This is a genomic window from uncultured Pseudoteredinibacter sp. (assembly GCF_947502065.1).
Classification (GTDB): Bacteria; Pseudomonadota; Gammaproteobacteria; order Pseudomonadales; family Cellvibrionaceae; genus Pseudoteredinibacter.
In genome coordinates this window covers 1-111,888 of sequence record NZ_CANMYE010000008.1, presented here as the reverse complement: position 1 = coordinate 111,888, position 111,888 = coordinate 1, and the positions used below count along the sequence as shown (strand labels likewise).

Below are 111,888 nucleotides of genomic sequence, written 5' to 3'. Positions count from 1 at the left end.
CTACTGTCATACTCAAAACTCCTGTTTTGAGTATGACGTCGCCCGTTCGGGCTGGCGCCGTTTGCGAAACGGCTTGCCCTCGCGGGCTCGCACAACAGCGAACGCTTAAGCGTTCTCAGTTGTGCCGTGCTCCTGCACTCTTTACCTACTGTCATACTCAAAACTCCTGTTTTGAGTATGACGTCGCCCGTTCGGGCTGGCGCCGTTTGCGAAACGGCTTGCTCTCGCGGGCTCGCACAACAGCGAACGCTTAGGCATTCTCAGTTGTGCCGTGCTCCTGCACGGGTTTCTTTATCTACTGCCGAGCTCAAAACTCCTGTTTTGAGCTCGGCATCGTGATGTGCCCTTTCAGTTATATCTTTCAAAGCTACCGTAAAATTGTCCCTTTTAACCTTGGTTATTTCCTTGTTTTGTAGTGATCATTACAAAACTAGAAAGTGATGAGGTTTTTCTCCTATGCCCAGACCCCAGTCCGTCAGCAATGAGCATCTATTGAAGGCCGCGATGGCGCAATTTTGGCAGTTTGGCTATCAAGGCAGTGGCATGCAGGATCTTCAACAGGTTACGGGTCTGCCGGCAAGCAGCATATACAGCCGTTTTGGGAGCAAAGCAGGCTTGTTCGAAGCCGCACTTGAGCTGTATGTCGATAAGATCGTCCGAGGTCGCTGCGATAAATACCTAAGCGCCGAAAAGGGCTTACTGGGAATCCAGCAATATGTTGCTAGCGCTCTAGATGACCCGAATAGCCATTGGGGCTGTTTGCTGGTCAATAGCCAAGCGCAGATCTCGGCGCTTCCTGCGGCCAGTCATTCAATCATGCAGCGTGGCGGTGAGATGGTCTGTGAGGCCCTTTACAAGGCAATTGTTAAGGCTGAGGAGATGGCTGAGATACATCCAGGTCAGAACGCTAGGCTTTTAGCGGAGCAGTTAGCTATTTTCATTCAGGGCATATTGGTACAAAGCGGCCTGGCACAAACCCGACCTGCATCAGACAGGGTCGCAGCTATGATCGCGCAGCAGCTAGCTGCAATTGACTAGATCTTAAACAAAAATAAAGGAGTGCACAGATGAGCACGATTATTGGAAATCAATTTTGGGTTAATCGATCTCAAATTCTAGATACTCAGTGGCAGCAACTGGCCAGTCGAGAATTGGCTGAAGGCGAAGTTGAGCTTGCAATTAAAGAGTACGCCTTCACGGCGAATAATGTTACCTATGCCGTAATGGGTGATATGTTGCAGTACTGGTCTTTTTTCCCGGCAGCTGAAAACTACGGGATGGTTCCGGTATGGGGTTTTGCCGAGGTAAGCCGCTCGCGTAACTCCGCCATTAAAGAGGGAGAAAAACTGTATGGTTACCTACCAATGGCAGAGTCTCTAATTGTTAAGCCTGGCCACGTTAGTGAAGGCAGCTTTATCGATGATATGCCTCATCGCAAGTCGTTGCCGGTGATTTACAATCAGTACATCCGCTGCGCGCAAGACCCTTTGTATAGCGAAGAAACTGAAGCTCTACAAATGTTGCTACGCCCCTTGTTTACCACCTCATTTTTATTACAAGACTTCTTTGCTGAGCGTGATTACTGTTTAGCCGAACAAGTCGTCATGAGTAGTGCTTCTAGTAAAACATCAATCGGCACCGCGTTTGCGTTTTGGCAACAAAGAGAGCAGAACGGTTCTGGCCCAAAAATTATTGGTCTTAGTTCAAAAGCCAATGTGGAATTTGTTCGGGGCTTAAAGCTTTATGATGAAGTTTATAGTTACGACGATCTTGCGAAAATTAAAAGAATACCCTCAGTACTTATTGATTTCGCAGGCAATGCGCCGTTGAAAGCAGACATCCACAGTCACCTGAACGATCAGCTGGAGTACAGCTGTATTGTAGGTGCTTCCCATTGGGATCAGGCGGCAGTAGAGGCGGGAAAACTTGCTGGCCCAGAGCCAGAGTTATTTTTTGCGCCCACTCAAGCACAAAAACGAATGCAGGAATGGGGACCAAAAGGCTTTGCTGAGAAGTTGGCTGTGGTATGGCAGAGCTTTATTAAACACAGTGAGGCCTGGCTAAATGTTGAATATGTAGTCGGTCAAGATGAAATCAAACAATCTTATAAAAATATGGTTGATGGCAAGGTTAAGCCAGTGCAGGGACTTATCTACAAACTCTAATAGTAAACAGTAAAAAAGCGGAGCAGAAACGTGAATCGATTTTTAGAACATAGCGGAGCAAAGTACCCGATTATTCAAGCCCCAATGGGCTGGATGGCTAGATCGCAATTAGCATCAGCGGTTTCCAATGCAGGTGGTTTAGGTATTATCGAAACCTCCTCTGGTGAAACCGATAATTGTAAAGCTGAAATCCAAAAGATGGCTGAGTTAACAGATAAGCCTTTTGGTGTGAATTTACCTATTATGTTTTTGCATGATGATTCAATGCTAAAGTTTATTTGTGAATCTGGCGTGCGTTTTGTAACTACATCTGCTGGCAGCCCTAAAAAGTTTCTAGCTCCTTTGAAAGAGGCTGGCATTGTTGTTTATCATGCAGTACCTACTGTTGAAGCCGCTTTGAAGTGCGCGGAAGCTGGAGTGGATGGTTTAGTGGTTGAGGGTGGAGAAGGCGGTGGTTTTAAAAACCCTGAAGAAGTCTCTACTTTAGTGTTGCTGCAAGCTATTGCGGAGAAGGTCGATCTACCTTTGGTAGCAGCAGGTGGTATTTGTGATGGCCGTGGCATGGCGGCAGCCTTTGCTTTGGGTGCAGAAGCTGTACAAATGGGGACTCGTTTTGTGGCTTGTGCTGAAAACCCTGCGCACAATAACTATAAGCAAGCAATTGTTGATGCAGCGACAGATGGTACCTATATGTTGAACAAAACATCTAGTCCGTGCGTGCGAGCATTGAAAACAGAGCGCTCGGCTGAGTACTTTAATAGCGGAAAAATGCCAATGGAAGCCTTCATGACCATCAAGGATTTGTACTTTGGGGGCGATATGGAAGCGAGTGTCGCATTGGCTGGTCAAACTGCAGGCTTAATCAATGAAGTGAAAAGCGCTGAAGACATTATTAGCGAAACTATCTCAAGCTACAATGCGATATGTCATCGTATGGCGTCATCGACCTTCTAATTGAATTTCTGTTCTGTGGGTGGCAGATTGCTCTGCCACCCTATTCGTTTTAAGTTCCGTAAAAATCGAGCGATAAGATAACGAAATATAATATTTCATTCTAATTGCGTTTAATTATTTAAACTTGAAAACCAAAGCTTTCTTTGGTTTTTTTCATATCTCGTGCTACGTTTATGCTGTGTATTGTTGATTAAACTGATGTGAAAAATCAGTTTGGTTATTTGCAGTGCAAAAAAACAATAAAAATAAAAGTTAATTCAAGGGTACGATTTCGCTGATAGAGTCGTGAGCTTGCCGTCTGTAGTCATCAGTTTCCAGAGCACAAGGGTTAGGCAATAGCCAGTTCTTTTGTGCCTGTCATAAAGATAAACCGTTTTTGAGCGACTATAAAAATAATTGCGAGGAGAACTCTATGAAACTGTTTCCATCCAGTGCTTTGTCCTTGGCTGTTGCTTTGTCTGCAGCTGGAACAATCCAACTTGCTCAAGCTCAAGCACAATCGGTTGAGGAAGAGCTGGAAGAAGTGGTGGTTACCGGCTCTCGGCGGGCGCCGAGATCAGTCTTCGATTCGGCTGTGCCAATTGATGTGGTTGGCGGGGATGATTTTGCTAATCAAGGTGACTCTGATCTCAGTAACTTACTTCGCAACGTTGTGCCTTCTTACAATGTTAATGCGCAGCCCATTAGCGATGCCGCGACCATTGTGCGTCCTGCGAATATGCGTGGCTTAGCTCCCGATCACACATTGGTTCTAGTAAATGGTAAGCGCCGACATCGCGCTGCGGTTATTTATTGGTTAGGTAATGGTGTTGCAGATGGCGCACAGGGTGCTGACATTTCTCCAATTCCAGCTATTGCCCTCAAGCAAGTGGAAGTGCTACGCGATGGTGCTGCGGCGCAATATGGATCTGATGCAATCGCTGGCGTGATGAACTTTATTTTAAAAGATGACCCTGAAGGCGGCAGTATTGAAGTTAAGTATGGAGAATATAAAGAAGGTGATGGTGAAAATGTAATGGTTGCCGGAAACGTTGGTATGCCATTTACCGATAACGGCTTTGTTAATGTCAGTTTTGAATATGGCAACACAGATCCAACCGATCGAAGCCAACAGCGATCTGATGCGCAAGCATTAATAGATGCGGGTAATACCGCCGTTGCTAACCCTGCCCAAATTTGGGGTACGCCTGAAATTAAAGGTGATCTAAAGCTTATGGCGAACTTGGGTTTAGAGTTAGGCGGCGGTAAAGAATTCTTTGCCTTTGCAAACTACGCGACTAAGGAAGTAGAAGGTGGCTTCTTTTTTCGTAACCCTGACACCCGCGGGGGAGTATTCAGTAACGATGGCGGTGTCACCCGGCTAGTAGCGGATCTTACTCCTGATGATGGCGTGGCTTGTCCTACAGTTGATGTTGGCGATGCAGCAGCCTTGCAACAAGTTGTGGATGATCCCAACTGTTTTGTTTTTAATGAAATGTTTCCTGGGGGCTTCACTCCGAGATTTGGTGGTAAGGTTCACGATGCCGCACTGACGGCAGGTGTACGCGGAACAACAGCAAGTGATTTAAATTGGGAGTTGAGTGCCAGCTATGGCCGAAATGATGTTGACTTCTTTATTAAGAACACTGTCAACGCTTCGCTTGGTCCTCTAACACCTACCGCATTTGATCCAGGTGATTATACTCAGCAAGATATTAACTTTAATGCCGATGTCTCATATGCCGTACCGGTTGATGCCTTTGAGTCAGACTTAAATATTGCCGCGGGTGTTGAATGGCGAGAAGAAACTTTTGAAATCACTGTAGGGGACCAAGCATCGTTTGAAATCGGGCCCTATGCCTCGCAGGGTTTCTCAGCGGCGTCGAATGGTTTTCCTGGGTTTAGTCCGTTGGCTGGTGGTAGCTTCGCCCGCAAAAATGTAGCTGCTTATGTAGATTTAGAGGCAGATGTTACTGATCGCTTATTGGTAGGTATGGCGATTCGCTGGGAAGACTTTAGTGATTTTGGTACCACCACCAATGGTAAAATCTCCGCCAACTTTGAAATTACTGAAAACTTTTCTTTGCGCGGCAGTGCAAGTACAGGCTTTAGGGCGCCTACACCGGGTCAGTCGAATGCTTTTAATGTTTCTACCGAGTTTGATGCGGCGACAGGTGATCTGGTAAACAACGGCACCATTCCGTCGACTAACCCTGTTGCTGTTCTGCGTGGCGGTAAGCCCTTGGACCCCGAAGAGTCAGAGAGTTATACCTTGGGTGCGATTTTGCAATTAGGAGAGGTTAGCGTAACTATCGATTATTTCAACATAGAGCTAACGGATCGTATCAGTGTTTCGCAAAACTTTAGCCTAACCCAGCAGGAAATTGATGACTTGGTCGCTTCTGGTGTAACTAGCGCACAAAACTTACAAAACTTCCGTTTCTTCACCAATGACTTTGATACCACAACTTCAGGCTTCGATTTGGTAGCAACTTATGGTTTGGATATGTTAGGCGGCAGCTCCGAATTCTCGCTTGCCTATAATTATACAGAAACTGAAGTAGATAGCTTCTCACCCGATGTTATAGATGCGACGCGTATCCGTGAGCTGCAAGAAGGCTTGCCTGAGTCACGCTGGAATCTTGCAATGACTCATAACTTAGAAGATTGGCGATTCCTGCTGCGCATGAGTTATTTCAACGAGTTTTATGACTCGGAAGATGATCGTTCTTATGGTGATGAGTATATTTTTGATGCGGAAGCTGAATACAACATCAATGATAACTACTCGGTGACACTGGGTGCGCAGAATCTTTTAGATGAATACCCTGATGAAAACCCAAGCGGCGCTCAACAGTCTGGGCGTCGTTATAGCCAGTTCTCTCCAACTGGATTCAACGGGGGCTATTATTATGCTCGGGTACGTTACAGCTTTTAAGTCTCTCTAGTGATCAAAGTTAAGCCGCCTGTGGGCGGCTTTTTTGTATCGGCTGGGAGATACTGATTGGACGTCAAAAGGCATAAGCCAAGTCCAGCAATTCGAAAGAAGAAAGGAGTTTTATTAAATAATTTTTTACAGTTTGGCACTTATGTATTACCTTTAATGAGAAGAATAATGCCTTATGAAGATTGACGTGCCAATAATTCCGCCTGCCAACTTTGATCACTTAGATTTGGATGCTCTTAAAAGTGCGGTCTGGGTCTATGATGTTCTGAATTATCGTATTCACTGGGCCAATACTGCAGCCTTAAAACTATGGGAGTCCGAAGACCTTGCTGAATTGACGGCAAGAGATTTTAGGCCTGGTTCTTCTGCTGCTGTGCAACAGACACTCTGTTCCTATTTAGATGAATTTGAGCGCGGCCGTGTTATTGATCGTTGGTGGCAAATTTCTCCTAATAATATCGATAAGCGCGTTCACTGCCGTTTTTCTGGTGTCTTAATCCCACCGGGACATATGTCGATGTTGGTAGAGGGCTTGCATTCGGAATTGCTGCAAGGTAACCATAGTGACTATGGTGCGGTAATGATTTGTCTATTTGATGACAGTGGGGCAATCAAAAGCGCTAATCCACCTTTTGAACAACAGTTTGGTATGTCTGTACCGAATCTGCATTCGATTGTCAGTGAGGAATTTGAGCTAGCTGAAATTCTAAGTATTAAAAATGATGTTAATCAAGAGCTTTTACTGGTCACTCAGACGGGGCCGCGCTGGCATAGCGTAGAATTGCGAAAACACAGCGATGCGGAGCTCGATCACAATAGTCAGGCAAGTTACAGCTTAACCTTATTGGATATCCACGATAGAAAACTAGTAGAGTTAAAAAACGCAGCGGCCGCAGAAACGGATGCTTTAACGGGGCTATACAATCGACGTGGAATTATTCGTAAGTTAACTTCCAGAGTCGATAGTGGCTGTACAATATTTTTTATCGATCTGGATGATTTTAAACCAATCAATGATACCTACGGACATGCGGTTGGTGATGAGGTTCTTTGTCAGGTCGCTAAAGTTCTACGCTATGAAATTCATCAGGCGGCAATTTGCGCGAGATTAGGTGGGGATGAATTTATATTAGCTATTCCTGGCCAGCAAATGGGTGTCGAGCCAGCGGCTGTAGCTAAATTGATCATTCAACAGCTCACTAAACCTTTTGTTGCGAGTAAGCAGCAAAGGCTACAAGTGACCGCTAGTGTAGGAAGCGCAACTATTCCTGGGCATGCTGAAAATATTGATACTTTATTGCAAAAAGCTGATGCTGCGATGTATTTAGCGAAGCAACGCGGACGAAACCGCCATGTGCATTATTCTGATACTGTTAAAAATCAGTTAATGAGAGGGCAAAGAATTCTACAGCAGGTTGATGAGCAAATATGTGCTGAGAACTCCTTATTTGATTATCATGCTGTTGTTTCTACTTTGACTAAGAAGCCTTTTATCTTTGAGGCGCGTATTCATTGGGCTGGTCAGTTGCTCGAGAATCTCTGTTCTTTCGAAATCAGTGAGGCAATCAGAAAGGCCAGTCATCAAGACTTTGTAGAGCAACAGTTGGCTAGGATAATTGCTGCTGATCTCAAGCAGTTGCGTGCCCGATATGCCGACTCGAAATCAAAAATATCTATAGGGCTGCCGTCAGGCCATTATCTGGATGCGGGTTTTTTCAGTCGCATGGCACATTGCTTTTCCTTGTTCCAAATGAATAAAGCTGATGTGGTATTTGAATTGAGTGAGCGAGCTTTGAAGCGAGTCATCGATCAACAAGAAGGTCTACTCGTCGATGCGAGTGCGAAAGGGTTTCAGTTTGCGTTAACAGATTTTGGATCCGGCTGCTCGCCATTGATAAGTTTGTCAAATCTACCGCTACAGTATATTAAACTCTCCCCTGAGTTTTCTTCACAGATGCACTCAAAGGCCTCGATATTGAAATTCATCATCAAACTTTGTAAGGATCTGCAGCTAAGTTGTGTTGCTACTGGGGTGAACGATCAGGCTCTTAGTGATCGCTGGGCTGAATGCTCTGTTTATCTTCAACAGGGCCTGTATCTAGAGGCGGGCGATCTTCATGTTAGCTCTGATGCAGAGTTTGTCTAATGGGTTTGCTAAGTTTAAATCTCGCTGCTATGGTGCCTAAAACTTTTCAGTGAGAGCTTAGCATTGCCAGAATTACCTGAAGTAGAAACAAGTTGCCGCGGTGTCGCGCCGCATATTGTTGGCCGAACCCTAAAGCAAGTTGTTGTTAGAAATAATCAACTGCGCTGGCCAATTGATGGTCAGCTAGCAGAGATTTTAGAAGGTAGAAAGCTGCTTGAGTTGAGCCGCCGTGGAAAGTACATGCTGTTTCGTTTTAAGCATGGACACTTGTTAATGCACTTGGGCATGTCAGGCAGTGTAAGAGTTGTAGAAGCTGCAATTGAACCCGAAAAGCATGATCATGTCGATTTTATTTTTGGCTTGGATACCGTGCTGAGATTTACTGATCCCCGCCGATTTGGTGCCATCGTCTGGACCGATCAACCTACTGAAGAACATAAGCTAATTCAACACTTAGGGCCTGAGCCTTTATCTGAGAAATTCTCAGCAGATTATCTTTATCAGCAAACTCGTAAGCGAAAACAAGCCATTAAAGTTCTGATTATGGATAGCAAGGTGGTGGTAGGCGTAGGAAACATTTATGCCAACGAATCTTTGTATATGAGTGGAATTCGCCCCGGCCGTGCTGCTGGGCGAGTGACACGTGCAGAGATAGAGCGTTTGTTGTTAAACATCAAAAAGGTTCTAAAAAAAGCTATCGCACAGGGCGGGACAACCCTAAAGGATTTTGTTGGTGGCGATGGCAAGCCCGGCTACTTCAAGCAGGAACTAAATGTTTACGGTCGTGATGGGGAGCCATGCTTGAGCTGTGGCACTGTGCTCAAAAGCCAGCGCCATGTGCAAAGGGCCAGTGTTTACTGCCCCGTCTGCCAAAAATAAGAAAAGAGATTTGTGGCAGCTAAGTATTAGCTGCCAAACTTTTTCTTCAAGTCTTGTTCGATGATTGGATGAACAAACTTGCTGACATCACCGCCGAGCGATGCAATCTCGCGTACCAATGATGAAGAGATGTAAGATAGGTGTTCGGCTGGAGTCAAGAATAGACTCTCCATTTCTGGAGATAAAGCACGGTTCATGTTGGCTAACTGAAACTCATATTCAAAGTCAGATACCGCTCGCAAGCCGCGCACTACTGCTTGAGCTTTTTTCTGTTTTACTAAGTCCGCTAGTAATACATTGAAGCCACAAATTTCTACATTTGGTATGTGGGCTAAAACTTGCTCTGCTTGTGCAACCCTTTCTTCTAAAGTGAATAGAGGGTTCTTTTTGGTGCTAGCAGCGATGGCCAATACGACACTGTCAAACAGATTGCAGGCTCGCTCTACCAAGTCGATATGACCGTTAGTAATTGGGTCAAATGTTCCAGGGTATACCACGCGCTTCATATTAGTTTCCACGTCAGGTTTCTCGATCGGGCGCAGATGGTAAACAATTTGGCGCCTCAGTACAAAACTTAATCGGCAAAATGCAGGTAAAAAAGCAAATTATTTGGTTTTTAGCGTGCAATATAGAGTTGGTAGCAAACCTGCCCGGTGTTTTTGCAGCGCCAATTCCGCCATTTTTCAGGCAGCTTTGGCAGCTGGTTTTTGGGGCTCTCTATATAGATAAGGCTGTCTGGGTGCAGCCAATTGTTTTGCTCTAATAACTCGGCGGCCGTTTCCCACATATTGGCAGCGAATGGCGGGTCCATAAAAATGATATCAAAAGGAGCGCTCTCATTGTGCTGAGCGAGCTCCATCAGGCAATCGCCATGGTTGAGCTGAGCTTCTTGTTCACCTAATTGAGGCTGCAGTGTTTTGATATGGTTTTGCAGTTGCTGGTAGGCTGTTTTATTCGCTTCCCACAGCGCTACATGCGCTGCACCACGGGACAAAGCCTCTAAAGCCAAGGCACCAGAGCCGGCAAATAAATCTAAGCAACGCGCGCCATAGATGTCTGAACTTAGCCAGTTGAAAAGCGTTTCGCGTATTCGGTCTCCGGTTGGGCGCAGCCCGTCAGCGCTAGGGAAATTAAACTTCCGGCCACGCCACTGACCACCGATGATGCGTAATTGCTGTGTAGGGTTTGCTTTTGACATGCACGGCCTCGTCCAATTGGCTGGCCATTGTAGCCATCTCAAGGGGCTGTGTTAAGGCTGCGACAGCAGGCCTATAGAGTGCTAGAATGCGGCACTTTCTCGGGTTCACCTTGAGCCCCCTTTATCCGATCAGTAATAGAATTTAGACACCATGGTTTTTGGCTTTTTTAAGAAATCCCCAAAAGGTGAGGCTGACAAGGCTAATACCGAAGAGCAGCCCTCAGCGATCGAGCAATCTCCAGAGCAAGAAGGTCTTGAGTCTGAAGAGGTTAGCCCGCAAGCAATTGACACTAAAGTGGCGCCCGAGGTTACAGCTAGCGAAACAAGCGCTGTCGAACAGCAGCCAGATGAACCCGTAAGGACTGAGCCTTTGGCGCAAGAGGCTCCTTCGCAAGAGCCGGCAGCAGAGGCAGCGCAAGAGGTGTTTATGGCACCAACTGGCTATGGTGAGCCTGCCGAAGAGAAAAAGCGTGGCCTATTCGCCCGTATGCGTGCTGGCTTGGCCAAAACTGGCGGTAACTTAACAGAAGGCCTAGGCAATATCTTTATGGGTCTCAAAGAGATCGATGAAGATCTCTTAGAAGAACTCGAAACTCAGTTATTGATGGCCGATGTAGGTATTGAAGCAACCGAAGAGATCATGGAAAAGCTGTCTGAGCAGATTGCCCGTAAAGAGCTTGCCGATCCCGAAGCCCTATACAAGGCTTTGCAATCTGCTTTGGCAGAGCTTTTAATCCCCGTACAAAAGCCTTTGCTGCTTGATACTCAAAAGAAGCCTTTTGTGATCCTCGTTGTTGGCGTCAATGGTGTCGGAAAGACCACCACCATTGGTAAGCTAGCTAAGGGCTTTCAGAATCAAGGTAAGCAGGTAATGCTGGCTGCCGGTGATACTTTTCGTGCCGCCGCGGTAGAGCAGCTGCAGGTTTGGGGTGAGCGCAATAATGTCCCAGTTGTGGCGCAGCACACCGGTGCCGATAGTGCTTCGGTGGTTTTTGATGCATTACAATCGGCAAAATCTCGCGATGTAGATATTCTGATTGCTGATACCGCAGGCCGCTTGCACAATAAAGACAATTTGATGGATGAACTTGCTAAGGTTAAGCGGGTGATGGCCAAGTTGGATGATAGCGCGCCACATGAAGTACTGTTAGTGCTAGATGCCGGTACTGGCCAAAATGCTATCAACCAAGCAGAACAGTTCAGCCAGTCTGCCGGTGTCACTGGGTTAGCACTAACTAAGCTGGATGGTACCGCCAAAGGTGGTGTTATCTTTGCACTGGCTAAGCAGCTTGGCTTACCGGTACGGTTTATTGGTGTAGGTGAAGGCATTGATGACTTGCAGCCATTTGAAGCCAAAAGCTTTGTGCGCGCTTTGTTTGACCAAGGCCAGGCCGAATAAATAGGACGTCTATTCTAAGCCATGATTCAATTTCTCAATGTGAGCAAACGCTACCCAGGCGGCTTCGATGCGCTTAACAATTTAAGCCTAAATATCGATGCCGGTGAGATGGTATTTCTAACTGGCCACTCTGGTGCAGGTAAATCCACATTATTGAAGTTAATTATGTTGATGGAGCGGGCGACGCGTGGCCAGATGGTTGTGGGTGGCCAGAATCTCAATAAGATGCCGCGCCGCCAAATTCCATTCTTGCGCCGCCAGATAGGGGTGGTGTTCCAAAATCATCAACTATTGTTTGACCGTACCGTGTTCGACAATGTGGCATTACCGCTAATGATTGCGGGTTTTGAGCCGCGTGATATTGGTCGCCGCGTTAGGGCTGCGCTAGATAAAGTGGGTCTACTGAGCAAGGAAAAGCTCAACCCTATTGCGCTTTCTGGTGGTGAGCAGCAGCGTGTGGGCATTGCCCGTGCTGTGGTCAACAAGCCTCCTTTGCTTCTGGCGGATGAGCCGACAGGAAACCTAGACCCTGAGCTGTCCGCAGAGATCATGAAGCTACTGCAGCAGTTTAATGATGTGGGGGTTACGGTACTGATTGCCAGCCACGATTTGGCCTTAATTGAGCGAATGGGTAAGCGCAAACTAACTCTAGAGGGCGGACAATTGGTGGCAGATGTTCCTGGTTTAGGAGGAGAAGCTGCGTGAGCCAGGAATCTCAAAAAGCTTTGCCCGATGCGCTTAGCCGAGGCGCCAGCTTAAAACAGCTAAGCTTACTGAACTTGTGGCGCTCATATTGCCGCCATCATATTAGTAGCGCACGCGATAGCTTAAATCGCTTATTACGACAGCCTTTATCCAGCTTAATGACTTGTTTGGTGGTCGCCATTGCATTGGCTTTGCCCCAGGTGCTTTCAGTTGCTGTCAGTAATATCGATGAGCTTGGGCAGAGTTGGCAGGGGCGCCCTAGCCTATCGGTTTATCTTCATCACAATGTTAAGCAGCCGGTTGCTGAGAAATTGCTAACAGAGTTAGAGCAGCTAGAGTCGGTTGCTGAAGGAATATATATAAGCCCGAGTGAAGCCTTGCAAGAATTTGAGGAGCACTCTGGTTTTGCTGATGTCCTGGGGCAGCTTGAGCGTAACCCTTTGCCCCCCTTGTTACAGCTTAGTTTGGTTGAGCAACTCAGTTTGGAGCAGGTGCAGTCCCTCCAGGCCAACCTGCAGGCCAGGCCTGAAGTTGAGCAAGTCGATGTGGATTTGCAATGGTTGCAAAGATTGCAGCAAATACTGGCCCTTGGTCGCACCTTAATCTGGCTGTTATCGGGCTTATTGGCCTTAGGTGTGCTGCTTATCGTTGGCAATACCATTCGCTTGGCCATTGCGGCCCGCAAGGACGAAATTCTAGTTACCAAAACCTTGGGTGGTACCAATGCCTTTGTGCGTCGCCCCTTCTTATATACCGGTTTGTGGTATGGCTTGCTGGGTGGTGCCTTAGCGTTGCTGCTTACAGAGCTGTGTCTGTTTGCTCTAGCAGGTCCCGTGGCCAAGTTGGCTGGCTCCTATGGCAGCGACTTCCTGTTAATGGGTATAAATTGGTTCGATGCAGGCTTTTTGCTTTTGGCCAGCTCAGTATTGGGCTGGCTGGGCGCGGCTTTAGCCGTTGGTCGTCACTTGGCGGCAATCGAACCCAAATAGCTGCTTAAAATCTGATCAAAATCTCTACTTTACAAGACTTAAAGGTCTTTTGGGCGAACCCGCGCTAGTATTAGCAGTCAAACCCGATAGCTGCTAGTATTAAGGGTCGAGTAACGGAGAATATATATGAGTACAGCCATTCAGCCAGTAGGTATGCTATCCCCAGGAGCCAATCTGGGCGCGTATATGCAGGCGGTTAATGGTATCAGTGTACTGTCAGCCGAAGAAGAGAAGAGCTTGGCAGAAGATCTGTATTACCACGAAAACCTAGATGCTGCCCGCCAGTTGGTAATGGCTCATCTGCGTTTTGTAGTGCATATCGCCAAGTCTTATTCGGGTTATGGTTTATCCCAAGCTGATCTGATCCAGGAAGGTAATGTTGGCTTGATGAAGGCCGTAAAGCGTTTCAATCCAGAGCGTGGCGTACGCCTTGTATCCTTTGCGGTACACTGGATTAAGGCCGAAATGCATGAGTTTATCTTGCGCAACTGGCGTATTGTTAAAGTCGCTACCACCAAGGCCCAGCGTAAATTGTTCTTTAATCTTCGCAGTGCTAAAAAGCGCCTTGCTTGGTTAAACAACGAAGAAGCTGAAGCGGTTGCCAAAGATCTTAATGTCGACGTTAATCATGTCCGTGAAATGGAAGGTCGCTTGGCGGCCAACGATATGGGCTTCGATGCCGGCGCGGACGATGATGATGAAAGTGCATTCCAGGCACCGGCAAACTTCTTAGAAGATCGCGCCGCAGATCCGGCTTTAGCTTTAGAGCACTTAGACTCAACACAGCAAAGCTTGGCGAGCTTAAGTGCCGCGCTTGAGCATCTAGATGATCGCAGTCGCGACATTTTGCAGCAGCGTTGGTTGGGCGAAGAAAAGGCCACTTTGCATGAGTTGGCTGATCAATATGGCGTATCAGCTGAGCGAATTCGCCAGCTAGAAAAGAATGCAATGAAAAAGATAAAGGCCAATATTGAAGCGTAATGTCAGCAATATTGGTACAAAAGCCGCCTAGTGCGGCTTTTTTTATGCTTAAGCTGGTCGTGTTTTGAATTGCTAAACGGATGGCCAGCTAAAGCTTGATGAAAGTTGTAGCGCTAATCGTAGTATTAACAGGGTTTGTACTGGGGTGCGAATGTACCGAACAATTCTCGCCGTTGCGGCAATTAATGGTTTGATCGCGGTTGTTTTAGGTGCCTATGGGGCCCACGGGCTTAAACCCGAGTTGAGTGCGAAACTTTGGTCTGCTTATAGCACCGCTAATCAATACCATTTTTACCACAGCTTGGCTTTATTGGCTTTGGCAGCATTCGCCACCGTTAAAGCCTGGCCTAAGTTGCTTTGGGTTGCTTGGGGCTGGCAGCTAGGAATACTGCTATTTAGCGGCAGTATTTATGCGTTAGCGCTTGGCGCGCCAAGCTGGATGGGGCCAGTAACGCCTTTAGGTGGCCTCACCTTGATGATCGCTTGGGGTCTGCTAATACGGCAGGCTTTCAGTAATAAAGATGTAAAGAATTAGTTATGCAAGATTCTATTTTTAAACCCGAATACAAAGATAAATCGATTCGTAGTTTTGTAATCCGGGCCGGTCGTATCACAGATGGGCAGCGCAAAGCCTTTGAGCAGTGGTGGCCAAAATATGGTTTAAGCCTTTATTCAGGCAGTCAAAACTTTGATGAAGTATTTGGGCGCCATGCCCCAAAAGTGCTTGAGGTAGGTTTTGGGATGGGGGATTCTCTACTGGAGATGGCAAAGGCCGAACCTGAAAAAGATTTCATCGGAATCGAAGTGCACCCGCCAGGTGTTGGGCGTTTAATTAATAACGCCGGCAATGAAGGCGTGGAGAACCTGCGTGTCTATATGGCTGATGCCAATGATGTTCTAGAAGACTGTGTTGCAGACGATAGTCTTGATCGCTTTCAGCTGTACTTTCCTGATCCTTGGCACAAGAAAAAACACAACAAGCGTCGAATTGTGAATTCAGGCTTTATTCAGAAGATAGCTGCCAAACTTAATACTGCTGGTATCTGCCATATGGCAACCGATTGGGAGCCCTATGCCGAGCACATGATGGAAACCATGAGCGCCGCTGAGCAGTTTGAAAACACCCAAGGTGAATACCTGTTTGCTAAAAGACCGGAATTTCGCCCAATAACTAAATTTGAGCGTCGTGGTGACCGTCTTGGTCATGGCGTTTGGGATTTGCTGTTCAAAAAGTGCTAGTGACTGTCGTTTCAGTTCACTTGCCTCTTGCTACCCGCAAATGACGCCTAAAACGTGATCCTTTTCACGTTTGTGGGAATGTCGCTAAAAATACGCTAGAATGCCGCCCCATTAGCAGCGGGATGCTGTTTGGGGCATTCTTCAGCGTATCTTAAGACCGGGAAGCTTTATGATTCGACTGCCACATACCTTGTATAAGCTAACGCTTATTGCCCTATTATCCCTTGGCCTGATGGCCTGCCAATCGGCCTACTATTCCGCTATGGAATCCGTAGGTATGCATAAACGCGATATCTTAACGAGTCGGATCGAAGGTGTTCGCGATGCACAAGTCGACGCTAAAGAGCAGTTCAGAGATGCCTTAGATCGTTTTAGCCAAGAGCTTGGTTACAACGGCGGCGAGCTGCAGAGTGTTTATGAAAACTTGCATGATGCTTACGAAGATAGTCAGCAAGAGGCTGATAATGTCAGTCGTCGAATTGATGAAGTTGAAGATGTAGCAGAAGCCTTGTTTGCCGAATGGGAAGATGAACTGGAGCAATACTCAAGTGCGAGTTTGCGCCGAGAAAGCCAATCCCAATTAAGAGATACACGCAAACAATACAAAAATATGCTGGTAACGATGCGCAGTGCTGAATCCAAAATGGCGCCAGTGTTAAAGACGTTTAATGATCAGGTTTTGTATTTAAAACATAACTTGAATGCTCGCGCTATAGGCTCGCTTAAGGCTGAGTTTGGCGGTTTGCGCCGAGATATAAATACCTTGATTGCGCGTATGGAGGAATCCATCGCGGAGTCAGACAAATTCATAAAAAATTTAAAGTAATACGCTTAAATCAATAATAGGAGTTCAATTAATGAAAAACTTCCAGAAATGCACAATTGCAGTGGCTTTGGGTGTGGCTGCAAGTGCAATGTCCGTAGTTGCCTCAGCGCAAAATGCTTCGCCTAATCATAAGTTTGAGGCATACATGGGTGCCAATAAGCACTATATCGAGAATGATCGAGGCCTTAAGAATGGTAGCGGTAAAACTTTTGGTCTTGGCTATGTAGTGAATGAAAACTGGACCATTGAAGGCATGATTAATGACTTCTCTAGTAGGACTAAAATGGGTGGTTTAGGTATTGATGGTCGTCATTTACGCTTGGATGCTGTTTATAATCTTGCTCGTAGTGGTTCTTGGCAACCATTCTTTGTTGGCGGTGCAGGTGACCAGTCCTTCGATATTAAAGGTGGTGACAAAGATAAAGAGACGGCGCTAAATTTAGGAGCGGGTACCAAGTATTTTCTTAATGACAATTGGGCTATACGTGGCGATGTTCGTGCAATTCACTCGTTAGATGAAGAAGCTACAGATCTAGCTTTAGGCTTAGGTGTAGCTTACCTAATGGGTGCTACCGCTGCTCCTCAAAAGCTAGATAGTGACGGTGATACAGTTGAAGATAGTATGGATCAATGTCCAAACACCCCAGCTGGTGTAGCCGTTGATGGAAAAGGTTGCGCGCTAGATAGCGATCGAGATGGCGTTTTTGATTACGGCGATCTTTGCCCTAATACGCCAATGGGTACCAAGGTTGATAAAGATGGCTGCCCTGAAAAAATTGCCAAGACAGTTTCAATTGAATTGGAAGTAAATTTTGATACCGACAGCGCTACTGTTAAACAGCAGTACATGTCAGAAATTAAAGATGTTGCTGAATTCATGAAGCAATACAACAAAACCAATGTTGAGCTAGCAGGTCACACTGACTCAACCGCTTCTGAAGCATACAACCAAGCCCTTTCTAACCGTCGTGCCAGTGCGGTAGCAAAAGTGTTGGTTGAGACCTTCGATGTGGAAGCTGGTCGTGTAACCGCTACTGGTTATGGTGAAGCTCGTCCTGTTGCTGACAACAGTACTGCTGAAGGTCGTGCTGCGAACCGTCGTGTAGTAGCTGAGATTAGTACAGAAACTGTAGAGTAAAATCTAACAGCTAGTAAAAAAACCCGGGCTAGCTCGGGTTTTTTTATGCCTGAAGATTCAGGGCAGCAAAAGAGCTTTTACATCATGATTTTTATCTCCCAGCTGGTAACATAGCACCCATATAGTCAATTTGATTAAATAAATTCAGAGGAGCTAGCAATGGCTAAAAAAGTAGCGGTAGTTTTGGCGGGTTGTGGTGTATTCGATGGGGCTGAGATTCACGAGTCAGTGTTAACTTTGTTGCGCTTAGATCAGCTGGGTGCAGAAGTGACTTGCCTTGCCCCGAATATCGATCAAATGCACGTCGTGAATCATTTAACCGGTGAGCCGGCAGAAAAGGAAGTCCGTAACGTTTTGGTGGAAGCGGCGCGAATCGCTCGTGGAGATATCAAAGATATAGCAGCCGTTAATGCTGAAGATTTTGACGCTGTCATTGTGCCTGGTGGCTTCGGTGCCGCAAAAAATCTGTGCACTTTTGCTGTTGATGGCCCTGCAATGAAAGTGAACCCTGATTTCGAGGCTTTCATTAAAGCAGCAAGATCTGCAGGAAAAACTATTGGTTTGATGTGTATTGCCCCTGCAATGTCTGCCAAACTATTTGCTGCGGATGTTGTCTGTACTATTGGCAATGATGCAGAAACTGCAGCAGCCGTAGAGCAAAGCGGCGCTAAGCATGAAAACTGCTCCGTTGAAAATGTTGTGATCGACGAAGCCAATAAATTGGTGACCACACCAGCGTATATGCTGGCATCTTCTATCAGTGAAGCTGCATTAGGTATCAATGCTTTGGTAGAGAAAGTTATTGAGCTAAGCTAAAGCCGCCTGAATTTTAATAATTGGCCCCGCCACAAAAAAGTGAGAATTTAATGAACATAGTAAGACTAGGACAACTTTTTACGCGGGGTTTTATTTTATTCAGTCTTGTTTGGCTGGCGGCTTGTAGTCACTTACCTAATGCCTTCGAACAACCCCGCCTCAATGTATTAAATATTCAAATGCTCCCCGGGGATAATCTGGCGCCCTCTTTCAATATAAAGCTCAAAGTTGACAACCCTAACCGTTTTGACTTAGATCTTGTGGGGGCCTCCTACAGTGTCGAGATAGAGGGCTTTGAGTTAATACACGGCGTCGCAAAAGATATCCCAACAATTGCGGCTTATGATAGCCAGGAGCTGGATGTAAAAGCTCAGGCGAGTATGGTGCAAGGGGTGAGGTTATTAAATAAACTGATGAAAAGTCAGGCCGAGCCACTCAATTACAAAATGACACTTAAGCTAGATACTGGAAATTTTCTATCATCGATAAGAATAGAAGACAGTGGTCAAATCGATTTGGATGCTAGTAGCAGTCGATGAAAAACTCTGTCTAAGTCACCCAGCTATTAGCAATCGTTATCCACCACAGTAACAGTGCAATTGGGTGAGCCGAAAGAATCATAGATCACGTAACAGCCACTGCCGTTTGGCGCAGAGCTAGGTATTTCAAAGCCAACAAAGGTGTATTGATTGGTGACGCGACTTGTCATGCCGCCACTTAAATTAATGAAGTCCACCATGGTAAAGCGACTGCCAAGCTCGGCTCGACTCTCCGGACATAGATTGCGCCAATCTAGCTCCGAGCTGCCACCGGCCACATTAATGATAAATCTCGTTTGGCCCCCAGAAGGGTTGCTGCTTGCAGGTTCGATACCTTGTGCCAAAGCCGCGGCTTTGGTCATTTGAGCTGTAGAGCGCATGGTGCCGGCGATACCTTCTAGGGCTGCGACTTTCGCCGCTGCTGAAAGGTCAACAAACTTTGGCGCAGCAACCGCGGCCAAGACGCCTAAAATCACAATAACAGCGATTAGTTCTGTTAAGGTAAAGCCATTGGCCTTAATTTGCCGCGCCATGAAAGTCACTCTATATCTGTGTGTTGACAATTATAGACTATATAATTAATTCTTATGCCTAGCTGATAGATGGTTGTTTTGAGGGCATATTGGGGGGGCGATGAATGGGTACTGTTATAAATGCCGTAACTTTGTTTTGCCCGCTGTATAGATTATTCCTTATTAAAATCTAAAACTTAAGAGCTTAGGTAAAAAGCAGGCAAAAGCCTGACTAAGGAACTGGAAAGAAGCTTATGAACATCTCAAGGAAGGAGCTGCTTGCTTTAGAAGAATTAAAGGGCTTAAGTGAAGCTGATCAGCATAGCCGATTTGAAGAGGCTCGCTATGCCTGCTTTTCGACGCCTGGCATGAACAGCCGCTGGCTTAAAGCCCAATTGTTGCTAGTGTTGTTGATGCTTGTGCTTGCTGTGTTGACCCTTATAGCTTTTCTGCAGCTTGGATTAAGGGTGGAGTTATTCCTACTTATAACTCCTATTTTATTAGTTGTTCAGTATGGCTTGCGACAATATTCTCGTAGAAAGTACATTTCACTGCTGCGGCCCTTTCTAAAAAAGGGACAGAAGTTGCAGTAATTATTTCAGCAGCTACTCACTGAGCGATTCTAACTCCTCGTTAAGCTCGAGCCATTGTTCTTCCATATTGTCTAGGCTCTTGCGTAACCCGCCTTGATCTTGCAAAAGTTGATTTAATTCTTCACCGTCACCCTCATAAAGAGTGTTATCCGCTAATCGGCTCTCAACTTTCTCAAGGCGCTCTTGAGTTGACTCCATGGAGCGATCGAGTTTTTTAATTTGATTCCGAATAGGTTGCAGTTTTTGTCGGAGTGCTGCAGCTGACTGGCGTTGTTCTTTTTTATCACTCTTGGTGGCTTTTTGAGATCCTTCGCTAGGATTGTCAGCCTTGGAGCCTTGCTGTGACAGCCAGCTTTGATAGTCCTCTAGTGTGCCATTGAATTCTTCTGCATGTTGGCTATCAACCAAGATAAATTGCTCAACAGTATTTTTAAGGAGGTGGCGATCGTGTGAAACTAGAACAATGGCACCTTCATAAGATTGTAGGGCAACGGTTAAAGCGTGTCGCATTTCTAAATCAAGGTGGTTAGTGGGCTCATCAAGCAGTAATACATTGGGTTTTTGCCAGGCAATAATGGCCAGCGCTAGGCGCGCTTTTTCTCCACCTGAAAAATGCTCAATAGTTTCAAAGGCGCGGTCACCTTGAAAGCCAAAGCTGCCCAAAAAATTTCTGACCTCCTGTTCGCTGGCTGTTGGGCTTAAACGCTGTATATGCAGTGCAGCAGAGGCTTGCATATCTAAAGCTTCTAGCTGGTGCTGTGCGAAATAGCCAATAGCTAAATGTTCTGACTCGCTAATGTCGCCAGCTTGTACTTTGAGATTTCCAGCCAAGGCTTTCATTAGCGTCGACTTACCAGCACCGTTATGCCCTAATAGCCCTATTCGGCTGCTAGGCAAGATGGTGAGGTTGATATTCTTAACTATGCTGCTGTCGCCATAGCCCAGATGTACTTTCTGAAGGTTAATTAAGGTCTGCGGAAGCTTGTCGGCAACTGGAATTTGAAAGTTAAAGGGCGAATCAATGTGAGCTGGCGCAATTGCTTCCATGCGCTCTAGCTCTTTGAGGCGGCTTTGAGCCTGCTTGGCCTTTGTTGCTTTGGCGCGAAAGCGGCGAACAAAATTTTCAATTTCCGCAATGCGAGTCTGTTGCTTTTCGAATGCCGCTTGTTGTTGCGCTAATCGCTCGGCTTTTTGTTTCTCGTAGCTGCTATAGTTACCGTTGTATAGCTCTAGCTTTTGGTTGTGCAAATTAACGGTGTATTGAATGACGTTGTCTAAGAAATCTCTATCGTGCGAGATTATTAGCAGTGTACCGGGGTACATCTGAAGCCATTGTTCCAGCCAAACGGTAGCATCTAGATCAAGGTGGTTTGTCGGTTCGTCGAGCAATAAGAAGTCGGATGGACACATTAAAGCTTGGGCTAGATTCAATCGAATGCGCCAGCCACCTGAAAACTCATGTACCTGTTTTTGGCTATCAGCCTGGGTGAAGCCAAGTCCGTTTAATAAAGCTTGCGCTCTAGATTCGGCGCTGTAGCCCTGATGCTGTTCAATTTCGCCATAAAGTTTGGCGAGTGTTTCACCGCAGGCAGCTTCTCCCTTGGAGTTTTCTTGCTCCAGTTTAGCTTCGAGCTTACGCAGGGCCTGATCACCATCGATTACGTAGTCGATGGCTTTTCGTTCGCTATGGGCGACTTCCTGGGCCATATGGGATAAGCGCCAGTTGCTGGGTATTGAGCAGCTGCCGGTATCGGCCTGCAGTTGGCCTAGCAGTAATTTGAATAGGCTGGATTTACCGCTGCCATTTGCTCCGATTAGGCCAATTTTTTGCCCAGGATGAACACGCAAAGCACAATGGTCTAGCAGAAGCTTATGGCCACGCTGTAAACTTAAATCTTGTATCTCAATCATGGCGGCTATTGTACTGCTGCGGATATTAAATGACAGACAATACTGAAAATTTGTTGTGGCAGTTTAGTCTTGCTTACTACCAGCAATCCAAGGCTGCGAAATGCTTGTTGCTGCTCCAGGATGAATATGGGGCCCAGGTCAATATTCTGCTTTGGTGCCTTTGGCAGGGCGTGGATGGACGTCTTATCTCAGTAGAAGATTTAGAAAGTGCCTTGGCTTTAATTGATAAGCACCAAAATAACTATCTTTTACCTATGCGTGAATTGCGTAGGATGCTTAAAAATCATCCATTTGATACGGTTTATAAGCAGGCAAAGTCCCTCGAGCTGGAACTGGAACGTTGGGAGCAGCAGGCGTTATTTGAATTGGAAGCGACATCGAGTTTTGGCCCGGATGCTGCACAGCAAAATCTATTAATGTATGGTGAGCGCCTCATGCGCCAAGAAGAGCCAGGTCAGAGCCATCGTTTAGGCCTAAATTCACAGCTAGAACAACTATTAAAGTATCTATAGCTAGACCTTGGAGGTCCTATGCGTTTGTTTCTTACTCTTATAGCACTGATCATTGTCGTTGCTCTGGCAGCACCATTTGTGCTGAAAAGACCGGATGGCTTGCCTTGGATGGATGCCTCGGAACTGTCACCCGAAATAGAGGTCAATGGAAGCTATGAAAACGCGAAGTTGGAGCTGTATCGCTGGTGGCATGGCTTGCGTCGTGATCTTTTAGGCGACACACAGTCAGGAAAAACTAAGGCTTATCGCTGGCAGGATAGTGCCGGCAACTGGCATCTATCGGATTCGCCCAACCCTGCAGGTGCGGCAGAAGAGCTTTGGGTAGACCCAAATGCCAATTTGATGCAGTCGGTTCCCGTGCCGGAGCCCACAGAAGAAGCTGAAAATACTACTCAAGCTGATGCAAAGGCTGTACCCTTGCCGATGACTGTAAGTCCAGGACAGGCTCAGAAGCTGATGCAAGACGCTCAGCAAATTCAAGAGCTGGTGGATAAGCGCTATCAAGAGATAGACGCTCAGACAAATAAACGAAGTCAATAAAGTTAACGATAAAGTTTAATGGGGCCAAGTCCCCTCACGGACCAATTAGGAAGCAATAATGAAAAAGTTCGCGATTGCCGGTGTTGCTGCCGCTGTAATGCTTGTTGCAGGTTGTAATGAGCAGGCTAAAAAAGCACCAGAACAAGAGCTGGTGCTAGACACCATGGAAAAGAAGATCAGCTATATTCTGGGCTACGATGTTGCCGGTCGCTTTAAGCAAGATGAGATGAGCCTAGACGCTGCTGCTATTTCGGCAGCAGTTAAAGACATCGCTGAAGACAAACAGTCCCGTTTGACTCCTGAAGAGATGCAGTCAGTAATGACTCAGTACCAGGAAAAGCAAATGGCTAAACAGCAAGAAGCCATTGAGAAAGCTCGTATTGAGAGTGAAAAAGCGGGTGAAGAAAACCTAGCAGCTGGCCAAGCTTTCCTAGCCGAGAACGCTAAGAAAGAAGGTATGCAGAGCACTGAAAGTGGTTTGCAATATGAAGTGATCACCGAAGGCAGTGGCCCTAAGCCGACCACCGATGACGCCGTGCAGGTACATTATGTAGGTACTTTGATTGACGGCACTGAGTTTGATAGCTCGGTTGCGCGTGGCGAGCCGGCGACCTTTAAGGTGACCCAAGTAATTCCAGGTTGGACTGAAGTTCTACAATTAATGCCAGAGGGTTCAAAGTGGAAGGTTTATATCCCTTCTAACCTAGCCTATGGCCCGGGTGGTACAGGCGGTATTATTGGGCCGAATGCTACTTTGGTTTTCGAAGTCGAGTTGCTAAAAGTTAACCCTTAATGCTTTGGCTATTTGTCTCGAAATAAAAAACGCCGCTGATAGCGGCGTTTTTTATGGGCAGCCGTTTTTATTTGAAAGCTAAGCCGCCCTGTTTTGATGTGTTGGTTTAAGAGCTACTGCGCCTTCAAAACCTGCTCGATGTTGTCATGAAAGTAGCGTAAGCCTTGTTCAAATCGTCCATGTAGAAACTCCTGGCAGGCGCCAGAATAAAGCCCCTGTTGTACATCGCTGGCCATACTGAAATCTTCTTCTAAAGCGCGGTATAGAATTTCATTGTTTTTTCGAAAGTAAGCGATACCTTTTTCATTGGGTGCCTCGGGTAGCAGCGTAAAGTTAATTAGTTGTGTGTGACCAATACCGTCGGGATAAACAATAGAGACGTTGATATGATCGGGCTCTACTAACAGTAGGGTGTTGGGGAATAGTAGGTATAGGAAGTTACCGTGCTCACGAACATGCCACTCGGACTCGTCTTTATCGCGTAGATTGGTAATGGTTTTCTTAGGGTAGAGGTTGCGTTGCTGCAGGCCAAATTTTTTGTAGCTGCCGACCGTGTCTAAAAACATAAAGTCGATGGTTTCTTTATGGGTTTTTTTGACGTGATAATTTTCCATAAATGTATCGACTGCCAGCTTCCAATTTATCGGGCGATGAAAATCCTTCGGGTCAAAAACGACATGGCTGTCTAGTTGATAATCCTCTAAGTCTTGAATGATACTGTCACCCAGTAGCTTATCGAGTTCGGCTTCAAAGCCATCATCTTTATCCTCTGCGGTGATAGGGCTTAGTCGCAACCAAATAAAACCAAAGCGCTCAGTTAAGGGGAGTTCTGTCAGGCTTTTGCAGCCATCTGGCATATTGCTGAAACCATCGCGATGGGGGATGCCACGCAGATTGCCATTGGTTTCATAAGTCCAGGCGTGATATTGGCACACCAGTGAGCGTAAGCCTTTACCACTGGCCTCCCGGGTAAGACGTCCACCACGATGTTTGCAGACGTTAATAAAAGCTTTCAAGCTACCATCTTTTTGGCGTAAAACAATGAGGGGAACTTTGCAGATTTCGCGAGTAAAATAGTCACCAGCTTCCTGCAGTTGGCTGCTATGCCCTACGATGATGGGCATATCTTTAAAGAGCTGTTCTTCTTTTGAAAATTGATCTTCACGAGTGTAGCAGTCAACGTTGATGCTAGAACATTCACTCTGCATGTCGGTGCTTTTATTTTCTTCGTAGGTGAGTATTTCTTTTATTAAGTCTATTTCGGCTTGTCTTTGCATTATCAGGCATCTCTTTATTGTAATGGCTAGTTCGCTATTTGCTTAAAGTCCCATGGCTCTTGCCATGAAGGCCATAGTTTGGTCGAGCATCTTATGGGGCTTCTTATTGAGCTGTGGGCTGTCGGATAACAGCTGCACCAAGAGTTCTCTAATCCCGCCCATGATCATTGGGCAGGCAACATAAGCATCAATACTGCTATCTATTTCTCCTCGCTCTTGGGCGAGCAGAACATTCTCTATAGCAAGCTGAAGATGCGCGGCTAATCGACGGCTTTCTACTGCGGCAACGAGGGGTTCTTTTTGACGATTTAGAAATACCACTTTGGCGAGTGGGTGCTTGCGAATAAAGCTGATGCTGCGCTCCACTCTTGCCCTTTCGCGGCTAATCCAATCAGCGCCTGGAAGTGGGTTGATGTCTATTACCCATTGATCGTATTGATCGTAGAAATCTTCGACGGTGGCAGCAATAAGATCGGTGCGCGAATCGAAGTAACGGTAAATTAAGCCGCTGGAAACTTGTGCTGTATTAGCAACATTTGCGATCTCCAAGTCGCCCCCGCGTTCGGCGAGTTCTTGGGCGGCGGCGGCTAAAATTCGTTGCCGCGTCTGTTTGGCTTTTTGCCCGAATACTTTGGCCTTGGCTTCGCTGCTCATGTAAATCCCGTTTATACGAATGTTCGAGTAGCCTTAAAGATGATGGAATATTGCACAAAAGTAAAGTGAATTCACTTTATTTTTAAAGTTTGATGTATGCCAATGTTATATTTCAGGCTTGTTTATTTAGATCTTATGTCGGAAGTGGAGTCGCTCAACTTGATCCATAGCACCGTAGGGGTAGTTGTACTCATAGAAATCAAACTGTTCCTGGCTCATGAGCACCACGCTGGAACTGCGTGTGCCATAGTGCTCGCTACGAATAAACAGCGGACTCAATAAGACCTCGAGCTCTTCACCGACACCTGTGTCCGGTAAGTTCTCATGATGTGCCTGATCGTCGAGCAGAAGTTGGCGCAGAGCCTCCTCTTGACTGCCCTGCTCTATGCAGCTTTTTAATTTTGCTAGGCCATTGGTCGATTTAGGCCAGGGAGCATTAAAGGGGCCATTGCTTAATCCGTAGTATCCGGCGCTTAACTGACCGGCACTTTGGCCGCGATTACTGAAGTGCCATAACTCGGTTGTGTTACCAATTAGCAGATTAAAACCGGCGTAGTCTTGTGCTTCGCCTTCGAGTTCCGTGATAAATTCCGCTGGGCTTTGTTGGCCGCTGAGAAAGCGACTGACCAATTGGCCGCGTGAAGGCCCTTCATGTGGGCCCGCCATGGATTCTCGGAAATTGGTTAGAGCGGCGAAACGGCCTTGGCGGCTCAATCCCAACCAGCTACCTCCGGCCTCTAAATCTCGGCCTGCCAGAATGTCGGTATGATCTTCCCAGAAATCGGCTCGCGCTGTAGCTCTTTGGTAAGCTTCATCGCGATTGGCCGCTAATATCAAAGTTTGATCGGCACTTGGGTCAAAACGAAATAGGATCAGGCACATATTTAAAGTCGTAAATTAGAAATTGCTGGTGGAGTCTAGCAGAACTAGGCACCATAATGCCCCGCATCTGCTCCTTAGGAGCATTTTCAGTCTTGGGGGTGGCATGCTGTTTTTGATTTATGCGGTTCTAGGTGTTTTCGCGGGCATCATAGCGGGCTTATTTGGTGTCGGCGGCGGCATCATTATTGTACCCGTACTTATATATAGCTTTGGCCTGCTGGGTTTTCCTGCTGAGCATATGGTCCATATGGCAATTGCCACCTCATTAGCCTGTATTGTTAGCACTTCGCTTAGCTCAATTTACGCCCATCACAAAAAAGGTGCGGTCGACTGGGTCTTGGTGTCCTTGATGGTTCCTGGTATTGCCATTGGCAGTTGGCTAGGTGGTATGACCGCTGTGGGTATCAAAGGTGAACACTTGCAGATAATAATTGGTGTTTTTGCACTCTATACTGCTTGGAAAATGTGGAACAAATCAAAACAGGAGCAGGTCGAAAAGTCACTTCGATGGCCATTGTTGGTACCTGTTTCAACTGGAATAGGCTGGGCATCGGCGATTTTTGGCATTGGTGGCGGCTCTTTAACTGTGCCTTTCTTAAGCTCCCGAGGTGTGCAGGCGCAAAAGGCCGTGGCTTGTGGTGCCGCCTTGGGCTTTCCCATTGCCTTGGTGGGGACCTTAAGCTTTATATACAGCGGTTTGGCGATTGAAGGCTTGCCTGAACAGAGCTTTGGCTTGGTGTATTGGCCTGCGTGGGTAGGAATTGCTGTATTTAGCACTTTATCGGCTCGCTTTGGGGCCCAATTAGCCCATAAATTATCCCCGCAGTTGCTGCAGCGTTGCTTTGCTGGCTTTCTTTGTTTGGTAGGACTCAACTTTATGCTTAGTGGTATTATGGCATCCCTCTGAAACGAGTGAATGAATTTTATGCAATATCCCGATATAGATCCGGTAGCAATTAATCTATTTGGCCTTAAGGTGCACTGGTACGGCATTATGTATCTGTTGGCCTTTGCGATGGCTTGGTACCTAGGTATGCGCCGCGCCCGCAAACCTTTTTCTCCGATTGCCCCCAATCAAGTGGAAGACTTGATTATGTTTGGCGCCTTTGGGGTTATTTTGGGGGGCCGTTTTGGTTACGTTTTGTTTTATCATTTTGATAAGTTTTTGGTTGATCCTCTGTGGCTTTTTCGGGTTTGGGAAGGCGGCATGTCTTTCCATGGCGGCTTGCTTGGGGTTTGTGTGGCGATTTTCTTTTACTCGCGCAAAACCAACACAAGCCTGTTGCAGTTAGGTGATTTTGTAGCGCCATTGGTGCCCTTAGGTTTGGGTTTTGGCCGAATTGGTAATTTTATCGGTCAGGAATTATGGGGGAGAGTTACCGATCCGGACGCACCATGGGCAATGTATTTTCCGAACGACCCAATGAATGCGCGCCACCCCTCCCAGTTGTACCAAGCTTTCCTAGAGGGTTTGGTTTTATTTTTGCTGCTGTTTTGGTTTTCTAAAAAACCGCGCCCAAGAGGTGCTGTCAGTGGCTTATTTTTAGCGTTGTACGGCAGCTTCCGCTTTTTGGTTGAATTTGTTCGTGAACCTGACTCTCATTTGCAAGATCAGCTGTGGCTAGGTTGGGCGACGCGTGGCCAGCTGTTGTCGCTGCCTATGATAGCGGCTGGAATTCTGCTTATGATTTGGGCTTACAGCTGGGCCAAGAAAAATGACCAACAACAAGCGGCGCAAGTAGAGGGTTAAGCTAGAAAGAAATGCTTTGACTTATGTTTTGCTCACCGGGTGGGCAATAATACTTCGTTTATAGAGAACAAAATTTAATGAAACAATATCTTGATTTAATGCGCCATGTGCGTGATCACGGTACCGAAAAAAGTGACCGAACAGGGACGGGCACAAAGAGTGTATTTGGCTACCAAATGCGCTTTGATTTAAGCCAAGGTTTTCCCTTAGTTACCACCAAAAAATGCCATCTTAAATCTATTGTGCATGAACTGCTGTGGTTTCTAAATGGCGAAACTAATACAAGCTACCTAAAAGAAAATGGGGTGAGCATTTGGGATGAGTGGGCAAGCCCAGAGGGCGATTTGGGGCCTGTATATGGCTATCAATGGCGTAACTGGCCGGCGCCTACTGGCGAAAGTATTGATCAAATTAGCCAGCTAATTGAAATGATTAAGACTAAGCCAGACTCTCGTCGCTTGATTATCTCTGCTTGGAACCCTGCTGATTTGCCCGACGAAACTATGTCTCCTCAGGATAATGTTGCAGCTGGCAGAATGGCCTTAGCACCCTGTCATACCATGTTTCAATTTTATGTGGCTGAAGGAAAGCTCTCCTGTCAGTTATATCAGCGTAGCGCGGATATATTTTTGGGGGTTCCTTTTAATATTGCATCTTATGCTTTATTAACCATGATGATTGCTCAGGTCTGTGATTTAGAGCCTGGCGATTTTGTTCACACTTTTGGGGACGCGCATCTCTATTCTAACCATGCCGAGCAAGTTGAACTGCAATTGCAGCGCAATCCTAAGGCTTTGCCAACGATAAAAATTAATTCACAGGTAAAGGATATTTTTGCGTTTAAGTTTGAAGACTTTGACTTGCAAGACTATGATCCCGATCCTCATATTCCGGCGCCAGTTGCCATTTAAAAGTTGTTCAATAAATACTGAGATTTATTAAGGGTAATTTTTGTGAGTATTTGTCTGGTAGTTGCAGCTGCTGAAAATAATGTTATTGGTATTGATAATAAAATGCCCTGGCACCTGCCAAAGGATTTGCAGTATTTTAAGCAAGTCACCATGTCGAAACCGATAATTATGGGGCGCAAAACCTTTGACTCTATTGGTCGCCCGCTACCGGGTCGAGAAAATATCGTTATCACTCGGCAGCATGATTGGCAGCATGAAGGCGTGCGAGTAGAAAATAATATTAGCGCTGCGATTGAGCTCGCTGAGCAACTTTATCCGCACAGCGATGTCATGATTATTGGTGGTGCTGAGATCTACCGTCAGTCACTAGAGCGCGCGGATAAAATTTTTCTTACCAGGGTTTACACCGAGCTAGAAGGCGACGCTTTTTTTCCGTCGCTAGATACCGCCCAATGGCGTGAAATTTCCTGCGAAAAACATGCGGCCTGTGAGCGTAATCCGTATCCATATGCTTTCTGCGTATTGGAGCGTGTTACTTCTGGAGACAAAAATACCTAGTAACATTTTCTGAGTATTCATTCGGGATCGCTCAAAAAATGCTCGATTGTGTTGATTTTAACCGCCCTGTGACAGGTTTAATTTATATGTTACCTTAGTGCCCGATTGCAGATGGGTAATGTGTTACCTAGCTGATACTTAATTACACAATTTTCAGGGGAGCCGGATTAACCGTTGAATCTTGCTCCAGCCTGTTATTACAATGGCGCACTCTTGACCTCGGTAAATGGATAATTTTTATAAGCCATTTACCAGTTAGAGAACGTCGCAAACTTAGTAGACAGAAGCACCCGAGTTGGGGGAAATATGAAGAAGCAGCGATTGAAAGCCGTGGCTTTAACCACTGTGCTTTCTGCCGGCACGCTCATGGGGAGTGTAGCCCAAGCAGATCAAACTATTGATGCCATCCTTAAGGTTGGTCAGACTAAAGCCCAGTCAGGGGCCCAGTCTCAACAGAAAATCGATAAAATTGCCGAGCAAACTGGCAGTTTGTTACAAGATTTCAAAACCGTAAACAAGCAAATCGAAGGTTTGCGTGTTTATAACAAGCAGTTGGAAAAGCAAATTGCTAGCCAGTTGAAGGTTATCGACAATCTGACTAACTCCATCGATCAAGTAACGGTAATGGAGCGTCAGATCCAGCCACTTATCCTGCGCATGTTGGAAGGTCTAGAGCAGTTCGTTGCTTTGGATATGCCTTTCCACACCGCTGAGCGTGAAGAGCGTCTTGAGATGCTACGCAATAACCAGGAACGTGCTGATATCCCAGTATCTGAGAAGTTCCGTCAGGTTCTAGAAGCCTACAAAATCGAGTCTGAGTACGGTCGTAAAATCGATACTTACAAAGATACTCTAGAAATCGACGGTCAAGAGCGTGAAGTTAATATTCTGCGCGTTGGTCGTATCGCCCTAATGTACCAAACTACTGACACCCAAAAGTCTGGCGCTTATAACGCTAGCAGCCGTCAGTGGGAAGCGATTGATTCTGGTGAATATCGTGCTGCCATCCTAAAAGGCATCAAGATCGCTAAGAAACAAGCAACAATCGACATTATGGATCTACCAATTTTGGCTCCGGAGGCTGCACAATGAAAATGACCTTCGCCAAGCGCGTTATTGCTATTGCCGCAGCGGGCATGCTGTCTGCAGGCACTGCTATGGCCCAGGACAAAGCGGCATCTTTGGATGAACTGCTGAAAATGGTTAAAGATGCCAAAGTGGCTGAAACTGCTGATCAGCGTAAGCGTGAAGCTGAGTTTCGTCGCCAAAAGGCTAACCAGCAGGCTTTGTTAAACCAAGCTAAGCAGACTAAAGCCAACGAAGAAGCTCGTTCTGTTCGTTTAGAGAAAAACTACGAAGAAAACGAAGTTGCTGTTGACCAGAAACGCCAGCAGTTGCAAGAGCGTTTAGGTTCCTTGAAAGAACTTTTCGGTCACCTAACTTCTGCAGCAGGTGATTTGCGTGCTAACGTTGATAACTCTCTGGTAAGTGCTCAGTACGGTGAGCGCGGTGTATTTCTTGATAACCTGATCGAGAAGATGAACAGCGCCGATCAACTGCCTACTATCGAAGAGATTGAGCAGTTGTGGTACGAAATCCAGCGTGAAACCATCGAAGGCGGTAAAGTGACTAAGTTCACTGGTACCGTAATCAAGCCAAATGGTGACAAGGCTGACCAAGACGTTATTCGTATTGGTACATACAACCTGGTTTCTGATGGTAACTACCTAACTTTCAAAGAAGGCAAGCTAGAAGAGCTGCTGCGTCAGCCTACTGCTTTCCAAGCTGCTGCTAAAGATCTAGAGTCTGCCGCCCCTGGTACCTTTACCAAGGTTGGTGTTGACCCTACTGGTCCTTCCGGCGGTACTTACCTAGGTGCATTAATTAACAGCCCATCTATCGTTGAGCGCTGGCATCAGGGTGACCTAGTTGGTTACATCATTACTGGTGTTGGTGTATTCGCAATGCTATTGGCTATCTTCCGCTTGATCGTTCTAACTGGCATGTCTGCCAAGGTTAGTGCTCAGTTGAAGTCTGACAAGGCCAACACTAACAACCCTCTGGGTCGTGTGTTGAAAGTTGCAGAAGACAATCCTGGTCTAGATGGCGAAACTTTGGAACTGAAGCTAGAAGAGGCGGTTCTAAAAGAAAAGCCTGCTATCGAATCTGGCTTGCAGCTATTGAAGATTATCTCTGCTGTGGCACCGCTATTGGGTCTATTGGGTACCGTAACCGGTATGATCGTGACCTTCCAGGCGATTACTATCTTCGGTGCTGGTGATCCTAAGGCAATGGCCGGCGGTATCTCTGGTGCTCTAGTGACCACAGTGCTGGGTCTGGTTGTAGCTATTCCTACTGTATTGATGCACACCTTGGTTAACGGTCGTGCGCAGCGTGTATTGCACATCTTAGATGAGCAAAGCGCTGGTCTAGTAGCTGAAAACGTAGAAGCTAAGTAGGAGATTGCTCATGACGGCATTAATGGATCAATTAGAAGCCATTAAGGCCTTTGTGGAGTCGGGTGGCGAGGTTCTTATCTTGATCGCCATCCTGACTTTCGTCATGTGGACACTGATTTTTGAACGTTTGTGGTATTTCAAGGGTAATCTAAAGCGCGACGTGCAAGGTGCTTTAGATGTTTGGGAAGCTCGTCCAGAGCGCCAATCTTGGAATGCCCACCAAATTCGTTATGCACTGATCTCTCGTGTTAGTGAGAATGTACGCATTAACATGAGTATGATTGAAACCCTAGTATCCCTAGCGCCATTATTTGGTCTATTAGGTACTGTATGGGGGATGATCGAAGTGTTTAACGTATTGGCCATTACTGGTGGTGGTGATGCGAAATCCATGGCTAGTGGTGTATCCAAAGCAACAATCCCGACAATGGCGGGTATGGTTGCGGCGCTTTCGGGCGTATTTGGTAACACTCTAGTCACTCGTATTGCCGAACGCGAAAATCAGTTACTTGCCGATCACCTGACGATGGACCACTAAGCAGCCAGACTGCTTGGTGCCCACAAGGCAGACGCTAAGTATTAATCGGTTATGTTAAGAGAGTAACCATGGCCAAAAAAAGAAAAGTTGAAGAAGAAGGCGGCATCGACTTAACACCCATGCTAGACGTGGTGTTCATCATGTTGATCTTCTTCATCGTAACGGCTTCCTTTATTAAGGAGACGGGAATCGAGATTAATCGACCTGATGCGACGACTGCAGAGCAGAAGTACAAGTCGAATATCTTGATTGCGATTAGCGACAACAATGAAATCTGGATCGACAAGAGTCGTATCGACGAGCGCCAGGTGCGAAATCGCATCGAGCAATTGCGTGCGGAAAACCCGAAAGGGGGAATTGTGGTTCAGGCAGATGACAAAGCAAGCATTGAAACCTTAACTCTGGTAGTGGATGCTGCCCGTGATTTGGGTGTCACTGACGTTGCTGTGGCTACAGAGAAGAACTAGGGCAAGCTATGAATCCAATACGACTCATAATAGCCGGAGCCGTTGCACTGGCAGTGACTTTTGGCTTGTTCGTTTTGATGCATACTTTGATCGCGGCGAATATGACAGAACCTGAAGAAGGTGAGGCGACTAAAATTGCCGATATTCATATGCCAGAAACCAAGATCGAGACCCGCTTCGAAACTGAGAAACCTGAAAAACCTGAAGAGCCAGATGAGCCACCACCAGAGATGCCTCAACCTGATTTCGACACCCCTGATGTTAGCCCAGACGCTATCAATATGGGTGCGCCGAAGGTGCAGGCAAATCTAAATGTGGCTGGTGTTGGCGGCTTCTCTTCCGATGGTGAATACTTGCCTATCGTGAAGGTTCAGCCCCAGTATCCTCGTCGAGCGCTCAGCCGTGGTATTGAAGGTTATGTAATTGTTGAGTTTACCGTGACCAAAAGTGGTGCGGTTGCTAACCCGGTAGTTGTAGAGCATGTGCCTGAAGGCTCCACCATCTTTGCCAAAGCGGCAATGAAGGCAGCCTTGAAGTTCAAGTACAAGCCACGGGTTATTGACGGCGAGCCAATTGAGGTTCCAGGTGTTCGAAACAAGATTACCTTCGCCATTGCAAAATAGAATGGGTAACAACATGAAAATGACGGCTGCGGCAACAAAGCTCGTCAAACACACTCTGCTGGCGGCACCGCTAATGCTTGCCCCAGCAGTCTCAAGTGTGGTGATGAAAGCTTTTAACCAAGACGCGACTTTCGGTGCGGCTTACGCTCAAGATGCGAAGAAAAAGCCTGCCCAGAAAACTCGTAAAACACCAGCTCTTAGTCAAAAGGTGTTTAAAAAACTTGAAGCCCCTAATGCGCTGATCAACCCTGAAAAGGGGGAGCCAGACTACCGAGGCGCTCTTAAACTTCTCGATGAAATCAATATGAGTAAGTTTAATCGCTACGAAAAGGGCAATGTCTATAATCTGAAAGGCTATGCTTATTACAGTTTGGAAGATTATAGAAATGCAATTAAAGAGTATAAATTGCTGCTGTCAATGAGCCCGGATATTCCTCTAGGCCTTGAAGTGCAAACTCTTTATATTGTTGGTCAGCTTCAGTTTGTATTGGAAGATACAATCGAGGCCGAAAAGACCCTTGAAAAGTGGATGAGTATAGCCCCGATTATCGGTGCAGATGCCCATGCAATGTTAGGTCAGGTTTACTACACCAATAAAAAGACCAGCAAGGCCATCAACTCTATCAATAACGCGGTAGAGATGTACGATAAAAAGGGTAAAACACCTAAAGAGAACTGGTTTCAGATCCTAAGTGCTTTGTACTACGACAAGAACGATACCAAGAAGGTAATTGGTATTCTTGAGAGGTTGGTGCGTTTGTATCCTAAGGCTACTTACTGGCGTCGTTTAGCCGGCATGTATGGCTTGGATAACCGCGAGAAGGATCAGTTGTACGCCTATGATGCTGTGTATCAAATGGGCGGCTTGACCAAAGAAAAAGAGCTGATGAACTTAGCGTATCTGTATATGGGTGAAGATGTACCCTATATGGCCGCAAAGATCATGAAAAAAGGCTTGGCAGACAAGATTATTGAGCCAACTTCCAAAAACTTAGAAGTTTATGCGACTTCTCTGCGTATGTCTCAGGAAGTTAAAAAGTCGATTCCAGTAATGGAACAGGCGGCGTCAAAATCTGATGGTGGTGACTTGTATGCTCGTTTGGCTGGTATTTACCTAGACAGCGATAATAACAAGAAGGCCGTTGAGGTTGGTGAGAAGGCTTTGAAGAAAGGTGGTGTAAAGCGTAAAGATCAGCTTTATATTACTTTGGGAATGGCCAATGCTAACCAAAAACGCTATGGCGCAGCTATCAAGCATTTTAAGGAGGCGGCTAAAGACAAGCGTAGCAAGAAATTTGCGAACGGTTGGATTAAGTACTGTCAAAATGAGCTTGAGCGTGAACGCAAACTAGCAGCTTCATAAGCTATTAGTTAAAGCCACAAAAAAAGCCGCTATATGCGGCTTTTTTTGTGGCTGCTTAAATCATTGCAGCTGTTATATAAGGTATAAGCAGCAGCTAAAGTTTAATGGCCACTCTCTTCTAGTGTGCTGTGTCTAGGTGCCAATTCTTTCAGGGCGCGTCGATAGACTTCTTGCTTAAAAGAGACAACTTTGCCTATTGGGTACCAGTAATTTACCCATTTCCAATGGTCGAATTCAGCGCTTCCAACTTTATTCAAACAAACTTTACTGTCCTCGCAAAGCATGCGCAGTAAATACCACTTCTGCTTTTGACCGATGCACAAAGGGTTAGAGTGCCTGCGAATTAAGCGCTTAGGAAGGCGGTATCGCAGCCAGCCACGGGTGACCGCGAGTATCTCGACATCTGACTTCTCCAAACCAACTTCTTCATATAGTTCTCGGTAAAGTGCTTGTTCCGGAGATTCATTGTCATCGATCCCGCCTTGGGGAAATTGCCAGGCATCTTGGCCGCCAATCCGGCGTGCCCAAAGGGCTTGGCCTTTGTTATTACAAATTATGATCCCAACATTGGGACGAAAACCATCTGCGTCTATCAAGGATTGCTCCAGGGGTGGCTATAAACGCGATCAATAGCAGAGCACGGAGGTACATTTTGCTGATCTGCGTAGCAGCCTCAAAAATTTAATTGCTAACATTGTTTCACAAGTTTGACACTAGGGCCATAAGTTGAGGTAAATTTACTGTGCCTACTAGAATGCTTTTACCCTACAATAGAGCCTTTCTACAATATATAGAGAGCGGCACCATGACCCTTGCGCTATTTGATCTTGATAACACCCTGATTTGTGACGACAGTGATAATTTATGGGGTGAGTTTCTCGTAGAGGAAGGTTTAGTAGATGCTGCGGAATACGGTGCAAAAAATGAAAAGTTCTATCAGGACTATAAGCGCGGCGAATTAGATATCTATTCCTATTTACAGTTTGTTGCTAGCGGTATTAACTCCATTGAGGCTTCCAAACGTGAATCTATAAGATCCAAGTTTATGGAAGAAAAAATAAAAAAGGTAATGTTACCCAAAGCCGCAGCTCTCTTGGATGAGCACAGGAGTCAGGGGCACACCATAATGGTAATTACCGCGACTAGCAGCTATATCACCCGTCCTATTGTTAAGCTCTTGGGGGTTGAGCTGTTACTGGCTCCGGAACTGGAGCAAGAAGGTGACTACTTTACTGGCAGAGTTATTTCTACGCCAACCTTTCAGCAAGGAAAAGTAGAGAGGCTTGAAACTTGGTTGGCCCAAAATAATGAATCAATATCAGGTGCCTATTTCTATTCCGACTCCCACAACGACTTGCCCCTGCTAAAGGTGGTCGATAAACCTGTTGCTGTAGATCCAGATGAAAAGCTTAAAAAGTACTGTGTTGAAAATAATATACCTGTGATTAGTTTGCGATGAGAAAAAGGATTTCGGCACTCTCAATGCCATCTTTGCCCTCTTTGGTTGCACTTTTTGCTTTGCAGCTTTCCTTGCTGGGGTGCAATGAAGCTCCAGAGCAGCTGCAGGATGAAACAATAACCGAGATAAAAACGGAAAGCTTGCTGCTGAGCCAGGATGACGAATTAAAGCTAAAGAAACTGGTAGCGGAATATTGGAAGGCTGTAAGGGTATCGGCCTCAGATAATAGGCAGAAACTAAGCGTATTAAATGAGCTGGTTGATGACTTCCTAAGCAATCCCAACGAAGGGTCGCTCTTGGCCGTAAAAGAGCAGTGGTTAGCGAGCTATCTCTCTTATCAAGCTTTGGCCACAGTTGCGCAGTTTCATCAGTCAATGCCTAACGTATATGCTGAGCAGCGTAATATCTGGTTAGCGATTGATCCGTATCCAATTGCTGTTGGTTATATAGATGATTTTGGCCCTTATAGGGGAGTAGGCATTGTTAATGATTTGCTTGTTGAAATAAATGAGTCATCAGTACGTTCGCAGCATGCGATTACAGATCCAAGTGAAGCTATACTTGGCTATTTGCCATTAGGGTTCTTGCTCTGGGGTGATAATATTTCCAATGCGGAGCGTGTAAATGATTATAAAATTAATGACAACCAAAATACCCAAAGAAGACGGCAGTTGCTAGAGATAGTGAGTACGGCTTTGGCAAATGATATAAAGGTTTTAGAGCAATGGTTGTCAGACACTGGTCAAATTGATGTGCTCTTTTATCGCCTTCCAGTGTTGGCGCAAATTGAACTTATAAAAAGATCAAGCGCCGCGTTCGCAGAGCACAGAATTCTTGCTGTACTGCAAGACGAAGCTCAAGATGATTGGCGGCCAAATAAAATATGGCCGAAAGTTTTGTCAGTACAAGTAAAGCAGCTAAATGAAAATATTGAATTGCTAAAATCTGCGAATGCGCTACCACTAGCTATCTCTGTGGATGCTGTCGCAAATACTGAAGCGTCTCCAGTTCTAAAAGATGATGTAATCTCAAAAAATCAGAATGCCAAGCTTATTGAAAGCTTAGAGAGGCTAATTGAGGAGGCTAGGAACTAGGCTCGACCCGTAATGTAATCGTCGAGCCCCAATCCAAAGCGGCTTAGGGTAGGTAAACCCTGGCGAAGACCGCTTTTAAGTAATCAGTTTCAGCAATAGACGGATGAACCGGGTGGTCAGCACCTTGACCGCCTTGATGGAGGATTTGGCAGTGGCGCTCTAGATGGCGAGCAGAAGCGCGAACAATATCGTTCAAGCGATCTTTAGCTAAGTGCATGGAGCAGGAGCCCGAAACCAAAATGCCATCTTTACCCAGCAGTCTCATTCCTAGCTCGTTAATGTGACGATAAGCGGCTTCACCAGATTTTTGATCTTTGCGCTTTTTAATAAAAGCTGGTGGATCAAGAACTACAATATCAAAACGCTCCTGAGACTGAATTAGTTGTTTTAATACTTCAATGGCCTTGCCATGGATAGTAGACACCTTATCTTCTAGGCCATTAATGGCCGCGTTTTCGGATACCCAGTCAAGAGCCGATTCAGAAGCGTCAACACAAACCACTTCACTTGCTCCGGCAAAAGCGGCTTGAACGCCCCACCCGCCAACATAGCTGAATACGTCGAGCACACGTTTGCCTGGCGAGAGTCGCTGTAGGAGTGCACGATTTTCTCGGTGGTCATAAAACCAGCCAGTCTTTTGACCATAGGCTATTGGCGCTAAGAAGCGACAGCCATTTTCTACCATCTCAACGGCTTCGGGAATATCCCCGACTGTGTCGACTGACTCAGGCAAGTTTTCCAGTTTTCTGGCGCTATGATCGTTTCGCAATAAAATGGCTTCTGGCTTTAAAACCTTCTGCAAGGCTTCCACGATTTCTTGCTGTAGCAGATCCATCCCGGCGGTAGAAATTTGTACGACCAAATAATCACCGAAGCGGTCAACCACTAATCCTGGCAGCAGATCGCTGTCTCCATAAACAAGGCGGTAGTATGGCTTGGAGTAGGCCAGCTCTCTGAGTGATAAAGCTTGTTTAATACGATGGACCAACAAGGACTTATCCAATGGGTACTTCTTTTGACGGCTGACCATGCGCGCGCAAATAAGTCCTTGCGGGTTCATAGTGGCTAGCCCTAGTGACTTGCCGCCATTGCTAAGTACTTCAACTTGCTGGCCTGAACTGAATCCGTTTAAAGGACTTAGCTGGCTATTTACTTCGTTTGAATAGATCCACAGATGCCCCTGTTTAAGGCGTCGGTCGGCGTTGGATTTAAGGTGCAGCGGAGCAAAGGACATGGTGGTACCTAGAAAAAGCCCTATTATAAAGCCCGCCTATGACCCCATGCTAGCTTTTATCGTCTTTAAAGCCAGCAAGTAGGCTAGGATAAGGTGACGCTATCGATAACTAATAAAGCCTGTTGAGCCGCTGATTGCATTCAGAAACTGATGCTCATTAAAACTTGATAAGCTAATATCATGTTGATTGTGCACAAAGCGAGTAACAGAGGCATTGATAACAGGCTCAAAGAGCCCATAAACTTTATCTGCGCCCAGGCCCATAACGATTGCGCTTACTGCTGCTATTACGCCACCAGAGGTAAATACCGCCGCGCTTTGGCCGCTGCTATTTTTTTGCATTACAGCGTCTAAGCCTGCCTCAAATCGGCTCCTTGATTGCGGCCAAGATTCTAATGTAGAGCTCTGGGGCTCCTCTAAAATCCAGTACTGAAAAACGGCCCTTAAGATTTTTTGAAAGCTCTTTTTGTCAGCCATCATATTTTCAGCATCCTTTGCTAAACCTGGATACTGTTTAAGCATGGCAGGTAGTAGCTCTTCTACCTGAGCATGATTGTCAAATTCATTCCAATTGGCATCGATGGTAAGGCTAGGCAGTTCAACAGCTGCTGCACGATAAACATCAATAAGTGCTTGAGCCGTTTGTTGTTGGCGCGCTAGGGTGCCACTGTAAAGGCCGTGAAAGCGCTGTTCTTGTTGTAAGAAGTGCTGACCTAATAGTTTGCCTTGTTGGTATCCTAGCTCTGATAATTGGTCGTAATTATCGGTACCAAATGAGGCTTGGCCGTGCCTAACCAGAAAGATTTCTGCCATGTGAACTCCGTAAAAATGGAAACCGCCTAGAGTATTTGAGCTATGCATTATAGTCAGCAGGAGTTGCTTTCGTCTTAACATTTGTGCGAAAACCGTTGCTTTGTAAGACGCTGGCGGTGTGCTGTCATTTTTCGCTTGTAAAGATGTGCTTTCAGCCTTGGCAGATACGGTAAAAAAGGGCAGTCTAGACCACATGAAAAATGCTGGATTTTGCCGCCTCAAAGAATCTGGCCGTTTTACACATACAGTTAATTACAGGAGCAAGTGATGGAAACCCTTAATTTTTATATAAATGGTGAATGGGTAGCGCCAAATGAGCTGAAAACCTTAGAGGTTATCAACCCTGCCAATGAAGAAAGCTGTGGCCGTATAGCTCTGGGTAATGAGCAAGATGTGAATGCCGCAGTAGCGGCGGCCAAGGCGGCTTTTCCTGCTTTCTCCCAGACTAGCCGCGAAGAGCGTATTGCTTTGTTAGAGAAAATTCTTGCCGGGCTTGCTGCGCGCCAAGAAGATCTAGCACAAGCCATCACCGCTGAAATGGGGGCGCCGGCTTGGCTATCTAAAATGGCCCAATCAGCCATGGGGGCGGCGCATTTTAATGAAACCTTGCAGCTGCTGAAAGACTACGAGTTTGAAAGTAATCGTGGCAGTACCCGTTTGCGCAAAGAGCCGATTGGTGTTTGCGCGTTAATTACACCGTGGAATTGGCCGCTGAATCAGATTGCCTGTAAAGTTGCTCCGGCTATCGCTGCTGGTTGTACTATGGTGCTTAAACCTTCAGAAATTGCGCCTTTCGATGCTGCAATTTTTACTGAAGTATTGCATGAGGCTGGTGTGCCGGCTGGTGTGTTTAATATGGTTAATGGTGACGGACCTGGTGTAGGTGCTCCACTATCAAGTCACCCCGATGTAGATATGGTTTCTTTTACCGGCTCTACACGCGCAGGTCGTTTAATTTCAAAAGCCGCTGCCGATGACATTAAGCGAGTATCCCTAGAGCTTGGTGGCAAATCTGCAAACATTATTTTGCCGACAGCTAACTTGGAAAAAGCGGTATCCAAAGGCGTGCAGAGCATGATGATGAATTCAGGGCAGTCCTGTAATGCGCCATCTAGAATGCTAGTACCGGCTGAAAAACATGCTGAGGCTGTAGCTATCGCCAAGCAAACCGCTGAGGCGCTTTCGGTGAACAATCCTTATGCTGAAGGTGTTTACCTTGGCCCGGTATCTTCTGATGTTCAGTATCAAAAAATCCAAGCGTTAATCCAGCAGGGTATTGATGAGGGCGCAGAGCTTGTTGTGGGTGGTACTGGGAAGCCAGAAGGGCTTGAGCAAGGTTACTATGTGAAGCCAACGGTTTTTGCTAGCGCCAATAATCAAATGACAATTGCACGCGAAGAAATTTTTGGGCCGGTACTCACTATGATTCCATACGGCTCTGTAGAAGAAGCTGTGGAAGTTGCCAACGATACTCCTTACGGCTTGTCTGGCTATGTTTACGGTGAAACTCTAGAAGAAGCTGCCGACGTTGCTAATCAATTGCGCACTGGTAATGTTCACCTCAACGGGGCGGGAGCAGATACTAAAGGGCCTTTTGGTGGTTACAAGCAGTCAGGTAATGGTCGTGAATGGGGAGAATTCGGCCTGGAAGAATTTTTAGAAGTGAAAGCCGTATTTGGCGCTAATCAATAAATTGTCTGTGAAATTAGGAGCCCAGCATAGCTTGGGTTCCTAATTATCGGCTCTAGGGCCGAGTGTTTTTTCGATGCTTATCATTTACCACTCTAAAAATCACACAAAAGCATTAATTTTAACTTCTGGTTAAAATTATATTTAGCACTATTGACCGATCTTTTGGGGTGGGTTCCAAATTGCCAGTGGCGCCCCTATAAAAGCCAGTCTTTTCCATTATGTTCTGTGATAAGTCATGGCTGGCCCCTCGTTATTTTTTTAATTTTTTTTAAGCAAGTTTAATCGAGTAGCCTCACGAATCCAGCCAATGCCTTCTTGGCGATCTCTTGTCTTGACCACCACTTTTAGCTCCTATAAATTCTCGCTTACTTAAAAATCAAGGAAGATGAAAATCAGAATAGGGCTATTAACAAAAAGCCTATCTGCTTACTAAACACATAGACAGGTGGTCTTGAACTTCTATCCGTGATTTAAGAAGGATTGAGCGCTACATGAAAAGCAGCAACTTCAGCTTGGCAATGATTTTTTTATGCGCAGGCATTGCCAATGTTTCACTTGCCGATATCACTGGCAGTATTTTTAACGACTATAACGCCAATGGTACGGATGATGGTGCTAATGAGCCCCCAATCAGTGGAGTGATGGTTAGTGCCTATGGTGTCGATGGTACTGCGGTGGGTAATTCGCCTCAGTTTACAGACTCAGTAGGTGAATTTAATTTAACCGGAATAACTGGCCCGGTTCGATTAGAGTTTACTTTGAATGACGCTCAGAAAAAGTTTCTGTTCGCGGGGGCCGGTGAACTAAGCCAGATTATCTTTGCCGATGATGGCGATAATATCGATCTTCCTTTGCATAACCCTAGTTTGTTTTGCCATAGCGATCCGGATATCGCAGTAACTTGTTTTGTTAATGGTGATTCCGCCAGCTCTGTGAACCCTAGTGATACCGTAGTCGCCGTATCTTATCTTGCAGCCAACAAATCTATGTTGGCTGCGAAACAGCAGACCGGCGCTGTTTGGGGGCTGGCTTATCAGCGTGACGGCGATCGCTTGTTTATGAGTTCAATGCTAAAACGACATTCAGCATTAGGGCCCGCCGGAGAAGGCACTATATATGTTCAGGAGAATGCCCTAAACAGCCCTACCGCCCCTAGCGTCTTTAGCCGATTTTCAGATCATGGGATTAGCGTAGGTGCGGTGCCCAGTAATAGCGCAAGAGCTCTAGATGGACTTGATCCAAGTGATGGGAATCATGATGCTCTAGCAATAGACCTTGTCGGCAAAGTGGATTTGGGTGGCATCAGCATGGCCGATGATCAAATATATTTTTATACGGTTAATCTGCATGATAGAGCAGTCTATCGTTTTGATAGTAGGGATGCCTCGCAGGCACCGATCGCTTTACCTAGTTTTCCAAATCACGATTCGATGAGTTGTATTAATGGCGTAGCAAGACCTTGGGCGGTAAAGGCGTATCAAGGTGATGTTTATCTAGGAGTGGTTTGCAGTGCAGAGAATGGTGGTGCCAGTGCGGACTTGAGTGCTGCCGTTTATCGTTTTGATGGAAGTAACTGGCATACAGCTGTCGCTGCCTTCGCTTTAGATTACCCTCGCCAAGCACCGTACCCAAGTCAAAGTGGCGCTTGGCAGCCGTGGGGAGATGAAATTATAGATCTTCGTAATCCAATTACGTCTGGTGAAAATTTCTTTTCCAAGCCATCGCCTATTCTTTCAGATATCGAGTTCGATGATCATGGCAATATGTTGCTTAATTTTTCTGATCGCACATCTTTACAGATGGGAGGTAGAAACTTAGGTACTAATACTGCCGATACCACAACGCTTTTTTATACGGTAAGTGGTGGCGAGTTATTACGTGCAACCCCGTTGGTTAATAACGAGTATCAAATCGAAGTGATCAATATTGCCAGTGACGAGTTCTTCTCGGGGGATGAATTCCTGAAACCGGGTGAAGATCATCGCGAAACAGCTTTTGGTGGTCTAGCAGTTTTGAATGGTACCGATGAATTAGTGATGACCGCGCTTGATCCTGAGCGCTTGGATAGTGGAGGTCTGTACTGGCTAAGCACTGATGACGGTAGTAAGAATCGAGTCACTGAATTATATCGGGGTGCTGGTAATGGCTTTTCCGGTAAGAGTACCAGCTTAGGCGATTCGGAGTTGATTTGTGAGGCAGCGCCGTTACAGCTTGGTAATCGCGTTTGGTGTGATCAAAACTCGGGCTTTTCTGGCAATGATAATAACGGTATACAGGATCCCGGTGAGGCCGAAATTTCAGCGGTTACTTTACGTTTAAGTTGTGGCGCTGAGTTTGCAGAAGTACAAACCGATATCAATGGTCAGTATTTGTTTACTGATGCCGTTTGGTCTAGCTCAGCCAATACAAGTTCTAACTTTATTCCACGCCATAGTAGCTGTTCCATCGCTATCGACATGCAGTCAGCGCCAAATATAAATGCCATTGAATCTGTGTGTGGCGGCAGCAATCCGACTTTGGCCAATGCGAATGCCGGTGAAGCCAATGCTCGTATGAGAGATTCCAATGGGGTGTTGAATGGTCAGTGGCTAGAGGTGAATGTGGATACCTCTAACAGTACTGGCGTTTTGACTACTGGTCGATCGGGGCAAAATGATCACAGTTTTGATTTTGGTTTTGCGGGTGCTAAGGCAGCAGCTGGTCCGTCTATTGCGGTACCGATTATGTCGTGGCCGATGAAATTGCTTTTCATTTTTGCATTGCTTGGTTTTACACTGCGTCGACTGAACTAATGCTCGATTATTGGCCCCTTGAGCAAGGGGCCAATAATAATGTGTTTACCTTTTTTTAAGATAATTTTTGTTGGCGCTCTTTATAGTAGGCGACAACATCAGTCATTGCTTGCTCGTCAAATTCTCGAAGCCCAGAAAGCACCATGCGCTTTTCGCCGTGGCCAATGCGATCTTTGCCGGACATAACATCAAAGCCAAGTGTTACGGTGCCACGCTTGCCGTTAACTTCGAGCTTTGATTCGGCTCCGACTAAATTGGCTTCCTTAACATCTAGGCGATCGAGCTCCAATTTGGCGCCTTCGTAGATTACCAGCGGTCTTGCAGGATTAATCATGACATTTTGTTCGCGCATCAGCGGCACTAAAATATGCGGAAATGTTAATCCTGAGTAGGCGACATAAGACTCGCTTAAGCTGCTGATCAAAGCCTCGTCATTAGAATGCTCACCCTCTTCAAAAAGTTTGAGATAACATTTACCGTTGTCAGCGACAAGCTCATTACTGCCATCTTCATTATTTTTCAGACTTAGCTGAATACCGTCACTTACCATATCAGTGAAATCTACTGCCATGCTTCTACTTAGGCCCACCTTGGCAAGGCTGATGGCAAAGAGTAGATCGCCTGGAACGCAGAAGCGCTTTGCGTCGACATCGTGAATGGGGTTGAAATCGTTGGCGATGAACTTGGCAAAGTTGCTGGCTTGTTCGCGGCTAAAGCTAAATTGCTCAGAATTGTCCGCGTGGGGGGTGAAGTATTGCTGGATTTGCATATAATTTTATACTGTTATTCAAAACAAGCCATTATACACATTTAGTGCCCCAGATTCCCCTGGGGGCATCGCATTGCCATTAGCATTCAGGCATAGATATATGAGCCACGATTATCAACTGTACTTCTCTCGTTTATGTCAGGGGCTCTATGAGCAAAGGGAGTTTTGGCAGGCAAACGCATTTCGCGAGCCAAGCTTGTCTTGGCAAGCCGAGAATGATGATCTCAGTCGTGCTTTATTGAGCCTTGAAGAGTGCGATTTATTGCAGCTGGAAAATGATGTAAGCAGCCTGTTAAAGTATCTAAGCCCGTATATTTCTGGTCTAGATGAGCTGTCGAGTATGGCGAGCGACGTTGAAATTTGTTCGGAGCAGTTGCCTGAGTTAGCTCAAGATATGCGTTTTTTCCCTAGTCACATTCCGGGCCGAAAGTGGCAGCAAATTAGACACTTTCAGCAAGCGGCACCGGCAAAAGCGGAGCGTTTGGTAGACTGGTGTTGCGGTAAGGGGCACTTAGGTCGCTTTCTGGCGCTCAGTGAATCATGCCAGGTGCTTGGCTTGGAGTGGCAACAAAGTTTAGTTGATGCGGGTAATGAGCTGGCCAACAGTTTGTTGGAAGGTGCGCTTTCGATTGTGCCCTGTGATGTATTGGAAGAAGCGACTGCGGGATTGATAGGCGATGGTGACCATGTATTTGCACTACATGCCTGTGGAGACCTTCACCGCCGCTTGCTGCAGCTGGCGGCTCAGCGACAGCTTGAAGCTGTCTCTCTGGCACCTTGTTGCTATCAAAAAATATCAGCCGAGCAGCACAGCTTTTTGTCAGCTGCAGCTGAGACGGAAGATCTAACTTTGCGGCGCCAAGATTTACATACGATTGTTCAAGAAACCGTAACAGCACCCAGGGCCGTGCAAAACAAGCGTATTCTTTTGCAGCAATGGCGCCTAGGTTTTGATGCCTTGCAGCGCGATGTGCGGGCTGTTGATGATTACCTCAGTACACCCTCCTTGCCGCAATCTAGTTTGCAATTGGGCTTCGAGGGCTTTTGTCGCTTGTTGGCAGACAAGCGACAGTTGCAGCTACCTGTTGATGTGGACTGGCAGCATTATCAAGCACTTGGGCTTAAGCGCTTCAGTGATGCACGTCGCTTAGACCTTGCTCGCCTTGTATTTCGGCGACCTTTAGAGCTTGCCGTTGTGTTAGATCAGTTGTTATATCTACAAGAGAGTGGTTTTGCTGTAGAGCTGCGTCAGTTTTGCCCAAAGCCCCTCAGTCCAAGAAACTTACTGATCAATGCTTGGCGTGATTAAGCTTGGCGACAGTCAAGTGGCGGTAACCTAAGCTGACAGTTAAAAATGCCAATTTTAAAGAAGGATAAAATGTGAATCAGAACCGATTTTGGAAACAGGCCTTTAGCTTAGTATTGATACTGTTGGTCTATGGCCTATATCAGTTTTCCCTTAAGCAAAATGCGCTAAGTGTCGATGGTGATGATCTTGCTAGCCTTCAGCAGGCCGTGCAAGCTAAGCGCAGCAAGGTATGGTTTAACGAAACACGATTTACGGTATACAAGCTATTGCCTGATGATACTAAAGGCAGTCAGCATCAGCGCTTCCTAGTAAGGCGGGAGGGTTTGCCGAACTTATTAGTGGCTCATAATATCGATTTGGCTCCTAGGGCCCCTTTACGGGCAGGGCAAACTTTGTTTATAAAGGGGCGTTACGAGTGGAATAAAAAAGGTGGTGTTATCCACTGGACTCACCACGACCCGAGAGGAGTCCAGCCTGGTGGCTGGCTTCGCGTGGGTGAAGATAAATACCAATAACATATCGCCCCTGAGGCAAATAGGAATTTTAGGCTCATGCATAAAACGATTTTGAGTGCAGTTTTGGCTTTTAGTGCCGCGTTAAGTCAGGCTGCTGACTTTCAAGTTAAAGAGCTGGCGACGGGCTTAGATCGCCCATGGGGCATGAGCTTTATTAGTGATAACGAAGTGTTGGTGACCGAAAAAGGCGGTACAGCCAAGCGGGTAGATTTGCGTTCTGGAAAATCGCAAGTGGTAACGGGTTTGCCAGATGATATCTATGTCTATGGGCAGGGTGGTTTGCTCGATGTGCAAAATCATAGCAATGGCTATAGTTACTTTACCTACAGTAAGCGCAGTAACGAGCCTGGTATGCATGGTCGTACAACGTTGGCTCGCGCTAAGTTGTCAGGCAATAAACTACTAGAGTGGGAAGATTTATTGGTTACCGAGTCCGATAGCAATACCGGTCGCCATTACGGCAGTCGTATTGTATTTGATGGTAAGGGCGCTTTGTTTTTCTCGGTTGGCGATCGCGCTATGCGCCAGCCTGCCCAAGATAATAGTAATCACATTGGTACCGTCTTAAGAGTAGATTTGGATGGTAAAGCCTTAACAGATAACCCGTTTTACAATCATAGTAATAGCAAAGCCGAGATCTTCAGTTTTGGTCATCGCAATCCACAGGGCTTGGCCTTTGACAGTCACGGGCAGCTATGGGAAATCGAACATGGCCCGCGTGGTGGCGATGAAATTAATAAAGTGATGGAGGGTAAAAATTATGGTTGGCCCACAGTATCTTTCGGTAAGGAATATCGTGAAGATAAAATGGTAGGAGAGGCGACCAGTAAAGAGGGTATGGTTGATGCCGCTAAGGTCTATGTGCCTAGTATTGCTCCCAGTAGTTTGATGATTTATTCAGGTAAGGCGTTCCCAAAGTGGAAAGATAATTTCTTTGCCGGGGCTCTCGCGCAAACCCACATCAACCGTTTAAGTTTGTCCAAAAACGGCAGTCTAGAGGAGCAGGAGCGCTTGCTGGATGACCGCAATGAACGTATTCGTTATGTAACCGAAGGCCCCAAGGGCTATATCTATTTGCTAACGGATACCGGTAAGCTTATGGAGCTGTCCCCGGTGAGGGCTAAAGAATAAAGGCCTCAAATCTGAAACACTGCGGCCTCTCGTATGCAGTGTTTCAGCTATGCTAATTAAACTCTTCTTTCTTAGAATTAATCACTACAAAATGTCTAGGTTTTAGTTCAAAAAAGATATATTGCCGGAATTTTGGGGATTTATTCTTATGTGGCTTGAGTTTTTAGCCATCCCTACCAAATACGCTTCCTCTCGCTCCTAGATTAGCAGGACTCCCTAGCTAGCTCGGTGCTAAGCTCTAATTACAATAATTTGCAGCACTCTTTGCGCACATCAAGCATTCAGGTGAAGACTTGAGTGGGTGTGCGCCAGTGAGTTTACGGAGGCAAAAATGACTAGCGCAAGCGATGTGAAGCCTAATCTGATGCATAAGGCACAGTTTATCGAAGGCCATGACTTACCCATCCCTACCTTAAGCATTCTCAATGCTGATGGCAGTATCCAAGCCGGTGCCGAGGCGCCTGAAATGGATCACGAGACCGCCATCAAACTTTATCGCAATATGGTTTATATCCGTGTTTTGGATGAGCGCATGATCAGTGCCCAACGCCAAGGCCGTTTGAGTTTCTATTTGACCTGTGCGGGCGAAGAGGCTGCGGTTACCGGAAGTGCAGCGGCATTTTCCATGAATGATATGATCATGGGGCAGTATCGTGAGCAAGCGGCAATTCGCTGGCGTGGCTTTACTACAGAGCAGTTTATGAACCAGCTGCTGAGTAATGAAGATGATTTGGGGAAGGGTCGTCAGATGCCTGTGCATTACGGCTCCAATGAACTGAATTTTATGACCATCAGCTCGCCTCTTGGAACACAGATTCCCCAGGCCGCCGGTTATGCCTATGCGCAAAAGTTGCAAGGTAATCAAGCCTGCACCCTGTGCTACTTTGGTGAAGGTGCGGCATCGGAAGGTGATTTTCACGCCGGCTTAAATATGGCGGCGGTATTAAATTGCCCAGTCGTCTTTGTCTGTCGCAATAACGGCTACGCTATCTCCACCCCTGCTGAAGAACAATTTAAAGGCGATGGTATTGCTCCTCGTGGTGTAGGTTATGGTATTAAAACCATACGTGTAGATGGCAATGACATCTTAGCGGTTTATACCGCGTCGATTGAAGCGCGTCGCATCGCTTTGGAAAACAACGAGCCGGTGCTAGTTGAAACCATGAGTTACCGTTTAGGTGCCCATTCCACTTCCGATGATCCAAGTGGCTATCGCAGTAAAGACGAAGAAGATAAGTGGCGAGAAAAAGATCCTATCGAGCGCATGCAAAACTGGCTGCAAGCCAAAGGCTGGTGGAATGGTGAAGAAGAAAAAGCCATTCTAGAAGGCTACCGTAAGGAAGTACTGGACGCTTTGAAACGCGTAGAGAAAAAGCCTATGCCTAGCATTGATGAGTTGATCACAGATGTCTACGACACCCCACCGGCGCACTTGCAAAAACAATACGCAGAATTAAAAGAGCATATCGCTAAATACCCAGAGAACTATCCCGTCGCAGGAGGTGCAAAACATGGCTAAGATGAATTTACTACAGGCCATTAACAATGCCCTAGATACCGCGATGGCTGCTGATGACAGCATGATTTGTCTGGGTGAAGATGTGGGCAAGTTTGGTGGTGTATTCCGCGCGACCAGTCATCTGCAGGAAAAATACGGCAAGGCCCGTTGCTTTAATACGCCATTGACCGAGCAGGGTATTGCTGGGTTTGCGATTGGTATGGCTGCCCAAGGCTCAACTGCCGTTGCCGAGATTCAATTCGCTGATTATATTTTCCCAGCTTTCGATCAGATCGTTAATGAGGCGGCAAAATTCCGTTATCGTTCGGGTAACGAATTTAATGTTGGCAGCTTAGTTTTCCGCACCCCCTATGGTGGCGGTATTGCTGGTGGCTTGTACCACTCGCAATCTCCAGAAGCTTATTTCTGTCACACCCCTGGCCTCAAAGTATTGATGCCATCGAATCCGTATCAAGCCAAAGGTTTGTTGCTTTCTGCTATTCGCGATCCAAACCCTGTCTTGTTCTTTGAGCCTAAGCGCTTGTACCGTGCTTCTGAAGGTGATGTGCCTGAAGAAGATTATGAGATTCCAATTGGTAAAGCGGAAGTGGTACGTAACGGTAGTGATATCACTTTGCTGGGCTGGGGCGCGCAAATGACCGAGATGCATAAGGCAGCTGATAAAGCAGCGGAAGAAGGTATCTCCTGTGAAGTGATTGATTTACGTTCTTTACTACCCTGGGATGTAGAAACCGTAGCTAACTCGGTAAGCAAAACTGGCCGTTTAGTTATTGCCCATGAAGCAACCCACACTGGTGGTTTCGGCGGCGAAATTGCGGCAACGATACAGCAAGAATGTTTCCTTTCACTTGAGTCGCCGATTGCACGTGTGGCGGGTTTAGACACACCTTTCCCTCTGGCTCATGAAAAAGAATACTTGCCAGATTATCTAAAAGTCTATGAAGCCCTAGTGGCCAGCTTGAACTACTGAGGTGCTGACAAATGATTAAAGATTTTATTCTGCCAGATATCGGTGAAGGTATCGTTGAGTGTGAGGTTATCGAATGGAAGGTAGCCGAAGGCGATATGATCGAAGAAGATCAGATCGTTGCTGATGTAAGCACAGATAAAGCCATCGTAGAAATTCCCTCAATGTATACCGGTAAAGTGGTTAAGCTTCATTACCAGCAGGGTGATATTGCAAAGGTTCATAGTCCACTGTTTGCTATCGAGCTTGATGGTGAGGCTGCAGAATCTCCAACGGAAGAAACCAGTAGTACCGAAACCCAAGCGGTACAGCAAAATACCACCGTGACGGAAAGCTCTGAAAAGCCAGCTGCCGTCGAAAATTCTGGCAAGGTACTTAGCACTCCGGCAGTACGAAAAATTGCCCGTGAAAACGATTTGGATTTGGCGCTAGTGCCGGGCACCGGTAAAAATGGCCGTGTACTGAAAGAAGATGTTATTAATTATCTAGATGGTGGCGCGACTACTGCTGCGCCAGCTGCTAATGCTAGCGTTTCTTTAAGCGCAGATATGGTTGATCGCGTTGAGCCCATCAAAGGCGTTCGCGCGGTAATGGGCGCAAGAATGGCTGAATCCGTATCTACCATTCCTCACTTCACTTATGCGGAAGAGTTTGATGTCACTGAGCTAATTAAGTTGCGTTTAAAGCTCAAGGCAATGTATGGCAGTGATGAGCTGAGAATCACAATGATGCCGCTGTTTATCAAAGCGCTTTCTTTGGCAATCAAAGAATTCCCAATTATGAATAGCCGCGTAAATGATGCCTTCACCGAGCTGACCTATTTGGCTGAACATAATATTGGTATGGCCGTAGACGGTAAAACCGGATTGCTAGTGCCGAACATTAAAAATGTTCAAAGCTTAAGCTTGCTAGATGTTGCTGCTGAAGTAACACGCCTAACGGCCGAAGCGCGCAGTGGAAAAATCAGCCCAGCCGATTTAAGTGGCGGTACCATCACTATTTCAAATGTCGGTGCGATTGGCGGCACTGTGGCAACCCCAATCATTAACAAGCCCGAAGTTGCTATTGTGGCCTTGGGGCGTGTACAAGAGCTGCCGCGCTTTAATGCCAATGGTGAAGTTGAAGCTCGTCAAATTATGACGGTAAGTTGGTCGGGTGATCATCGCGTGATCGATGGCGGTACCATTTCCCGATTCAATAATTTGTGGAAACAATACTTGGAACAACCTGCGACTATGTTAGCGTCAATGGTCTAAGTTAAGGCCACCTAGGTAGAATGTTGTGAAAGGGCGGCTAGCATAGTTTCCCTATCACGACATTCGAAAATACCGGCATTTAAAAGTTGAGGCGATTGATTTCAATCTCGATGCTAGATTCTATGGCCTAGCTTTGTAGGTTGTAAAAACTTCCTCGCAGCATGTCATGAAATGGGGTGGCTTCCCAGGGGCGTCTCCGACTCGGAGGAGGAGCCGAGCTAGCATGGATGCTGCTTTTTGCGCCCCCTGGGAGGCCGCCCCATTTCATGGCAGGCGGTCAGATCTGCAGTTTCTAGCCAGCTCAAACTGCTTAAAGTTAATAGCTTCGATTAAGTTCTCAAAAGTTCCCTGTGCTATGATGAAAAAAATCAGAGTTTAGAATAAACCCATGAGCTTAATCGAAAGCGATCAACTCCAGCATTTCTACATCAATGAAGAGCAATCCTTCTACTTGCTCTCCCATCGTGATGCACAAAAACTCAAAGACTGGCTAAGCCTCTGTCAACAACAACTCGAACGCCTCGGCTACCTTAATATCGAACTGCTCGGTAAAGGCGCCTACGGATTTGCCTTTAGCGGAACAGCCGCCAATGGCGAAGAATACGTCTTTAAATTTGCACGCATAACCTTGCCTGTCGCCGTGCAAGAAAGGCTAGAAGAAGAAGGCTATATGCTGTCCCAAGTACAGCACTCAAACGTACCAAGCTTTATCGAATTTACCCGTGTACGCAGCCAATCGATCTTAATGATGAGCCGGGCGCAGGGCGTAAACTTAGAAGATTATGCCAGACAGCATGGTCGTCTAGATATTAAATTATTGCTCAGTATTACCAAGCAAATGGTTGATGTACTGCAGCACCTAAGGGATAGCGCCAAAAAGCGAGACAAAGCCCCGCTGGTGCATGGTGATATCAAACCCTCGAATATTGTCCTAGATCCTAACACAGGGCAAATTAGCCTAATCGACTGGGGGGCGGCGGTTTATGGCCAGCTAGATCATCAAGGGCATCACAGTGGTAACGGCGGTCTTACAGCCCTCAGCTCGGATTTGCATCAAACCAATGCAAAACTCGGAGATATTTATTTTATTGGCGAAGAGCAACTAGAAGGCCAACTTAGCTCGCCGCGCTTCGATGAACAGGGTTTGGCAGGAACATTGTACGCTCTAGCATCAGGGCAAGGCAGTCGATTTGGTGGCAAAGTTATTTCCCCGTTAGCGCTAGGTTTGCCTGAAGAATTTGCAAGAACCTTGAATAATATGATGTCTGAAGACGCGCAGCTTCGACGCAAAGCAGGCGACTACCTCTTCAAAAATATTCAACATATGAGCAAGCTGGCGGTTCATGATCATAATCGCAATGAGCAACATGCCCTGTTGCCAGTGTGGATCGCGCCGGAAGATCAAGCTATGGAAACCGTGGTGTATAGCTCACGTAAATCATTTTTACGACAAGAAGTGGATATCGAAAAATTAGAAGATATTAATAATGCCGAGCTTGAAAAGTACTACAAAAATTACCTCTCGGGTATGGCCGACACCGAAAAAGCGTTTGTAACCGCCGTATCACATCTCAGCCATTACCCCATCGTTGGTGGTTTGGCCATGCACTGGGATGAAGAGGGTATTCATATTGATTCTAGCCTAAGGCTCTATGATCGTAGTATGGCACCGGCTTTGAATTCAGCAGTTAATAATATTGTGCACTTAGGGCGAGCCATAAATAAAAAAGGCGTGTTCAAAAGCTGTATTTTTGATGCTAAACAAACTCTACATATTGAAAGGCTAAGTGCAGATAATCCCTTTGTGGCCAGCGGTGATATGCGAATTAACTTTGATGTCAGCGATGAAGTGGTGCTAGAAGAAGAGAGCCGCCTTCATTCCTATTTTGAAGATGGTGATGATCCAGATGAAATGCTGCAATTGCCGGAAGAGATCATGGAGGTATTGGCCCATATGAATACTCTTCATCATACCGGCTGTATTATCTTTGAAAGTGTCGAACTGGATTTAAAAATACATAATTATTTAAATCTACTGGATGCCAGTAAAGTCGATGAGTTTCAGGCTTGTCTAGATAAGATATTAGAAAATATTCATCTGATTGATGGTTTAGGGGTTTCTGGTTTTATGAAGCTCCCCTATAAAGACACCAAGTTCTTCGCTAAGCAAGAGCAGCTGCCAAATAGCTTTTATTTGCATCCGGCTCAGCGCGCTTAAGGGATTTTGCTAATCTGCATTATTCAGAGGTGCCCTAAAATGGCCCAGCTACTTTTATAATAAGCCAAGCAATTAAAGCAAAACCTGCCAAGTAAAGTGCAAGCTTTGCTAAAAGGTAGGCTAAAACGCAGACGGAACGTAAGAGCAAAGGACATGCCGCGCCCAAGATAAAGCCAATCAATGGAAGCTGCCATTGATTGTCTGGGTGCTGGCTCGGATCGAATTGCAGGTATCCAATAACGGTTCCGAGTAGAATGCATATGGGATACAGAAATTTATCTAATTTATCCCAAAAGCCATGTATGCGATCAGCGATAGGGTCTGGGTCAACTATTTCTCTTGGCTGTTCTTCGACTTTTTTAGCTTCTGGGATATAGATACCGCGCATTGCAGCATGTTGTCGAAGCATGGGGTCATTTGATTCATAAAGTCCAGCATGAACATGCGCCGAAACTCTTTCATCCATCGCTTTTTCAAAAGAAGACTTATTACTCATGAGCAGCCAAGATTCTCATAATGATTGATACATCATTGATTATAGCCATAAATTTATAGGTCTAAATTGAGTTTCCGACTAACGCAGCAATTCCATTGTTTGTTGTTGCTCGCTTAACCAGGCGTTAAAGCTCTCAAGGTCGATTATTTGAATGTGGCGATAGCCTTTTTTGATCAGGCCCAGTTCGGCGAGCTGTTTAAGAGATGTAGAAACCACCATGCGACTGACGCCAAGCTGGGTGGCGATATCATCCTGGCTAAGGTGTCGGTTTTCGATCCTTCCTTCTTCAAGGTTTATGGCGTAAATCATCTTAGCTACCCGAACAAGAACAGGCAAGCGTTTAGCATCGTCTAGAGCCTCCAGGCTTAGATGAAGCCGGGTTGATAGCGACTGCAGCAAAGCTAAAGCAATAGCCGGTTCAGTACTTAAGGCTCGTTTGAGTTTTGTGGGGCTGATATATCCAATCTTAGTTTCCCCTTTGGCCTCAGAAGTGTGTGTCCGGGGCAGCTGGGAGAATACCGTAAATTCGCCAAAGCTCTCGCAGGGCTTTAACAGCTTGCTAAGAAAGTAGCGGCCATCGCTACCATAGTTGCCTACCTTTACTGATCCCTCTAAAACAACGCAAAGCCCGGCTTTCCTTTCGCCGCGAGCATGGATAATTTCACCGTCTTGGTAGCTTTTCACTTTAAATAGCGGCTCTAGTAAGGCCATGCAACTGCTTGAAAGTGAGCCGAGAGATTCCTGAGGCATATTGCCGCCTAAAATTTGTCCATTAATGCCAATTGTAAATTTGTTTACATTTATACCTTGCCCTGCGTGCTATAACAATCATCAAATGAAGGAGAGTGGTATGACCCTAAAAAACTACAAGACAAAAGCAATGCTACTGGGCATTAGTGGTTTATTGCTGGCCTGCGGGGCAGAGGACAATGACGGTGTGGCTGGGCGTGATGCTAAGGCTAGCCAGTTCACAATAGCTAAAAACAAAGCCGTGGCGGAGCAGCTTGCCTTAGATGATAAGCGTGATTTTGAGCAGGCCAACCGCGGTCTTATCGCAAGAGACGACAATTTAGAAATTAAAACCGCTGATGGCGAAGTGATTTGGCGAATGAATGACTATGATTTCATTCAAGGAACGGCTCCAGATACGGTAAACCCTAGCCTTTGGCGTCAGGCCAGTCTGAATAATCTACACGGCCTTTACCAAGTTGCCGAAGGAATTTATCAGCTGCGCGGCTATGACCTTTCTAATATGACTTTAATTGAAGGTCAGACGGGATGGGTTGTGGTAGACCCGCTCACCACAAAAGAAACGGCGACCGCGGCTTTGGCCTTTGCTCGTAAGCATTTAGGTGATAAGCCGGTTACGGGTTTAATTATGACCCATAGCCATGTCGACCATTTTGGTGGCGCCTTGGCTGTTGTTGATCCTAAACAGGCCGCAAGCATTCCAATCATAGCGCCTGAAAATTTTATGGAAGAAGCCACCAGCGAAAACATTCTGGCTGGCCCGACCATGGGGCGTCGAGCGGTTTATATGTATGGCCGAGATTTACCTAAAAATATTTTCGGTCATGTCGATACGGGTTTAGGTAAAGCACCAGCTTTCGGTACTGTCGGCATCGTACAGCCAAATGTGCTGGTATCAGAAACGGGCCAAAGACATACCGTCGATGGTGTGGATATTGAATTTCAATATACCCCTAATTCAGAAGCGCCTGCAGAACTGACATTCTACCTACCTAAACAAAAAGCCTTCTGTGGCGCTGAACTTTTATCAAGAAATATGCACAACCTCTATACCTTACGTGGGGCTAAGGTTCGCGATGCGCTAGCCTGGAGTGATTATATTGAGGAAGCGCGTAACTTATTTTCAGAATCACAAATTTACTTTGCTAGCCACCATTGGCCAATATGGGGCAGTGAGGAAATTGATAGCTTTCTAAAAGGTCAGCGCGATACTTACAAATATATTCATGACCAAACTTTGCGTTTGGCTTACAAAGGATTAACGCCGAAGGAAATTGCAGAGCAAATAGAGTTACCCAAAAGCTTGGCGGCTAATTTCTCTAACCGCGGTTACTATGGAACGACAAGTCACAATTCTAAAGCTGTCTATCAAGCGTATTTTGGGTGGTACGATGCTAACCCTGCTAATTTGAATCCCCTTCCGCCAGAAGCGGCTGCAGAGAAGTATGTTCGTGCAATGGGCGGTGAGTCAGCTGTGTTAGAGCAGGCTCAGCAAGCGGTTTCAGAAGGTGAGTACCGTTGGGCTGCAGAATTACTGAATCATTTAGTGTTTGCTAATCGCAGTGGAGAGGCAAAACAGCTTTTAGCCGAGGCTTATACCCAATTAGCTTATCAGGCTGAATCTGGTCCATGGCGTGATGCGTACCTGTCTGCTGCCATGGAGTTGGAGCAGGGTAAAAGCTCAACCATGATCAGCTTGGCTTCAGCGAAGGATTTAATGAAGCATGCGCCTGTGGAGGAGTTTTTCTCAGCGATGGCGGCTCAACTAAATGGCCCTGAAGCTGAAGGAGTCGAGCTTAGTTTAAAAGTTAACTTCACTGATCTTCAGCAGAGCTACTTTTTATGGATAGAAAACTCGGTGCTTCATCATCGCCTGGCGAAGCAAGATGAAGAAGCGGATGCTACTTTAAATATATCCCATGGTTTGTTTTTAGATGTGATTTTGGGAACCGTAAAGCTTGCGGGACTGCTGACATCGGATCAATTGAGTCTTGAAGGAAGCCGCATTGATCTAATGCGTTTCTTCGCCCTGCTAGATAAAAATGAAGAGCCTTTTGCCATTGTGGAGCCTTAGAATGTGAACTTAATCTTTTGCTTTTTAAGCCGTAGAGCCTTAACAAGCTCCACCGCTTGCACATCAGCGCTCTAATTGATGAATAAAACCATTAGAAGCAATGGCATAGTAAGTCCGCTTGGCGCTGGCAAAGGCAACATCTTGGATGGCGGCACTTGTTGGCTTCCAGGCGTCTCGTTTCAGTACGCCCCATTCAGCTAAAGTCTTCATGGACTTGGTATCCCAAAGTTGTACTCGTTGATCGGGGCGGCCAACCAATAAATAGCGTCCACTTGAAGAGAATCGTGCGGCGCTAAAGCGCAAGCCTCGTTTAATCTTTTCGGCTGACAGTGGAATCTCACCAATGGCTTTGCCATTGCTGGTATTCCACACAACGGCTTTATCGTATTTTGCGGCAGAAAGGGCGCGGTCGCCTTTAGGGCTCAATCTAACTAGCTGTACGTCTTCTTCATGCTGCATAGTCTGCAAGGCTTTGCCTGAAGCAACACTCCACAAAGTCGAGCTACGATCTTCAGATCCGGTAAGGGCCAGCTTTCCATCCGCACTTAAATCAACGCTGCGCACTCGGCCCGAGTGATTAAAGCGACGCTTAACACCACCGCGTTTGCTATCAAAGATCACCGCGCTGTGATCGGCCATGCCGAGCAGTGCATATTCACCATTGGGTGCCAAAGCGATGGAAAGCACTTCGCCTGGGGCTGTCCAAAAACGGAAGGCTTCACCGCTTTCAACTTTCCACAGGACTATGCTATGGGAATCGCTGGTCATGGCCCAGTCGCCTTCAGGTGAGAAGGCCGCGGCCACTAAGGTGGTTTTCTCTTTGCTATGGTTCCAATCGTACAGGCGTTCTTTTTTTAACACCTGCCACAGGCTGCCACCGTGATTAATTGAGCCGATGATAGCGCGGCTGCCATTGTTGGAAAGCCTGCCCATATGGCTACCTTGTACAGCAACTTCAAAGCTAGCTTTGGGCTCAGGAAGGGGTTCGCAGGCGCCGAGGAATAAAAGCGTAGCGATAACAAAAGATGTGCGAAGTGCGGCACGCAGCATGGCGGTTTCCTAGTTGTTAAACCTATGCCTACTGTAGCGGCCGCATGTCTGAAAAGTACAGTATTTGCGGTACTGGTCTAGCGGCAGCTGTTAGGCTGCCTGCTCACGATGGGCATCGTGCATAACACTTACCATGCTATCTTCAACGAAGAAGCGTTTTTCTAGGCATAGGCCCAATTTGGACAGGTCTCTAGCTAGGCTACCGAGATTATCCAGCTGGGTGTAACGCTGATCGAAATCTAAAACGACTTCGGTGCAGCTTTGCAGTTGTTTATAGAGTCGGCTGCCTAGGAGCAGGGCTTCCTTATCTTGATAGCGCTTGGATTCGGTTTCAAGCTGTTCGTAGACCTCGAAATGTCCAGTGGAGACATAGTCCATCAAGCTTTGGCAGAAACGGCGTAAGCGTGCTTTCAGAGCGGGGCTCTCCATGTCATCTAAGCGCTGGCATAATGCCGAGTATTCCACGAGTAGTTGTTTTCGTGCCTCAAACCAACCGTCCAATGTACGGTTAACGCCGCCCCATAATTCCTGATGTGTTCTGCAATGCTCGAGCATATGTCACCTCTGCTTCTTCATATTTGCCGATAACTGCTCGCTTGCGAATTTAGGATGTTCAAGCGGCTGTAGTGTCGACTTTTTTCGATCTTGTTATTTAAAAGTAGAAGACGAACGGTCGCCTCGCAAGAAAGTGTGAGCTAGTTCTTAGATCAGTCTGGGATAAAAATGGCGGGAGTCCAAAATTTCTTAAAATTGTGGTTAATAATTATCCTGCGTGGCAGTTATTTGAACAGTCAAATGCCGAAGTAGCTAATAGCGTAAGGCAAGGTCAACGCGGTGAATGCGCCCGTTAAGCCCATGGCTAAGCTGGCAAACGCGCCACAAGAAGCGCTTTTCTCAAAGGCGACGGCGGTGCCAATGCCGTGGGCATTGAGGCCCAGTACTATGCCTTGCAGGCGAGGGTCGCGAAGGCCGCAAAAGTAAAAAGCTATCGGAGCTAGCAGTGCACCGATGATTCCCGTCGCCACTACCACGCCGGTAGTTAGCGTGCTTATGCCGTGAATTTTATCGCTGATACCCAGGGCGATAGGAGTGGTGACCGACTTGCTGGCGATGGAGCGTAAAACTTCACCTTCGGCTCCCATCAAGCCTGCCAGCAATACCGCGCTAGTGGCGGCTATCGTGGCGCCAAGGGCTACGGTGATCAGTACCGGGCGCGCCAAGAGGCGGATATGGCGAAATTCTTGGTATAAGGGAATGGCCAGCGCTACGGTTGCCGGGCCCAATAGAAAATAAAATAGCTGGCTGCCATCTCGGTATTGCTGATAGCTGATATCAAAGTAGTTGAGCGCGGCTGCAATAATACAGCCGGCGATGACGACAGGGTGAAGCAGCATCAGCCGGCCGCTGCGTTGATAGCAATATTGGCCAAATTGGTAGGCACCTAAAGTCAGTATTATGGCGCTCAATTGATTAAGCTGGCTGTTTTCAGCAAAACGTAAAAAGGCTTGTTGTAGCTGCTCAATCATCGGACTTCACCTGGCTCTTTACTATCCAGCTGCTTAGCAAAAGGCTGATGAAAGTACCTGCCACCATGGCCGCAGCAATCGCTGGCCATTGTGCTAATACTTGCTCGCTTAAAAAAAAGATACCGACACCGGCGGGAAGAAAAAGCAGGCTTAAGTGTTGCACCAGCATATGGCTGCTTTGTTGCAAGTCACTAGAGACTTTTTGGCGGATGAGTAGCGCAAGTAATAGCAGTAGCATGCCGATTACAGGCCCGGGTATCGGGGCCTGGGTGGCTAAGCTGATCCACTCACCTAGCCACTGAAAGAAAAATAATACCAGTAAACCTCTAACCATTATTGGCTCAAGCGCGCCTTAACGGCGCAAGAACTGCCAGACGTTGAACAGGGCTAGGCCAATAAAGGCGACTAAAACCCAGCCAGGCATACTTAGACCGAATAGGCTCCACATAACCTCACCGCAGTTGCCGTCACCCATTAGCAGGATCTCTAAGGCTTCCATAAAGGGGAAGGTTTCAAACATATAGCTAAGGCCCGGTCCGCAAGATGGTAGCTGATCGGGCGGTAAACCTTGTAGGTACAAGTGACGGCCAGAGAAGCCGCTACCGGCAACGGCCATGAGGAAGCCGCCAGCAGCATAAAGTTTACGGCCGGTACCGGCGGGATTATGGATAAACGCGGCAAGGGCGAACAAGCCAACAGCCACCACAAAGATGCGTTGAGTGATGCAAAGAGGGCACGGTGCTAGGCCCATTATTTCTTGAAAGCCTAAAGCAATTAAGATCAGCGCAACACAGCCGATAAAGATTATTAGGTTGGTCATGCGAGGATTGGGTAATGGCATGTCTGCGAAATCCCGAAGTTTGACTAAAATTACAGGCAAGGGCCCATATCCAAAGGGCCGCCAGTTTACCATATATAGGGCAGCTATTTGGACCTAAGTGCCACAGAGCAGTTCCCTAGGGCAATTTGAGGATTATATGAACATCGTATTTGCGGGTTTGGCCAAAAAAACAGCAGTCGCGTTTGTGGCGATCGCTATGGCAACGCTTCTGGCCGTACCTACGGCCGTAGCCCAGGATGAAGAAGCTATTGGTCCGGCTGGGCCATTCTATGTACCGCTACAGCCTGCTTTTGTACTCAATTATGGTGGCCAGGGGCGTTTAAAATACTTGCGCGCTGAAATTTCAGTAAGGGTTGATTCTATTCATGTAGCCAACTCGGTCCGTCATCATCTGCCCTATATTCGTAATAATATAGTGATGTTATTTAGTCGCCAAACTGAAGAGGCCATCAATAGCCTAGATGGTCGAGAGACAATGCGTAAAAAGGCATTGGAAGAGGTTCGCCGGATTCTATTAAAAGAAGATAAAACCAAAAAAGGTGTTGAAGATTTGTTCTTTACTAATTTTGTAGTCCAAAAATAAAGTGCTCAAGAGCAGGATGCCCAGATGTAACAAGTACAAACGATCTTCGCCTTACAGGGGTTGCCATTGTTGAAAGTGGTAACCGTGCTTGGCAAGTCTAGCCGCTGCCCAGCTTTTAATCTCCCCAAAGCAAGTTTCAAAAAGTCGTTCCATTTCTAGGTAAATCGCTTCCCATTGTTCGTAAGCACCGGCCATAAGTTTGGGGCGACTTAAGCGCTGTGCTACACGTTCTAATGCCACTTTAATGGTCGCTCGATCCTGGTAGATCTCGAATAGCCTCGCCTCAATACAACGTTGGCTAAAGCGCTTAAAATTCTCGGGTGCCAATTGGCAGTCGCTCATTTTAGGATAAAGGGCAGCGGAAAATTCAGTTAAGCTGGTTTTACTATGTTGCGACCATTGTTTGGCTAGGTAGTGATCGAAACAAATATCCACGATGATTCCGGCAATGCGTCGATACTTTTTATCAAATAAACTGGCGCAGTTGCGAAAGCTTACAAGGGAATCGCTATAGGCATCGATAGCACGATGGTGTTGAATGCCAAATCGGATGTTATCGAATTGTAGTACGGTTGATTTATTAGCAGTGCTGTTTAAAGGTTGATCTTTTGGGCTATAAATAGGGCCCTTGACAAAATCACCCAGTAACCCGCCCAGCTGAACTTCTCTGTTGTCACCAGAAAGAAAAGCATGGGCGAGATAGTTCACAATCAGTGGAGTTTATTCGAAAGGTTTATACTGGGCGTAGAAATTAGCCAAGTAGCTTTCGAAATCGATATCTTCTTCGGCCTCAATTTTCTTTTGCTCGGCCAAAGAGTTTACTGCGAGAGTTTCATAGCGATCTAAGTCGTTGCCACTTAAAGGGTTGTTTAAAAAGCTCTGCTGATGCTGCTCGGCAAGATCCATGGCAACGCGGAAAAAGGTTTTGTCCTCATTCTTCATGGTTTGCAATAACTTACCAGACGGTGTGAGCGCAGGATCCTTTACGACGGCCAATTGCTCTTTTAGAGCTTGGCTGTGGCCTTCGATTTTATAAGCGCTATCGAGCAGTTCAGCGATAGGCTGCATTTGTTCAATAAGCTCGCTGCCCCATTCACTAATGCTCTTGTCACCTTCTGCGGTTTGTAGTTTCATTTCTGGGTCGCGGCCACGGTAAACCGTGAGTTTTTGGTTTTCCTGCATGCGCTGGTATTCTGCGCAATCAGTTTTCGGGCTGTCTTTTAATAGGCAGAACAGTAAGAAGGTGTCGAGAAAATGAATTTGCTCTTGGGTAATGCCAATTGGTGAATAAGGATTTACGTCTAAACAACGGACCTCAATATATTCAACGCCGCGTTGGTGCAATGCGCTTAGGGCTGTCTCACCAGATCTTGCGGTGCGCTTAGGGCGAATCGTACTGTAAAATTCGTTCTCAATTTGCAGCAAACTAGAATTTAATTGCTGGTAATCACCATTGGCATCAACAGTACCAATTTTATCGTATGGCTCATAAGGAGTGTTGATTGCTTCGGTCAAAGTATGTAGATAATTATCTAGCTCGTTGTAGCACACCAACAAGGTTTTTTGCGCATTACTTTGATAACCAAGATCACCCATACGTAATGATGTCGCGAATGGCGCGTGCAAACTGTGGTCGTCTTTACCAAAGGCCTGTAGATTGTGAGGTTGATCTTTGACAAAACTGCGACACACGGCTGGCGATGCCCCAAACAAATACAGCAGTAGCCAAAAATATCGACGAAAGTTTCGAATCAAATCAAAATAGCGCTCGGTTTTATATTGCTGTAAATCCAAACTGCTGTTTTCTTGAGTGTGCAGCATGGCCCAGAAGGCGCTTGGCAGAGAAAAGTTATAGTGAATGCCAGCAATGGTTTGCATCTTGCGGCCATAGCGATGACCTAAGCCATAGCGGTAATAGGTTTTCATGCGGCCGACATTGGAATTGCCATAGCGTGCTACAGGCACTTCTTCATTGCTGCCAAGCATGCAGGGCATACTGGTTGCCCACAGCAATTCATCTTGAATTTGTTGTGCAGTAAAACGGTGTTGTTGTTCAAGTTGCTTTAGAACTTCATCCAGGCGATGAGAAGGCGCGGTAATAAACTCCAGTAGAGCTTCACTAAAATCTGTGGTTATCTGTGGATGAGTAAGTGCAGAGCCTAGGGCTTGCGGATGCGCCTGCAGGGATAAATTGCCATCGGGCTGAATGCGTAAGCTCTCTTTTTCGATACCCCTAAGGATGCCGGTTATCAGTGGGCGATTGGCCTTATCGTTTAAGGCTTCAAGTAGGGTGCTATCTAAACTCACGGTACAACCTCAAGGTAAAATTTTTGCTCGCGCAGCGGATACTATTGATCGTTGCTGGCTATCTCACTGGCGTTAATTTCGGCGTCACTTGTTTGCGCGCCTGCTTCGGGGACGTCATTTTCAGTACTCGCCTCGTTTTCTGGCAGCTCAATCTTAGGTTCAGGTAGGCTTTCAGGGTCCAATATGGGGTGGCGCTTCTCGCTGAGTTGGCAGTCGACGATACTAATACGCTGGGTGTAGTCCTTGGAATTGACTTCAACCATTTGATTCAACGCTTCGTCGCGGTGCGGGCTGCGGTAAAGCACGCTGGCATCGCGGCCATCAACCCATTCCTTTTGTTTGCTTAAAAAGTAACCGTCCTGGTTTTGCAGGATAAAAACTTGGCTCATTGCTGTTTCTCATTTGCCATATATACAGCCTTATAGATAAGGGCAGTGTAGCGATTATCAAGTACTGGCTCTAGTGCTGAGGGCGGATTTCATCGTGCATATTTGTTGTTTGTCGCTTGCGAATGCGCAGTGAGTGATGCTTTCAATATGTTGCTGGATATGTTTAGGTAGATTTAAGTAATAATAAAAGACTCTTTATATGTACTCTCGCAGCGCTCGAAAAGCCGCTTTTTCAACTGTTTCCCACTCCTTTATCTGTTTTGCCCTATTTATTGTCAGTATTCTCTTTCATGCTCGCGTATCCGCCAGTGTCGATGAGCAAATCAATAGTGCTTTGGCGCCCATGGCGGATGGCCTAGCGGCCATAGTGTTCTACGCTGTGCCGATAGCCGGGGTGGAATTACCGCTAATTGTGGTATGGCTGGTATTGGCGGCGCTGCTTTTTACATTGTATCTCGGCTTTATTAATGCGCGAGGTTTTACCTTGGCTTGGCGATTGGCCTTTGGGCAATATGCGGATCCAAAAAGCCCTGGTGATATCTCGCCCTTTAAGGCGGTTGCCACGGCGGTATCGGGAACCGTTGGGGTCGGCAATATCGGTGGTGTGGCGGTAGCCATTATGGCTGGTGGGCCAGGGGCTACGTTCTGGCTAATACTCGCTGGGCTGTTAGGCATGTCAACCAAGTTGGTCGAATGTACCTTGGCCGTGAAATATCGCTCCTACCACGAGGACGGGACGGTTGCGGGTGGCCCGATGTACTACCTGAATAGAGGACTGGCTAAACGTGGCTGGCATAAGTTAGGGCGCTCTTTGGGTGCCTTCTATGCGGTTGCCATTGTTATCGGCTGCATGGGCATCGGTAATATGTTCCAGTCCAATCAAGCCTATGTGCAGTTTGTTAATGTCAGTGGTGGTGAGGCTAGCTGGTTTGCTGATCGGGCCTGGTTATTTGGTTTGCTGCTTGCCGCCATTGTCGCGGCGGTCATTATTGGTGGTATTCAATCTATTTCAAGAGTAACCGGTAAATTGGTGCCCTTTATGGCGGTGCTATACACGATTTCTTGTGTATTAATTCTCGCCTACCATGCCGATAGAGTATTGCCGGCATTTGTATTAATTTTTGAAGGTGCCTTTAGTCCGGAAGGTATTTCGGGAGGTATGCTGGGGGTGATGATTATCGGTTTTCAGCGTGCTTTGTTTTCGAACGAGGCGGGTTTGGGATCGGCATCAATCGCCCATGCTGCGGTAAAAACTAATCACCCAGCCTCAGAGGGCTTGGTCTCTTTGCTTGAACCTTTTATCGATACCGTTGTTATTTGTACGCTTTCCTCTTTGGTCATTATTACAACCGTTTATGGTTCACCTTTGATGGATTCGGGCTTGGAGGGCGTGGCTCTTACCTCGGCGGCTTTTGAATCTACGGTATCTTGGTCGCCTTATCCTTTGGCAATTGCGGCTTTACTATTTGCCTTTTCTACGATGATTTCCTGGGCCTATTACGGTCGCCAAGCTTGGCAATATTTGGTGGGTGATAAGCCCGTGCTCGTTCAGCTTTTCAATTTGGTTTTCTGTGGCTTTGTCGCATTAGGTTGCGTGATGCAACTGGAAGCCGTGCTGAAGTTTTCAGATGCATTGGTATTCTTAATTGCCGTGCCTAATATTATTGGCCTGTTAATTATGTTGCCTGAGGTTAAAGCTGAATTAGGCAGCTATTTAAAAGCCATTAAAAATGGTGAGATTGAACGCTGATTGCTTTGCGGTTATTGATCAAGGGCTTGGCCGAAGCCAAGCCTTACAAAAATAGCATTAAGCGATAAAATCAAGGCAACAGCAAACATGGAAAATAATCCAAGTTTACTGATGGGGCGATTTAAGTCTGCTGCAAAAGATTCATTGAAAAAACCATAGCTTATAAAAATAAAACTTAAAAAACTCAAGCCTGAAGCGATTATTATAAGTGGGAAAATTGGTTTCCAAACGGCTGTAATAGAAGCAAACGCTAAGTGGAAAGAGGCCAGCAAAAGCGTATAGATATGTGCTGATCGAAAGAGCATGCGCGGGCCGTCAGGCATATCCTGCAAGGCATTATGGGCCTGCATCATATACATACCTTCCCCCAAAAACAGCAGTATACCAATGCTGCCAACTAAACAATGTAGCACTAATAAGGTTTGGGGAAGTGTTTTCAAAGCGATCCTCGCATACAAAAAAGGTGACCTGTGGTCACCTAGTATAAGCGCTGATCGTAAGCTCAGCCAGAAAGCGAACTGACTTTAATCAAATAGATCGGGCTGCTCTTTGCTAATGACATCGTACAGCGGCTTGAAGCTAAACCAACCTGCTAGCTCACTACCGACGGTGCCGTGGGTTTGCTTGGCATGTTCCGGGCTAATTAGCTTCGGTGTGCCAGCTGCTTCGGCCATCAATTGCGCCTGGCAGCTGCGTTCCATGGTGATGTACCACCAGGCGGCAGACTCAACGGATTGACCTACGGTAAGCAGACCATGATTCTGCAAGATAATCGCTTTTTTGTCCCCCATAGCTTGGCCAATACGCTCACCTTCATCTAGATCCAATACTACCCCAGTAAATTCTCCAAGTAGTGCATGATCTTCGTAAAATGCACAGGAATCTTGGGTTATCGGGTCTAAAAGACGACCAAGGCTAGACCAGCTTTTGCCGTATACAGAATGCGCGTGGGCAGCTGCGACAACGTCGGGGCGAGCGGCATGTACCCTTGAGTGAATGGTGAAGGCGGCGCCATTTAGGAGGCCTTCTCCTTCCACCACATTTCCTTGGTGATCGACCAATAAGAGATCAGAAACTTTCATTTGCTTAAAAGAGACGCCCATTGGGTTTACCCAAAAGTGATCTAAATGTTCTGGGTCGCGTACGGTAATATGGCCAGCTACGCCTTCGTCAAAGCCAAAGCGGCCGAAGAGACGAAAAGCGGCCGCCAATTTTTGCTTACGCTGAAGGCGCTCTTCTTCAACAGGCAGGGCATCAGAACCAGGAATACCCATACCATCATTATTCATCACGATGTCGTTAACTTGATTATTCATAGTACTTTTTATCTCTTGTTATGCTCTTGGCGCTCGGCGCCTACGATCTATAGTTGGTTTAATACGGTTGGTTTAATAAACAACAGTATCTACCTTGGTTAATAATAATTCTGTCATCCAGGCGACAAAATCATCACTAGTGATGACGCCACAGAGTAGCGTTTCCTCTAGGCTAGTGTATATGGCTATCTGTACCAAAATAAAAAGAGGAAACCATGAAAAAGACGATCGCAATTGCCTTGGCCGCTGCAGCAGTTGGGGGCTGTGAGCCAATGTCGGGGCAATCTTCAAGTGCTGAGGCCGAGCGTGCCATAGCGGCTGCGCAGCAACAGCAAGCATTAAACTCCATGCTCTATGTGGGTCGCAAGCAGCTAAGAGAGGCAGCTAAGCAGCAAGACTTGCTGAGTAAAGATGGGCGTGATGCTTTGCCTTTGTCGGGCATGACCTTGGTGGTTAAAGACAATATACACGTGGCTGGAATGCCCAATACCGCGGGCACAGAAGCTTTGAAGGATTTTGTGCCGAGCAAAGACGCCGGGGTGGTGAAACGGCTGCGCGATGCCGGAGCCTTGATTGTTGGTAAAAGTAATCTGCATGAGCTGGCTTATGGCATAACCAGCAATAATTATTTTACCGGAGCTGTGCAGAACCCTGTTAAGCCCGAATACTTTGCCGGTGGTAGCAGTGGCGGTACTGCGGCGGCTATTGCAAGTGGAATTGTTAGGGCGGGTCTTGGCACTGATACCGGAGGTTCAACACGCATTCCAGCGGCCTTGACGGGTATTGTTGGCTTTCGCCCATCATTGGGGCGTTACCCCGCTGATGGTTTAACCATGATTTCCAATACCCGTGATACTGTCGGTCCCATGGCTGTCGATGTGGCTACAGTGGCGCTATTGGATGTGGTTATGGCGGGCGAGCCAGCTACGCCGTTATTGGACCTCAGCTCACAACCAATTAGGTTGGGGGTGGCTCGAGATTATTTCTATCAAAATTTAGAGCCGGAAGTAGAGGCTGGCATCGACAAGGCGCTTGCCTTGTTAAAACAGGCCAATATTAGCTTAGTGGAAATATCAGCGAATCAATTGGCCGAGTTAAATCATCAAGTTAGCTTCCCGGTGGTATTGCACGAAACTGCACAGTTGTTACCAAAGTACTTACACGATAATGATATTTCTAGCTCGGCTGGAGAGCTTGTCGAGTCAATCAAAAGTCCAGATGTAAAGCTCGTGGTTGGGCAAGCGTTAGCAGGTGCCATCAGTACGGAACAATATCGGCAGGCTGTCGATTTACACCGGCCGGCCTTGCAGGCTTATTATCAAGCGCTTTTTGATAGTAATAAAATTGATGCCTTAATCTTTCCGACCACGGCACTGACGGCTCGCCCTATCAAAGGTAGTGAGGAAACTGTTACTGCGAACGAAGATGGTAGCGGTTCTTTATTACCGACTTTTCCGAGCTATATTCAAAATACCGACCCTGCCAGCAATGTCGGCAGTCCAGGTATTTCCATTCCGGCAGGAGTTTCCGCGCTAGGACTGCCTATGGCGGTGGAGCTGGATGGCCCCATTGGTAGTGACCGCAAATTATTAGCGATTGCAGCCCGCGTCGAGAAAATATTAAAGCCCCTAAACCCCTAGTTTGCCCTTGAAAAATGGCGCATCCCCCTTCAGCTGCTAGCATCAAATAGCAGGCAGAGTGTTTTATTCAAATTATTTTGGAGGGGGTTTTGCCAAGCGGTGTTATTGACACTAGGACGGCCGACGATTCAGCAAAGAGCTGTCAACAATAATGATAATTCGAGATGATGAGGACAACATAATGAAACACCCTTTAGCCGTAGCAATTCGCCGCGCGGCGGCGGTGACAGCCATGAGCGCTGTTTCCCTAAGTGCATTGGCGCAAATTGAAGAAGTTGTGGTCACGGCTCAGCACCGCGCTGAAAACGTGCAGGATATTCCAATTGCGGTAACCGCTCTTGGCGCTGATGAAATTAAAAAATCCGATATTTTTGATGCCGGCAGTATTGCTCAACATACTCCGGGCTTATCGTTCAGTGAATTTTCTCCGGGTCAGGCGATTCCATCTTTGCGAGGTATTTCCTCGGCTGATGACGGTGCCGGTCTAGATAACTCGGTAGCCCTATTTTTGGATGGTGTGTATATCGGCCGTGGTGCCAGTATCAACTTCGATATGTTCGACTTAGAGCGTGTAGAAGTATTACGTGGTCCGCAGGGCACACTATTTGGTCGTAACGCTATTGGTGGTGCCATCAATGTAGTATCTGCCAAGCCGACAGATGAAACCAAATTAAAAGCTGGCATGACGGTAGGTAACGAAGGCATTTTGCGTTATCAAGGTTTGGTGAGTGGCGCTTTAAGTGACAATGTATACGGTAAAATCAGTGTTAACCATCGTGAACATGACGGTTATGTTGATAACGTTCTATTGGGTACAGAGTTACAAGACGAAGATCAAACTTCTGTTCGCGCGCAATTGCGTGTTGAAGCTGAAAGTTCTGACTGGTTGCTTTCCGTAGATACGATGGAAGACAGCCGAGCTGATATGGGCCGCACAGGTGTTAATGACAACGCTCCACTAAGCGCTATTATGGCCGCTAATGGTGTAACGGGGCCGCGTCAAAATGCTGCATCACGTGATGGCTATTCTGAGCGTGAAGCTAGTGGTATTAGCTTGCAGGGTGATATCGAATTCGATACCGGTACGTTAACCACCATCACTGCATTCCGTACCGCCGAAACTGATTGGTCGATGGCCTCTGTGGGTGCTCCACTTGGTGCGCTAGGTTTGCCATTTGATGAAGTGATGGACGATATTAAAGAAGATATCGATACCTTCTCTCAAGAATTACGCTGGACTTCAAACCTTGATGGTAATTTTAACTACACCGCGGGTTTGTATTTCTTCACTGAAGAAACCGATCGAACTGAAATCTTCCGCATTACCAAAGCCGGCAGCTTTGATGGCTTTAGGGCTACCGATGTAGGCAGCCAGGAAATTATTGGTAATGAATACGCATTTACCGGTAACGAAACTACCAGCTATGCGGCCTACTGGCAGGGTACTTGGGAATTCAGTGAGCAGTTGCACTTAACCTTGGGTGCACGTTACACCGTTGATGAAAAAGATTACAAAGCTGTATCTGTTAACTGTGATCTAGTGCGTGATAACGATCCGTCGATTATTGGCACCCAGTTTGAAAACTTCGCGCCTTGTGGCGGTGTTGGCGGCAGTTTGAATATTATTGCTGAAGCTTTCGAAGTTAATCCAAGTGATGACTGGAACGATTTTTCTCCTAAGATCGCTATGCAGTATTTCCCGAACGACAATATGATGTTCTTTGCATCGGCATCGAAAGGTTATAAGTCTGGAGGTTTTGCCGGTTCGCAAGGTGTTGAGTCTTCGGCTTCTACCCCGGTAGATCCTGAAACCGCATTAAACTATGAAGTTGGATTTAAAGGCGACTTTATGGATAACAGCTTGCGTATGAACGTAACTGCCTTCTACACCGATTATGAAGATCTACAGGTTGTTCGTTTTGGTCCTGTTCCAGGTTCAAGCTTTGGTACTTTCTTGACCACCAATATTGGTGAAGCGGAAATTACCGGTGCTGAGCTGGAAGTTACTTGGTATCCGACCGAAAACTTCTACATCAAAGGCTTCTACGCCTATATGGATAGTGAAGTTAGCGATCTGATTATTGAAACCACTAGAGGTATTGTTGATGCTTCTGGTAAAGGCTTGCGCTCTGCGCCACCAAATAGCTCTAACTTATCCTTTAACTACAATGTGCCCATGGAAAATGGCGCAATGGATTTCCGCTTAGAATACAGCTACTCGGATGAGCAGCGCGGTGATTATATCGACGACCGTATCACTCTGGATGCTTATGAGTTGTGGGATGCGCGTGCCGCATGGACTTCAGCTGACGAGCAGTGGGAAGTGGCCTTATGGGGTAAAAACTTAATGGATGAGGATTATATTTCTCACCAATATGTTATTGGGCCTGGTGGTATCGGTGTATGGGGTGCGCCACGCACCTACGGTCTAACCGTTAACTACTCTATGTAATAGAACTTCGGCTGGCGTAATGCTCTCCCTCTTGGTGCCAGTCGAAGCTTTTGAAAAGTCGATTTCGTTGTGTATTTAGCCCAGTCAATTTGATTGGGCTTTTTTTTAGCTATAAAAACCTACTTTGTTTGTATTGAATCATTAGATGCAACATGAAAAATTTAGCTGAGCTAAAAGCCATATAAAAATAAGTTGGGAATTAAAAATGAAAAGTGCATTAAGTCTAGCTCTAATCTCTATGGGGCTTATTTCATCTTGTGGATCACCAGAGCTAAATAATACTCAGCTTGCCAAGAAAGCAAGCCAATCAGCTGTCGAAATTATTCGAGATGAATACGGCACGCCACATATTTATGGTGAAGACAACTACGGAGTTTATTATGGCTATGGCTATGCCATTGCAGAAGATCGCTTGTACCAAATGGAGATGCTAAGAAGAACCGTTTTGGGACAAGTCTCAGAGGTACTAGGTGATAAATATCTAAGTCTAGATGAACATATTCGTCGCAGTTACAATCTTGCTGACGTTCAGCGTCAATTGGCTGAGGTGTCTTCAGAAGAACGCTCATTATTAGAAGCCTATGCTCAGGGCTTTAGTGCCAGAGTAGAAGAAGTGTTAGCCAATAAAAATGAGTTATTACCTCTAGAATTTAAGGAAAATGACTTCTTGCCTAAGCAGTGGCAAGCATATGATGTTGCTATGATTTTCGCAGGTGCAATCGCACATCGTTATTCTGATTTTAGCTCCGAGCGCGATAATCTAGCCTTGTGGCAGAGCTTACGCAATCAGCATGGCGAAGAAAAAGCCTGGGATATATTTAATGCCTCTAAATGGCTATTGGATCAAGATTCACCCACTACAGTGCCTCGAGAAGGAAGCATCGAATTACAAGGTGACAAGCTACCCAAATACCTTAATACGTTAGCAGCAGTTGGCAAAACCTCACGCGTCGCGGTAAACCAGAATGGCGAGTTTCAGGGTATAACAAATGATCCTGCAGTGGCTGAAGACTTTGAAACTCTAATTGCCAATAATGGATTTACGGTTAGCGCGGAATTCTCTCCGGCCAGTAACTTTTGGTCTGTTTCCTCCGCTAAAACTGAGGGTGCTAATGGCGTTTTGCTTAATGGTCCACAATTTGGCTGGAGCTTGCCTTCCTATGTGAATGGAATCGGCCTGCATGGCGGTGATTTTGAAGTGGTCGGTAATACCCTGCTAGGTTTGCCGGCATTATTATTTGCCCATAACAATAAAATTGCATGGGGAAGTACAGCGGGTTTAAGTGATCAGGTTGATGAATACATTCTTAAACTTAACCCAGAGAATCAAGAACAATATTGGCACAAGGGCGAGTTCAAAGACTTTGAAGTGTGGGAAGAAACCATCAATGTTAAAGGTGGTGCTACTCACAAACTAAAGGCGAGGAAGTCGGCTCAGGGTATGGTAATGATTCACCTGCCCGAAGACGGCGTGGCAGTAAGTAGGGCGCGAGCTTGGGAAGGTAAAGAGCTGGCAACGCTTTTGAGCTGGATAGAACTGTCCAAGAAAAACTCTATTCGCGATGCTAAAGAAGCAGTAGAGGGTGTGGCTACCAATATTAATTTTTACTATATGGATATCAAAGGTAATATCGCTTACACCCATGGCGGTAATTATCCCCAGAGGGTTGCTGGACATGACCCTCGTATACCCGTACCGGGTGATGGTTCTTACGATTGGTTAGGCATGCGCCCTTATAGCGAAAACCCAAGTGTTGAAAACCCAGCTCAGGCTTACATCAGTAACTGGAATAATCGCCCATCTGCTGACTGGGTAGCAGCTGATCTTTGGCCTTTAACTTGGGGGCGAGCCCACCGCGTACAACATATTAATAAACAGCTAGAGAGTCAGGCGACATTCACTCCCGAAGAAATTTGGGCAATTAATGAGAAGGTAAGCTATCGCGATTCTAGTCTGCCCTATCTGTTGCCATATTTGCAGCGAGCTTTATCAAAAAGCAAGTTGAATGATATCGAGAGAGCAGCGTTGAAAACCCTGGAATCCTGGGATCAAAACTGGCTAGCTGATGAGCAGGGTAATTATCCTGCGGCCGCCGCGATAGCGGAAAACTTCGTAAGTACGCTAGTAAAAAACGCTATCCACGATGATGTGGGTGATGATTTCTTTTATCTTTACAGTGCTACCGGCTACCCAACCGTAAAATTGGGCCCATCCATGTTGGTGGGCAGTGGAACGCGAGCCTTGATAAAAAATCTAGACGCGCTTGCCGCCCAACAAGAGCCTATTTATGATTTCTTTTCGGGGCAATCCGAGCAAGTATTGCAACGTAGTTTTCGCGAAGCTGTGAAGCGCTTGATGCAACAGCAGGGCTTGACGGTAAGTGCATGGAAGGTTCCCTCGCCGACAATGGAATGGGTGGGAGTCAACTTTAGAGGGGTGCCGCAAGCTGCTAAACGCCCTGTGGTCAATATTGCGGAGTATGCTAATCGAGGTAGCGAGAATAACTTATTTATAGCTCGCGGAGATCGCTTCGAGGCCTATGATTCTATTCCGCCAGGCCAGAGTGGTTTTGTAAATACCGCAGGTGAGGAAGATCCTCACTATCGAGACCAGTTGGAAATGTTTTTGCAATTTAAATATAAGAAAATTCCGGCCAGTAAAGATGAGATCTTGCAGTCCAAGCATCAAACGAAACGGCTTGTGATAAATAAGTAGTAACCCAAAAGAAAAAGGCCGTTTAAAAACGGCCTTTTTTATTACTCGCTACCAAGTAGATTCACCAATATTTGAGATGTGGGCTGGGTTTGGTTCATACTGTAAAAGTGCAAGCCAGGAGCGCCATTATCGAGCAACATTTCACAGAGGTCTGATACCAGATCAATACCAAAAGAAATAATACTCTCTTGATCATCAGCAAAGTCTTCTAGGCGTCTTGCCATCCAGCGGGGAATCTCTGCGCCACAGTTGGCACTAAAGCGGGCAAGATTTTGATAATTAATTATCGGCATAATGCCCGGGATGATTGGTTGATCGATGCCCGCTGCCTGACACTGATCCACAAAATAAAAGTAAGAATCAGGGTTATAAAAATACTGAGTGATAGCGCTGCTGGCTCCGGCATCAAACTTGCCTTTTAGATACTCAATATCTTTTTTATAACTGCGTGCTTCTGGGTGGATCTCCGGGTAAGCTGCCACTTCAATATGGAAGTGATCGCCAAAGTGCTCGCGAATAAAGCTCACTAGCTGATTGGCATAAACCAGCTGAGAGGCACCGCCCATGCCAGAAGGCATGTCACCGCGCAGGGCCACGATGCGTTTTACACCGCCTTCTTTATATTCTTGCAGCAGCTGCTTAATGGTGTCTTCGTCATCGCCACCAAAGGATAGATGCGGTGCTGTATCGAAGCCCGCATTGATAGAATCCAACACAATCCCCTTGGTGCTATCGCGGGTAGATCCCCCAGCACCATAGGTGACGGAATAGAACTCTGGTTGGAATAAGGCCAGCTCTTCTTGTACAGCCTTTAATTTCTCTTTTCCTTTTTGAGTTTTTGGTGGGAAAAACTCAAAGCTAACAGGAATATGCTCATTGCTCATGGTATTTGGCCTGTTTATTTTGAACAGTGCTCGATATTCGCTGCTCCTGTTTTTTCACAGAAGCAGCGAAGCTGTTATTGCTAAGCTCAGTTCTTATTTTAGTACTTATAAGATTCTGGCTTGAATGGGCCGTCAACTTCAACGTTGATGTAGTCGGCTTGGGTTTGGGTTAATTTGGTGATTACGCCACCAAAACCCGCAACCATGTCAGCCGCTACTTCTTCGTCCAGCTTCTTCGGCAAGACTTTAACGTAAAGTGCGTCTTTCTTTTCACCTTCCATAAGATCGGCGAATTTGCGCTCCCACAAATAAATTTGTGCTAGAACTTGGTTAGCGAAAGAACCATCCATAATGCGTGATGGGTGGCCAGTAGCATTACCCAAGTTCACCAAGCGGCCTTCAGAAAGCAGAAGCAAATGATCCTTCTCGGCTTTATTGCGGTAAATTTTGTGAACCTGTGGTTTAACTTCTTCCCATTCCCAGTTTTCACGCATATAAGCGGTATCGATTTCATTATCGAAATGGCCAATATTACACACTACAGCGCCGTTCTTTAGGCTCTGAAGCATATTGGCATCACAAACATTGGTGTTGCCGGTGGTGGTAACAATCAGGTCGGTAGTGCCCAGTAACTCTTTATTGATGCAGCTAAGCTCGCCGGTGTTTACGCCGTCGATATAAGGCGAAACAATCTCAAAGCCATCCATGCAAGCTTGCATTGCGCAGATAGGATCAATCTCAGTAACTTTAACGATCATACCTTCTTGACGCAAAGAAGCCGCAGAACCTTTACCTACATCACCGTAACCTACTACAAGCGCTTTTTTGCCGCTTAATAGGTGGTCTACGCCACGCTTGATGGCATCATTCAAAGAGTGACGACAACCGTATTTGTTATCGTTCTTCGATTTGGTAACAGAGTCGTTAACATTGATGGCTGGAACCTTTAGTTCGCCTTTTTCCAACATCTCAACCAAGCGGTGTACACCTGTGGTGGTTTCTTCAGAAATACCGTGGATGTTGTTCAATACTTGCGGATATTTTTCGTGACACATCTGAGTTAGGTCACCACCATCATCTAGGATGATGTTGGAATCCCAAAGCTTGTCACTGTCTTTTTCGGCTAGAATAGTTTGCTCGATACACCACCAGAACTCTTCCTCGGTTTCACCTTTCCAAGCAAAAACAGGAATGCCAGCAGCGGCGATAGCAGCGGCAGCGTGATCTTGGGTAGAGAAAATATTACAAGATGACCAGCGTACATCAGCACCTAGCTCAACTAGGGTTTCGATAAGTACGGCCGTTTGGATGGTCATATGAATACAACCCATAATCTTGGCACCAGCCAAAGGTTGTGCATCTTTGTACTTGCGACGCAAAGCCATCAATGCCGGCATTTCGCCTTCAGCAATTTCAATTTCTTTACGGCCCCAAGAGGCATCTTGCTCAAACTGCTCTTTAGATTGAGCGGCCACTCTAAAATCGGTAAAGCCATTAATATCGTAGTTCATAAATATGCCTCGTTAAATGTAAAAGGTAAGACGTGAGACGTCCGCAGCTCTTACACTATTTGCTGATTTAACTTGTTAATTAGACCTGGCAGCTTTGCGAATGCAGTGTTGCAATCCTGTAAGGCCGTATTGTTTTGTTCAATATAACTAAGACGTATAGCAATTTTTAACTGAGTTTCAAGTTCGCTTAATGATGCCCGAGCTATCTGTAAAAAACGAACAAACTCCTTATCACTGCCGCGAGAAGCGCCTTCTGCAATATTGGAAGGGATGCTTATCGCTGCCCGTCGCATTTGAGCGCTTAGCGTAAACTGCTCGTGTTTGGGAAATGATTGAGTCAGTAAATAAATAGTCTCAACCAAATCCATGGCATCTTGCCACACGGTAAGCCTTTCATGCGCCCTTTGCATCCGACTCCTCCTGAGTCAAGCTCTTGTCTAACGTCTAACGTCTAACGTCTAACGTCTAACGTCTAACGTCTAACGTCTAACGTCTAACGTCTAACGTCTAACGTCTCACTTACCCAGTGCTGCTTTTAAAGCATCCACTTTGTCTGTTTTTTCCCAGGTGAAGGCGGTGAAAGTATCTTTTTTGCTTTCGCCGTTTTCTACCCACTCGTAACTGTGTTCAAACGGCTCGCGACCAAAATGACCGTAAGCTGCGGTGAGTTGATACATTGGGTGCTGTAGATCCAACACTTTAGTAATGGCGTATGGACGAAGATCGAAAACTTCGCGAATTGCGGTGATGAGTTGCTCGTCACTCACTTTGCCAGTGCCAAAAGTATTAACTGAAATAGAAGTTGGTTCGGCAACACCAATAGCGTAGGACACCTGAATTTCGCAGCGATCAGCTAAGCCAGCAGCGACAACGTTTTTAGCAACGTAGCGGCCTGCATAGGCTGCTGAGCGATCTACTTTGGATGGGTCTTTACCAGAGAAAGCACCGCCACCGTGACGAGCCATACCACCATAGGTATCTACAATAATTTTACGTCCAGTTAGACCAGCGTCACCCACTGGGCCACCAATGACGAAATTGCCTGTTGGGTTGATGTGGTACTGGGTGCCCTCGTGTAATAGCTCTGGTGGAAGAACATGTTTAATAATGTTCTCTAGAACAGCTTCACGGATATCTTCTTGGCTAACCTCTGGGTTGTGCTGGGTAGATAAAACTACCGCATCAACGGCTACTGGTTTGCCATCTTCATAGCGCAAGGTAACTTGTGACTTTGCGTCTGGACGCAACCAAGGCAATACACCGTCTTTACGAAGTTGAGCTTGGCGCTCTACTAAGCGGTGTGAGTAGTAAACCGGTGCTGGCATCAGCGTTGGTGTTTCATTGGTGGCGTAACCAAACATTAAGCCTTGGTCGCCGGCACCTTGATCTTCTGGCTTGGCACGGTCGACACCTTGGTTAATGTCCACAGATTGCTTGCCTATGGCATTGATCACAGCGCAGCTATCGCCGTCGTAGCCCACATCGGAGCTGTTGTAGCCAATGCCTTTGATCACATCGCGAATAATGTCTTCAAGATCGACATAGCAGCTAGTGGTTAGCTCACCAGCGACGATGGCCATACCGGTTTTCACTAAAGTTTCGACCGCTACACGAGCGTCTTTATCACGCGCGATAATGGCGTCCAAAATGGCATCGGAAATCTGATCGGCCATTTTATCCGGGTGACCTTCAGATACTGATTCCGAAGTAAAAATGCTGTACTCAGACATAACTCATTTCCTAAATTCATGGCCTTAGGCCAAAAAAATTCCGACGGCTAGTGATACGATTATTTGTATCAAGCCTGTGCGGGTTTTATAAATTCACGTATTTGAATTTGAAAGCCATTGCGCAGCGCAAAGTAAATACTTTGGCCCTCTTCAAGGCCGGCTTCTGCGCTCCACTGACTTAAATCCTGGGGTTCAAAACCTAACCATAGATCACCGCAGGCTTCTTGAGCCCAAGCTTGATCGTGACGGCATAGATCAGTAACCAGCAGAACCCCACCGCTGGCCAAACTATTGGCTAAATCACTAAAAATTTGAGCTGGTGATGGGGTGTGGTGCAAAACCATATTGACGACTATGCATTGCGCGGCAATGTCTAGTTCCTGCAAGCGTCTTGTGTCACCTAACACTAGCTCAACGTTGTTCAGCCCTTTTGTATGTACCAGTTGGCGTGAGGTCTCCAGCATGGCTGGGCTGTTATCTAATGCAAAAACGGTATCAAATCGTTCCGCCAAAAATGGCAAAAACTCTCCTTCACCAGGGCCGAGCTCGAGGGCTAGCCGATTTTCGCCTGTCTTATCAACAGGTGCGGCCAACAAGGCTTCCGCAACCTGCTCCTGGTAGACCGGGAAGCTGGCAATTAAGTCGGCTTGTTCACGAAACTTGCCGGCATTTTCGGTGAAAAACTTGCGAGAAGCGGTTTCGCGCTCGCTTTGGATTTCATCTAAGCGGGCTTGTAACTCTGGCTCTAGTGGCAAGCTATCGACACTGATAAATAAGCGCCTTTGGGCTTCGCCTAATAGCGGGTCAACACTGGCGAGGGCACGGCGATAGAAGATTGAGTTGCCTTCACGCCGAGTTGCGACCAAGCCCGCTGAGGCAAGCACCTTTAAATGGTGACTCATACTGGACTGCTTCAATTCGAAAATTGAAACCAGCTCCAACACCCCATAGGAATCTCTAGCTAGCACGCGCAAAACCTCAAGACGCAAAGGATCCGCCGCGGCCTTTAATAGGGCGGCTAACTGCTCAGCAGGGCGTTCTTGAGGGTTCTCATCACTAGACATAATGGGGAGTGTAGCAGTGCATTTTATCTATATCAAAATATTTCGATATAGATTTGTATAAATTTTGTTTGACCTTGTTGGGTGTAGGTGCTAATTTTTTAGCATGATGCTAAAAAATTAGCACCTTGATGAAGGCCTGAGTAGCTAAGGGTTTTCGAATCGTAATAACAGTGATTGGATATTTCTTGTCATGAGCAAAACAAGTCAAAAGCTCAGTCGTCGCGAGCGACAAATTCTAGATGTCTTATATGAGCGACAGCCCGCCTCGGCGAAAGAGGTGCAGGCCGGTATTAGCGACGCCCCCAGTTATTCATCAGTCCGCGCTTTATTGGCAAGGATGGTTGAGAAGGGTTTGGTCAGTCATCAGCAAGACGGCGCGAAGTATTTATATAGCGCAGTTACCGCCAAAGACGATGCAAGCCAATCGGCGATGGGGCGTTTAGTGCGCACCTTTTTTGGAGGCTCTGCCCTCCAGGCCGCCAGCGCATTAATTGGTAACGCCAAAGAAGAGTTAAATGAGCAGGAGTTGGAATCCTTGGAAAAGATGATTCGCCAAGCTCGTGAAAGAAAGCAGCAGGAGCCTAAGTAATGATCGCGGCCGCCCTAATGCTAGCGCTTAAAGCAGGGTTAATCTGTTTATTGTTATTGGGCTGCTATTTGGGCTTGGATAAACACTCGGCGCGCCTGCGTTATCAGTGGTTAAGTATGGCGGCCGCCTTACTGTTTTTGTTTCCCTTTTTTGATTATGCCTTGAATAGCTTTTCAATTGCTGTCGCAGTTCGGCCTAGTCACTTTCTATTGCAGAACCCGGTGCATTTTATCCAGCAGACTTGGGTGCAATATCTTCTAATGGTGTATTGCTTTGTCGCAAGCTGGTTACTGTTGTATTCCATTATGGGTTTGTTGCGCCTTGCTCAGATCGAAAAGCAAGCCAAGCAAGCTAACAAAGATCTAAATAGTCGTTTAGAGATGCTTGCTGCAAAGCTCAGTATTAAGAAAACTCCAGCTTTACGCATACATCATAGCGAATCAATGAGTCCTTGTACCTTTGGCTTTCTTCGTTCGATTGTATTGCTGCCTGCCAATGCAGAGTCCTGGCCGAAAGCGCAGCTTGATCTGGTCTTGCTTCACGAACTGGCGCATATCAAACACCGTGACTTTTTAAGAATTAACTCAGCACGTTTTCTGTTAGCAATCTATTGGTTTCTGCCGCCCCTTTGGTGGTTGCTTGCAGAACTGAAAAGTCTATCGGAGCAACTCGCTGATGACACGGTGCTTAATGCAGGTGCAAACGACGCCGATTATGCCGAAGTGCTAATGGAAGCCGGACGATTGCATAAACAGGCCAGCGCAATGGTGGTTGCAGTAAACGGCAATGGCGAATACTACCAGCGGGTGATGACGGTGCTTGATCGCTATGTCGATCGTGCGCCTCAAAAGAGTAATGCCAGTAGACCTATGTTTTGGTTTTTGCTTTTGATTGGTTTATCTATGGCAGCGATAGACTTAGAAGTTCATGACAAAGGATTTTTAAAAATACCAGTTAGTTTGGTAGATGTTCGAACTGTTTCCAAATCAGAAAATGAAAAAGCTAGATTTGATGAATCTTTAAAAGTGGTCGCAATGGCAACAAATACACTGCCAGCATCACAAGTGCAGGTTAGTGGATTTGTCGATGGCGATATTCAAATGCCTGCTATTGAAGCTTTCGAGGGGATTGATTTATCAATCAATATTAAAGCGGAGTTTAATATTGATGAGTTTGGAAATGCTTACGGCGTGGTTGTTAGCCCCGTAGATTTAAGTAGCAAACTCAAACGTGAGATTGAGAAATCAATTCGAGGTAGTCAGTTCTCCGCTTATCAGCGATCGGGAAAGCCAGCCTATATAACTGGGGTCAGCCAAGAATTTAAGGTTTCTATTGATAGCGAAGACGATTAGTAGAGCCAGTTAGTTAAATTGGCTCAGCTTATTAGTTTTACAGCAATGAGCAAATGCTCGAGGAAGGTTTGATATGAATGCAATAATTAAGCAAAGCGCTGCAAATACTCATATAGGGCAGTCTTCTAGAGGTGCTGTTACAAAGTTAATGGCTTTTGCCGTATCTGTGTTGTTCTCGGTGGCTGTGACCTCAGCGCTCATTTTATTAATGCACAGCTTAATTTATAAGGAATACATAGAGCCTGAATCACCGGCCCATATCATGCCGGCTAATATTTGGGCTGAAAAGCAGATTATCGAAACCCAAAAGGAATACGAAAAACCTGAAAAGCAAGAAATTCAGGAGACTCCGCCGGTAGATAACCCAGAAATAGTGCTGTCGAACGAAAACGATTTTACTGGCCTGTTGCCTGGGAAGTTCAATGTTGACCCAGGAAATGAAGGCCCGATTGAGATCGGCCAAAGCGGTATGTTGGTGAAAAGAGTTGCTGCTGCACCTCGGTATCCAAATAGAGCCATTACTCGAGGTATAGAGGGCTTTGTTGATGTGCGCTTTGATGTAACCGCTATTGGCAATACTGAGAATATTCGGGTGCTCCAAGCTCAGCCCCAGGGCGTCTTCGAGAAGGCAGCGACCGCAGCGGTTGCCAAGTACAAATATCAGCCCGCGATACAAGACGGTGAACCCGTCGCTACGCCGAATGTGACCGAGCGCATTCGCTTCAGTATCGAGAAATAGCTGCCAAAGACATTCCCCAGGGAGTGTCTGCTTTTTTCAGGGAAATCGTGCCAGGGATGGTATTTCACCATAAGCACTCTTTTTTTTACCTCCCTTTTAACCCCATTTTCCTCACTGCTGCGTTATAGCTATAACACAACGTCAAGGAGCTTAGATATGAGCCCAACTATTCGCAAAGCACTGCCTGTCGCAATTCTCTTGGGTGGCCTTGTGGCTTGCCAAAATTCAACAGAGCAGAAATCACAAAAGGACGCCACGCAATATACAGATCCAGTGCCTGTGGTGCTGAGTAGCCCTCAGGAGCTGGAAGAAGTTACTGTATCGGCAGCGAGGGTTATGCCGGCTTATGCAGAAGCCGAGCGAAAAAGGGTGATGTACAACTCAATGATGCCCGCTAAGCCTATGCCAGAGATACCGCCGTCAATTATTGAACAGAACAGTGAAAATTATCGAGGACCTGCTGACAATCCCATTCGCTTGGTATCAGAGCAGCCCTTATCAACATTTTCCGTTGATGTGGATACGGCCTCATACGCCAATATCCGCCGCATGATTCTACAAGATGGCAACTTACCCCCGCAGGAGGCGGTGCGGGTAGAGGAAATGATCAATTATTTTCATTATGACTACCCAAAACCAAGCTCAAAAGACCAGCCTTTTAATATTAATACGGAGCTAAGTACTTCGCCGTGGAACAACAATAAATACCTAATGCGCATCGGGCTGCAAGCCTATGAGCCAGATATGCAGCAAAGACCTGCCGCCAACTTGGTCTTTTTAGTGGATGTATCTGGCAGTATGCGATCGAAAAATAAGCTTCCATTGCTGAAAAAATCCCTGCTGATGCTGTTAGACAATCTAGAAGCCCAAGATAAAGTGTCATTGGTAGTGTATGCGGGAGCGGCAGGCCTGGTATTGCCCGCAACAGCGGCCAGCGAAAAAGCAAAGATTCGAGCGGCAATTAACGGGCTGGAAGCCGGTGGCAGTACTCACGGTAGTGCAGGTATCAAATTGGCCTACGAGCAAGCCCAGCAAGCTTTTATTGAAGGCGGTATTAATCGAGTATTAATTGCCAGTGATGGTGATATGAATGTTGGTGTTACCGATATAGATCAGCTGAAAACTCTGATTGAACGGAAACGGAAATCTGGTATCGCTTTAACGACATTGGGTTTTGGTACCGGTAACTATAACGATGCCTTAATGGAAGAATTGGCCGATGTCGGAAATGGTAATGCCGCATATATTGATAGCTTAAAAGAAGCTTATAAGGTTCTCGTTCATCAGATGAATGCGACGCTTCATACTATCGCGAGTGATGTCAAAATTCAGGTGGAGTTTAATCCCGATCAGGTAAGTGAATATCGTTTGGTAGGTTATGAGAACCGCATACTGAATCGCGAAGATTTCAATAATGACAAGGTAGATGCCGGTGATATTGGTATGGGGCACCAGGTAACGGCTATCTACGAGCTAAGTCTCAAAGGAGAGGGCAGCCTACCTGAGTTGCGTTACGGCAAGGCGGGTTTTAAAGACGCATCACGAAGCGGCTTAAGTAAAACGCGCCCTAGGCTAGAAAGAAGTGAAGAGCTTGCCTATATCAAGCTTCGCTATAAAGCGAAGCAAGGCGACGCTAGCCGCTTAAGCGAAAAAATTGTAAACACCGACCAGCTTGCCATCCCCTTCAAGCAGGCCAGTAACGAGCATCGATTTGCCGTATCTGTTGCCGAATTAGGCCAGCGTTTGCGAGGTGGAAAAAACCTTAGTGAAGGTAATATGCAAGAGCTGATAACACAACTGCGAAATAGTAAAGGCCTAGACAAATTCTCCTATCGTGGTGAGTTGATTAATATAGCCGAAATCGCAGCTAGTATTGATCAGCAAATTGCGCTTCAATAGATTGCTGTATTCTTGTGAATTGTAAGGCGTTTGTTTGAGGGCTAGAAAAACGAGGCCTTCTTTTGAGGAGATAAGACGCTGCTAAATCGCTTCAAATCGGATGAGGCCCTGCTGAAGAAATTCAGCAAGGGCTCACATCCTTGCTTTGAGATACTTTACGGCCGCTATAAAAATGCCGTCTACCGTTATGTGCTAAAAAGTGTGCAGGATGCCACTTGTGCCGAAGATATCTGCCACGAAGCATGGCTATCAGTTATTGATAAGGCCGATACTTTTCGCCCAGATGAGAAAGTACAGCAGCCCTTTAAGCAATGGCTCTATCGAATAGCACACAATAAGCTGATCGATTTTTGGCGCAAGCAAAAGAATTTCCAAGTCTATGATGATGAGCCGAAGCAAGAAGATGAACAATCAGCTAATGAAGCACCGTTAGAGCAACAATATCTAATTATAGAAATTGAACGCAAACTGGCAGAGTTACCGCCACTTCAGCAGCAGAGCTACGCTTTACAGATTGAAGGTTTTAGCCTTGCCGAAATTGCCCAAATCACCGGCAGCCCAGCGGAGACGGTTAAAAGCCGTATACGCTACAGCAAACAAAAAATTAAACAGTTAATAGAGGGTGAGTTATGAGTGACAATAAACATACTCAGCCTAAGTTTGAGCTCGATCAAGAACAGAACGAACAGAAAGTGCAATCGCCAAAATCACTAGATGATAAAGTTCTGGCCTATGCCAAGCAAAAAGCTGAAGCGCATAAACTTGCAGCCAGCCAAAACAAACTCGCTTTTGTGAAACCTTGGTTTATTGGAGCAGGCAGCCTAGCAGTAATGCTTATTGCCGTATTACTTTTACCAAACCTAGAAGAGCACAGCATGGATTCCTCGGCCATCGAGCTTGGCGTAGCTGAAGAAACAGCAAGCTTGCCAGTCACCAGAAGAGCCTTTGAGGCCGATACCTCCGTTTCTGAATTGGAAGAAGTTGTTGTTCAAGAGCCGCTTATTAAAGAAGCGCTTGTTCAAGAACCTTTCATAGAAGAGGTGGTAGTAGAAGAAGTGATAGTGGATGAGGCGAGTGCTGGGGCTTATGCGGCTATGGACGAGCCTTCATCAACATTGAGCAAACCAACAGAAAGCACAATGCGAGCTAAACGAATATCCAAACCTATGGCGAAGCCCCAAGATCCACAGCAGATAGCAGCTGATCATTCAGAGAAAGAAAGCAAACAACAGGCTCTGCAAGAAATTGTCGCAACGGCATCAAGAGTTTCTGAGCCAGATATACAGTTAGTTGAAAAGTATCAGAGTGAGCTGGAATCATTAGAAGAACTTTATAGAAAAGATAAGCTCAAAGCTCAGGAGCGGTATAAAAAACTAAGAGTCAAAGAGCCTCTATTACCAGAGCATATTGAGGATGCCTTTGATTTACTGAAGTGATAATAAACTAGGGCCAAGGATTTAGGCATGGCAAAAAAACTAATCATATGCTTAGTGATTGCAGCACTTGCTTCTACAAGTGCCTTCGTGGTTCATGTTATTACCGTAGATTGGCTGCCAAATTGGATTGGCTCGCAAATGGCCGGTAAACAAGTGAGCCCTTCTTGGGATGTGCGCTATATCGCAATGACAACATCCATCGAATATGGCATAGCCTGCCTGTTTCTATACCATCTACTCAGAAAGAAAATAATAATTAAGGGCAAGTGCATTGCCATACTAATTCTATTTGCTTTACTAACCGCCTTACATGGTGCTCTTCTACGTCAGCCTTTAATGGACTTTATCGTCGGGAATCCGCTGCAGGTTGTACTTGTGCAAAATGGTTTTAAATATCTTGTATGGCTACTGATATCGTTTGTTACAGTTTTTGCTTATGAACGATTTATTAAAGAGTAGTTGTTCGGCAGACTTCATTTTACAGGAGTGCTCACTCGAAACCATGGAGCGGCTCTTTGAAACAAGCACATTGTAGATTTTGGTCTATATGCATCTTCATCAGGAACCGTGGAGCAGCAAGGACGCTGCGAAGTCGAGCGCCCCGGATGGTTTAAGCGCGTTCCAGATGAAGATGCATATAGACTAAAATCGGCCAGACAAGGCACAAGAGTATGCCGTCCGCGGTATTAACTGTCTATTTGGAATTAGCCCCGAACAGCAAGCTGCTCATTAACCCGCAATACTTCCTTTCTATTTAGCAGCCCAAAAAGCACAGGTAAAACAATCAAAGTCAGAATCACCGCACTACTCATCCCACCAACCATCGGCGCCGCAATACGACTCATAATTTCCGAACCAGTACCACTACCATAAAGAATAGGCAACAAACCAATAATAATCGTAGCCACCGTCATCATAACCGGACGAACCCTTAAACCTGCGCCTTGAATAAGGGCCTGCTGGTATTCATCCATAGTAATAGCTGTTTGAGTCTCGATAGCTTTACTCCTTAACTCTGACAAAGCCTGCTTAAGATAAACCAACATAATCACCCCAATTTCAACGGCAACCCCGGCCAAAGCAATAAAACCAACACCTACAGCGACAGAAAAGTTAAAGCCCTCGAAATACATCAGCCACAGGCCACCAATCATCGCCATCGGCAAACTGAGAATAATCATTGCAACTTCACTAAATCGACGAAAATTCAAATAGAGCAACAACATAATGATTGCCAACGTTAGCGGCAAAACATAGCTAAGCTTTTCCTTTGCGCGCTCCATATACTCATATTGGCCAGCCCAATTAATAGAGTAACCTGGAGGTAACGCAAGCTGCTGCGCCAATATAGCTTGAGCGTTATCGACATAGCTACCAATATCAACACCATCGATATCGATAAAAGTCCAACCATTGAGCCGAGCATTTTCACTTTTAATTCCAGGCGGACCATCTTCAATAAATACTCTTGCGACATCACCCAAAGCAATTCGTTGGCCCGAAGGTGTCAGTACCGGCAAACGCGAGAGTTGCTCTGGTGAATTGCGATAGTCCTGGGGATAGCGAAGATTTACCGGGTAACGCTCTTGTCCTTCTACAGTTTGAGTAACATTCATTCCACCGATTGCGGTAGCGACTACCTGTTGAATATCTGCAATATTTAAACCAAAGCGGCTAGCCTTCTCCCGAGAAATGTCCACCTTAATATATCGGCCGCCAGCAACCCGCTCAGAGTAGACCGAAGCCGTTCCCTTCACCGGGGTGAGTATTTTCTCTAGATCCTGGCCAATCTTTTGAATGACTGATGAGTCTGGCCCCGCAACCTTGATGCCGACAGGCGTTTTAATGCCAGTGGCTAACATATCAATGCGGGTTTTAATGGGCATTACCCAGGCATTGCTCAGCCCTGGAAACTTCACCAACTGATCAAGCTCGGCCCTGAGTGACTCCGTACTGACACCTGGACGCCACTGTTCTTTTGGCTTCAACTGAATAAAAGTTTCAATCATAGTGAGCGGGGCTGGGTCCGTTGCCGATTCGGCTCGCCCAACTTTACCAAAGACACTTTCAACCTCCGGTACAGTGCGAATCAATTTATCGGTTTGTTGAAGTAGCTCACGAGCCTTGCCGATGGATATACCAGGGTAGGTCGTTGGCATATACATCAAGTCGCCCTCATCTAAAGAGGGAATAAACTCACTGCCGATTTTTGTAGCCGGGTAAAAGCCTAAAACTGTGATGATCAACGCTACCAGAAGCGTCAACTTCGGAGCGCCCATAACCACCTTTAATATAGGTAGGTAGATGGCAGTGAGTAATCGGTTCAATGGGTTTTTACGCTCAGAAACAACTTTCCCTCGAATAAAGTAACCCATTAATACCGGTACCAGAGTAATCGCCAAGCCGGCGGCTGCCGCCATAGCGTAGGTTTTGGTGTAGGCAAGCGGCGCGAACATGCGCCCTTCTTGTGCTTCCAAAATAAATACCGGCATAAACGAAACGGTAATAATCAGCAAGCTGAAAAATAGGGCAGGGCCTACCTCGGTTGCTGCCTGAGCGACCACATGCCAACGGTTTTCATCGTTTAGCTCTTGTCGTTCCATATGCTTGTGCATATTTTCAATCATAACGATGGCACCATCAGTCATGGCGCCTATGGCGATCGCGATACCTCCAAGCGACATAATGTTGGCATTGATACCTTGATAGTGCATGACGATAAAAGAAATCAAAATGCCAAGTGGTAAACTGATAACAGCGACGATAGAGGAGCGCAGATGAAATAGGAATGCCGCACACACCAGAGCGACAATGATGAGTTCTTCACCAAGTTTGCTCCACAGATTATCAACGGCGCTCTGAATCAGTTTTGAGCGGTCGTATACAGGTACAATTTCTACTCCCTCTGGAAGAGAGCCTGCAAGGCTGTTTAATTTTTCCTTCACCGCATCAATAGTTTTTTGTGCATTTTCACCATAGCGCATAACGATAATGCCGCCGGCTACTTCACCTTCGCCATTAAGCTCTGCAATGCCGCGTCGCATTTGCGGGCCGATATTAACTTGGGCGATATCACCCACAGTGAGAGGCGTGCCTTGATTATTCAACCCGAGAGGTATTGCTTCAATATCGGCAATTGATTGGATATAGCCGGTTGCCGTAACCATGTACTCAGCTTCGGCCATTTCAACCACCGAAGCCCCGGTTTCTTGATTGCCTCTTCTTAAGGCGGTATGAATATGATTAAGGGGAATGTTATAAGCGCGCAATTTATCCGGATCGACTTGCACCTGATATTGCTTAACCATGCCGCCAACCGCTGCGACTTCAGAAACGCCGCTCACGGTTTGTAATTCGTACTTTAAAAACCAGTCTTGCAAGCTGCGTAGCTGGCTCAAATCGTGTTTGCCAGTGGTATCTTTTAACGCATAGATATATACCCAGCCAACACCACTGGCGTCAGGGCCAAGCTCGGGCACCGCAGTATCGGGTAAGCGGGCGGAAACTTGGCTGAGATATTCCAGCACTCGGCTGCGGGCCCAGTAAAGATCTGTGTCATCATCAAAAATAATATACACATAGGAATCGCCATAAAATGAGTAGCCCCTCACCGTTTGCGCGCCTGGTACAGAGAGCATTGCGGTAGTTAAGGGAAAAGTCACTTGATCTTGCACGACTTGGGGGGCTTGGCCGGGATAGCTAGTTTTTATAATTACCTGCACATCTGATAAATCAGGTATGGCATCTACAGCGGTATTTTTCAGCGAATAAACACCCGCAACGCTCAGCATCAGACTAGCTAAAACCACAAATAGGCGATTGTGTATCGACCAGCGTATGATAGCTTCTATCATTACATGCTCTCCTTCGCTGAGTTTTGACTGGCTACTTGATTGGTTTCTTGGAGGGTTTCTTGATTCGATTCTAGATTGTGATTAAGTTTAGTAATAACCAGGTCGTCTCGAACTTCAAAGGTGAAGGTCACGGTTTGATTCGCAGAGAATTCCGATAAGTCGATGTCCTCTTCGACCAAAAAGTTCATGCGTGCTGCGTCTCTCCCCCACTTTTCTATGGCTTCACGACTAATATCTAAACTTCGATTTTCATTGTCAATTTGATGAATCAGCCCTTTTACGGTTGCTTGTTGGTATTCAGCTTCAGGCATTGGCCGCATTCGGAGAAAGTCCGAGGTCTTGCTAGATTCAGAGTCCAATAGGAAATGCGCCGAGCTGACAATGCTGTCGCCAGCGTTTATGCCGGAAAGGATTTCAATTTTATTTTGCAGTACACGGCCCAATTTAACTTCCACGGATTTAAATTGGCCGTCCCCTAAGGCGAGCACTACCCGATCTTGTTTGCCGCTTCGTATTACCGATTCCTTGGGTACAATAATGGAGCTGTTCGTTTGCTCCGTGTAAATGCTAATTTGGGCAAACATATTGGGCTTTAAGCTTAGGTCTTGATTGTCAAACTTTAATCTAACTCTCAATGTACGGGTTTTGCTGTTTAAACTTGGGTAAACGTAATCGACAATGCCCTGCCACTGCTTGCCAGGTAGATAATCCAGATACATTGATACCTTTAAGCCGGCTTTGATCATCGCAGCATCACGCTCGAAGACTTCGGCTTCAACCCAAACTTGATCTAGTTGAGCAATGCTTAATAAGGTATTGCCGGGATTAACGTAAAAGCCTTCGCGGATTTTAAGTTCCGAAACCACCCCGTCTTGGGGCGCATAGAAGGTGATGGTTTGTTTTACTTGACGATCTTTTTCTAACTGCTCAATAAACTCCCTTGATAAGTGCAAGGCCTTCATGCGATTACGTGCGGCTCGAATAAGAGAATTATTGTTACGCTTAAGTGCGAGTAGCAGTTCCTCTTGGGAGTTCACCAGTTCTGGGGAGTATAGGGTGTAAAGTGGTTGGCCTTTTCTTACAGGGTTACCTGCGGCTTTAATATAGAGCTTTTCTACCCAGCCATCTATGCGTGGATGAATATGAATCAAGCGATCTTCATCATATTGCACATAGCCCACCGTCGATATTTCTGAGCTTAGTTTTTCGCTAAGCGCTTGGGTCACTCTAACCCCTAGGTTATTGATCACCTGGGGGGCTATCTTTATTGTTCCTGGCCCGTGTAAGTCTGTAGCACTGGCCTCCTTATAAACCGGAATGAGGTCCATGCCCATGGGTGATTTACCGGGCTGATCCCGACGATAGTTATCATCCATAGGCGCAACCCAGTACAATGGTTTTTCGTTCTGAGTTTCGTCCTTGTTCGTGCTCAAAGCTGTGCCGCCTTGAAAGTGCTTTACAGCAAAACCTAGGCTGACGCCCACAAATAAAATAAACAGTGATTTAAATAAAGTCTTAGTCATAAATGCCCCCAGATCAAACTGGGCAAGAGCTCTTTCGTTATATTGCAATGCAAAAAGAAGAGCGATGAATACAAAAGTTAAGAGTGCGGCTTAAACTTCGGGCGCACTAACCCTGTATTAGGCAAAAATAGGTGGGCGAACTAGGGGGGAGTAGCTGTTATGGGGTTGAGCAGAATTCGTAGCGAAAGCTAGCTTTTGCTTAGATGCAGGCGGCAGCTGATTTGCCTCCGCAGAAATTTGAGCCATATTCGAGCAGGCGCTTACAGGGCATGGGCATTCCATTGAGCCTTCTTCACAGCATGGCATTTCTTCGTGAGAGAGTTTATCAGCAGTACTGTCTATGTTGTGCCCCATCATTGAATGATGGCTACTTTGTTCTTGATCTGCTGGCATCTCACAGGCCATATTGACATAGGCGAAGGTCTGCCCGGCGATGGCCAGCAGAGCTGCAAATGCAATAATGATATGTGATAGCGATTTAAACATGACAATATTTTAAAGGCTTTTAACGAACTTTGTACAGCGCTAGCTGCTTAGTTGTTCGCCTGCTCATTTAGTTCCACCCAGAGGTGCTCGCCTTTATCCAGTACTTGATAACTGGGTAAGTCTACAGTCGCAGGGCCTTTGTTTACCTTACCTTGCTTGTCATAGCGGGCGCCGTGGCAAGGGCATATATAGCCTTCGTCACTAGCCTGCGTCTCGCACTTTTGATGGCTGCATCGCATCAAATTAGCCCAGTAGCGTTCTTGGTCGAGTTGCATGATAGATATCGGGAATCGTTCTGAAGGGTGTGCAATGTAAAGCTGGCCACTCTTAAGTTTGGATTTCTCAACGATAAGTGTAGAGCCACGTTGTACGGCGTTTTGGGGTTTGATTGTGCGGCCGCCACAGGCGGCCAGAGCGCCGCTGGCGCTTGCTACGCTACTGGCTTTTAGAAATTCTCTTCTTTTCATAGTCTTGTTTTTTGGAAGTTGGCTTAGATCCAAGGTTGATCTTCTGAAGCTACGGTTTGTTCTGTACTGTGCTCCCCGGTGTGAGCAGTTCCCGCGGGCTCGAACAGTAGGATTTCTGTTTCCTCCTCGGCGAGTGGGCAATGCTCCACTCCTCGAGGGACAACAAATAACTCGCCTGGGTTTAAAACGATTTCGCGGTCACGAAATTTTAAGGTAAGCCGGCCTTTGTGCACAAAGAACAATTCGTCTTCATTATCGTGCTTGTGCCAAATGAGTTCACCTTTGCCTTTGGCAAGCTTGACCAACTGGCCGTTACATTGGGCGATTACCTTGGGAGACCAGTGATCATCGAAGAGTGCAAATTTCTCGTCAAGAGAAACGGCTTTATCTGTCTCATTAGACATTAGCTTTACCTTTATATCGCTGAAACTTTGGCTTAAAAGCTGCTCTCATGGAGGCTAGCTTTGACCAGCTCTAATGCCTGTTTGTCTGAAAAACCTTCCGCTTTCAAAGCCAAGAAGAGCTTGCGCATATACTTGGCCTTGTCCTTGATAAACTGATCATCATTTAAAATGGCGGCATTGGCTCTCACTTTAATATGCAGTTGTCTTTCTAGCTCGTGAGTTAATGGGTCTTTCACAAAGGGGTTAGCGTTTGCTGAAGAAGGCACGGCGGCGATAAGCAGGCAGCTCAGTAAAGTGGCGTGTTTTAGCTTGCTGGCGATTCTCATGGCGGCCATCCTTTTGTTTGTGAACTTAAGAGTTTTTGTTGTTCTGTATAGCTTTTAACATCTTACGGGTGATGTCTACAGCACTGCCCTCGGCTTTCTTTATATTGCCTTCATTGACGGTAATAGCAATAGCGGTATTCAACTCGGGGAGTAAAGTTAGCAGGCAATACCACATGGTGTTGCTGCCGTTGTGCCAGATAACCTTGCCTTCGGCTAGTGGGTCATGCTCTTTAATAACCCAGCCCTTGGCATAGTTGTTTAATTGGCTTGTGTGTAAGGCTTCAAAGCTCTTTTTGCTAAGGTAGCTTGAGTCTCCGCGCGCTCCTTGTAGATGTAAATTGGCATAAGCTGCTAAGTCTTTAAGGCTCATATGAACATTGCCCGAAGGCCCCATAACCTTGGGGTTGTCGGCATCGGTGCCTACGGAGAACTTAAAACCAAATATAGACTTATGCCCACGGGGTTGTTCGATTTCCTCTGCTGTGTCTTTAGGAGGCCCGAAGCCGGCTGAGTCTAGTGCCAGTGGCGTGAACAGTTCCTCTTGGATCAGCGTTTCCCAGCTCTTTCCTGTGGCTCGCTCAGCTATTACAGCAGCGATGGTGTAGCCAACATTCGAATACTGAAACTGACTGCCAGCAGGATGTTCTGGGGCTTTACTCAAAACTTCTTGCACTGCACTCAGGCGGGCTTTTTTGAGCTTATCACTGCCTTTCGGGTCATCACTGAACATCAACGACAGGGGGAAGTTGGCGGTAGCGCCGGAGCTATGGTGTAGAAGCTGCTCTAAGCTGACAGCAGTCCAGTCTTGGTGTCGGCCGGAATTGGTGATAGGGATGATGTCCAGTTTTTGCTCCCAGCTTAAGCTGCCTTTTTCGACTAGCCTGGCAATGGTGGTGGCTGTCATCGATTTGGTAACCGAACCTAAATGCCACTTGTCCTGTACTGTTAGTTCGCTACCGTCGCCTTTTTTGCGTAAACCTTGAGCGCTAATAGCGACGATATCCCCGTTTTGAATGAGCACTCCCCCCATTCCAATCAACTTCTCATCATTGAGCTTTTTGTTGATTTCGGCATCGAGTAAAGCCTGTAGTTCGGCTTGGCTATTAGTGCTCATCAGGAATAAACTCCAAAGGCATAGTGTTAGGCCAGCTTTTAACTGTTGTCTGAATCTCATACTGAATGCCCTTAATAAAGAGGGATTTAGACCGTCATTCGTTAAAGTTAAGTGTTAGCTTAGACGGTAAAATCATAATGTTTAGATCGCCGTTTTACTGCACAATAGTGTCAAAGCAGCTCATATGGAGTCAATACAGTGTATATCTAGTGTATTTGGTCTAGAGCATCGCTGTAGCTGCTCAACACTAACTCAGTACTAAAATAGTGCCAGAGTATATTGATAATAAATCTGTGTTTACCCGAATTTGAACACTACCGAGGAAGTAAAATGCAAAAACAACAATCATGGTCTCGCAAGCTGCGAATCGGACTATTGAGCGTCGGTATTGGCATGGGGCTGTCGATGAATTTGTCGGCCCAGACGACGGCTGAGGATGTCAAAACCTTTACCTTGAAAAATGGCATGGAATTTATGGTGCTGGAAGATGATTCCATTCCCAATGCCAATATGTATCTATTCTGGAAGGTAGGATCGAGAAACGAAGTGCCGGGCATTACCGGCTTGTCGCACTTTTTTGAACATATGATGTTTAACGGCGCTAAAAAATACGGCCCAAAACAGTTTGATCGGGTGATGGAAGCCAATGGCGGCGCAAATAATGCGTATACCACCGAAGATGTAACAGTTTATACAGACTGGTTTCCTGCTAGTGCTTTAGAAACTATTTTTGATTTAGAGTCTGACCGAATCGCTCACTTAAAAATTGATGAGAAAATGGTAGAAAGTGAGCGTGGTGTCGTGACTTCTGAGCGCAGCACCGGCCTAGAAAACTCAAATGTTCGTTTGATGATGATGGAGTTGAAGGGAATCGCCTTTAGAGCTCACCCCTATAGCTGGCCTGTCATTGGGCATCAATCCGATATTGATAATTGGAGTATTGAAGATTTACGAGACTATCATCGACGTTATTATGCCCCCAATAATGGCTTGGTAGTGGTAGCAGGTGATGTCAAGGCGGAAGAAGTAGAGCGCCTGGCCAAAAAGTATCTTGGAGATATTCCTGCGCAGCCTGAGCCTCGTAAAATTCACACGGTGGAGCCCGAGCAAAAAGGCGAGCGTCGCGCTTATGTTCAAAAGGAATCTGTTTCAAGTCCCAACATCATGATGGGCTTTCATGTTCCCAATACTCGCCATAAAGACTACTACGCACTGGATATGGTCGAGAGTCTGCTTAGTGGTGATGATAGTGCGCGCTTAACACGAGCCTTAGTCGATCAAAAGCAATTGGCGACTAATGTTTGGGCCTACTACCCGCAAAGCATCGATCCCAATATATTTTACATCTTTGCAACCGCGGCAGAAGGTGTGACGGTAGAAAAGTTGGAGCATGGGATTATTGAAGAGATCAATAAGCTTCGTAATGAATTGGTTAGCGATAGAGAGCTACAGAAAGTTAAAAATCAGGCGCAAGTTGGTTTGTATCATACTTTGGCAACCATTAATGGTAAGGCCGATACGCTGGGCACCTATCAGATTTATTTTGGTGATTATAAAAAGATGTTCGATGCCTCAAAAGATATGGCGAAAGTGACGGCTGAGGATGTGAAAAGGGTAATGAATAGCTATTTCAGAAAAGCTAATCGAAGTGTTGTGGTGTTAGATAAGCACGCTGACAGCATAGAAGGAGACAAGTAATGAAGGCTGTAATTCGATTCTCGCTATTGAGCTGTTTCTTATTGGCATCCCAACTTTCGTTAGCGGCTTTTACCTTGCCGGGCTATGAAAAATATACGATGGAAAATGGTCTAGATGTCTATTTGATGCCCCAAGACGAAGTGCCATTAGTGGATGTAGTGCTTGCTGTAAAGGCGGGTTCAGTATCCGATGGTTCTCGATTCGGTTTGGCTGAATTTACCACTGAGGCCCTCAAGTTTGGCGCGGCTGGCAAAAATAAAATTGAGCTAGAAGATGAGCTGTCATTCTACGGGGCTGATTTTGGTGGTAGCGCAGGTAAAGAAGTCACGATGTTGGGTATGTCCTACGCTAAAAAGGATGGTGACATTATATTGCCTCTAATGGCTGATATGATATTGCGCCCGGATTTTAATCAACAAGAAATTGAGAAATACAAAAAGCGTTTGTCAGCTCTTCTGAAACAAAATCGTGAAAGTCCAAGGGCGATGATAGGTGATATCTTTGATCATCTTTATTATGGTGATCACCCCTACGCTAATCCTACTGGGGGTAATGAGAAGACCATTGCAACGATAGATCGCAAAGCTATAAAAACCTTCTACAGTAACTATTTTCAACCTGATAATGCCGCTCTAATTGTAGTGGGTGATATTGATTCGAAAGCGATGAAGGCAAAACTAGCAAAACTATTTGCTAGCTGGCGTGGCACGGCTAAACCGCAAGCGCAATTGACAAAAGCCAAGCTGCCAACTAAAGCTCGAGTTTTGCTGGTTAACAAGGCAGATGCTAAAGAAACAACCTTCGCTATTGGTGGGCCGGGCATTGCCTTGGGTGATAACGATGAAGTACCTGTCTCTGTTATTAATACTATTCTGGGGGCGCGCTTTACTTCCTGGTTGAATGATGAGCTGCGTGTTAATTCAGGCTTGACCTATGGGGCAAGAAGTCGCTTTGATAAAGAGTCAGAGGCCGGAACTTTCAAAATTAGTACCTTTACCAAGACCGCAACAACTTTTGAAGCTGTGGATTTGGCGTTGAAAACCTACCAGCGTTTGTGGGATAAGGGCATTGATAGCCAAACTTTGGCATCCGCTAAAGCATATGTTAAAGGTTTGTTTCCGCCGCGTTTTGAAACGTCTTCCCAGTTAGCTGGTTTACTGGCGCGCATGTGGGCATTCGATTTGGGTGATGAAGTGATAAATGACTTTGAAGCTAAGGTTGCTGCCCTAGATATTAAGTCAGCAAATAAATTGGCCAAAGCGAAATTTCCAGCGTCGAATTTGCAATTTGTATTTATTGGCAAAGCAGATGATATTCGTGAAAAAGCCAAGGATTATGGAGAGCTTACAGAGGTTGAAATTAAGGACTTTTATCATTAATTCTATTTAGAAAATGCCGCCAAGATCCATCTTGGCGGTGGGACAAAAATTAAAAGCCTTGGTTTACGAGGGTTACGTTGCCAATGCCGGCCTGGCTAATGTTGGCCGTATTGGCCACATTGGTTTGATTGAGAATAGCGCTATGGCCGCTGCCGCTTTGTGTTAGTGAGGCGATGCCACCGGAGCCCGTTTGGACGGTTCGCACAAAGTGGTTATCACCGCTAACATCTAGCACTAGGTCATTATTGTTTCCTGATTGACGAAGATCATAGTCACCGAAGTTTAACTCTGATGAGGCTAGTTCGATGCTATTATCGGTATCAAACTGGAGCGTAAGAACAGTGTTCCCGTTTCCATTCACAGCGCCGTTTAGGCTGTGGCCGCTTCCTCTTTGGCCAGAGCCAAACCCATTGCCATCACCATTAATAGTCATAGTAGCCTGCAAGTCATTACCCGCTTGGAATGAAACCATAGCGTTTGCGTTGCCGCTTGTGCTGGTGGAAGAATTGCTATTACTGGTGCTGTCTTGATCAGTTTGGGCAAAGTTCCCATTGCCATTGATGGCTATGCTTGAAGTGGTAGCGAATGTACTATTCTGCAGGCTATTAGCAATATTGCCATCACCATTGATGTTAATAGAGGCCTCAGCGCCTAAGCCAACGAAAGTTTGTTCCACCGAAGCTTGGTTAGTGTTACCAACGATGTCAACAGATGCGTCTGCTCCAAATAATGCCAATGTCTGGTTGGCACCAACGGTATTACCGTCACCTGTGGTATTAACGGTAATCGAGGCATCGACAATACTGGAGTTTTGTGAAGCGGTAATTACATTGCCATCACCAGTGGTGCTATTGGTAATGCTCATATTAATTCCCGCATTCTCCTGTCTTGCGGTAACTGTATTTCCGTTGCCAGTAATGCCATTGGCAATGTTTGCGTTGTCACCAGCGTTCTCTTGGCTTAAGTTCACTGTGTTAGCATCACCGGTAACGTTGTTAACGAGGCCAGCCCCATTACCAACTAAGTTTTGGCGGCTGGTAAAGCTATTGCCATCGCCTACCATATTGCTATCGACGGAATAGCCGTTGGCATTCGTCACAGCGATATCTGTAGTGTTGTCGTTTCCTGTGACGCTATCAGAAATTACTCCGTTATCAGCAAGGTTTGCGTTAACTGTGGCGCTGTTTCTTCGTCCGCGTTGGTTCACACTGGAGGTGACGAAGGAATTGTTTTCCATGGTGACCGTTGCACTATTGTCTCGACCCCGTTGGCTTACGTTGTTTACTAAACCTTGATTGATGGTTTCCGTAACAGTCGCTTTATTTCTTCGGCCACGCTGGTTAATGTGGGATTCGGTGGCTACTCCACCATTGTTCAAGTAAGTGGATTCGTTTCTTCGGCCGCGCTGAGTGACGTTGACAGATGAGTTTTCGGCATTATTCATTTGCGCATTACTATTGTTAGAGAACTCTCGCTGGGATATGCTCATGCTCGACTGAACGCTGTTTGACTGGCGGGTATCGGAAAATTGAGAGTTGCCTCGCTGTGATACATTGATCACACTAAATTCACCATTAGACTGTTCTATAGAAGCAAAGTGGTTGCGTCCGCTTTGATTTGCATTGACGTTATTTTCGAAACCGCCGGTTTGATTAACTTGCATATTGCCATTGCTTAAGTTGTCCGAGCCCACGTTAATTCTGCTGTTCTGATTGCCTATTTGATTAACAGTGATGTTGCTGGAGTTGGTACTGTTTTGTGCAGAAGTTACGCTACTGTCGCTGTTGCCATCTTGAGTAACGAATACACTAGTGTTATCGGTACTGTTTTGGGTCATTCGACTGGTCTGGCCGATTCCCCCTAATTGCACACTTGTAGCGCTAGAGGAGAATGCAGAGTTCTGGCTAATCTCACTTGTGGCTGTATTTGTAGCTGCGGTTTGTAAAGCGCCGGCATTAGACAATAGGCTATTTTCTTGGGTGACTGTTGCATCACTTGCAGATGAATTATCTTGACGGACTTCTGCAGTGTTAAGTGCAGAGCCTGCGCCTAGCTGTTGTATAGTTGCGTTGTTGTTCGTTGAGCTGCCGGTCTGGGTGACAATGGCTAAATCTAAAATACCTTCTTGAGTAACATTGGCAGTGTTGCTTTGGGCTTGAACAGTTTGGCCGATGCCTAGAGCAAGACCTATTGCGAGAGCTAAGTGACGCTTTTTCATGATGTGTTTCCTTACGATTGAAAAGGCATTACTGATCCAAAAGTACTCAAAATTGATCGGTTATGCCGGTTTGGTTAACTTAGTTGGCTTATTGCAAGGCCAGCTATTTAACTCGTTGCTAAGGTGGTGCTCAAAAGGAGGCCTTTGAACACCTGCTTTCGATTGTTAATCGAAATTCAGTCGCTGCTAGTGAATTCCTAGCAGCATAAATTACTCGCTTGGGAGCAGTGCTGGGCCTACTGGCCTTGCGTGATAACTGCAGAGTTCCCTGTGCCAGATTGATTGATGTTGGCAGTGTTTCCACTACTGGCTTGACTAAGGTTTACTTGGTTGGCGCTGCCAGACTGAACGATTACTGCAATACCATCGTTTCCGCTCTGAGCTGATCGAATCAAGTGGTTATCACCGCTCGCTGTTAAACTAAGCTCATTACCCTGTCCAGATTGAATAAACTCATAATCAGCAAAGAAAAGCTCAGAAGAATCTAGCTCGATGCTGTTGTCATTACCGCTTTGCTGATTCAGTACAGAGTTACTATCGCCGGCCACCAAAGCATCTACAGAATGGTTCAACCCAGCTTGATTGACGCTTAGTTCATTGAGATTGCCAGTAACAGTTAGTGTTGAATTCAGCAGCTCTCCGTCTTGTTCTGTGCTTACTTGGTTGTCACTGCCAAGAACGTCGAAGCTGGCGCTAGAGTTAATGCTATTGCGTTGGGTAATCTGGCTGCTGTTTCTATCTCCGCGAAGCTGGGCTTTAGCTGATATTTGCGAGCTAGAATTTTGTAGGGTGTTAGCGGAATTATTATTGCCGGTAATATCTAAAGCAGAAAATACTTGGTCGCTTACATTTTCTTGATCTACCATTGCATTGTTCTCAATGCCGTTGAGGATGATGTCACTCGAAATGTCCGCCTTGCTATTGGTCTGCTTGGTAAATGCCGTATTCGCGGTGCCGCTAGCAAGGGTGTTGCTGATGACATTTTGTTCATTGTCCCGTTGCCAGACGGTGACTCGGTTGGAGTTGCCATTGGTTTTGCTGTTTATGCTTATGTTGTTACGATTGTTGCTTTGTATGTTGTTAAAAAAGTTTCTGTTACCAGTAATACTGCTCGCAACTTCCGCATTTTGACCAGAATTATTTTGGTTGATAAATACATTATTTCGGTTGCCATTAATGACACTTTCCGTGGAGGCTTTATCAAAGGCTTGCCTTTGGTTAATGCTATTACTGTTATTGTTTCCCCGGGTTCTAGTAGTAGCAGAGAAGTTTTCATTGTCACTGAAGAAGAAGTTTGTGTCGTTCCCGCGGCCGCGAGTTCTACCATCTACTGTGCCATCTGAAGAATTTAGCATGCTGACAAAATCGCTATTACGATTACCGTTTTGAGTAAGTAAGGAATCGACTCTTGTGTTGCCTCTTAAATTGGTCAAACTACTATTCGAATTTCCTATTTGTTCAATATTGTGGTTTAAGTGGCTATTGTTGCTAGCGTTGATATTTGACTGGTTGTTATTCCCATTTTGAAAAACGAAACTTTGGCTAAAACTGCTAGCTGTTGAGTTGTATCCTGATTCGTTTAGCCTGCCGCGTTGGGTAAGGTCTAGGCTGACTTCCCTGCCATCGACGATTGCTGCGGTATGGCTCTGAGAAACTCCTCTTTGTGTTACGTCGATTGACGCCTGTAAGCTATCTGTTTGCCTGCTTTCAGAGTTGTGTGTGCGCCCGCTCTGGAAAATACTGACTTCACCGTCCTGGCTGCTACCTTGGTGTACATTCGCGATATGACCTTGGCCAGTTTGAAAGCCGTCTACCAAAGCGTTGTCAGATTTAACTTGAGTGACTGAAAAGAAACCATTTTCTAAATTATTGGAGTTTAATAATATTTCACTTTCGGAATTGAAAGTCTGCTCAATTCTCATGCTGCTATTACTACTGTTGTTTTGGTTAATGGTCGCCCCGCCACCAGTATTATCGTTCTGTACAATGCTGGCGCTAGTCAAGTGGGAGCTACTTTGTCTGATAATGCTAAATTGATCATCGACATTGGATTGTCGGGCTGTAGCGTTTGAACGACTAGAGCGATCTTGCAAAATGCGGCTGCTGGCTCGAATTGAATCCAGTAGTTGTTGGCTGTCGGCACTTGAACTTTGGCTATTGGATTGGGTTACCCCGGAGCTGCTATCGCTAGCGTCGTTTTGTTTGACTAATGCAGAGTTTGATTGTGTGGCATTACCCTTTTGAATAATATTTGCGCGATTGAGTCTTGAGTTGAGTATTTGATCAACCGTCGCCGTATTGTTATTGCCTTCTTGAGTTACTAGGGTGTTATTTTGCTGGGCATTAGAAGTACTGCTTAGTCCTAAGGCAATGCTAATCGCAAGTGCTAAACTTTGTCTTTTCATTTGAGTTACCCTGTTTCTAAATACCAATGTTTATCGCTGTGTAACAGTGACTGACATGTAATGACCAATTTGATTGATCTTTAGGTTTTTGTAGGATCCATACTGTTTTAGCTCCGCCTTGTTTGAGCTTCCATTCTGGAGCATGTTTAGTTCATTTCGAGCGCCACGTTGCAGTAGGTTGATCGAGTTGTTGTCGCCATTTTGGGTAACAGTTGCTGCGTTGCTGAAGCCAATCTGTACGAGTAAAATCTCGTTTTCTAGGCCATCTTGGCTAATGTCACTTTGATTAGAATCGCCTCGCTGGCTCAAATTGATATTGCCTTGCGATCCCTTTTGTATGATGTTGGCCTTTAGATTTTGACCAAGCTGACTACCTATAACCTGAGAGAACTCTGACTCTTGGTCTAGATCGAAACTATTTTCGGCCAATGCGCTTATTGAAAAAAAGCCGGTTAATAATATTAAGGTTTTGCACATCAATCTGAGCGTTTTCATGGCTAGTTCACTCCTGGCTGGCAATCACAAATGGGCTTAAGTTTTCCTCTGGGGTTTCCTGTAGGTAGCGACTTAGTACTGGGTGGTCACGCCCTTCATGGGTGGCAAGTTGCCAGTGGTTATCCTCAATGCCCTGGGTGATAAGGTGGATAACCGCCGATTCCATTGCAGACATAAGACATAATTGCGCTGGCTCATTACGGCTATAGCCCGCTTCCATTTCGAGTAGTCGTTTGAACTCTACAAAGCGAAATACATCTGCTGAAATTTGCTTGGAAAAGATAGTCTTGCTTGTGGAGACCGTATTTAGAATTTGGCCAGTTCTAATGTCTACAGCTCTTAGGTGAACAGTTACTTGGTCGCTTCGGTATAGCTCTGAAGCACCGATGCCAAAATATCTCGCTCCTGAGCCGCCAGTTTTTAGGTTGGTTTCATAGGCTGTAATGGCACCTTCGATTAGAATATTTGCCGACAAAAGAGATGGCAGATCCTGATCATTATTGCTGTGAGCTTGGTTTTTTTTCAGTGCAGCTCGAATGATTTTTCGTTCTGTTAAAAGGTTTTGTAATCCCTCTCTCTCTAAGGTTAGGAACCAGCCGCTCTCATTGAGAATTTGTGTGAGCATGGAGGTGGCGCCTTGGCTGACGGCGGTTGAAAAGGTGCTCGCTGGGGCGGCACGGTACTGGCCGGTCTGATCCTTCACGTTGTACACCGCTGCGACAATCTTACCTTTAGGTTGTGGAAGATTTGTTAGATCGTCATAGCTCGCAGAACGGGGAGTAAGTCTAGGTGGAGTGATACCTTCGCCGTGCAGCCTTTCGATGGTTGAACTTGGTGAGCAGGCGGCTAGCAAGCCGCTTGCTAGCAATACTGCCGAATAGCTTATAATTTTTTTTGAAGTGATCACGAGTCAATCTCCAGTCCGTCCACAACAATTTCCGTTGTTTGATTGGTATTCTTATCCGTTATTTTTACGCTGATTTCGCCTTCTCCGTTATCCACAATTAAGATCGAGAAATCATCGGTATCAAGGGTTCCGGTTTTTCCCGCCCCTATGTCTGATAGCAACTGGCTTAGCAGCCGCGAACGCAAGGAATCTGTAAAGCGATCTAGCTCACTGCGAGTTTCGATTTCAATCTCTGGATCTGTTTTCTTATTCTGTGCTTGGGCATTATTCAATAAGATACTGCCATTTAACGGGTTTCCACCGAAGGAGGGATTTTTAGGAACGTAAATTAGCTCTGTAGCCAGGCCGAAATTGCTAATAGATATCGCGGTGGCAAACAGGACGGTTTTGAAGGCGTACTTGTTCATAGTTATATTTCATCCTTGTCAATATCAAAGTGGTCGCCTAACAGCTGTTGGAGCTCGAACTGTTCGGTATATTGCCCCATTGTTAAATAGGCATATTCCGCGACGGCTTTGAAGTCACGTTGTGCTGGTGATAAAAATTGGCGGTAGACTTCTTTTTGTCCGTTGTTAATCCAAATTAGGCTGCCCCAGCGAGCAGAGCTTCTTTCGTGTACCACAAAGTTTAAATGTTTGATTTTGGGGTTTGACAAATGCGCTTCGCTCAACGCCCTGAAAAACTTTTGACCAATATTCGTTTTTGTTTGGTTTATTAGTGTCCCGCCGATTTCCTCCTCGATTAGGAAGGTATCGCTTTTGTTGGCTTTTTCTGCACTAACGAAGTCGCCTGCAAAGCACAAAAAGCTTGCGGCAAACAGTGCAGTTAAAAATCGAAAAATCTTCATCGGCTTTCCTGCGCTCGATACTTGGATTTTGACGACGCCATATATCCCGGAGGGAGGCCTGTTCCGAAAATACGGATTTGGCTATTGCTGAGGTGATATTGGCATTGTCCTTTGCTCTAGCTACCTACGGTTTTGTTCTCGTAGTTGAAGTGTTCCCTTAGCCAAAAAGGTAATCGATATTGACGTGCCGTACACCATGAAAATGTTTAAATTATTTTTTAAATACTGAGATTTTAGAACTACTTTTTCAAAGCATTGATGACGCAGCATCGCCTGTTATCAAATGTTCTTGACAGCTGCTTTTACAGTGAGCCGTCACTAAAACTAGTAGCAAGACTATGGCCTCTACTATTTAGTAGTGCTTTTGCGGCTATGATTTTCATAGTTGGGTTTATATTTTTTTCATTTAAGTAAACTTAAGCAACTTTAGTCGAGTGGTAAGTAAGGCTTAATTTTTATCGCTAAAGGCACCGTTATCTATTTTTGAGTTTACGAAGTTTTTTGAACTGCCTCACAAATTTTGGCGTCATAATCTTCTTTTGCTTTCTGCTCAATCGTGGCTGTCAATTTAGGTTTTAGGGGCTTGAGCAAAAACGTTTTAGATGAGTAATTAAAGTCAATCGATAAATCCGCCTCTCAAATCCGACTCTCATAGTCCCTTCAGTTAGCCATGGCTCCTGCCTATAGCACTATGCTAGCCCTTGAGCGACCAAAAATAATTCTTGCCTAATGGCCTTTACCTACCCCCCAAGAAAAGGGAAAATAGCGCCCATTTTCCAGCCTATGGCTGATTACTTTTTGATCTATTAGCCCCCTCAGGAGCTCTTTATGCCTTCCCGCAACCAGCTAGCCAATGCGATTCGTGCTTTGAGTATGGATGCCGTTCAACAAGCCAATTCCGGCCACCCAGGTGCCCCAATGGGCATGGCGGATATCGCCGAAGTTCTGTGGAACGATTATTTAGTGCATAACCCGGCCGATCCTGAGTGGGCAAACCGTGACCGTTTCGTGCTGTCTAACGGTCATGGCTCCATGCTGATTTACTCTTTATTGCACCTTTCAGGTTATGAACTGCCAATCGAGGAAATAAAGAACTTCCGTCAGTTGCACTCTAAAACTCCAGGTCACCCGGAGTATGGCTATGCTCCAGGTATTGAAACGACCACGGGCCCACTGGGGCAGGGCATTACCAATGCCGTAGGTATGGCGGTCGCTGAGAAGATCTTGGCGGCTCAATTCAATCGTGACAGCCGTAATATTGTTGATCACTACACCTACTGTTTCTTGGGTGATGGCTGTTTGATGGAAGGTATCTCCCATGAAGCTTGTTCTTTAGCGGGTACCCTAGGCTTAGGCAAGCTGATTGCCTTCTATGATGACAATGGCATCTCGATTGATGGTGAGGTTGAAGGTTGGTTTACCGACGATACCCCACAGCGCTTTGAATCATACGGCTGGCAGGTTATTCCTGCGGTAGATGGCCACGATAGCGCGGCTATAAAAGAAGCGATCGAGCAAGCACGTGCTGAAGACGGCAAGCCCACCTTGATCTGCTGTAAAACTGTAATTGGTTTTGGCTCTCCTAATAAGCAGGGTAAAGAGGATTGTCATGGTGCGCCACTGGGTGCAGAAGAGATTGCCTTGGTTCGTGAAACCCTAGGCTGGGAGCACGAAGCCTTTGAAATTCCAGCGGATATCTATGCCCAGTGGGATGCGAAGAAAGCTGGCGCTGAAGCACAAGGTGCTTGGGAAGCCCAAATGGCGGCTTATAAAGATGAGCACCCTGAGCTGGCTGCTGAGTTTGAGCGTCGCGTAATCCGTGGTGATTTGCCAGAAGACTTCAGCGAAAAAGCTGATGCTTATATTAAAGAGTGCCAAGACGCCGGTGAAAAAATCGCTTCACGTAAGGCTTCACAAAATAGCTTGAACGCCTTTGGCCCATTGTTGCCAGAATTGCTAGGCGGCTCTGCCGATTTGGCTGGCTCTAACTTGACCCTATGGGGCGGCTCTAAAGGCATTAGCGCTGATGATGCCAGCGGCAACTACTTGTTTTACGGTGTGCGCGAGTTCGGTATGAGCGCCATTATGAACGGTATTGCCTTGCACGGTGGCTTTGTAAACTACGGTGCTACCTTCTTAATGTTTATGGAATATGCCCGTAATGCTGTGCGCATGTCGGCTTTGATGGGCCAGCAAAGCATCTTTGTTTATACCCACGACTCAATTGGTTTGGGTGAAGATGGTCCAACTCACCAGCCGGTTGAGCAGATTGCCAGCTTGCGTTTAACACCAAATCTACACACTTGGCGTCCAGCCGATGCGGTTGAATCTGCCGTATCTTGGAAGAGTGCCATCGAGCGTCGTGACGGCCCAAGTGCATTGATCTTCTCTCGCCAGGGCTTGGCACCTCAGCCGCGCACTGAGCAACAGTTGGCTGACGTTAGCCGCGGTGCTTATGTCTTAAAAGACAGCGATGGTGAGCCAGAAGCGATTTTGATTGCTACCGGCTCTGAAGTTGAGTTGGCCGTTCAGGCGGCGGATAAGTTAACAGCTGCTGGCCGTAAGGTACGCGTGGTTTCCATGCCTTGTGCGGAAATCTTCAGCAAGCAAGATGCTGCCTACAAGCAATCAGTTTTGCCAATCGAAGTGGCGGCGCGCGTGGCGGTAGAAGCCGCTCACGAAGATTATTGGTATAAGTTCGTAGGCCTAGAAGGCCGCGTGATTGGTATGAGCACCTTTGGTGAGTCTGCCCCGGGTAATGTCTTGCTAGAGCACTTTGGTTTCACTGTTGATAATGTGGTGGCCAATGTTGAAGAGTTGCTAGAAGACTAAACCTTGCAAACTGGGCCTTAAAAACTAGGCCTAATAAACTAAGCCTTATAAACCGAGCTTGGACGAAGAGTGTGAGCGTGACCAATATTGCTATTAATGGCTACGGCCGAATCGGTCGCTGCGTGCTGCGGGCTTTGCATGAAGCTCAGCAGCAGGGTCGATTTAGTAATTTGCGTGTGTTGGCAATCAATGAGTTAGCTGATTGCAACACTATCGCGCATCTCACTCAGTATGACTCGACTCACGGCCGCTTCCCAGCGGCTGTGTCCGTTAGTGAAGACCTGCTGCACATTAATAAGCAGAGCATTCGCGTTTTACATCAGCCTGATATTCGCCAATTGCCATGGCGTGATCTAGGTATTGATCTAGTTTTAGAGTGCACCGGTGCTTTTAATGATCGTGCTACCGCCGAGCAACATATTACGGCTGGCGCCGGCCATGTGTTGTTTTCTCAGCCGGCAACCGCTGAAGTTGACGCCACCATTGTTTATGGGGTGAATCATCAGCAGCTAACGGGTCGGGAAACCATTGTTTCTAATGCATCCTGTACCACCAATTGTATTGTGCCGGTGATCCATACCTTGGATAAGGCCTTTGGTATCGATAGCGGTGTGATTACCACTATTCACTCAGCGATGAACGATCAGCCAGTAATTGATGCCTATCACCATACTGATCTTCGAAAGACTCGCAGTGCCATTCAATCTATGATTCCTGTAGATACAGGCTTAGCTAAAGGTATCGATCGCCTTTTGCCTGAGCTGGCCGGGCGCTTTGAAGCCCAGGCTATGCGTGTTCCTACGGTCAATGTCTCGGCGATGGACTTGTCAGTGGTGATGAAAAGCGATGTCAGTACCGAGCGGGTAAACCAAGCATTAGCGGCTGCCGCACAAAGTGATTATCTCGGTGTGTTGGGTTACACCGAAGAGTTGCTGGCCTCCTGCGATTTTAATCATGATCCACGCTCCAGTATCGTCGATGCGACCCAAACACGAGTGGCCGGTGAGCGTATGGTAAAGGTGTTAACCTGGTTTGATAATGAGTGGGGCTACGCTAACCGCATGATTGATACTGCGGATTTTTGGGCTAAAAAGTTTTAGATGAATTACGGGGCACTCTAAGTTATTGGCCCCACAGCAGAATTTCAAAATCTACAATGAGGACAACACACCATGGCCGTTAAACTGATGACCGAGATGGATCTCGCCGGTAAGCGCGTACTTATTCGTGAAGACCTAAATGTGCCGGTAAAAGGCGGCAAGGTAACTTCCGATGCGCGTATTCGTGCTGCATTGCCGACAATTGAGCGGGCGCTTAATGCAGGCGCTAAAGTCATTGTCATGAGCCATTTGGGCCGCCCAACTGAGGGTGAATTTGCCGAAGAATTTTCTATGGCTCCGGTTGCTGATCATTTAGGTGGTTTGCTGGGCCGCCAAGTTAATGTTGTTAAGGATTGGCAGCAAGGCGTTGAAGTGGCCGAGGGCGAGTTGGTTCTTTTGGAAAATGTACGCTTTAACAAAGGCGAGAAAAAAGACGAAGATGAGTTGGCTAAAGCCTACGCCTCTTTATGCGATGTGTTTGTCATGGATGCTTTCGGCACCGCGCACCGCGCCCAAGCTTCTACTCATGGTGTGGCTAAGTTTGCTCCTGAGGCCTGTGCTGGCCCATTATTAGCCGGTGAGTTAGATGCTCTAGGCAAAGCTTTAGATAAGCCAGCGCGCCCTATGGTGGCGATTGTGGGTGGTTCCAAAGTGAGCACCAAGCTTACGGTTTTAGAATCACTATCTGACAAAGTGGATCAGTTGATTGTGGGCGGCGGTATCGCCAATACCTTCTTGGCCGCAAGCGGCAGCAATGTGGGTAAGTCTTTGTGTGAAGACGATTTAATTCCTAATGCTAAGGCCTTGATGGAAAAATGCGATATTCCAGTGCCAACAGATGTTGTGGTAGGGCAGGAGTTTTCTGAAACGGCCGCGGCAGAGCTAAAAGCCTCCGGTGATGTGAGTGATAGTGATATGATTTTCGATATTGGTCCAGACTCTTCTGCCCAATTAGCGAAGATCCTGGCTGACGCCAAAACCATCATTTGGAATGGCCCAGTTGGTGTGTTTGAATTTGATCAGTTTGGTGAAGGCACTAAAGCGCTGTCAAAAGCGATTGCCGAAAGTGATGCCTTTTCGATTGCCGGTGGCGGCGATACTTTAGCGGCGGTTGATAAGTATGAAATTGCCGAGCAGGTATCTTACATTTCCACAGGCGGTGGCGCTTTCTTGGAGTATGTAGAAGGCAAAACCTTACCAGCCGTTGCTATTTTAGAGCAGCGTGCTGCGCAGTAAGTTATAAGTTTTTGAGTTTAAAGGTTTTAACATTACAAGGCCCCTAGGGATAGCGTGGGCACAAATATTATAGGAAGAAGATTATGGCTTTAATAAGCATGCGCCAAATGTTGGATCACGCCGCCGAGTATGGTTATGGCGTTCCCGCTTTTAACGTGAACAACCTGGAACAAATGCGCGCCATCATGGAAGCGGCTGATCAAACGGATTCGCCGGTGATTGTGCAGGCTTCAGCCGGTGCACGTAAATACGCTGGTGCGCCTTTCCTGCGCCACTTAATTTTGGCCGCTATCGAAGAGTTCCCGCATATTCCTGTATGTATGCATCAGGATCACGGTACCTCTCCTGCGGTATGTCAGCGTTCTATCCAATTGGGCTTTAGCTCGGTAATGATGGATGGCTCTTTGGGCGAAGACGGCAAAACCCCGACCGACTACGAGTACAATGTTGACGTAACCCGTCGCACTGTTGATATGGCCCACGCTTGTGGTGTTTCTGTAGAAGGCGAACTGGGCTGCTTAGGTTCTTTAGAAACCGGCGAGGCGGGTGAAGAGGATGGCATTGGTGCGGTAGGTAAATTAAGCCACGATCAAATGCTAACCGACCCAGAAGAAGCCGCTGACTTTGTAGCGAAAACAAAAGTTGATGCTTTGGCGATTGCTTGCGGTACGTCTCACGGTGCTTACAAATTCACTCGTCCACCGACGGGTGATATTTTGGCGATCGATCGCATTAAAGCGATTCACCAGAGCATACCCAATACTCACTTAGTTATGCACGGCTCTTCTTCTGTTCCTCAGGAGTGGTTGAAGGTAATCAATGAGTTTGGTGGTGAGATTCCAGAAACTTATGGTGTGCCTGTTGAGCAAATCTGCGAAGGTATTAAGCACGGTGTTCGCAAAGTAAATATCGACACTGATTTACGCTTGGCATCAACTGGTGCGGTACGTCGCTTCTTAGCGCAAAACACTACTGAGTTTGATCCGCGTAAATTCTTGGCAAAAACTGTAGATGCAATGAAAGACATTTGTATCGCACGTTACGAAGCTTTTGAAACGGCAGGTAATGCTAGCAAGATCAAGCCAATCAGCTTGGACGATATGTTCTTGCGCTATGAAAGCGGTGAGATCTAATTGCGTTAGCTTTTGCAAAGCAAAGCGTGATTTGTGAAAAGCCGGGGCCAAAAGCTCCGGCTTTTTTATACCTGCGGTGATTGGGTTTGTCCGAGTTTAGATCTTTTATCTAGCTGTAGGGTGGATAACTTTTCCATTTGTTTAGGCTTTTTGTCAGTAAAAGCCCAGTTGCCATGCTTATCTTTATGTTTATAAACCTCTTGAGCTGAGGCTAGAGTGCTCAGTATTAATCTGAAGCCGAATAAAGTAATCGTGCAAAAAACCATAGAGTGCAAAACTCTGATTAGTTGGAAGGTTCAGCTTGGCATAGATTTAGCCAGTGTTCCAGTGAGTGGCTAATGGCTTTATCGCGATGAAATACAAAATAAAATCGGCGGCGCCAATCACGGTGGGGAGCGTGCAGTTGTATAAGGCTGCCGCGATTTAGTGCTTCATGCACGGCTAAGCGGGAGAGACAGGCGACACCCAGATTAGCTTCAATTGCGCACTTAATGGCTTCGGTATGCTCAAGTTCCATGGTGATATCAAGCTGCGGAAGCAGACCGTGGAGCGCATGTTCAAAAGCTTGGCGAGTGCCCGAGCCATGTTCTCGACTTATCCAGCGAAGTGATAAAAGCTGCTCATCATTTAAGGCCTGCTCCTTAGCGAAGGGGTGTTCCGGGTTGGCTACAATGAGTAATTCATCTTCGCGCCAAAATTGGCTGCGCAGTAATGGATGATTAAATTCACCTTCGATCAGACCAATATCCATTTCATAGTTAAGCACCTGTTTGGCGATACTGTCGGTGTTGGCGACATGCAGATCTATCTTCGCCTCCTGGCCTCGCAGCTTGGCATCGCTCATATACTGAGCCACAAGAGGTACGGCTAAGTAATTACCAATAGTTAAGGTTGCCCCAATGCGCAGGTCTCCGAGGCCAGCTTGACCTTTAAAGCTATTTTCCAGCCGCTCGGCACTGCTGATCAGTTCTTGAGCCTGTGGTCGCAAGGCTATGCCGTTTTCATTAAGCCGCAATCTCTTGCCGACACGATCAAATAGCTGAAGGCCAAATTGTTGCTCTAATTCGCGCAGAGCGGAGCTGGCCGCAGACTGTGAAAGGTTGAGCTGTTTTGCTGCCAAGCTGATGTTTTGTAGCTGGGCAGTGCACAAGAAGACCTCTATCTGTCGCAAGCTGAAGCGCATATTGTGTACCTCTAGGTGTATCTGTGTTGTGGGCTAGATGTGGCCAGTTTGCTGTATATTCATAAAATCGATAAGCAATAGAAAAATAACCCATTTTACGGTTAATGGGTAGAGCTCTAGACTGTAGTCCATGAAATTAATGTCTTGGAGAACCTAATATGGCCAGTTTGATTCGTGAACGAGTCACCCGAGTGCACCACTGGAATGATAGCCTGTTTAGCTTCAATACCAGCCGCAGCCAAAGCTTGCGCTTCGAGAATGGCCATTTTGTGATGATGGGCATGGAGGTTGAGGGAAAGCCGCTGATGCGTGCCTATAGTATCGCCAGCGCAAACTATGATGAAGAATTGGAGTTTTTCAGCATTAAGGTGCCAGATGGCCCGCTGACTTCTCGTTTGCAGAATATCGAGGTGGGTGATGAGATCCTGCTTTCTACTAAGCCAACAGGTACCTTAGTTGCTGACCATTTGTTAGAAGGCAAGCATTTGTACTTAATCAGTACTGGTACGGGCTTAGCGCCATTTATGAGCATTATTAAAGATCCGGAAGTTTATCAGCGTTTCGATAAGATTATTTTGACTCACGGTGTGCGTCATGTGTCTGAGCTGGCGTATCAAGATGTGATAGAAAATGAGTTGCCTAACAATGAGTTTTTCGGTGAGGAAGTGCGCGAAAAGCTACTTTATTACCCAACCGTAACGCGTGAGCCTTATCGCAATAACGGTCGCCTTACCGATCTAATGCGCATGGGTAAATTGTTTCAAGATTTAGCTTTGCCGAAGCCCAATTTGGAAGATGATCGTTTTATGATTTGTGGCAGTCCAAGTATGCTAAAGGAAACCTGCGAAATTTTAGATGGCCATGGTTTTAAGGAGTCTCGTCATGGTCAGAAGGCGCATTATGTTATTGAGCGAGCATTTGTGGAGCAATAAGCTCTCAGCAAGGCCTTTATAAATACAACTGCAAATTTTTCGAAAACAATTTCACGCTAAAGCCCTGCAGGTTTCGATCTGTGGGGCTTTTTTTGTGCTTCCTTTTACCTACCGTTACTAACAAAATTCCTATTTTGTTAGTAACGTCGCCCGCTCTAGGCTGGCGTAGTTGTGTAAAACTGCTTGCCTAAAGCGGGCTCGCACAAGTGTTGACGCTTAGGCGCCATCGCTTGTGGCGCACTCC

At 46.2% G+C, this 111,888-nt stretch carries 104 protein-coding genes; 61 read left to right on the top strand and 43 right to left on the bottom strand.

What is annotated here, in order from left to right; translation table 11 throughout:
* The first annotated feature begins 456 nt into the window (after nt 1-456).
* From Q1A41_RS17255 to mutM, 6 genes are all read left to right on the top strand, one after another.
* Nucleotides 457-1,038 (top strand): TetR/AcrR family transcriptional regulator, encoded by a 582-nt coding sequence (locus tag Q1A41_RS17255; RefSeq protein WP_299981508.1) that lies wholly within the window; start codon nt 457-459, stop codon nt 1,036-1,038.
* Nucleotides 1,039-1,067: 29 nt separating this feature from the next.
* Nucleotides 1,068-2,165, top strand: a complete 1,098-nt coding sequence (locus Q1A41_RS17250; RefSeq protein WP_299981506.1) for a DUF2855 family protein — start codon at nt 1,068-1,070, stop codon at nt 2,163-2,165.
* Between the two features lie 30 nt (nt 2,166-2,195).
* Complete coding sequence (locus tag Q1A41_RS17245) at nt 2,196-3,119, top strand: nitronate monooxygenase (RefSeq protein WP_299981505.1); 924 nt, start codon at nt 2,196-2,198, stop codon at nt 3,117-3,119.
* Nucleotides 3,120-3,531: 412 nt separating this feature from the next.
* Nucleotides 3,532-6,036, top strand: coding sequence for a TonB-dependent receptor (locus Q1A41_RS17240; RefSeq protein ID WP_299981503.1), 2,505 nt, complete (start codon nt 3,532-3,534; stop codon nt 6,034-6,036).
* A 184-nt stretch (nt 6,037-6,220) separates the two neighbouring features.
* Nucleotides 6,221-8,191: a diguanylate cyclase gene (locus tag Q1A41_RS17235; protein ID WP_299981501.1), complete on the top strand. Its 1,971-nt coding sequence runs from the start codon at nt 6,221-6,223 to the stop codon at nt 8,189-8,191.
* A gap of 63 nt (nt 8,192-8,254) precedes the next feature.
* Entirely contained in the window at nt 8,255-9,070 is an 816-nt protein-coding gene (gene mutM / locus Q1A41_RS17230; protein WP_299981499.1) for a bifunctional DNA-formamidopyrimidine glycosylase/DNA-(apurinic or apyrimidinic site) lyase, read from the top strand.
* Between the two features lie 26 nt (nt 9,071-9,096).
* Here mutM and coaD read toward each other — a convergent pair whose 3' ends face one another.
* Complete coding sequence (gene coaD / locus Q1A41_RS17225; RefSeq protein WP_299770282.1) at nt 9,097-9,576, bottom strand: pantetheine-phosphate adenylyltransferase; 480 nt, start codon at nt 9,574-9,576, stop codon at nt 9,097-9,099.
* A gap of 110 nt (nt 9,577-9,686) precedes the next feature.
* Nucleotides 9,687-10,268 carry a 16S rRNA (guanine(966)-N(2))-methyltransferase RsmD gene (rsmD, locus tag Q1A41_RS17220; protein WP_299981497.1) on the bottom strand — a complete coding sequence of 194 codons (582 nt, stop codon included), beginning with the start codon at nt 10,266-10,268 and terminating at the stop codon, nt 9,687-9,689.
* A 427-nt stretch (nt 10,269-10,695) separates the two neighbouring features.
* Here rsmD and ftsY point away from each other — a divergent pair, with 427 nt between their 5' ends.
* The 10 genes from ftsY to Q1A41_RS17170 all read left to right on the top strand — a co-directional run bounded on the left by ftsY (nt 10,696) and on the right by Q1A41_RS17170 (nt 18,900).
* Nucleotides 10,696-11,667 (top strand): signal recognition particle-docking protein FtsY, encoded by a 972-nt coding sequence (gene ftsY, locus Q1A41_RS17215; protein ID WP_299981514.1) that lies wholly within the window; start codon nt 10,696-10,698, stop codon nt 11,665-11,667.
* A 21-nt stretch (nt 11,668-11,688) separates the two neighbouring features.
* Nucleotides 11,689-12,372: a cell division ATP-binding protein FtsE gene (gene ftsE, locus Q1A41_RS17210; protein ID WP_299981494.1), complete on the top strand. Its 684-nt coding sequence runs from the start codon at nt 11,689-11,691 to the stop codon at nt 12,370-12,372.
* Nucleotides 12,369-13,361, top strand: coding sequence for a permease-like cell division protein FtsX (ftsX, locus tag Q1A41_RS17205; protein WP_299981492.1), 993 nt, complete (start codon nt 12,369-12,371; stop codon nt 13,359-13,361). The genes ftsE and ftsX overlap by 4 nt, the downstream gene beginning before the upstream one ends.
* 126 nt (nt 13,362-13,487) lie before the next feature.
* Entirely contained in the window at nt 13,488-14,342 is an 855-nt protein-coding gene (gene rpoH, locus Q1A41_RS17200; protein ID WP_299981490.1) for an RNA polymerase sigma factor RpoH, read from the top strand.
* A gap of 151 nt (nt 14,343-14,493) precedes the next feature.
* The gene (locus Q1A41_RS17195) at nt 14,494-14,877 is read left to right on the top strand and encodes a DUF423 domain-containing protein (protein ID WP_299981488.1); all 384 of its coding nucleotides are present in this window, start codon (nt 14,494-14,496) and stop codon (nt 14,875-14,877) included.
* 2 nt (nt 14,878-14,879) lie between these two features.
* Nucleotides 14,880-15,581: a tRNA (guanosine(46)-N7)-methyltransferase TrmB gene (gene trmB, locus Q1A41_RS17190; RefSeq protein ID WP_299981486.1), complete on the top strand. Its 702-nt coding sequence runs from the start codon at nt 14,880-14,882 to the stop codon at nt 15,579-15,581.
* 169 nt (nt 15,582-15,750) lie between these two features.
* Nucleotides 15,751-16,407 carry a DUF2959 domain-containing protein gene (locus Q1A41_RS17185; protein ID WP_299981484.1) on the top strand — a complete coding sequence of 219 codons (657 nt, stop codon included), beginning with the start codon at nt 15,751-15,753 and terminating at the stop codon, nt 16,405-16,407.
* A 31-nt stretch (nt 16,408-16,438) separates the two neighbouring features.
* Nucleotides 16,439-17,545 (top strand): OmpA family protein, encoded by a 1,107-nt coding sequence (locus Q1A41_RS17180; protein WP_299981482.1) that lies wholly within the window; start codon nt 16,439-16,441, stop codon nt 17,543-17,545.
* Between the two features lie 159 nt (nt 17,546-17,704).
* Complete coding sequence (elbB, locus tag Q1A41_RS17175) at nt 17,705-18,361, top strand: isoprenoid biosynthesis glyoxalase ElbB (RefSeq protein ID WP_299981480.1); 657 nt, start codon at nt 17,705-17,707, stop codon at nt 18,359-18,361.
* A gap of 50 nt (nt 18,362-18,411) precedes the next feature.
* On the top strand, nt 18,412-18,900 hold the full coding sequence (locus Q1A41_RS17170; protein WP_299981478.1) for an LEA type 2 family protein: 489 nt from the start codon (nt 18,412-18,414) through the stop codon (nt 18,898-18,900).
* A 26-nt stretch (nt 18,901-18,926) separates the two neighbouring features.
* Here Q1A41_RS17170 and Q1A41_RS17165 read toward each other — a convergent pair whose 3' ends face one another.
* A complete protein-coding gene (locus tag Q1A41_RS17165; protein WP_299981476.1) occupies nt 18,927-19,433 on the bottom strand; it encodes a type II secretion system protein in 507 nt (168 codons plus the stop codon).
* Nucleotides 19,434-19,666: 233 nt separating this feature from the next.
* Between Q1A41_RS17165 and Q1A41_RS17160 the strand changes: the two genes are divergently transcribed.
* Nucleotides 19,667-20,005, top strand: coding sequence for a hypothetical protein (locus tag Q1A41_RS17160; RefSeq protein ID WP_299981474.1), 339 nt, complete (start codon nt 19,667-19,669; stop codon nt 20,003-20,005).
* 12 nt (nt 20,006-20,017) lie between these two features.
* On the opposite strand, the gene Q1A41_RS17155 is transcribed toward Q1A41_RS17160, so the two are convergent.
* Complete coding sequence (locus Q1A41_RS17155) at nt 20,018-21,916, bottom strand: ATP-binding cassette domain-containing protein (protein ID WP_299981472.1); 1,899 nt, start codon at nt 21,914-21,916, stop codon at nt 20,018-20,020.
* A gap of 29 nt (nt 21,917-21,945) precedes the next feature.
* Here Q1A41_RS17155 and Q1A41_RS17150 point away from each other — a divergent pair, with 29 nt between their 5' ends.
* Genes Q1A41_RS17150 through Q1A41_RS17140 form a run of 3 tightly spaced genes read left to right on the top strand, consistent with a single transcriptional unit; the run spans nt 21,946 to nt 23,761 of the window.
* Complete coding sequence (locus Q1A41_RS17150; RefSeq protein WP_299981470.1) at nt 21,946-22,428, top strand: TIGR02444 family protein; 483 nt, start codon at nt 21,946-21,948, stop codon at nt 22,426-22,428.
* 18 nt (nt 22,429-22,446) lie between these two features.
* Nucleotides 22,447-22,968, top strand: coding sequence for a hypothetical protein (locus tag Q1A41_RS17145; RefSeq protein WP_299981468.1), 522 nt, complete (start codon nt 22,447-22,449; stop codon nt 22,966-22,968).
* A gap of 58 nt (nt 22,969-23,026) precedes the next feature.
* Nucleotides 23,027-23,761 carry an FKBP-type peptidyl-prolyl cis-trans isomerase gene (locus Q1A41_RS17140; protein WP_299981466.1) on the top strand — a complete coding sequence of 245 codons (735 nt, stop codon included), beginning with the start codon at nt 23,027-23,029 and terminating at the stop codon, nt 23,759-23,761.
* A gap of 113 nt (nt 23,762-23,874) precedes the next feature.
* Here Q1A41_RS17140 and Q1A41_RS17135 read toward each other — a convergent pair whose 3' ends face one another.
* The 3 genes from Q1A41_RS17135 to Q1A41_RS17125 all read right to left on the bottom strand — a co-directional run bounded on the left by Q1A41_RS17135 (nt 23,875) and on the right by Q1A41_RS17125 (nt 26,574).
* On the bottom strand, nt 23,875-25,038 hold the full coding sequence (locus Q1A41_RS17135) for an SRPBCC family protein (RefSeq protein WP_299981464.1): 1,164 nt from the start codon (nt 25,036-25,038) through the stop codon (nt 23,875-23,877).
* Between the two features lie 42 nt (nt 25,039-25,080).
* Nucleotides 25,081-25,692, bottom strand: coding sequence for a TetR/AcrR family transcriptional regulator (locus tag Q1A41_RS17130; protein WP_299981462.1), 612 nt, complete (start codon nt 25,690-25,692; stop codon nt 25,081-25,083).
* A gap of 126 nt (nt 25,693-25,818) precedes the next feature.
* The gene (locus Q1A41_RS17125; protein ID WP_299981460.1) at nt 25,819-26,574 is read right to left on the bottom strand and encodes an NRDE family protein; all 756 of its coding nucleotides are present in this window, start codon (nt 26,572-26,574) and stop codon (nt 25,819-25,821) included.
* A 103-nt stretch (nt 26,575-26,677) separates the two neighbouring features.
* On the opposite strand from Q1A41_RS17125, the gene Q1A41_RS17120 reads away from it, so the two are divergent.
* From Q1A41_RS17120 to Q1A41_RS17075, 10 genes are all read left to right on the top strand, one after another.
* Nucleotides 26,678-27,481: a sulfite exporter TauE/SafE family protein gene (locus Q1A41_RS17120; RefSeq protein WP_299981458.1), complete on the top strand. Its 804-nt coding sequence runs from the start codon at nt 26,678-26,680 to the stop codon at nt 27,479-27,481.
* Between the two features lie 18 nt (nt 27,482-27,499).
* Nucleotides 27,500-28,324 (top strand): prolipoprotein diacylglyceryl transferase, encoded by an 825-nt coding sequence (gene lgt, locus Q1A41_RS17115; RefSeq protein WP_299981512.1) that lies wholly within the window; start codon nt 27,500-27,502, stop codon nt 28,322-28,324.
* A gap of 77 nt (nt 28,325-28,401) precedes the next feature.
* A complete protein-coding gene (locus Q1A41_RS17110) occupies nt 28,402-29,235 on the top strand; it encodes a thymidylate synthase (RefSeq protein WP_299981456.1) in 834 nt (277 codons plus the stop codon).
* 42 nt (nt 29,236-29,277) lie between these two features.
* A complete protein-coding gene (locus tag Q1A41_RS17105) occupies nt 29,278-29,793 on the top strand; it encodes a dihydrofolate reductase (protein ID WP_299981454.1) in 516 nt (171 codons plus the stop codon).
* 306 nt (nt 29,794-30,099) lie between these two features.
* Nucleotides 30,100-30,885, top strand: coding sequence for a DUF3450 domain-containing protein (locus tag Q1A41_RS17100; protein ID WP_299981452.1), 786 nt, complete (start codon nt 30,100-30,102; stop codon nt 30,883-30,885).
* Entirely contained in the window at nt 30,882-32,252 is a 1,371-nt protein-coding gene (locus tag Q1A41_RS17095; protein ID WP_299981450.1) for a MotA/TolQ/ExbB proton channel family protein, read from the top strand. Before Q1A41_RS17100 ends, Q1A41_RS17095 begins: the two co-directional genes overlap by 4 nt.
* A gap of 10 nt (nt 32,253-32,262) precedes the next feature.
* Nucleotides 32,263-32,790, top strand: coding sequence for a MotA/TolQ/ExbB proton channel family protein (locus Q1A41_RS17090; RefSeq protein ID WP_299981448.1), 528 nt, complete (start codon nt 32,263-32,265; stop codon nt 32,788-32,790).
* A 68-nt stretch (nt 32,791-32,858) separates the two neighbouring features.
* On the top strand, nt 32,859-33,257 hold the full coding sequence (locus tag Q1A41_RS17085; protein WP_299770230.1) for a biopolymer transporter ExbD: 399 nt from the start codon (nt 32,859-32,861) through the stop codon (nt 33,255-33,257).
* 8 nt (nt 33,258-33,265) lie between these two features.
* Nucleotides 33,266-33,880, top strand: a complete 615-nt coding sequence (locus Q1A41_RS17080) for a TonB family protein (protein ID WP_299981446.1) — start codon at nt 33,266-33,268, stop codon at nt 33,878-33,880.
* 13 nt (nt 33,881-33,893) lie between these two features.
* The gene (locus Q1A41_RS17075) at nt 33,894-35,243 is read left to right on the top strand and encodes a tetratricopeptide repeat protein (protein WP_299981444.1); all 1,350 of its coding nucleotides are present in this window, start codon (nt 33,894-33,896) and stop codon (nt 35,241-35,243) included.
* 101 nt (nt 35,244-35,344) lie between these two features.
* Here Q1A41_RS17075 and rppH read toward each other — a convergent pair whose 3' ends face one another.
* On the bottom strand, nt 35,345-35,839 hold the full coding sequence (rppH, locus tag Q1A41_RS17070; protein WP_299981442.1) for an RNA pyrophosphohydrolase: 495 nt from the start codon (nt 35,837-35,839) through the stop codon (nt 35,345-35,347).
* Between the two features lie 209 nt (nt 35,840-36,048).
* On the opposite strand from rppH, the gene Q1A41_RS17065 reads away from it, so the two are divergent.
* Together Q1A41_RS17065 and Q1A41_RS17060 are read left to right on the top strand one after the other, a co-directional pair.
* A complete protein-coding gene (locus Q1A41_RS17065) occupies nt 36,049-36,702 on the top strand; it encodes an HAD family hydrolase (protein WP_299981440.1) in 654 nt (217 codons plus the stop codon).
* On the top strand, nt 36,699-37,796 hold the full coding sequence (locus Q1A41_RS17060) for an imelysin family protein (protein WP_363322452.1): 1,098 nt from the start codon (nt 36,699-36,701) through the stop codon (nt 37,794-37,796). Before Q1A41_RS17065 ends, Q1A41_RS17060 begins: the two co-directional genes overlap by 4 nt.
* Nucleotides 37,797-37,839: 43 nt before the next feature.
* Here Q1A41_RS17060 and Q1A41_RS17055 read toward each other — a convergent pair whose 3' ends face one another.
* Both Q1A41_RS17055 and Q1A41_RS17050 read right to left on the bottom strand, forming a co-directional pair.
* Nucleotides 37,840-39,030, bottom strand: a complete 1,191-nt coding sequence (locus Q1A41_RS17055; RefSeq protein WP_299981436.1) for a class I SAM-dependent rRNA methyltransferase — start codon at nt 39,028-39,030, stop codon at nt 37,840-37,842.
* A gap of 99 nt (nt 39,031-39,129) precedes the next feature.
* Complete coding sequence (locus tag Q1A41_RS17050) at nt 39,130-39,843, bottom strand: histidine phosphatase family protein (RefSeq protein WP_299981434.1); 714 nt, start codon at nt 39,841-39,843, stop codon at nt 39,130-39,132.
* Nucleotides 39,844-40,110: 267 nt separating this feature from the next.
* On the opposite strand from Q1A41_RS17050, the gene Q1A41_RS17045 reads away from it, so the two are divergent.
* Together Q1A41_RS17045 and Q1A41_RS17040 are read left to right on the top strand one after the other, a co-directional pair.
* Complete coding sequence (locus tag Q1A41_RS17045; RefSeq protein WP_299981432.1) at nt 40,111-41,535, top strand: aldehyde dehydrogenase family protein; 1,425 nt, start codon at nt 40,111-40,113, stop codon at nt 41,533-41,535.
* Nucleotides 41,536-42,026: 491 nt separating this feature from the next.
* On the top strand, nt 42,027-44,327 hold the full coding sequence (locus Q1A41_RS17040; RefSeq protein ID WP_299981430.1) for an SdrD B-like domain-containing protein: 2,301 nt from the start codon (nt 42,027-42,029) through the stop codon (nt 44,325-44,327).
* 55 nt (nt 44,328-44,382) lie between these two features.
* On the opposite strand, the gene Q1A41_RS17035 is transcribed toward Q1A41_RS17040, so the two are convergent.
* The gene (locus Q1A41_RS17035; RefSeq protein WP_299981428.1) at nt 44,383-45,096 is read right to left on the bottom strand and encodes a DUF3581 family protein; all 714 of its coding nucleotides are present in this window, start codon (nt 45,094-45,096) and stop codon (nt 44,383-44,385) included.
* A gap of 100 nt (nt 45,097-45,196) precedes the next feature.
* On the opposite strand from Q1A41_RS17035, the gene Q1A41_RS17030 reads away from it, so the two are divergent.
* The 7 genes from Q1A41_RS17030 to Q1A41_RS17000 all read left to right on the top strand — a co-directional run bounded on the left by Q1A41_RS17030 (nt 45,197) and on the right by Q1A41_RS17000 (nt 54,011).
* The gene (locus tag Q1A41_RS17030) at nt 45,197-46,405 is read left to right on the top strand and encodes a methyltransferase (RefSeq protein ID WP_299981426.1); all 1,209 of its coding nucleotides are present in this window, start codon (nt 45,197-45,199) and stop codon (nt 46,403-46,405) included.
* A 71-nt stretch (nt 46,406-46,476) separates the two neighbouring features.
* The gene (locus Q1A41_RS17025; protein ID WP_299981424.1) at nt 46,477-46,920 is read left to right on the top strand and encodes a DUF3465 domain-containing protein; all 444 of its coding nucleotides are present in this window, start codon (nt 46,477-46,479) and stop codon (nt 46,918-46,920) included.
* A 36-nt stretch (nt 46,921-46,956) separates the two neighbouring features.
* The gene (locus Q1A41_RS17020) at nt 46,957-48,051 is read left to right on the top strand and encodes a PQQ-dependent sugar dehydrogenase (protein ID WP_299981422.1); all 1,095 of its coding nucleotides are present in this window, start codon (nt 46,957-46,959) and stop codon (nt 48,049-48,051) included.
* 331 nt (nt 48,052-48,382) lie between these two features.
* The gene (locus tag Q1A41_RS17015) at nt 48,383-49,570 is read left to right on the top strand and encodes a thiamine pyrophosphate-dependent dehydrogenase E1 component subunit alpha (protein WP_299981420.1); all 1,188 of its coding nucleotides are present in this window, start codon (nt 48,383-48,385) and stop codon (nt 49,568-49,570) included.
* Nucleotides 49,563-50,540 carry an alpha-ketoacid dehydrogenase subunit beta gene (locus Q1A41_RS17010; protein WP_299981418.1) on the top strand — a complete coding sequence of 326 codons (978 nt, stop codon included), beginning with the start codon at nt 49,563-49,565 and terminating at the stop codon, nt 50,538-50,540. Before Q1A41_RS17015 ends, Q1A41_RS17010 begins: the two co-directional genes overlap by 8 nt.
* 11 nt (nt 50,541-50,551) lie before the next feature.
* The gene (locus tag Q1A41_RS17005; RefSeq protein ID WP_299981416.1) at nt 50,552-51,793 is read left to right on the top strand and encodes a 2-oxo acid dehydrogenase subunit E2; all 1,242 of its coding nucleotides are present in this window, start codon (nt 50,552-50,554) and stop codon (nt 51,791-51,793) included.
* Between the two features lie 388 nt (nt 51,794-52,181).
* Nucleotides 52,182-54,011 (top strand): protein kinase, encoded by a 1,830-nt coding sequence (locus Q1A41_RS17000; RefSeq protein ID WP_299981414.1) that lies wholly within the window; start codon nt 52,182-52,184, stop codon nt 54,009-54,011.
* Nucleotides 54,012-54,045: 34 nt separating this feature from the next.
* Here the strand turns inward: Q1A41_RS17000 and Q1A41_RS16995 are convergent, their stop codons facing one another.
* Nucleotides 54,046-54,507: a hypothetical protein gene (locus Q1A41_RS16995; protein WP_299981412.1), complete on the bottom strand. Its 462-nt coding sequence runs from the start codon at nt 54,505-54,507 to the stop codon at nt 54,046-54,048.
* A gap of 78 nt (nt 54,508-54,585) precedes the next feature.
* Nucleotides 54,586-55,257 (bottom strand): Crp/Fnr family transcriptional regulator, encoded by a 672-nt coding sequence (locus Q1A41_RS16990; RefSeq protein ID WP_299981410.1) that lies wholly within the window; start codon nt 55,255-55,257, stop codon nt 54,586-54,588.
* Nucleotides 55,258-55,357: 100 nt separating this feature from the next.
* On the opposite strand from Q1A41_RS16990, the gene Q1A41_RS16985 reads away from it, so the two are divergent.
* Complete coding sequence (locus tag Q1A41_RS16985) at nt 55,358-57,331, top strand: alkyl sulfatase dimerization domain-containing protein (RefSeq protein ID WP_299981408.1); 1,974 nt, start codon at nt 55,358-55,360, stop codon at nt 57,329-57,331.
* Nucleotides 57,332-57,394: 63 nt separating this feature from the next.
* Here the strand turns inward: Q1A41_RS16985 and Q1A41_RS16980 are convergent, their stop codons facing one another.
* The 5 genes from Q1A41_RS16980 to Q1A41_RS16960 all read right to left on the bottom strand — a co-directional run bounded on the left by Q1A41_RS16980 (nt 57,395) and on the right by Q1A41_RS16960 (nt 60,748).
* Nucleotides 57,395-58,381 carry a hypothetical protein gene (locus Q1A41_RS16980; RefSeq protein ID WP_299981406.1) on the bottom strand — a complete coding sequence of 329 codons (987 nt, stop codon included), beginning with the start codon at nt 58,379-58,381 and terminating at the stop codon, nt 57,395-57,397.
* Nucleotides 58,382-58,471: 90 nt separating this feature from the next.
* On the bottom strand, nt 58,472-58,936 hold the full coding sequence (rsd, locus tag Q1A41_RS16975) for a sigma D regulator (protein ID WP_299981404.1): 465 nt from the start codon (nt 58,934-58,936) through the stop codon (nt 58,472-58,474).
* Between the two features lie 236 nt (nt 58,937-59,172).
* Entirely contained in the window at nt 59,173-59,907 is a 735-nt protein-coding gene (locus Q1A41_RS16970; RefSeq protein WP_299981402.1) for an LrgB family protein, read from the bottom strand.
* Nucleotides 59,900-60,241 carry a CidA/LrgA family protein gene (locus tag Q1A41_RS16965; RefSeq protein WP_299981400.1) on the bottom strand — a complete coding sequence of 114 codons (342 nt, stop codon included), beginning with the start codon at nt 60,239-60,241 and terminating at the stop codon, nt 59,900-59,902. Before Q1A41_RS16965 ends, Q1A41_RS16970 begins: the two co-directional genes overlap by 8 nt.
* An 18-nt stretch (nt 60,242-60,259) precedes the next feature.
* Nucleotides 60,260-60,748, bottom strand: a complete 489-nt coding sequence (locus Q1A41_RS16960) for a disulfide bond formation protein B (RefSeq protein ID WP_299981397.1) — start codon at nt 60,746-60,748, stop codon at nt 60,260-60,262.
* 136 nt (nt 60,749-60,884) lie between these two features.
* Here Q1A41_RS16960 and Q1A41_RS16955 point away from each other — a divergent pair, with 136 nt between their 5' ends.
* Entirely contained in the window at nt 60,885-61,331 is a 447-nt protein-coding gene (locus Q1A41_RS16955; protein ID WP_299981395.1) for a flagellar basal body-associated FliL family protein, read from the top strand.
* A gap of 51 nt (nt 61,332-61,382) precedes the next feature.
* On the opposite strand, the gene Q1A41_RS16950 is transcribed toward Q1A41_RS16955, so the two are convergent.
* Genes Q1A41_RS16950 through Q1A41_RS16940 form a run of 3 tightly spaced genes read right to left on the bottom strand, consistent with a single transcriptional unit; the run spans nt 61,383 to nt 64,027 of the window.
* Entirely contained in the window at nt 61,383-62,039 is a 657-nt protein-coding gene (locus Q1A41_RS16950; RefSeq protein ID WP_299981393.1) for an ACP phosphodiesterase, read from the bottom strand.
* 12 nt (nt 62,040-62,051) lie between these two features.
* Nucleotides 62,052-63,638, bottom strand: a complete 1,587-nt coding sequence (gshA, locus tag Q1A41_RS16945) for a glutamate--cysteine ligase (protein WP_299981391.1) — start codon at nt 63,636-63,638, stop codon at nt 62,052-62,054.
* Between the two features lie 41 nt (nt 63,639-63,679).
* The gene (locus Q1A41_RS16940) at nt 63,680-64,027 is read right to left on the bottom strand and encodes a hypothetical protein (RefSeq protein WP_299981389.1); all 348 of its coding nucleotides are present in this window, start codon (nt 64,025-64,027) and stop codon (nt 63,680-63,682) included.
* A 199-nt stretch (nt 64,028-64,226) separates the two neighbouring features.
* Here Q1A41_RS16940 and Q1A41_RS16935 point away from each other — a divergent pair, with 199 nt between their 5' ends.
* Nucleotides 64,227-65,777: an alanine/glycine:cation symporter family protein gene (locus Q1A41_RS16935; RefSeq protein ID WP_299981387.1), complete on the top strand. Its 1,551-nt coding sequence runs from the start codon at nt 64,227-64,229 to the stop codon at nt 65,775-65,777.
* A gap of 11 nt (nt 65,778-65,788) precedes the next feature.
* On the opposite strand, the gene Q1A41_RS16930 is transcribed toward Q1A41_RS16935, so the two are convergent.
* Both Q1A41_RS16930 and Q1A41_RS16925 read right to left on the bottom strand, forming a co-directional pair.
* The gene (locus Q1A41_RS16930) at nt 65,789-66,130 is read right to left on the bottom strand and encodes a hypothetical protein (RefSeq protein WP_299981385.1); all 342 of its coding nucleotides are present in this window, start codon (nt 66,128-66,130) and stop codon (nt 65,789-65,791) included.
* A 171-nt stretch (nt 66,131-66,301) separates the two neighbouring features.
* Nucleotides 66,302-67,093, bottom strand: a complete 792-nt coding sequence (locus Q1A41_RS16925; protein ID WP_299981383.1) for a class II aldolase/adducin family protein — start codon at nt 67,091-67,093, stop codon at nt 66,302-66,304.
* 215 nt (nt 67,094-67,308) lie between these two features.
* Between Q1A41_RS16925 and iaaH the strand changes: the two genes are divergently transcribed.
* From iaaH to Q1A41_RS16910, 3 genes are all read left to right on the top strand, one after another.
* Nucleotides 67,309-68,733 carry an indoleacetamide hydrolase gene (gene iaaH, locus Q1A41_RS16920; protein ID WP_299981380.1) on the top strand — a complete coding sequence of 475 codons (1,425 nt, stop codon included), beginning with the start codon at nt 67,309-67,311 and terminating at the stop codon, nt 68,731-68,733.
* A 181-nt stretch (nt 68,734-68,914) separates the two neighbouring features.
* A complete protein-coding gene (locus Q1A41_RS16915; RefSeq protein WP_299981378.1) occupies nt 68,915-71,185 on the top strand; it encodes a TonB-dependent receptor in 2,271 nt (756 codons plus the stop codon).
* Between the two features lie 205 nt (nt 71,186-71,390).
* Entirely contained in the window at nt 71,391-73,901 is a 2,511-nt protein-coding gene (locus Q1A41_RS16910; RefSeq protein WP_299981376.1) for a penicillin acylase family protein, read from the top strand.
* 41 nt (nt 73,902-73,942) lie between these two features.
* Here Q1A41_RS16910 and metF read toward each other — a convergent pair whose 3' ends face one another.
* The 5 genes from metF to Q1A41_RS16885 all read right to left on the bottom strand — a co-directional run bounded on the left by metF (nt 73,943) and on the right by Q1A41_RS16885 (nt 79,090).
* On the bottom strand, nt 73,943-74,785 hold the full coding sequence (gene metF, locus Q1A41_RS16905; RefSeq protein WP_299981374.1) for a methylenetetrahydrofolate reductase [NAD(P)H]: 843 nt from the start codon (nt 74,783-74,785) through the stop codon (nt 73,943-73,945).
* 98 nt (nt 74,786-74,883) lie between these two features.
* Nucleotides 74,884-76,296: an adenosylhomocysteinase gene (gene ahcY / locus Q1A41_RS16900; RefSeq protein WP_299981372.1), complete on the bottom strand. Its 1,413-nt coding sequence runs from the start codon at nt 76,294-76,296 to the stop codon at nt 74,884-74,886.
* Between the two features lie 50 nt (nt 76,297-76,346).
* Entirely contained in the window at nt 76,347-76,706 is a 360-nt protein-coding gene (locus Q1A41_RS16895; protein ID WP_299981370.1) for a four helix bundle protein, read from the bottom strand.
* A gap of 105 nt (nt 76,707-76,811) precedes the next feature.
* Nucleotides 76,812-78,026 (bottom strand): methionine adenosyltransferase, encoded by a 1,215-nt coding sequence (gene metK / locus Q1A41_RS16890; protein ID WP_299981368.1) that lies wholly within the window; start codon nt 78,024-78,026, stop codon nt 76,812-76,814.
* A gap of 68 nt (nt 78,027-78,094) precedes the next feature.
* Nucleotides 78,095-79,090 carry a metalloregulator ArsR/SmtB family transcription factor gene (locus tag Q1A41_RS16885; RefSeq protein ID WP_299981366.1) on the bottom strand — a complete coding sequence of 332 codons (996 nt, stop codon included), beginning with the start codon at nt 79,088-79,090 and terminating at the stop codon, nt 78,095-78,097.
* Between the two features lie 190 nt (nt 79,091-79,280).
* On the opposite strand from Q1A41_RS16885, the gene Q1A41_RS16880 reads away from it, so the two are divergent.
* The 7 genes from Q1A41_RS16880 to Q1A41_RS16850 all read left to right on the top strand — a co-directional run bounded on the left by Q1A41_RS16880 (nt 79,281) and on the right by Q1A41_RS16850 (nt 85,564).
* Nucleotides 79,281-79,679: a BlaI/MecI/CopY family transcriptional regulator gene (locus Q1A41_RS16880; RefSeq protein ID WP_299981364.1), complete on the top strand. Its 399-nt coding sequence runs from the start codon at nt 79,281-79,283 to the stop codon at nt 79,677-79,679.
* Complete coding sequence (locus Q1A41_RS16875) at nt 79,679-81,031, top strand: M56 family metallopeptidase (RefSeq protein WP_299981362.1); 1,353 nt, start codon at nt 79,679-79,681, stop codon at nt 81,029-81,031. Before Q1A41_RS16880 ends, Q1A41_RS16875 begins: the two co-directional genes overlap by 1 nt.
* Nucleotides 81,032-81,104: 73 nt before the next feature.
* Nucleotides 81,105-81,770 (top strand): energy transducer TonB, encoded by a 666-nt coding sequence (locus tag Q1A41_RS16870; protein ID WP_299981360.1) that lies wholly within the window; start codon nt 81,105-81,107, stop codon nt 81,768-81,770.
* A gap of 156 nt (nt 81,771-81,926) precedes the next feature.
* Complete coding sequence (locus Q1A41_RS16865; RefSeq protein ID WP_299981358.1) at nt 81,927-83,669, top strand: VWA domain-containing protein; 1,743 nt, start codon at nt 81,927-81,929, stop codon at nt 83,667-83,669.
* A 78-nt stretch (nt 83,670-83,747) separates the two neighbouring features.
* On the top strand, nt 83,748-84,302 hold the full coding sequence (locus Q1A41_RS16860; RefSeq protein ID WP_363322455.1) for a sigma-70 family RNA polymerase sigma factor: 555 nt from the start codon (nt 83,748-83,750) through the stop codon (nt 84,300-84,302).
* Entirely contained in the window at nt 84,299-85,105 is an 807-nt protein-coding gene (locus Q1A41_RS16855; RefSeq protein WP_299981356.1) for a hypothetical protein, read from the top strand. The genes Q1A41_RS16860 and Q1A41_RS16855 overlap by 4 nt, the downstream gene beginning before the upstream one ends.
* A 27-nt stretch (nt 85,106-85,132) precedes the next feature.
* On the top strand, nt 85,133-85,564 hold the full coding sequence (locus tag Q1A41_RS16850; protein WP_299981354.1) for a hypothetical protein: 432 nt from the start codon (nt 85,133-85,135) through the stop codon (nt 85,562-85,564).
* A 245-nt stretch (nt 85,565-85,809) separates the two neighbouring features.
* Here Q1A41_RS16850 and Q1A41_RS16845 read toward each other — a convergent pair whose 3' ends face one another.
* The 7 genes from Q1A41_RS16845 to Q1A41_RS16815 all read right to left on the bottom strand — a co-directional run bounded on the left by Q1A41_RS16845 (nt 85,810) and on the right by Q1A41_RS16815 (nt 93,279).
* Complete coding sequence (locus tag Q1A41_RS16845; protein ID WP_299981352.1) at nt 85,810-88,959, bottom strand: efflux RND transporter permease subunit; 3,150 nt, start codon at nt 88,957-88,959, stop codon at nt 85,810-85,812.
* The gene (locus Q1A41_RS16840; protein WP_299981350.1) at nt 88,959-90,482 is read right to left on the bottom strand and encodes an efflux RND transporter periplasmic adaptor subunit; all 1,524 of its coding nucleotides are present in this window, start codon (nt 90,480-90,482) and stop codon (nt 88,959-88,961) included. Before Q1A41_RS16840 ends, Q1A41_RS16845 begins: the two co-directional genes overlap by 1 nt.
* 117 nt (nt 90,483-90,599) lie before the next feature.
* Nucleotides 90,600-90,968: a hypothetical protein gene (locus Q1A41_RS16835; RefSeq protein ID WP_299981348.1), complete on the bottom strand. Its 369-nt coding sequence runs from the start codon at nt 90,966-90,968 to the stop codon at nt 90,600-90,602.
* 47 nt (nt 90,969-91,015) lie between these two features.
* Nucleotides 91,016-91,435, bottom strand: coding sequence for a Rieske 2Fe-2S domain-containing protein (locus Q1A41_RS16830; RefSeq protein WP_299981346.1), 420 nt, complete (start codon nt 91,433-91,435; stop codon nt 91,016-91,018).
* 23 nt (nt 91,436-91,458) lie between these two features.
* Nucleotides 91,459-91,839 carry a cupin domain-containing protein gene (locus Q1A41_RS16825; protein ID WP_299981344.1) on the bottom strand — a complete coding sequence of 127 codons (381 nt, stop codon included), beginning with the start codon at nt 91,837-91,839 and terminating at the stop codon, nt 91,459-91,461.
* 32 nt (nt 91,840-91,871) lie between these two features.
* A complete protein-coding gene (locus Q1A41_RS16820; RefSeq protein ID WP_299981342.1) occupies nt 91,872-92,165 on the bottom strand; it encodes a hypothetical protein in 294 nt (97 codons plus the stop codon).
* Between the two features lie 25 nt (nt 92,166-92,190).
* On the bottom strand, nt 92,191-93,279 hold the full coding sequence (locus Q1A41_RS16815) for a serine hydrolase domain-containing protein (RefSeq protein WP_299981340.1): 1,089 nt from the start codon (nt 93,277-93,279) through the stop codon (nt 92,191-92,193).
* 330 nt (nt 93,280-93,609) lie between these two features.
* On the opposite strand from Q1A41_RS16815, the gene Q1A41_RS16810 reads away from it, so the two are divergent.
* A complete protein-coding gene (locus tag Q1A41_RS16810; RefSeq protein WP_299981339.1) occupies nt 93,610-94,977 on the top strand; it encodes a pitrilysin family protein in 1,368 nt (455 codons plus the stop codon).
* Nucleotides 94,977-96,356, top strand: coding sequence for a pitrilysin family protein (locus Q1A41_RS16805; protein ID WP_299981337.1), 1,380 nt, complete (start codon nt 94,977-94,979; stop codon nt 96,354-96,356). The genes Q1A41_RS16810 and Q1A41_RS16805 overlap by 1 nt, the downstream gene beginning before the upstream one ends.
* 49 nt (nt 96,357-96,405) lie before the next feature.
* On the opposite strand, the gene Q1A41_RS16800 is transcribed toward Q1A41_RS16805, so the two are convergent.
* From Q1A41_RS16800 to Q1A41_RS16775, 6 genes are all read right to left on the bottom strand, one after another.
* Nucleotides 96,406-98,574, bottom strand: a complete 2,169-nt coding sequence (locus tag Q1A41_RS16800) for a hypothetical protein (protein WP_299981335.1) — start codon at nt 98,572-98,574, stop codon at nt 96,406-96,408.
* Nucleotides 98,575-98,810: 236 nt separating this feature from the next.
* A complete protein-coding gene (locus Q1A41_RS16795; RefSeq protein ID WP_299981333.1) occupies nt 98,811-100,979 on the bottom strand; it encodes a hypothetical protein in 2,169 nt (722 codons plus the stop codon).
* A gap of 30 nt (nt 100,980-101,009) precedes the next feature.
* Nucleotides 101,010-101,474 (bottom strand): hypothetical protein, encoded by a 465-nt coding sequence (locus Q1A41_RS16790; RefSeq protein ID WP_299981331.1) that lies wholly within the window; start codon nt 101,472-101,474, stop codon nt 101,010-101,012.
* 7 nt (nt 101,475-101,481) lie between these two features.
* Nucleotides 101,482-102,381, bottom strand: a complete 900-nt coding sequence (locus tag Q1A41_RS16785; protein WP_299981328.1) for a CsgG/HfaB family protein — start codon at nt 102,379-102,381, stop codon at nt 101,482-101,484.
* Nucleotides 102,378-102,788: a curli assembly protein CsgF gene (locus Q1A41_RS16780; protein WP_299981325.1), complete on the bottom strand. Its 411-nt coding sequence runs from the start codon at nt 102,786-102,788 to the stop codon at nt 102,378-102,380. The genes Q1A41_RS16785 and Q1A41_RS16780 overlap by 4 nt, the downstream gene beginning before the upstream one ends.
* A gap of 2 nt (nt 102,789-102,790) precedes the next feature.
* Entirely contained in the window at nt 102,791-103,228 is a 438-nt protein-coding gene (locus tag Q1A41_RS16775; RefSeq protein WP_299981324.1) for a CsgE family curli-type amyloid fiber assembly protein, read from the bottom strand.
* An 828-nt stretch (nt 103,229-104,056) separates the two neighbouring features.
* On the opposite strand from Q1A41_RS16775, the gene tkt reads away from it, so the two are divergent.
* The 4 genes from tkt to fba all read left to right on the top strand — a co-directional run bounded on the left by tkt (nt 104,057) and on the right by fba (nt 109,529).
* A complete protein-coding gene (gene tkt, locus Q1A41_RS16770; protein ID WP_299981322.1) occupies nt 104,057-106,060 on the top strand; it encodes a transketolase in 2,004 nt (667 codons plus the stop codon).
* Between the two features lie 77 nt (nt 106,061-106,137).
* The gene (gene gap / locus Q1A41_RS16765) at nt 106,138-107,160 is read left to right on the top strand and encodes a type I glyceraldehyde-3-phosphate dehydrogenase (RefSeq protein WP_299981320.1); all 1,023 of its coding nucleotides are present in this window, start codon (nt 106,138-106,140) and stop codon (nt 107,158-107,160) included.
* A gap of 72 nt (nt 107,161-107,232) precedes the next feature.
* Nucleotides 107,233-108,396, top strand: a complete 1,164-nt coding sequence (locus Q1A41_RS16760) for a phosphoglycerate kinase (RefSeq protein ID WP_299981318.1) — start codon at nt 107,233-107,235, stop codon at nt 108,394-108,396.
* 83 nt (nt 108,397-108,479) lie between these two features.
* Nucleotides 108,480-109,529, top strand: a complete 1,050-nt coding sequence (fba, locus tag Q1A41_RS16755; protein ID WP_299981317.1) for a class II fructose-bisphosphate aldolase — start codon at nt 108,480-108,482, stop codon at nt 109,527-109,529.
* Nucleotides 109,530-109,594: 65 nt separating this feature from the next.
* On the opposite strand, the gene Q1A41_RS20415 is transcribed toward fba, so the two are convergent.
* Together Q1A41_RS20415 and Q1A41_RS16750 are read right to left on the bottom strand one after the other, a co-directional pair.
* Nucleotides 109,595-109,795 (bottom strand): DUF4124 domain-containing protein, encoded by a 201-nt coding sequence (locus Q1A41_RS20415; RefSeq protein WP_363322449.1) that lies wholly within the window; start codon nt 109,793-109,795, stop codon nt 109,595-109,597.
* Nucleotides 109,796-109,812: 17 nt separating this feature from the next.
* Nucleotides 109,813-110,712, bottom strand: a complete 900-nt coding sequence (locus tag Q1A41_RS16750; protein WP_299981315.1) for a LysR substrate-binding domain-containing protein — start codon at nt 110,710-110,712, stop codon at nt 109,813-109,815.
* Nucleotides 110,713-110,870: 158 nt separating this feature from the next.
* Here Q1A41_RS16750 and Q1A41_RS16745 point away from each other — a divergent pair, with 158 nt between their 5' ends.
* A complete protein-coding gene (locus Q1A41_RS16745; RefSeq protein ID WP_299981313.1) occupies nt 110,871-111,644 on the top strand; it encodes a ferredoxin--NADP reductase in 774 nt (257 codons plus the stop codon).
* Nucleotides 111,645-111,888 lie beyond the last annotated feature (244 nt).

Excerpts from the sequence above, each read along its gene's own strand:
- Q1A41_RS17050 (WP_299981434.1), bottom strand. The coding sequence starts at position 39,843 with ATGGCAGAAATCTTTCTGGTTAGGCACGGCCAAGCCTCATTTGGTACC.
- trmB (WP_299981486.1), top strand. The coding sequence starts at position 14,880 with ATGCAAGATTCTATTTTTAAACCCGAATACAAAGATAAATCGATTCGT.
- Q1A41_RS16895 (WP_299981370.1), bottom strand. The coding sequence starts at position 76,706 with ATGCAAAGGGCGCATGAAAGGCTTACCGTGTGGCAAGATGCCATGGAT.
- Q1A41_RS17090 (WP_299981448.1), top strand. The coding sequence starts at position 32,263 with ATGACGGCATTAATGGATCAATTAGAAGCCATTAAGGCCTTTGTGGAG.
- Q1A41_RS17010 (WP_299981418.1), top strand. The coding sequence starts at position 49,563 with ATGGCTAAGATGAATTTACTACAGGCCATTAACAATGCCCTAGATACC.
- Q1A41_RS17085 (WP_299770230.1), top strand. The coding sequence starts at position 32,859 with ATGGCCAAAAAAAGAAAAGTTGAAGAAGAAGGCGGCATCGACTTAACA.
- Q1A41_RS17095 (WP_299981450.1), top strand. The coding sequence starts at position 30,882 with ATGAAAATGACCTTCGCCAAGCGCGTTATTGCTATTGCCGCAGCGGGC.
- Q1A41_RS17005 (WP_299981416.1), top strand. The coding sequence starts at position 50,552 with ATGATTAAAGATTTTATTCTGCCAGATATCGGTGAAGGTATCGTTGAG.
- Q1A41_RS16955 (WP_299981395.1), top strand. The coding sequence starts at position 60,885 with ATGAACATCGTATTTGCGGGTTTGGCCAAAAAAACAGCAGTCGCGTTT.
- Q1A41_RS16865 (WP_299981358.1), top strand. The coding sequence starts at position 81,927 with ATGAGCCCAACTATTCGCAAAGCACTGCCTGTCGCAATTCTCTTGGGT.
- Q1A41_RS16960 (WP_299981397.1), bottom strand. The coding sequence starts at position 60,748 with ATGCCATTACCCAATCCTCGCATGACCAACCTAATAATCTTTATCGGC.
- Q1A41_RS16815 (WP_299981340.1), bottom strand. The coding sequence starts at position 93,279 with ATGAGCACTAATAGCCAAGCCGAACTACAGGCTTTACTCGATGCCGAA.
- metK (WP_299981368.1), bottom strand. The coding sequence starts at position 78,026 with ATGTCTGAGTACAGCATTTTTACTTCGGAATCAGTATCTGAAGGTCAC.
- Q1A41_RS16930 (WP_299981385.1), bottom strand. The coding sequence starts at position 66,130 with ATGATGCAGGCCCATAATGCCTTGCAGGATATGCCTGACGGCCCGCGC.
- Q1A41_RS16775 (WP_299981324.1), bottom strand. The coding sequence starts at position 103,228 with ATGAAGATTTTTCGATTTTTAACTGCACTGTTTGCCGCAAGCTTTTTG.
- Q1A41_RS16995 (WP_299981412.1), bottom strand. The coding sequence starts at position 54,507 with ATGAGTAATAAGTCTTCTTTTGAAAAAGCGATGGATGAAAGAGTTTCG.
- rsd (WP_299981404.1), bottom strand. The coding sequence starts at position 58,936 with ATGCTCGAGCATTGCAGAACACATCAGGAATTATGGGGCGGCGTTAAC.
- Q1A41_RS17125 (WP_299981460.1), bottom strand. The coding sequence starts at position 26,574 with ATGTGCCTGATCCTATTTCGTTTTGACCCAAGTGCCGATCAAACTTTG.
- Q1A41_RS16800 (WP_299981335.1), bottom strand. The coding sequence starts at position 98,574 with ATGAAAAAGCGTCACTTAGCTCTCGCAATAGGTCTTGCTCTAGGCATC.
- Q1A41_RS17075 (WP_299981444.1), top strand. The coding sequence starts at position 33,894 with ATGAAAATGACGGCTGCGGCAACAAAGCTCGTCAAACACACTCTGCTG.
- Q1A41_RS17060 (WP_363322452.1), top strand. The coding sequence starts at position 36,699 with ATGAGAAAAAGGATTTCGGCACTCTCAATGCCATCTTTGCCCTCTTTG.
- Q1A41_RS17135 (WP_299981464.1), bottom strand. The coding sequence starts at position 25,038 with ATGCAAAGACAAGCCGAAATAGACTTAATAAAAGAAATACTCACCTAC.
- Q1A41_RS16925 (WP_299981383.1), bottom strand. The coding sequence starts at position 67,093 with ATGAATAATCAAGTTAACGACATCGTGATGAATAATGATGGTATGGGT.
- Q1A41_RS17170 (WP_299981478.1), top strand. The coding sequence starts at position 18,412 with ATGAACATAGTAAGACTAGGACAACTTTTTACGCGGGGTTTTATTTTA.
- Q1A41_RS16825 (WP_299981344.1), bottom strand. The coding sequence starts at position 91,839 with ATGTCTAATGAGACAGATAAAGCCGTTTCTCTTGACGAGAAATTTGCA.
- Q1A41_RS17055 (WP_299981436.1), bottom strand. The coding sequence starts at position 39,030 with ATGTCCTTTGCTCCGCTGCACCTTAAATCCAACGCCGACCGACGCCTT.
- ftsE (WP_299981494.1), top strand. The coding sequence starts at position 11,689 with ATGATTCAATTTCTCAATGTGAGCAAACGCTACCCAGGCGGCTTCGAT.
- elbB (WP_299981480.1), top strand. The coding sequence starts at position 17,705 with ATGGCTAAAAAAGTAGCGGTAGTTTTGGCGGGTTGTGGTGTATTCGAT.
- Q1A41_RS17080 (WP_299981446.1), top strand. The coding sequence starts at position 33,266 with ATGAATCCAATACGACTCATAATAGCCGGAGCCGTTGCACTGGCAGTG.
- Q1A41_RS17165 (WP_299981476.1), bottom strand. The coding sequence starts at position 19,433 with ATGGCGCGGCAAATTAAGGCCAATGGCTTTACCTTAACAGAACTAATC.
- Q1A41_RS16885 (WP_299981366.1), bottom strand. The coding sequence starts at position 79,090 with ATGTCTAGTGATGAGAACCCTCAAGAACGCCCTGCTGAGCAGTTAGCC.
- Q1A41_RS17235 (WP_299981501.1), top strand. The coding sequence starts at position 6,221 with ATGAAGATTGACGTGCCAATAATTCCGCCTGCCAACTTTGATCACTTA.
- Q1A41_RS16805 (WP_299981337.1), top strand. The coding sequence starts at position 94,977 with ATGAAGGCTGTAATTCGATTCTCGCTATTGAGCTGTTTCTTATTGGCA.
- Q1A41_RS16985 (WP_299981408.1), top strand. The coding sequence starts at position 55,358 with ATGACCCTAAAAAACTACAAGACAAAAGCAATGCTACTGGGCATTAGT.
- Q1A41_RS17020 (WP_299981422.1), top strand. The coding sequence starts at position 46,957 with ATGCATAAAACGATTTTGAGTGCAGTTTTGGCTTTTAGTGCCGCGTTA.
- Q1A41_RS16910 (WP_299981376.1), top strand. The coding sequence starts at position 71,391 with ATGAAAAGTGCATTAAGTCTAGCTCTAATCTCTATGGGGCTTATTTCA.
- Q1A41_RS17195 (WP_299981488.1), top strand. The coding sequence starts at position 14,494 with ATGTACCGAACAATTCTCGCCGTTGCGGCAATTAATGGTTTGATCGCG.
- Q1A41_RS17255 (WP_299981508.1), top strand. The coding sequence starts at position 457 with ATGCCCAGACCCCAGTCCGTCAGCAATGAGCATCTATTGAAGGCCGCG.
- Q1A41_RS16790 (WP_299981331.1), bottom strand. The coding sequence starts at position 101,474 with ATGAAAACGCTCAGATTGATGTGCAAAACCTTAATATTATTAACCGGC.
- Q1A41_RS16820 (WP_299981342.1), bottom strand. The coding sequence starts at position 92,165 with ATGAGAATCGCCAGCAAGCTAAAACACGCCACTTTACTGAGCTGCCTG.
- tkt (WP_299981322.1), top strand. The coding sequence starts at position 104,057 with ATGCCTTCCCGCAACCAGCTAGCCAATGCGATTCGTGCTTTGAGTATG.
- Q1A41_RS16810 (WP_299981339.1), top strand. The coding sequence starts at position 93,610 with ATGCAAAAACAACAATCATGGTCTCGCAAGCTGCGAATCGGACTATTG.
- Q1A41_RS16970 (WP_299981402.1), bottom strand. The coding sequence starts at position 59,907 with ATGATTGAGCAGCTACAACAAGCCTTTTTACGTTTTGCTGAAAACAGC.
- Q1A41_RS16745 (WP_299981313.1), top strand. The coding sequence starts at position 110,871 with ATGGCCAGTTTGATTCGTGAACGAGTCACCCGAGTGCACCACTGGAAT.
- Q1A41_RS16870 (WP_299981360.1), top strand. The coding sequence starts at position 81,105 with ATGAATGCAATAATTAAGCAAAGCGCTGCAAATACTCATATAGGGCAG.
- Q1A41_RS17035 (WP_299981428.1), bottom strand. The coding sequence starts at position 45,096 with ATGCAAATCCAGCAATACTTCACCCCCCACGCGGACAATTCTGAGCAA.
- Q1A41_RS17160 (WP_299981474.1), top strand. The coding sequence starts at position 19,667 with ATGAACATCTCAAGGAAGGAGCTGCTTGCTTTAGAAGAATTAAAGGGC.
- Q1A41_RS16760 (WP_299981318.1), top strand. The coding sequence starts at position 107,233 with ATGGCCGTTAAACTGATGACCGAGATGGATCTCGCCGGTAAGCGCGTA.
- Q1A41_RS16980 (WP_299981406.1), bottom strand. The coding sequence starts at position 58,381 with ATGCTGCGTGCCGCACTTCGCACATCTTTTGTTATCGCTACGCTTTTA.
- fba (WP_299981317.1), top strand. The coding sequence starts at position 108,480 with ATGGCTTTAATAAGCATGCGCCAAATGTTGGATCACGCCGCCGAGTAT.
- Q1A41_RS16855 (WP_299981356.1), top strand. The coding sequence starts at position 84,299 with ATGAGTGACAATAAACATACTCAGCCTAAGTTTGAGCTCGATCAAGAA.
- Q1A41_RS16915 (WP_299981378.1), top strand. The coding sequence starts at position 68,915 with ATGAAACACCCTTTAGCCGTAGCAATTCGCCGCGCGGCGGCGGTGACA.
- Q1A41_RS17045 (WP_299981432.1), top strand. The coding sequence starts at position 40,111 with ATGGAAACCCTTAATTTTTATATAAATGGTGAATGGGTAGCGCCAAAT.
- Q1A41_RS17155 (WP_299981472.1), bottom strand. The coding sequence starts at position 21,916 with ATGATTGAGATACAAGATTTAAGTTTACAGCGTGGCCATAAGCTTCTG.
- iaaH (WP_299981380.1), top strand. The coding sequence starts at position 67,309 with ATGAAAAAGACGATCGCAATTGCCTTGGCCGCTGCAGCAGTTGGGGGC.
- Q1A41_RS16840 (WP_299981350.1), bottom strand. The coding sequence starts at position 90,482 with ATGACTAAGACTTTATTTAAATCACTGTTTATTTTATTTGTGGGCGTC.
- ahcY (WP_299981372.1), bottom strand. The coding sequence starts at position 76,296 with ATGAACTACGATATTAATGGCTTTACCGATTTTAGAGTGGCCGCTCAA.
- Q1A41_RS17065 (WP_299981440.1), top strand. The coding sequence starts at position 36,049 with ATGACCCTTGCGCTATTTGATCTTGATAACACCCTGATTTGTGACGAC.
- Q1A41_RS17040 (WP_299981430.1), top strand. The coding sequence starts at position 42,027 with ATGAAAAGCAGCAACTTCAGCTTGGCAATGATTTTTTTATGCGCAGGC.
- Q1A41_RS17015 (WP_299981420.1), top strand. The coding sequence starts at position 48,383 with ATGACTAGCGCAAGCGATGTGAAGCCTAATCTGATGCATAAGGCACAG.
- metF (WP_299981374.1), bottom strand. The coding sequence starts at position 74,785 with ATGAGCAATGAGCATATTCCTGTTAGCTTTGAGTTTTTCCCACCAAAA.
- rsmD (WP_299981497.1), bottom strand. The coding sequence starts at position 10,268 with ATGTCAAAAGCAAACCCTACACAGCAATTACGCATCATCGGTGGTCAG.
- rpoH (WP_299981490.1), top strand. The coding sequence starts at position 13,488 with ATGAGTACAGCCATTCAGCCAGTAGGTATGCTATCCCCAGGAGCCAAT.
- Q1A41_RS16965 (WP_299981400.1), bottom strand. The coding sequence starts at position 60,241 with ATGGTTAGAGGTTTACTGGTATTATTTTTCTTTCAGTGGCTAGGTGAG.
- lgt (WP_299981512.1), top strand. The coding sequence starts at position 27,500 with ATGCAATATCCCGATATAGATCCGGTAGCAATTAATCTATTTGGCCTT.
- Q1A41_RS16990 (WP_299981410.1), bottom strand. The coding sequence starts at position 55,257 with ATGCCTCAGGAATCTCTCGGCTCACTTTCAAGCAGTTGCATGGCCTTA.
- Q1A41_RS16835 (WP_299981348.1), bottom strand. The coding sequence starts at position 90,968 with ATGTTTAAATCGCTATCACATATCATTATTGCATTTGCAGCTCTGCTG.
- Q1A41_RS17180 (WP_299981482.1), top strand. The coding sequence starts at position 16,439 with ATGAAAAACTTCCAGAAATGCACAATTGCAGTGGCTTTGGGTGTGGCT.
- Q1A41_RS16850 (WP_299981354.1), top strand. The coding sequence starts at position 85,133 with ATGGCAAAAAAACTAATCATATGCTTAGTGATTGCAGCACTTGCTTCT.
- ftsY (WP_299981514.1), top strand. The coding sequence starts at position 10,696 with ATGGCACCAACTGGCTATGGTGAGCCTGCCGAAGAGAAAAAGCGTGGC.
- Q1A41_RS20415 (WP_363322449.1), bottom strand. The coding sequence starts at position 109,795 with ATGGTTTTTTGCACGATTACTTTATTCGGCTTCAGATTAATACTGAGC.
- Q1A41_RS17110 (WP_299981456.1), top strand. The coding sequence starts at position 28,402 with ATGAAACAATATCTTGATTTAATGCGCCATGTGCGTGATCACGGTACC.
- Q1A41_RS16830 (WP_299981346.1), bottom strand. The coding sequence starts at position 91,435 with ATGAAAAGAAGAGAATTTCTAAAAGCCAGTAGCGTAGCAAGCGCCAGC.
- Q1A41_RS16875 (WP_299981362.1), top strand. The coding sequence starts at position 79,679 with ATGATCGCGGCCGCCCTAATGCTAGCGCTTAAAGCAGGGTTAATCTGT.
- Q1A41_RS17140 (WP_299981466.1), top strand. The coding sequence starts at position 23,027 with ATGAAAAAGTTCGCGATTGCCGGTGTTGCTGCCGCTGTAATGCTTGTT.
- Q1A41_RS16780 (WP_299981325.1), bottom strand. The coding sequence starts at position 102,788 with ATGAACAAGTACGCCTTCAAAACCGTCCTGTTTGCCACCGCGATATCT.
- Q1A41_RS17145 (WP_299981468.1), top strand. The coding sequence starts at position 22,447 with ATGCGTTTGTTTCTTACTCTTATAGCACTGATCATTGTCGTTGCTCTG.
- Q1A41_RS16940 (WP_299981389.1), bottom strand. The coding sequence starts at position 64,027 with ATGAGCCAAGTTTTTATCCTGCAAAACCAGGACGGTTACTTTTTAAGC.
- Q1A41_RS16845 (WP_299981352.1), bottom strand. The coding sequence starts at position 88,959 with ATGATAGAAGCTATCATACGCTGGTCGATACACAATCGCCTATTTGTG.
- Q1A41_RS16750 (WP_299981315.1), bottom strand. The coding sequence starts at position 110,712 with ATGCGCTTCAGCTTGCGACAGATAGAGGTCTTCTTGTGCACTGCCCAG.
- Q1A41_RS16795 (WP_299981333.1), bottom strand. The coding sequence starts at position 100,979 with ATGAAAAGACAAAGTTTAGCACTTGCGATTAGCATTGCCTTAGGACTA.
- Q1A41_RS17120 (WP_299981458.1), top strand. The coding sequence starts at position 26,678 with ATGCTGTTTTTGATTTATGCGGTTCTAGGTGTTTTCGCGGGCATCATA.
- coaD (WP_299770282.1), bottom strand. The coding sequence starts at position 9,576 with ATGAAGCGCGTGGTATACCCTGGAACATTTGACCCAATTACTAACGGT.
- Q1A41_RS16880 (WP_299981364.1), top strand. The coding sequence starts at position 79,281 with ATGAGCAAAACAAGTCAAAAGCTCAGTCGTCGCGAGCGACAAATTCTA.
- Q1A41_RS17000 (WP_299981414.1), top strand. The coding sequence starts at position 52,182 with ATGAGCTTAATCGAAAGCGATCAACTCCAGCATTTCTACATCAATGAA.
- Q1A41_RS17130 (WP_299981462.1), bottom strand. The coding sequence starts at position 25,692 with ATGAGCAGCGAAGCCAAGGCCAAAGTATTCGGGCAAAAAGCCAAACAG.
- Q1A41_RS17250 (WP_299981506.1), top strand. The coding sequence starts at position 1,068 with ATGAGCACGATTATTGGAAATCAATTTTGGGTTAATCGATCTCAAATT.
- Q1A41_RS17150 (WP_299981470.1), top strand. The coding sequence starts at position 21,946 with ATGACAGACAATACTGAAAATTTGTTGTGGCAGTTTAGTCTTGCTTAC.
- Q1A41_RS17100 (WP_299981452.1), top strand. The coding sequence starts at position 30,100 with ATGAAGAAGCAGCGATTGAAAGCCGTGGCTTTAACCACTGTGCTTTCT.
- Q1A41_RS17185 (WP_299981484.1), top strand. The coding sequence starts at position 15,751 with ATGATTCGACTGCCACATACCTTGTATAAGCTAACGCTTATTGCCCTA.
- Q1A41_RS17030 (WP_299981426.1), top strand. The coding sequence starts at position 45,197 with ATGAGCCACGATTATCAACTGTACTTCTCTCGTTTATGTCAGGGGCTC.
- Q1A41_RS16935 (WP_299981387.1), top strand. The coding sequence starts at position 64,227 with ATGTACTCTCGCAGCGCTCGAAAAGCCGCTTTTTCAACTGTTTCCCAC.
- Q1A41_RS17240 (WP_299981503.1), top strand. The coding sequence starts at position 3,532 with ATGAAACTGTTTCCATCCAGTGCTTTGTCCTTGGCTGTTGCTTTGTCT.